Below are 112,860 nucleotides of genomic sequence, written 5' to 3' on the forward strand. Positions count from 1 at the left end.
CGTGAGCTTCCGCATCTACCACCAAGCGAAGCACCCAGCATCCTGATGCCGTTGATGAATGCCGTCGGAATCACCAGCGAGTCGGTGTATCTGAGCCCGGCGCCGCTGTACCACACCGCGCCGTCGTTCTGGTCGATGGTGGTGCAGTCGCTGGGCGGCACCACCGTCGTGATGGAGAAGTTCGACCCGGAACACGCGCTCGAGTGCATCCAGCGCTACGGCATCACTCATGGCCAATTCGTCCCGGCGATGTTCGTGCGGATGCTCAAACTGCCCGAAGCGGTGCGCATGTCCTACGACGTTTCCAGCCTGCAGCGGGTGGTGCATGCGGCCGCGCCATGCCCGGTGGACATCAAGAAACAGATGATCGCGTGGTGGGGGCCGATCATCGACGAGTACTACGCCGCTTCGGAGGCGGTGGGAGCCTCGTTCATCCGCGCCGAGGACTGGCTTACCCACCCCGGCTCGGTCGGCCGACCCTTGGTTGGGGTCCCACACATCCTCGACGAGAGCGGCCATGAGCTACCGCCCGGTGTGCCCGGCGAGATCTATTATGAGGGAGGGCATTCGTTCCAGTACCTCAAAGACGATGCGAAGACGGCGGCGGCCCACGACGCGCACGGCTGGGTGACCGTCGGTGACATCGGCTATCTCGACGTGGATGGCTACCTCTATCTCACTGATCGCCGTCATCACATGATCATTTCGGGTGGCGTGAACATCTACCCGCAAGAAGCCGAAGACCTGCTGATCACCCATCCCAAGGTGCTCGATGCCGCAGTCTTCGGTATTCCGGATGACGAGATGGGTCAGGCTGTCAAAGGCGTGGTGCAGACGGTCGATCCGGCTGATGCCAACGACGGCTTCGCGGCAGAGTTATTGGAGTGGCTGCGAAACCGGTTGGCGCACTACAAGTGTCCGCGGTCTCTCTCGTTCGAGGCGCAGCTGCCCCGGACCGATGCCGGTAAGTTGTACAAGCAGCAGCTCGTCGGCAAGTATTCGGCGAAGGGATAGGTGATCAGCCCAGTTTCAGAGGCACGCGCTCAAGTGAAAAGGTGCTCGCGGGGAACACAATCTGCGGTTCCTCACCGACTTTCACCGAAAACTCGGGAATGCGCCGGAGCCATTCGCCCACGATCAACTTCAGCTCGAGGCGGGCCAGGTGCGACCCTAGGCAGCGGTGTGGCCCGCCACCGAAGCCCCAGTGCCGGTGCACCTTTCCATCCATCACCACGTCGTTGGTCGAGATCTCGTCGCTGTCGTCGCGATTGATGGCAGCGACACACAACCGCACCATGGTGTCGGCGGGCAGCGTGACGTCCCCGATGGTGACCTCGGTGGTGGTCACGCGGGGCAGCATCGGCGCCGGCGGCTCCAGCCGGACGATCTCCTCGACGAACACATCGATCTGGTCGGGATCGTCGTGGAGGGTGGCCCTCAGCTCCGGGTTGCGGGCGAGCTCCAGCAGTGCGGAACTCATCGCCGCGGTGACGGTGTCCAGCCCGGCCAGGACGAAAAGGAAGCTCAGGCCCATGATTTCGGCGTCGTCGAGTGGCTCCTCGCCATTGAGCAACTGCGACAGGATGTCCGGCCCGGGGTCGGCGCGCCGTGCGTTGATCGCCTCGGTGAGGTACGCGACCAATTCGAGTGCCGGCGTCAGGTCGGCATCCTCGAGTGACGGCGCTTCCGAGATCGCGATGACCGAGGTTTTCCACGCGACGAGCTTGTCGCGATCCTCCAGCGGAAGCCCGAACAAGGTCAGGAATACCTGTGAGGGATAGGGGATCGCCACGTCGGCCACGACTTCGCACTCGCCTTGTGCGGCTACCCGTTCGATGATCTCGATCGCCTGCTGCTGCAGCGAGGGCAGCATCTCTTTCAAGGTGTGTGGACTGAAGAAGGGCTGCAGGATCTTACGGAACCGGGTGTGTTCCGGCGGATCGAACGAGATGGGCACCAACGGCAGCGGGCTGCCGAGCACGTCAAAAGCCTTCTTCGAGGAGAACAATTCGGGATCACGCAGCGCGGCCAGCACGTCCTCGCGGTGGGTCAGATAGAAGATTCCGTCGACGGACACCACCCGCCCTGCGTCACGCAGGACCTTCCACCCCACCCCGCGGTCTGCCGCCATCGGCAGGCTGGCGAAGGAAAGTTCGGGTACGCCAAGGGTTTCCACGTATGCTCCTAAAGGTTAGAACGCCGACCGGTGCAAGCCACCGTCGACTTCGATCCAACTACCGGTGAGGTAGCCGGCAGGTTCTGAGCAAAGATAGGCGATGAGCGAGGCAATCTCGCTCGGTTTGCCCATTCGCGCTGCCGGCACCCGAGCTTCGCGCAGCATGAACTCGCGTCGCTCCTGATCGGTGCTCGCGCCGAGGTGCTGCTCCAGGTAGGCCAGTGCGTTCTCAGTCTCAATCCAGCCGGGCGCGACGGTGTTGACCGTGATGCCGAACTGGGCGTACTCGTCGGAGACCGTCTTGAGCAGGCCGATCGTCGACGGCCGACTGGTGTTGGCCACCGCGTGGTGGATGTTGCCCGCCGGCTCCTTGGCAGTGGCGGAGCCGATGTGCACGAATCGGCCCCAGCCGGCGTCCTGCATGGCAGGCAGGACCGCGTGCAGCAGGAGGATCTGGCTCATCGTGTGCAGTTCGAAGGACTCACGGTAGACGTTCACATCGGTGATATCGGCGAAATCCCCGGGCCGTTGGTACTTGGCCTGCCCGACAACGATCAGCGGCGCCCCGTGCTGGGCCGCAATCTCGCGGACGGCGTCGGTGAGCTGCCCGTCGTCGGCCACGTCGGCAGTGACACCGATGGCAGTGCCCCCTTCAGTGCGGATCGCCTCGACCGCGGCGTCGACATCGGTCTTAGTCCGCGCCAGTATCGCAACCCGCGCACCTTCTGCGGCAAGCAGTTTGGCGACCTCGAAGCCGATTCCCTTGCTGCCGCCGACGACCAGCGCCGATCGGCCGTCGATTCCGTAATGCATCCGGCGCGCCGACTAGCCTCGCCGCACGTCCATGCCGGCGTCCACCTTGAGCATGCTTCCGGTGAACGAACGGCCCGCGTCGCTGATCAAAAAGAGGATCGTGTTGCTGACGTCGCGTGGCTCGATCAGCGGCAAGTCCGGCAGCGCGGTCTGGACTGCATTGACCATGCGGGGGTTGTCCTCGATCACTTTGAACAGCGCCGGGTTGTCAGTGATCATCGGGGTCGCGCAATTCGTCGGCGCCACCGCATTGACGCGAATACGGTCGGGGGCAAGCATGGCTGCGTACGCGCGGACCAGGCCGACGACGGCGACCTTGGACATCAGGTAGGCGTCGCTGCCGCCGCGGCCGTCGGTGAGATCCAGTAGGGCGATCATCGAACTCGTCGCGATCAGATTGCCACCCTCGCCACGTTCCTTCATGTGGGGGATCGCTACCTGGAAGGCGTTCCACACCCCGATGAGCATGATGTCGAGCCCTAGCCTCAGCGCCTCTGAGGCGTCGCGCTCATCGGCGTTGGTGAGCACGACCCCGGCATTCGCGAGCACCGTGTCGACGTGGCCGAACTCGGTGACGCCCGCGTCGAACGCCTCCTGCAGGGCAGCCTTGTCGCGGACGTCCGCCTTGCGGGTCAGCATCTTCCTGCCGGTCTTTTCCACCAGGCGGGCCGTCTCCTCGAGATCGTCTTCGGTGCCAAGTGCATAGGGCACGATGTCGAGGTTCTCGCAGATGTCGACGCCGATGATGTCGGCACCTTGCTCGGCGCACATCACCGCGTGCGAACGGCCTTGCCCGCGAGCGGCTCCGGTGATGAAGACAACTCTGCCGTCCAGTGAACCCATATCTTTAAGCCTCCAGTAGCTCTCGCTATCGGCCGCGCTCTGCGGGATGGTGAGGGCGCGACGCAGTGACGTGCGCCACGTTACGCCGCGGAATTGGAATCATACAACTATTTGGCTAATTTGGTGGACGACGGAACACTCCGAGCTTTGGAAGGGATATCACATGTCCGACAGCCCCAATGGCGGTCCGCGCCCACCCGACGGTGACTGGTTGGGGAGCCCCTACCTGAGGTTCGAACGTGAAGGTGCGTTTGCGATCTGCACCTTGGACCGCCCCGAGGCGCGGAATGCGATGACGCCCGCGATGTACTTCGGGATCCGTTACGCGGTGAGTCGCGTCAATGCCGACCCCGACCTCGCGGGCCTGCTCATCACCGGCACCGGCGACGTCTTCGCGCCGGGAGGTGACCTGGGTCAGAAAGCAGCAGACAACTGGATGGACTTCGCGTCCACCATGGGAACCGACGTCACGCCGTTCGACACGCTGCGGCAGTCGGCCAAGCCGGTCGTGTCCGCGGTCAACGGCATCTGTCAGGGTGGTGGCCTGCAGATCGCGATGTGCAGTGACCTCGCCGTGGTGAGTGATCGGGCCGTCTTCCGGGTGCCCGAATTGTTCCGTGGCATCGCCGACACGTACTACAGCCAGGTCCTGGCCCGGCTCATCGGACCGGTCCGGACCAAGGACCTGATGTTCACCGGACGGACGCTGAACGCGCAGGAGGCGCTCGACTGGGGCATGGTGAGCAGGGTGGTCCCGCACGACGACCTGATGAGCGTCGCCAAGGAGTTGCTCGCGCAGTGTTGCCGGACCGCTCCGGGAGCGCGCGGGTTGGTCAAGGCGAGCCTGGACAACTACCTCGGGCTGTACGACCGGATCGGCATGACGACCAGTCTGTTCGGTCCCGAGGCGGCCGAAGGCTTTCGGGCGTTCAAGCAGAAGGACTCGCCGGACTGGGTGCACCCGGAACTCCGGGTCCAGGGCCGGTTGTAGCCCGTCGCTGCGGGCCGACGCGAGGTCGGCCCGCAGTCCACGCCGGCTACTTCGGAGTGAAGCGCTGCGCGCCGTCTAGGCGCATCACCTCGCCGTTGACGTAGCCGTTGGACAGCAGAAACGTTGCTGCGTCGGCATACTCGGCAGGAGTGCCTAGTCGCTTGGGGAACGGGATGTTGGCGGCGAACTTTGCGATCGCCTCTTCGCCGACCGACTCCATGATCGGCGTCTTCATCGTTCCAGGGGCGATGGTGTTGACTCGGATGCCCACCGAACTGAGGTCGCGAGCGGCAGCGATGGTCAACCCGATCACGCCGGCTTTCGCTGCGGCATAAGCGGTCTGGCCGATCTGGCCCTCATAGCCGGCAACCGAGGCCGTCATGACGATGGCACCGCGTTCGCCGTCCTCACGAGGTTCGGCAGCGGCTACCGCAGCCGCTACCAGCCGTGTCAGGTTGTAGGTGCCGTTGAGATACAGGTTGATCGTCTTAGTGAATGCGGCCATGTCGGCGGGACTGCCGTCGCGCTGCACGATCCGTTGGGCCACCCCGAAGCCGCCGTGCGCAACGACCGCGTAGCGCAATCGACCGAGCTGGTTGGCCTGCTCGATGGCGCCCTGCACACTCTCGTCACTGGTTACATCGGTACTGACAAACAGTGCCCCGCTGCCCAGTTCGTCGGCCAGAGCCTTACCCTTGTCGGCGGCGAGATCGGCGATCACCACGCCGAGTCCGTCGGCATGGAGCCGACGGACCGTCGCCTCGCCCAGGCCACCCGCGCCGCCGCTGACAATCGCCGACGCTCCGTCGAATTTCGCTACAGTCACCAATTCTCCTTATTAACCATTGTTTTCACTTCAGGCGGATCGCCCGTCACCAAGCTCCACGGATCCTCCGCGGCCAGCACCAGCCGGCCGAGTCGTCGTGCGTAGTTCGCGGTCGTGCCGTAATCCGCGGTCCAGCTCTGAGCGCGCAGGGTGAACAGCCACAGCGGGTGCTCACTGGTGACGCCGATCGCGCCGTGCAACTGATGGGCGACGCTGGTGACCGGGCCGACGGCGCGGCCGACTGCGACCTTCGCGACGGTGACGGCATAGTCGGTGTGGGGGGAGTTGAAGCCGTGCTCGGAAGCGGCGGCGACAGCTAATTCCGCAGCGGCACGGGCTCTTTCGATCTCTCCGGCCATGCCGGCCAGTGACTGCTGCACGGATTGGAAGGCGCTGAGCGGACGACCGAACTGGACGCGCTGCCGGGTGTGCTCGACTGAAAGTGCGGCGGCGGCGTCCAGCACCCCGATGGTCTGCACACAGCGTGACCATGCGCCGCGCCGAGTCAGCTCGGCGCCGAGTGCCGGGTCTACGGCGTGTAATTGGTCGGCGGACACGTCGAACGGAACCGAATCGCGTGGTTCGCCTGCCAGGTTGTGGCCTTCCTGCAGATCACCAGAGGCCACGTCGATGACGCCGACCCGCAGCCCGGCGGGCGTGGTGACGGCTAGCAGGGCGGCGGCGCACGCTCGAGCCCATGGCACGCCGGTCGCGGTGCCGGTGACCCTGGCGCCGTCGGTTTCGGCATCGGCGACGGCAACGGTCAGCGGCCCGTTGGGGAGCTCGATCCCGGCCTGCTGGCCCAGCCACCCGGCAAGCGCGTCGGTTTCGGCCAACGGCACCGCGCCGGCGTGGCGGGACACGCCGTAAAGCGCAATGGCCAACTCGTGCGGGCCGGCTCCCATGTCGGGCGTGCTCGTCAGCCTGGCCAGCCCGGTGTCCTCGAGGTTGCGCCAGAGTTCGGCGTCGAACTGCTCGGGGATGCCGCGACGGCCCAGCCCCGCGTCATAGGAACGCCGGCCAAGGTCGTCGACGAGCTGGCGCAGCTGTGTGTCGTCATTTTGAGAGTCGGTCGCGGCGAATACCCCGCCGCCCAGCGCGCTCATCGCAGCCCCATACCGCGGGCGATGACGCCGCGTAGCACCTCGTTGGTGCCACCGCGCAGCGTGAACATGGGTTTGTGCAGCCACGCGGTGTTCAGCATGGCCTCCAGTTCGGAATTCGGCGGTGCCGCCTCGAGCAGGTCGGCGATCAACCCGACGGATTCGGCTTCGAAACGGGTGCCGAGGTCCTTCACCAGCGCCGCCTGATTCGCCGCGTCGCCGCCGTCGGTGAGCGTGCGGGCCACCGACAACGACAGCTGCCGCAGCGAGATCAACCGCGCCATCAGGTCGCCGATGTCGGCGGCGGTACGGTCGTCGGGCACCGGCCCGCGACCGAGTGTGCGGATGGCGGCGAACAGCAGGGGACCGGTGGACAGGATCCGCTCGGGCCCGCTGCGTTCGAACGACAACTCGGACGTGACCTGGTGCCAGCCGTTGCCGACCTCACCGAGCACGTCGGCATCGGGAACGAAGACCTGCTCGAACAGCACCTCGTTGAAGTGGTGAGCCCCCGACATCAAGATGATCGGCTCGATGCGGACGCCCTCGGCATCGCACGGCACCAGGAATTGGCTGAACCCGGCGTGGCGGTGTTCTGGATCCGGCGGGCTGGTGCGGGCTAGCACGACGACCTGGTGCGCATGGTGGGCCCCGCTGGTCCACACCTTGCTGCCGGAGAGTAGCCAGCCGCCGTCGGCGCGGACAGCCTTGGTTTGCACAGCAGCAAGGTCGGACCCGGCGCCGTGTTCGCTCATGCCGATTGACGAAAAAAGCTGTCCTGCAACAATCTTGGGCAACAAACGTTCGCGCTGCTCCTCATTGCCGTAGGTCAGCAGGGCGGGTGCGACCTGACGGTCGGCCGTCCAGTGGGCGGCCACGGGCGCGCCCGCCGCGATCAGTTCCTCGGTCACCACGTAGCGGTGCAGGTGCCCCAGCCCGTGGCCGCCGTAACGCTGCGGGATGGTCAGGCCGGTGAATCCGGCGGCGCCAAGCCGCCCCGAGAACTCCTCGTCCCACCCGGCCAGCCATGAATCGACGCCGGGCTGCCAGCCGAATTCAGCACGGTCGGACTCCAAGAAGTCGCGCACGGCGTGCCGCAGTTTGACCAACTCAGGCTCACGGGCGCTCAACGCGTCGAACGAATTCACCACTGCCGCTTCCTAAACCGTAGGCGCCGGGGCCGACAGGAGGTAGAAGTTGGGCGTCAGGTCATCCTCGTTGGCCGCCAGTAGGTACTCCGACAGGTCGGCGCGGCCCTCCTCACGAAGGATCTCCTCGTCGGTGTAGAAGTGGCCGCTGCACGCCGCGGCGGGACGGGTGACCAGCGCGTGCACCGCCTCGGCCATGATCTGCGGGCTGCGGGCCTGCGCCCGCACCGTTTCCTCGCCCATTGCGACCATCATTCCCGTACTGGCGATCGTGGTGGCCGGCCACAGTGAATTCACCGCGATCGGCACCGAGGCGAACTCCTCGGCCCATCCCAAGGTGAGCAGGCTCTCGGCATACTTGCCCACGGTGTGCCCGACATGGGCACCAACCCATCGGGGGTCCATGTTCAGCGGAGGGGCGACATTGACCACGTGCGCGTTGCCCGACCGGCGCAAGTACGGAAGTGCGGCCTGCACAATCGCGAACGGCCCTTCGACATTGACCTCCAGCAGCCGGCGCAGGCTTTTGGGCGGTAGCTGCGCGGTCGGTCGTAGATCCAAGGCTCCGGCGTTGTTGATGACGACGTCGATGCCACCGAACGCGTCGGCTACCGCCTCGACTGCCGCTGCGACCGCTGCCGCATCGCGCACATCGCAGGTCAGCGGCAGCGCCCGACCGCCGGCACGTTGCACGGCGTCCGCGGTCTCGCCAAGGGTGCCCGCGATCTTGGGATTCGGCGTCTGAGTCTTAGCCAACAGGGCCACAGCAGCGCCATCGGCGGCGGCCCGAACGGCGACGGCGGCTCCGATACCGCGGCTCGCGCCGGTGACCACGACCACGCGGTGCTTCAAGGTGCGAGAATCGGGACTACCCACGGTTTGTTGGCCTTCCGCCGTCGCTGCGGTGATTCGAGGAATGCTATAACTATATAGCTCATTAGTGGGAGGGATGAACCCGCCCGACCGAAGCGAGGCCCCATGACTCAGGTTCTGTCGATCGGCACCTATCTGCCGCCATGGACTGTGCGCGACCGGCGGGTCAAGGGGCCCGACGAGGACGCGCTGACGATGGCCGTCGCCGCCGGCCGCGCCGCCGATCCCGAGGCCACGGCGCAACGCGTGGCGTTGGTGTCACGTGACTTTCCGCTGCTGGAGGGCGGCAACGGCGCGGTGCTGTTGGCCGCGTTGTCCCTGCCGGCCGACACCCCCGTCGCCGAGGTCCTCGGCGGTGCGCCCGCCGTGTTGGACCAAATCTGCAGCGCCGGCGAAGGCACCTTGGTGATCGCCGCCGACGACAACGAGCTCGCGGCGGGGGCCGGTGCGGTGCTCACGGGCGATTGCGGCGCCTCCGTGACCCCGCTGGCACGCCAGACCCGCAGTCTGCCGTTGACGGCCCGTGGTGCCGACGGCGCCCGCCACTCCTACGTCGACCCCCGGCTGCAACGTGAGGTCGGGGTGCGTTCCACACTGGCCCGATTGGGCCTCGCCCCAAACTCGGCGGTGGCAGCGGTCGCAGGCGTGCCGGTCGCGCAGGTCGGGGGTGACTTCGACACATCGCACGCCGTCGGCATCCCCACCGTCTCCGCCACGGCGATCATCCGGCTGTTGGCCGATGCGATCGAGGCTGGCGCACAAGGCTTGTTGATCGCCGTCGAGCAATCCAGTGTCAGCGCGGCCGATCTCGCGCAGGGGGGCGCCAAGCCCAGGATCGCCCGCGACGAGTTTCCGGCGCGGGAGCTACCCAAGGCGCGCGTTGCCGACGGCGTCGGCATTCCGATTTCGATGCCCGCGTATGCGCGCGCTTTCGAGCCGAAGATCCGTTGGGAGGCGGCGGTTTTCGAAGAGAGCCCCGGCATCGATGCCGCACCGCAGTTTCCACCGCGGCTCCGAGTCGACAATGCCGGACGGTTGGCCACCGAGTACCGGCTCGAGTCGCTGCCGCGAACCGGCACCGTCTACACCCACACTACGGTGCGGATTCCGGTGCCCGACTTGCCCAGCCCGTACTCCCTGGCCGTCGTTCAACTCGACGACAGCCCGGTGCGGGTGCTGCTGAAAGTCACCGGTGTGCCCGCGGGCGAGGCGACGATCGGACAGCCGGGGTCGGTGGTGCTGCGCAGGATCGCCACTCGCACCGGCATTCCCGATTACGGCTACGCCTTCTGGCCCGGACGGACGCTGGAAGGAGCGGTTGCATGAGAAAAGTCGCCATCGTCGGCGCGGGGATGACGCCCTTCGCCGAACACTTCGAACTGGGTATCAAGGACCTGGTGCCGATGGCCTACGCCGAAGCGGTCGCCAACGTTGACAAGGGCATTCAGAAGTCTGAGCTCGAAGCCGCGTGGTTCGGCGAGTTAGCGACCACCGACGGGTTCCCGTCCGGCATTTTGGCCGACACCCTCGATCTGACTGACATCCCGGTAACCCGCGTCGAAAATGCCTGCGCCACCGGCAATGACGCGATCCGGAACGGCACGCTGGCCATTGCCTCCGGCCTCTACGATGTGGTGCTCGTCGTCGGGGCCGACAAGGTCCGCGAGACCTCCTCGAACACCACGTTCTGGGACTGGGCGGCGATGACCCGCGACAACGCCTGGGACTATCCGCTGGGGCTGGTTGCGCCCGCCAATTTCGCGCTGCACGTGATGCGATATCTGCACGAGTCTCCGGCGACGAAGGAGCACATGGCGATGGTGGCGGTGAAGAACCATTTCCACGCGGTGAACAACCCGAAAGCTCAACTGCGCTATGAGATCACCGTCGAGCAGGCGCTTGCCGCGCCGATCGTGGTCGAACCCTTCGGGCTCTACGACTGCACCCCGCAGAGCGACGGCGCGGCCGCGGTGATCTTGGCTGCCGAGGACGTCGTCGACCGCTACACCGACCGTCCCGTCTGGGTTCGCGGCGTGGGGCTGGGTATGGACCGGGTGATGCACCAGCATAAGACGGACATGACGACGTTTCCGCCGACGGTGCGTGCCGCCAAGGCCGCAATGGCGATGGCCGGGGTGACGCCGCGCGATATCGACGTCGCCGAGGTCCACGACTGCTTCACCGGCGTCGAGCTGATCAGCTACGAAGATCTGGGCTTCGCACACCGTTTCGAGGCCTACAAGTTGGTGGAAGGCCGCGAACACTATGTGGGCGGGTCGATTCCGATCAACCCGAGCGGCGGGTTGAAGGCTAAGGGGCATCCGCCGGGTGCCACCGGCGTGGCGCAGTGTTACGAACTGTTCAACCAGCTTCGCGGTGAAGCCGAGAATCAGGTTGACGGCGCACGAATTGCGTTGGCGCACAACATCGGCGGGCCGACCGCGGTCTCCGCGGTCACCGTCCTTTCCAACCAGAAGAACTGATAGGACCATCACATGACAACTTCCGAGATCGCCACCCTGCCCGGCTACGAAGAGTTTGCGCCGTGGCTGCTGGTGGAGAAGACCGGCAACGTGCACGTGATCAGCATCAACCGGCCGGAGGCTTTCAACGCCGTCAACGAGGACGTGCACCACGCGTTCGCGACGATCTGGCGGGTACTGGCCGCCGACGATGACGTGCGGGCGGTGGTGACAACCGGTGTCGGAAAGGCATTTTCCGCGGGCGGCGACATGGTGATGTTCGGGCGCCTCATCGAGGACCCAGTGGCACGTCAGTTTCAGATCACCGAGGCCCGCACGGTTTTTCTCGAGGTGATCAATTTCCCCAAGCCGCTGGTGTCGGCCGTCAACGGCCCGGCTGTCGGGCTCGGCTGCTCGATCGCTTTGTTGAGCGACTTCCTGGTGATGGGGGAGAACAGCTACCTGGCCGACCCGCATGTCGCGGTCGGCTTGGTGGCCGGTGACGGCGGTGCCGCGATGCTTCCGCTGCTGATCGGCCTGATGAAAGCCAAAGAGTATGTGCTGCTGGGGGATCGGATCACCCCTGCCATTGCGGACAAGCTGAACCTCGTCACCAAAGTGGCCACCGATGACACCGTGCTCGACGAGGCGCTCGCAATAGGAGAGCGGCTGGCCGGTCTGCCGCCTCAGGCCCTGCGCGCCAGCAAGGTCGCGATGAACATGCACCTGTCTCGGGCCGCGCTCGGTGTGCTGGAGTACGCGCTGGCCGAGGAATACACGTCGTTCTCGACCCCGGAATTCAAGGAGCGGGTGGCCGCGTTCCGGGCGCGCTCGAAGAAGTAGCTCGACGGGCCGGCGCGGGAATCAGTCAGCGGTAGGCCGTCACTCGCGCGGTGATCGCCACCTTGCGGTCGTGGCCGGTGGCCTGCGCATCGCCCACGCCGGTGTTGCGGCCTACCCGCAACGGCGTGCCCTCGTAGCGGGATTCATTGCCGGCGAAAAACGGACGCAGAAAGTTCACTCGCAACGAGGAGGTCTGCAGCAGACCGCCGGAACGGTTCTGGTTGATCGCCGCCGAAGCCGCGAGCTCGAGGCCGGCGGCGGCCACGCCGCCGTGCACGATGTCCATGTCGTTGTTCAGGTTGCCGTCCGCACGCTGCGCCAGCACCGTCGCCGGACCATCCTGCGCGACGTGCACCGCCATCAGGTCGGCGAACGCGGTCTCGCCCGACCGGCGCAGGGTCTCCGACCGTTGCTGAGGGACGATGTCGCCGGCGTGGATGAAGAATGACCGCACTATGCCGGTGCCGATCACCACGCCGCGATAGGTCAGCGTGCAGATCCCCAGCGACGTGGCACCCAGCGGACCGGGTGAGTGCGCGCTGGCCAGCACCGGGCCGTCGAGTTCGCCGACGTCGGGGCTGAGGTCCATCGAAAGCTCGCTTGACACCGTCCAGTGCCCGGGCCGCCTGCGGTAGTGGTTGACGATCCCGGCGGCCGCGTCGACGAGGATCGCCAAGGGGGCCACAGTGGGAGCGCCGGTGCACGGATTGCGGAATCGATGCATCGGCATCGACAGCACGGCTGTGGCCTTGGGCGGGTCTGATTCGACGTATTCGATACCGAACCGGACCTGTATCGAGTCGGGTGTCTCGAGATCGTGCTGGTTTACCTGTTCGTCGACCCCGGTCATTCGAGAAGGTCTACGACGGTGGACAATTCGGCGCCGGTCAAGACGAACTCCTCTGCCTTCTGCAGGTGGCGCTTCCAGAGCTCGCCGGCCTGCTCGGCGTCGCCGTCCTTGATCATGTCCAGCACCATCCGGTGGGTCTTCGCTGAGCGGCGGACCGCCTGCTCGGCGCGCGTGCCCTTGGTGGGCTGCAACGACCGGTTGGCCTTCTCGATGATGTGATGCAGCATGTCGCTGACGATTTGCAGAGTGCTGTTGCCGGATAACCGCGCGATTGCGGCGTGGAAGTCGGTGAGCTGATCGACGGCGTCGCTGCCGGGATTCAGCTGCGATTCGCGTTCGACGATCTGCTCGAGTTCGGCGATCACCTTGGGACTGCGGTCCTTGGCCAGCTGCTCGACCATCGGAACCTCGAGCGTCACTCGTGCGTCATAGACGTCCTTCACCGTGACGCCTTCGTATTCGAGAATCAAGCCGGCATAGCGGGCGAGTGTCTCGCGCCGGGGGCGGGTGACGCGGGCGCCGCCGCGTACCCCACGCTGAACCTGAATCAGCGACTCCGATTCGAGCACGCGGAACGCTTCCCGCAGCGTCGGCCGGGACACGCCGAAACGCTCCATCAGCTCCGATTCCGGCGGCAACATGGTGCCTTCGGTGATCTCGCCGCGGATGAACATTCGCCGCAGCACCGTGGCCACCCGATCGGCCATCTTCGGTTCTCGAAGACTGGTGACCTCCATTGCAACCTCCACCGCTATGCGAATATGCGAATCAACTAACCATTTAGAGGTTAGCCGAACTAGAGGGCCGAGTCGGGAATCGGCGACCGTCAGTTAGCAAACTCACCCTTAGTACCCCATCGCCCGTCCCATGAGGTCCTTCATGATCTCAGTGGTGCCCGCATAGAGCCGCTGCACCCGCGAGTCCCGCCAGAGTCTGGCTACTTCGTATTCGTTGATATAGCCGTAGCCGCCGTGCAGCTGCAGGCAGCGGTCGATGATCTCCCACTGGACTTCCGAGGTCCACCACTTCAGCCCGGCGGCGTCCTGATCGCCCAGGGTGCCGTCGTTGACCGAGAGCACGCATTGGTCGAGGTAGGTCTGAGCGGCGTCGAGCTTGGTCTGCATTTCGGCCAGGAAGTGCCTATTGACCTGAAACTTGCCGATAGGCTGCCCAAACGCGGTGCGCTCCAGCGCGTAGGCCTTGGTCAGGTCGAGCGCACGGCGGGCGGCCGGCAGCGCGTAGCAGGCTACGCCGACCCGCTCGCTGGGCAGGTTGGAGACCAGATGGTAGAAGCCGCGGTTGAGCTCTCCCACCAGGTTCTCCTTGGGCACCTTGACATCCTCGAAGAACAATTCCGCGGTGTCGGCGGAGTATTGGCCGATTTTGTCGAGCTTGCGGCCACGGGTGAAACCCTCCATCCCGTCCTCGATCATCAGCAGGCTGATGCCCTTGTGCCGCGCCGACGGATCGGTCTTCACGGCCGTCAGCACCAGCTTGGACAGCAGGCCGTTGCTGATAAAGGTCTTCTGGCCGTTGACCACCCAGTGGTCGCCCTCGTCGCGCGCGGTGGTCTTGATGCCGGCCAGGTCGGACCCGGCCGCGGGTTCGGACATCGCGATGGACCCGATGTACTCGCCGGAGACAAACTTGGGCAGCCAGCGTTCCTTCTGCTCCTCGGTGGTCAGATCGTTCAGGTACGGCACCAGGATGTCGTTCTGCACGCCGAGGCCGATGCCGACCGAGCCGGTAAGGAACATCTCCTCGGAGACGATCTGATTGAACCGGAAGTCCTTGACGCCGAGCCCGCCGTACTTTTCGTCGAACTCCCAGCCGATCAATCCGTGTTCGCCTGCGGCCAGCCAGGCCTCACGGCTCACCTTGCCGTCGCGTTCCCACTTCTCGACGTTGGGCACGCATTCGCGCTCGAAGAAGCTCCTGGCGGTGGCCCGGAACTCGTCGTGGATCTCCTCGAAAATGTTGCGGCGCATGTACTTCCCTCTACTCGGCTGTCTCGTCGGCCCACGTGACGACGGCGGGCAGCGCGCGGCCGGTGGCCCAGCCCTCGTCGGAGTCCTCGAAGAGCCGCTCCGCGAGCAGCCCTTCGAGCTGGTCGTGTGACCCGCAGAGCGCGTCGATCTGGAATCCTCGAGTGACGTAGCGGTGCAGATCGTGCTCGGCGGTCAGTCCGATCGCACCGCACACCTGCAGTGCCACGTCGCTGACGGCGCGGTGTGCCCGGCCCGCGGCGGCCTTGGCGGCCAGCGCCAACAGTTCGCCGCCGTCTCGCCATGACTCGCCCAGCAGCGCCCGCGCGCCTGCCAGCACCGCCGAGGCATCGGCCAGTGCATGCCGCGGCGATTGGAATGACCCGATCGGTGCGCCGAACTGGACGCGCACGCTGACGTGGTCGACGGCGATGCGCAGCGCCCGCTCGGCCAGTTCCACCAGTTCGGTGGCCAGCGCCCGACGGGCTGCGGTGACGGCGTTCTTCCATTCGGTGGAGGCCTCGACCAGCGGGGTGTCGATTGATCCGCTCACTCGGGTCCAATGCGTCGACACGTCAAAGGTGTCCAGCCGCTGGCCGTTGAGCCGCGATGCGTCCACAACGGCCACCGAAACGGTGTTCCTCGGCCCGACTACCGGGACCACGATCCGGCCCTCCGGCGGTCCCAGCATGATGCCCGAGACCCGCTCAGCATCGGAACCCGCCACACTTCCGGTGGCGAGGTCGGGCAGCAGCACGTGAGCTGCGGAACCGTCGAGCACTCCGGCCAGTTCGGCCAACATGATGCGGTCCAAGCAGTCCGTCAGGGCCAGCGATCTGCCTTGCGCGCGGAACAACAGCTCACCCGCCTGGACGGGGTACTCGGCCTCGATCTCCGACCAGCCCAACTCGGCCAGCCGCCCACCGATTGCCAGGTGCTCACCGGCGTTCTTACCCGCCAGTTCCTCGAAGAGGCGAAACACCGCCTCTTCGACCATCTGCCATGACTCGTCGGGCACCGGCGCCTTCCTCATCGTTTCTCCTTGGGCAGCCCGAGCAGGTGGTCGGCGATGATGCCGCGCTGCACTTCGGCGGTGCCACCCATCACCGTGGCGGCCCGCGAGTACCACCACTCGGCCCGCGCGGTGTCCAGTTCCGCGCCGCCACGGCCTGTGCCGGCGATCAGGTGCTCTCGCTCGATTTCCAGGATGAGGTCGTTGACCTCCTTCTCGGCGCGGCCGAACAGCAGCTTGTCGATGCTGCTATCGGCACCGACCGCCTCGCCCGCGGCCAATCGGCGCACGGTGGTGGCAGTGCGTGCCTGGGCGGCCGCCACGTCGACATACACCCTGGCGAAGCGCCGGCGTTGCGCGTCGGTAGCGCCGGCGGTCACCATGTGCTCACGCAATCGACCCAATTCGGTGAGCACCTTGTTGAGCACCGCGTAGCCGTACATGCCGCGTTCGTACTGCATCAGATGCATCGCCACGGCCCAGCCGCCGCCGACGTCGCCGACGACCCGCTCACCGTCGACCCGGACGTCGTCGAAGAACACTTCGGCGAGTTCGCGGCGTCCGCTGGCCAGCGCGATCGGACGAATGGTGACGCCCGGTGCGTCGGCGTCGACCATGATCATCGTCAGCCCGCGGTGTCGGCTCTCGGGGGTTCCGGTCCGGACCAACGCCAACAGGCGCGTGGCGGTGGGCCCTTGGCTGGTCCAGATCTTCTGACCGTTGACGACGAACCCCCCGGCCCCGTCGTCGACCGCGCGGGTGCGCAGGCTGGCCAGGTCGCTGCCCGACTCGGGTTCTGAGAAACTTTGGCCCCACCACTCGACGCCGCTGAGGTAACCCGGCAGATACGCCGCGGCCAGACCGGGAGCGAACTTCAACAGAGCGGGGCCGAGCGTCTCCAGCGTCCAGTGTTGGGCCGGAATGGGCAGCATCGCGCGGCCGAGTTCCTCGTAGTACACCGCACGGTGAATCTCGTTGCCGCCCAACCCACCCGCGGCCTCCGGCCAGCCGTACCGGTTCCAGCCGTCGGCGTTCAGAGTGGCCATCACCGTGGCGTCGTGCGCAAGTCCGTCCTCGGCGCTGGTGAACGCGGCCGCGCGCCACTCGTCGGCTGTCTTCAAATTACGCAGGTAACGTCGGAAGTCCTCGCGGTACGCCGCGATGCTGGACAGGTATTCGGGGTGGCGACCGCTATGCAGGGCGCTATCGACAGGGGCGGACAACTGCTGCCCTTCCGTTGGTTCTCGCGTCTCGCCAGCCGGAGCTGAATCCGCTAAACAGTTATCTATAACAAGGTACACTAGCCCCACGCCGACAACTCTGCGAGAGGGAGCGCCAATGACGGCTTCACCGGTCGCCGCTACAACTGTCCAGTTCAATCCCGAGGCCAGGCTTTTTATCGACGGCCGGTTGCGGGATTCGTCGACCGGTAAGACCGTCGACAACATCAATCCGGCTAACGAAGAAGTGCTCGGCCTCGCCACCGACGCCAGCGCCGAAGACATGGAGGAGGCCATCGCCGCTGCCCGGCGTGCCTTCGACTCCACCGACTGGTCCACCAACCACGAGTTCCGTCAACGCTGCCTGATGCAGTTGCACGACGCGCTGCAGGAGGAAGCCGAAGACATCCGCGCCGAGCTGATCGCCGAGGTCGGTGCGACGGTGGGGATGACCCACATCGCACAGATGGGATGGCCGCTGGCCGACGCCATCCGGTGGCCGGCCCAGCTGATCTCGACCTTCCAATGGGAGCGGATGCTCGATCAGGACGCGAAGATGGGCGTGCCGTACAACCGCGTCGTGGTCAAGGAGCCGATGGGTGTCGTCGGCGCGATCACGCCGTGGAATTTCCCGTTCGAGATCATCAGCAACAAGGTGGGCCAGATCCTGGCCACCGGCAACACGATGGTGCTCAAGCCGGCCATGGAGACGCCGTGGAGCGCCCTGCGGTGGGGCCGGATCATCGCCGAGAAGACTGACATCCCGGCCGGTGTCGTCAACATCGTCCCGGCGTCGGACAACGACATCGCCCAGGTGCTCGCCACCGACCCGCGGATTGACATGGTCTCCTTCACCGGATCAACAGCTGTCGGCAAAGTCATCCAGCGGCTCTCGGCCGACACCATGAAGCGCAACATGCTCGAGCTCGGCGGCAAGTCGGTGTACCTGGTGCTCGATGATGCCGACATGGACACGGCGCTGCCCGGCTGTATCGGCGCACTGATGCATTCCGGGCAGGGGTGTGCGCTGGCCACCCGGATGCTCGTCCCGCGTTCCCATTACGACCAGGCCGTCGAGGTCGCCTCCGCGACATTTGGCTCCCTGGCCGTCGGCGACCCTGCGGACCCGAATACCTTCTGCGGGCCGCTGGTCTCGGCCAAGCAACAGGCCCGGGTGCTGAACTACATCGAGATAGCCAAGCGTGACGGAGGCCGCGTCACCACGGGCGGCGGAGTTCCCGACGGCCTGGACCGCGGATACTTCGTGGCACCGACCGTCGTTGCCGACGTCGCACCGGACCACACGATCTTCCAGGAGGAAGTGTTCGGGCCGGTGCTGTCCATCACGCCGTACGACGGAGGTGACGACGGCGCCGTCGAGTTGGCCAACAACTCCACCTACGGCCTGGCCGGCGGCATCATGGGCTCCGACGAGCGCGCCATGGCCGTCGCCCGCCGCATCCGCACCGGCTCACTGATGATCAACAGTGGCATGTACTACGGCGCCGACGCCCCCTTCGGTGGCTACAAGATGAGCGGTATCGGCAGGCAGAACGGCATCGAGGGCTTCGAGCAGCATCTACAGACCAAGACGATCGGATACCCCCTGTGAGCGACATCCTCAGCGGAATACGCGTCGTTGAGCTGGCGGCGTGGACATTCGTTCCGGCCGCGGGCGCCGTGCTCGCCGATTGGGGTGCCGACGTCATCAAAATCGAGCACCCCGAGACCGGTGACCCGCAGCGTGGCCTGATCAGCTCCGGGATCGTCACCGGCGCAGGGGGAGTGAATCACTTCATCGAGCAACCGAACCGCGGCAAGCGCAGCATTGGGCTGGACACCTCGACCCCGGACGGGCTCGAGCTGCTGATGAAGCTGCTCGAAACCGCCGACGTCTTTGTCACGAATCTGCTGCCGGATTCGCGCCAGCGGATGGGGATTGACGTCGAGCAGGTGCGGGCGCGCAACCCCAAGATCATCTATGCCCGCGGCCACGGCTACGGCACCCGTGGCGACCTCGCCTCGCAGGGCGGCTTCGACCTGGCCGCCTACTGGGCGCGCGGCGGCATCGGCGATGCCTATTCGGCCGGCGACGGCACCTACCCGCCGATTCAGCGACCGGCATTCGGCGACTCCTATGGTGGGCTGGCGATCGCGGGCGGAATCGCCGCGGCCCTGGTGAAGCGCGAGCGCACCGGCGAACCGTCGGTGGTCGACGTGTCGCTGCTCAACGCCGCGATCTGGCAGTTGGGTCCGGACATCGTCGGATCAGGCGTCACCGGTCAGGACATCCCGAAGTTCAACCTCGACGAGATGCCCAACCCGGTGGCCAGCATCTACAAGACCCGCGACAACCGGTTCATCGCCTTCGTGCTGCTGCAGGCCGACCGATTCTGGGCGGACTTCTGCACCCGGCTGGGCCGCACCGATCTGATCGAGGACGAACGGTTCGCGAACGCGGTCGTGCGGTTCGGCAACCGTCAGGAGTGTATCGGCGAGTTGCGCAGCGCGTTCGAGTCCAAAGATCTCTCGCACTGGGAGAAGGCATTTGCTGGTTTCGACGGGGTGTGGGACGTCATGCACACCGCGCATGAGGTGCACAGTGACCCGCAGGTGATCGCGAACGGGTATCTGCCAAGGGTCACCGATGCGAACGACAACGAGTTCGCGCTGGCGGCCAGCCCCGTGCAGTTCGACGAGGCTCCGCTGGACCTGACGTGTGCGCCGGGCCACGGTGAGCACACCGACGCGCTGTTGGCCGAGTTGGGCTTCAGCGAAGAAGAGATCATCGAATTCAAAATCAATTCGGTTGTGCTGTAGTGGGTTCCGAGGAACTTGCGCGACGGTTCCTGCACGTCAATCTCAACTGCGCGTCGCTGGACGCCACCGAGGCGCTCTATGTCGGGCAGCTTGGACTGGCGGCGCGAATGCGCACCGATCCCAAAGTTCCGACCGACGGCAGCATCCTCGGCATCGACGGCGACGAAACGTTTTGTGAGACATCGTTTCTCTACGATTCGCGAGGCGGCCGCGCCGGCTGCGCTTTGGAGGCCATCGAGTTTCACAACCCGGCGCTGAAAGCCGACCCGAACAGTGACCCGACTCGTCCCGGCATCCGGTCAACGCTGCTGACAGTGGCCGATCTCGATGCAACCGTCATAGCGTTGCGTGAGGCCGGCATCACCGTGGGCGGGCCGGTCGACGGCCTGATCTCCGGCTCTAAATCGGTTCTCGCGGTCGACCCCGACGGAGCGGTCATCGAGCTCACCGAAGCCCCGAGCGATAAGCCGGGGGCGGTGTTCGCCGGAATCCGCATCGCTGCCATCGACGCAGTGGCCACCGGAGAGTTCCTTGCCGCGATCGGTTTCACTCAGGTGCAGGCGCCGACTCAAGTCGAGGTGGCCGGCGACCAACTCACCCCTGGCGGGTCAACCGATGCCGTCAAATGCGCGGTGTCGCGCTACGCGCTTCCTGAGGACGCCCATCAGTTCAGCCTCACCATTGTGGAACATCCCGACACGCGTGACGCGGACCCGGTGCCGTGGGGCGGGAACCATCAAGGGCTGTACCGCTGCGCGCTGCGGGTGGAAAACACCGAGGCGGCAATGGCGTTGGTCCCGAATTCCGTTGAGACCATGGGTGATCCGGTGTGGTGCCCGTTGCCGGGCACCAAGATCGAGGGGCTCTACATCTCGTTCCTGCGCTCGCCCGACGGAGTGGTATTCGAATTCGTCGAGCGGCCGCTGAAGTACTTCAGTCCGGCCGTGGCAAGGGGTTGAGCGTTGGACCTGGGAGTGCGCGGCAAGGGTTATGTCGTCGTCGGCGGGACGGCCGGCATGGGACTGGCGGCAGCACGGGCGCTGGCTCGCGAGGGTGCGTCGGTCGTCGTGGTCGGGCGCGATCCACAGCGGGGAAAGAACGCCGCGGAAGAAGTCGCCGCAGCGGGTGCTGCCTCGGCGCATGACCTGGTCTTCGACGTGAGTCAGCCCGGAGCTGCGGTGGCCGCGGTCGACGAGGCTGTGCGGCTTCTCGGCAGGCTCGACGGCATCGCGGTCACTATGGGCACCGCCGGAATGATGCCGATCGACTCCGACGACGACGCCTGGGACACCGCGTTTCACGACGTCTTGCTGGCCACCGTCCGCAGCGTGCAGGCGGCACTGCCGCACCTCGCGGTCAACGGAGGCGCGATCGTGACCACCGCCGCGTACTCGGCGCGCTCGCCGCACGAGCCCCGGCTGCCCTACGCCAGCCTCAAGGCGGCCGTTGCCACCTTCACCCGCGGCATCGCGCGCACCCATGGCAAATCGGGCATCCGGGCGAACAGCGTAGCCCCCGGCGCCGTGGAAACCGATGCGCTGCATGCCATCCGGGGATACGTCGCTGAAAGCAAGGGCTATCCCTACGACGAGGCCCTCGAGCGGGCACTGGTGGAGGATTTCGGGTTCGACGCCGCGCTCGGGCGCCCCGGACAGCCCGATGAGATCGGCGCGTTGATCGCCTTCCTGCTATCGGACATCTGCGCGTTCGTTACCGGCCAGACCATCTACGCCGATGGCGGTGCGCCGTAATCTCTTCGGGGCTCAGGCCGTCGGCAGCGGTCCGGCCAGTCCGCGGGGCGAAGTCGCGTAGAGCCAGCTGACGGCCTGTCCGATCTCGGAAAAGGTCAGCGAAGCACCATCTTTAGCGTGGTAAGCGCCGGGCGCTTCGGTGAAGCCCTCGATGCGGGTGAGCTTGTCGCCGTTGATGCGCAGGATCTGTCCGGTGAGCCACGACGACTGCGCCGATTGCAGCCAGGCCACCACAGCGGAGCTGCGGGCGGGATCCAGCGCGGGATCGTCAGCCCGGGCGCCGAAGACATCGGCGGTCATTCGCGACATCGCCAGTGGCGAGATCGCATTGACCGCAACACCGTAACGCTGTGCCTCCATCGCGGTGACGAGCGTCAGGTTGGCGATCGCGGCCTTGGCCGCGCCGTAAGCGCTCTGCCCGACATTGCCCCACAAGCCCGCGCCGGACACCGTATTGACGATGTGCGCGTCAATCGGGTTGCCTGCCTTGAACTGAGCACGCCAGTACTCGCAGGCATGTCGGGTGACGGCGAAGGTGCCTTTCAGATGTACGGCGATGACGGCGTCCCAATCGGCCTCGCGGGAGGCGGCCACCATGGAATCCCGCAGGATGCCCGCGTTGTTCACCACTCCGGTCAGGCAACCGAAAGTGTCGATGGCGGTGGAGATCATGTCGGCGACGTCGTCCCACGCCGACACCGAACCCGTGTGCGCGACGGCCTTGCCGCCGGACGCCTCGATCTCGGCGACGACGTCCGCCGCGGGACCTTCCTCGTCACTGCTAGAACCGTCCCGGCCGACGCCTGGATCGTTGACAACGACGGCCGCGCCCTGCTTGGCCAACTCGAGGCAGTGGCCGCGGCCGATACCCCGTCCACCTCCGGTGACCAGGACGACCTTACCGGTCAGCGGACCTTCAGGCATTGCGCGTTATCTCCTTCATTCCGTGAATAATTCGGCTATCAGTGTGCGGCGCTGGGGCCAGTCTGCCGCGCGCAAGTCGACGTACCCGGCCTCGGTGACGATCAGGTCGACGTCGTGGGCGGGGGTGGAAGTGGGCCTGCTGAGCTGCTCGACCAGGGGTGAGCGCCCGTTCACCCGCGTCGGAACGGCGATGATCGACAGTCCGCCGCTACTCACTCGGGCGGCGGCGCAATAGTCGGGATGTCCGCCGATACCACCAACCACCTTGTCGCGCACGCCTTCGACATTGACCTGCCCGTATTGGTCGATCTCGATGGCGGTGTTCACCGCGACCAGCGGTGCACCACGCGACAGCCGGGTGAGGTCGTGGGTGTAGTCGAGTCCGCGCAGGATCCGGCGCCCGTCGGCCCAGTCGTAGAGCGCGTCGCTGCCCAGCAGATACGTCGCCGACGGAGTGCCCGCCAAGAGGCCGCGCCGGTCCAAGTCGACGACGGCGTCGGTGAGTAGCCCGGTGTCGATATACAACGGCACCTGTGCCCGTCGCAGCAGTGCGGTGCCGAGCTGGCCGGGCCCGTACTGGATCCGGGCGCCCTCTGGCAGCAACCGCAATACCGCATCGGCGAGCGCCTCGTGGATCGGCTCGGGCTCGCGCTGCGGTACTCGTAGTGGGCCGCCCCGCACAGTGCCAAGTACCTCGAGGCCCGGCGGGCCGAGTCCAGGCTCGGCAGCCGCTGCGGGCGCCGAGGTGTCGATGATCGCGAGAGTCCTTGTCCCGCTGTCGGTTACCGCGCGCTGCCAGGACACCTCGGTGCTGAAGTGCAGCAAGCCATCCCGGCGGACCAGCCGGGTGAGCAGCACGTCGGGCCGCAGCACATCGGCCAGCAGGGCGGGAATCGCCGCCAGCCGCGTCGGCAGGAACCGCGCCTTCGGGCTGCGCAGCACCTCACGCACACCCCACCCGGGCATCAACGCAACCACCTCACCGAACGCGTCTGCGTCGAGGCCGTCGATCGGGGCGGGCAGCCAGCCCAGTACCAGCCGCACCGAGCCGACCTCCCTGGCCGCGGCGCTCAGCGCCGCGCCGACCGAGCCGCCGTCGTCAAGGCAGCCCAGCGCGCCAACTCCGTCGCCGAGGACAACCGTCATTCCGGGGCGCAGCGCAGCGCGCAACGCGGCGGTGAAGTCGACCCTGGTCAAAGGGTTCAAACCCGCTGTCATCGCGGTTCTTTGGGAAGTCCGAGCACTCGCTCGCCGAGGATGTTGCGCTGAATCTCGCTGGTTCCGCCCAGGATAGTCTGCGCTCGACCGATCAGCATGTGGTGCACCAGGCCGTCCTCCTCGGGGTCGGTGCACGCGTCGGTACCGAGCACCTCGGTGGCCATGTCACCCAGGTCCTGATCGGTTTCCGAGGTCATCAGCTTGAGCACCGAGAAGGCCGGCGACGTCAGGTCACCCGAGTCGATGGCGCGCTGCCAGGTGAACCGCAGCAGCCACATCCTGGCCCACAATCGGGTCATCGACCTGGACAGCACCGGGTCGAGCAGGTCGTGGTCCCGGGCCGCATCGACCATGCGCTCGTGCAACCGGAACATCGATACGGCCTGCGAACCCAACGTCAGGCGCTCACGGCCCAGCGTCACCATCGCCACTGTCCAGCCCTGACCGACTTCACCGATCAGGGCATCTTCGTCGAGCTCGGCGCCGTCGAAGAAGACTTCGTTGAATTTGCTCTCACCGTCCATCTGGGTCAGTGGGCGCACCGTCACCCCCGGGATATCCATGGGCACAACGAACATCGACAAGTCACGGTGCTTGTCCGGGCCGGTGCGGGCGAGCAGCAGCCCGAAGCGGGCCGAGGCGGCCGCCGAACTCCACACCTTCTGACCATCGATCCGCCAGCCGGTCGTGGTGCGCTCGGCACGGGTACGCACACCGGCGAGGTCTGACCCGGCGCCAGGCTCGGAGAAGAGCTGACACCAGACATCGTCGCCCAGCCTGATCGGCTCCAGGTAGCGATCCTTCTGTTCCTGGCTGCCGAACTTGATCAGCACCGGTCCGACCAGGTCAGCGCCGGTGATGTTGAGCTGACGGGGCACTTCGGCTCGCGCGCACTCCTCGGCGAAGACGGCCTGGTACGTCACTGTTGCTGCGGCACCGCCGAACTCGCGCGGCCAGTGCAGACACGCGTAGCCGTGGTCGGCCAGATAGCGGTGCCAGACCCGGCCGGCTTCGACGTCATCCGCGGTGGGAGTGGGCCCGTAGTTCCGGAGGCCGGCCGGCCTGGGTGCAATGTCCAGGAAAGAGCGGATCTCCGCGCGTAGGGCGTCGACATCGTTGAGCTCTTTCGTCACTTCTGGCGAAGCCGGCGGCTGAGTCGACGGGTCCAGCGTCGATAGCCGGTCCCAGTGCTGGCCCGGGGCGCCGAGGAGCACCTCGTCCGTGCGGGCGCGCCGGAAGTACAGGTGTGCGGAATCCTCCCAGGTAAAGCCGATGCCGCCGTGAATCTGGACGTTTGCCTTAGTCGCGTTGCGCAGCGCCTCTGAGCAGACCGCCTTGGCCATGCTCGCCCGCCAGCCCGCTTCGCCGGCGGCCGCGGAGTCCGGATCGTCGAGAGCTTCCAGGGCCGCCTGTGAGGCCGAGCGCGCCCACTCGAGTTCGACCAGCATGTCGGCGCACTTGTGCTTGATGGCCTGAAAGCTGCCGATCTGCCGTCCGAACTGCTCACGCGTGCGGGCATAGTCGGTGGCGATCTCGAGCACCCGCTCGCAGGCGCCGACCTGTTCCGCCGAGAGCACCGCCAGCGCAATGTCGACGTTGCGGTCGACGACGTCGCCAAGGGGTGCGTCGCCGGACAGCCGCAGCGCCGGCGCCGAGCTCAGCGTGATGGTGGCCATCGGCCTGGTGTGGTCGAGCACGCGTTCGGCCTCCGCGACGACGCTGTCAATAGTCGGGTCGAGCAGGAACACCGCCGGCTCGCCATCTTCGTCGATGGCGACCACGACGAGGTCGTCGGCAACGGAGCCGCCCAGCACGTGGCGTACCGTGCCGTCGATGTTCCAATCACCCCCGGCGCGAGCGGCGCGCAGGGTCACCGCGGACCGTCGCCACAACCCGCCGTCGCCCGTAAGGGCTGCGGCGGCGGTTCGGCGACCTTCGATGAGCCCGGTGAGTCGCTTGTCCGCATCCGGGTCGCGCTCGGTCAGGTCGAGCAGCAGGCCGGTGGCCAGCACCGTGGAACTGACGAACGGCACCGGGGCCAGCGCGCGGCCGAGTTCGTGGGCGACCACACCCAGCGCGGACACTCCGTAACCTGCGCCGCCCAGGTGTTCGGGCAGCGCGATGCCGGCCACCCCCACCTGATTGCACAGCACGTCCCACAGCACCGTGTCGAAGCCGGAATGCCCGTCTCCGCCGCCGCGGTTGCCCTCGGCGTATGCGACGGCGCGCACTCGGTCCTCGGATGCCAGTCGCTCACAGGCGGAGCGCACCGATTGCGCGAGTTCCTGACGCTCGTCAGCGGACAACGCCGTCATCGGGTTCCTCCTGCGATCTGCCGGGCCAGCTCGGACTTGGCGACCTTGCCGAGCCCTGTCAGCGGGAACTCGTCGACGAGGACGAGCCGCTCGGGCCACTTCTGCTTCATCAGCCCGCGTTGGTCGAGGAACGTGCAGAGTTCATCGAGGGTGACGTCGCGATGGCGTGGCGAACGGCGCACGACCGCGCATACCAACTCGCCGCGCAGTTCGTCGGGCTGGCCGAGCACGGCGATCTCGTCAACCAGGGGGTGGGCCAGCAGTTCGTTCTCGATCTCGTCAGGGGCAACGTTCTCGCCCTTGCGAATGATCAAATCCTTGGTGCGGCCGGTGACCACGATGCGCCCGTCCGGGCGAAGGTGGCCCCGGTCGCCGCTGCGGAACCACCCGTCGGCGGTGAGCGCATCGGCCCACTGGTCGTGCTGCAGGTATCCCGCTGTCAGGTTGGCGCCGCGCAACTCGATCTCGCCGTTCGCCCCGATCCGCACCTGCGATCCAGGGATAGGCCGGCCGGCGCTGTTGGCCAGTTGCTCGTCGGTGTCGGTGGCCTCGCTGACGCAGATCATCGGCGCCTCGGTCATCCCGTAGGCATGCACGACGGGTACGCGTAGGTGTTCACGCACCTGCTTGTGCACCTCGGGCGGACACGGGGCACCCCCGCCGATCAGCATCCGCAGCGACGGCACCAGCAATTCGGTTGTCGGCGCGGCCATCTGGGCGGCCAGCAGCATCTGGTAGAACGCGGTGCTCGCTCCGGTCACCGTCACCTGATGTTCGGCGAGCACCCGGGGCAGGTCGGCTGCGGAAACTTTGGGGATGAGCACCACGGGAAAGTCGCCGAACAGAGCGGTGGCGAGGTAGACCATGCCGCCGATGTGTGCGATGGGAAAGGCGATCGTGCCGACTTCCCGCGGATGGCTGCCCACGCCGAGATGCGCGACATAACCGCGGGCGGCGCTGAGCAAGGTGGCGTCGGAGTGGCGGACGGCTTTCGGGCGGCCGGTGGTGCCCGACGTGAAGTACACCCAGCGCGGCTCCGCTGCGGAGGGGAGCGCTTCGTACTCGGCGCTTGTAGCCGGTGACGTCTGGAGTCGGCGGACAAGGTCGGCAGGCACCGTGATTGTCGGTAGCCCTGGTGCGGCATTGGCGGCCGTCGACTCATCAACCAGCAGGATGTCAGCGCGCGCGACGTCGACCGCCGCGCACACCTCGCGGCACCGATAGAGGTGTAACACCGGGGCCTGCACAACGGGCATGCGGGCCAGCGCCAGCATCACCACCGCCGCGTTGACGTGTGAGGGTAGCTGCCAGGCGACCGTCATGCCGGGACGTACACCGGCATCTGTCAGCCATCCCGCGGCAGCCGAAGCCAGTCCGGCGACCTGCGACACGGTGAGTGTCTCGCCGTCGACGTCGCGTAGCAGCGGACGATCCGGCCGGCCGGCGGCACACTCGTCCAGCAGCCCGGCGATGGTGCCAGCCGTCACCGCGTTCTCCCGTCCCGGCCGGCCGTCAGCCCACCCGCGGCCCGGGCGTGAAACTGACCGGCAGTTCGCGCACGGCGTACACCTCGCCCGCGTCCTCGAACAGTTTCGCCTCACCGGCCAACTCGAAGTCGGGTAGCCGCTTGAGCACCTGGGTGATCATCACGTCGAACATCAGCTTGGCATAGTGCGAGCCAAGGCAGCGGTGCATGCCCACACCGAAAGCCATGTGCTTCTTGGCATTTGGGCGATCGAGGTCGAGTTCGTCGGGGTTCTCGAACATTGCGGGGTCACGGTTCGCCGCAGCCCACATCAGGATCGCCCGGTCGCCCTGGCACAGGTGTTGGCCGTGAAAGTCGGCGTCGCGCGAGACGGTGCGCGCCAGGCCGAGCGTCGGCGTGTACAGGCGCAGCAGCTCATCGGTGGACTTCTTCACCAGGCTCGGATCGGCGGTGAACTTGGCGCGCAGCTCGGCGTCCTTGCACAGCCGCAACAGCACATTGGCGGTGAAGCCACTGGTGGTGTCCATACCACCGAGCATCATCAGCACGGTGTACATGGTGATCTGGCCATCGTCGAGCGGTTCGCCGTTCAGCGTCCCGCGCAGGATGTCGCTGAACAGGTCATCACCGAGTCCCTCGGCCCGACGCTGCTCCATGTGCTTGACGATCTCGCCGAACATCTCCATCCCCGCGATTCCGGCCTTCTCCGGGTCATGGGCACGGTCGTGCACGGTGGTGTGCACCCAGCCGACCCAGTCCATGAACCGCGACTCGTCGAAGTTCAACAGCCGCAAGATCAACCGCGCCGGCAGCGGCGTCGTAAGCTCACCGACCAGGTCACACTCACCGCGCTCGATGAAGGCGTCGATCGCCTCATTGGTCATCTCGATGGCTGACTCACGAAACCGTTCCGCCGAACCCGGCGAGAACCGCTTGAGCGTGACCTCGCGCAACTCCTGGGTCTCGGGAGGATCCGACTCGATCGGCAGGATCGGCAAGGGCAGCTCACTAGCGGGCACACCGACCGAGGGGAAAGAGTTGAACAGGTCGTCGTCGCGGGCCGCTTCGAAAACCGATGCGTAGTCGACCAGCGCCCAGAAGCCTTCGTAGTGCTCGGAATGTGCTACTGGACAGCCTGATTCGCGCATCTCACGGAACCGGCCGTAGGGGTCATCGCGAAACTCGGGCGAGTGGTGGTCGAGGTCGACCTCGGCGCGCGGGCGCGATTCCGCCTGGGTGTCGGTCATCGGCAGTACTCCCTTCGGGATGGCGGCTACTTGGACAAGATGGCGACGGCTGCGGTTCCGGGTGCCCCGTACAGCTGGGCCAGCCCGACCTGCGGATCGTTCGGCACCTGACGGTCACCCGCGATGCCACGCAACTGCTGGACCAGCTCGTAGACCTGACGTAGGCCGGACGCGCCGACCGGTTCGCCGTTCGCCAGCAGGCCGCCGTCGGTGTTGATAGGCAGCCGTCCGCCGATCTTGGTGGCGCCGTCAGCGAGCAGCGCCTCCTGTTCGCCGTCCTTGCACAGCCCCGTCTCGGCCATGTGGATGATCTCGGAACCCGAGTCGGTGTCCTGCAATTGCGCGACGTCGACGTCCTCGGGACCTATCCCGGCCAATTCGTAGGCGGCGCGGGCGGCCTCGGCGGTGGTGCCTGGCACGATCGGCAGCTCGATCGAGGTACGCAGCAGTTCGTAGGCGCCTTCGCGGCGGCTGCGCAGCGCGGTGGAGCGCAGGTAGATCGGAGAGTCGGTGTACTGCTTGGCTTTATCGGCCCGGCACACCACGACGGCGGCGGCGCCTTCGTTCGGGTTGCAGTACATGTATTGACGCAGCGGTGCGTTCACGACCGGAGAGCTCAGGATCGCGTCGACGCTCATCGGCTTGCGGCGCCATGCATGCGGCGCCAGCGCTCCGTTGTCGAAGTTCTTGGCGGCAACGCGGGCCAGGGTCTCCTCGGTGATGCCGTGATCGTGCATGTAGCGCATGATCTTGGTGCCGAAGTAATGCGTGGTCAGGAACATGCCCTGATCGCCGTACCACTGCGGCAACCCCGATACCGACGGGTCGGCACCGAAGGCGCCGCGCGGATGCTTGTCCAGCCCGACGCCGACCGCAATGTCGGCTTCGCCGAGTTGAACGTCTCGGGCGGCCAGGGTCAACAGCGAGTTTCCGGTCGCGCAGCCGCTCAACGTGGCCCGCGCCGGGAGGCCAGTCATCCCTGCCAACCCCGTCACCGCCTCGGGATTGGCCACCTCGAGGCTGCCCGCATACAGGCTGCCCACGTCGGACCACGCCACCCCGGCATCGCGCAGTGCCCTGCTGATCGCCACGGCGCCCATCTCCAGTGCCGACCGGTCCTCGTACCGCCCGAACGGGTGAAGGCCGACACCGATGATGGCGATCTCGGGCCTGCTGCTCATTGTGTTCCCTTCAGCATGCGTCACTGTCGAACCCGCCGTCGACGGGAGCGCGCGTTGACTCAGATACCACTAAGCCTATAACTATATATCTGATTAGTCGGTGCGGGTCTAGAATCGGGTCGCTACGCACTAACGGCGTTAGGGCATCAACTCGCAGGTGAGGGCTGAGGGGCGTTGAGTATTTCGTTGCTGCTGGAGATGGCGGCGTCGGGTGATCCCGGCCGGGTTGCCGTGGTGGACGGCGACATTCGATTGACCACTGCCGACCTCGGCGAGCTCGCCGACGGCGGTGCAGGTGTTATCGCCGCATCCGGGGCATCCCATGTCGCTTACGTCGGCACCGGCGGAGCACTACTCCCGCTGCTGCTGTTCTCTTCGGCGCGCGCGAACACGGCGTTCACGCCACTGAATTATCGGCTGAGTCCAGAGGGGCTGCGCGAACTCATCGATCGGCTGGCCTCGCCGTTGGTCGTGGTCGACGCCGAGTACCGCGATATCGTGGCCGGTTTCGGCCAGCCGGTGATGACGTCCGACGAGTTCATCGAGACCGCGCGATCCACCGAGCCCGTCTCGGTCTTCGCCGACCCCGACGACGTGGCGGTCGTGTTGTTCACCTCGGGTACCACGTCGCGGCCCAAAGCCGTTGAGCTGACTCACAACAACCTGACCAGTTATGTCACCGGCACTGTCGAATTCGGTTCCGCCGATCCCGCCGATGCGGCGCTGGTGTGCGTCCCGCCATATCACATCGCGGGGGTCGGGGCCGCATTGTCAAACCTGTATGCCGGACGGGCGATCGTGTACCTGCGCCGGTTCGATCCGCACGAATGGGTTCGACTGGTCCGCGACGAGCGGGTCACCACCGCAACGGTGGTGCCGACCATGCTGTCCCGCATCGTGGCGGTCCTCGAGCAGCAGTCTGCCGAGCTTCCGACGCTGCGCAACTTCGCGTACGGCGGATCGAAGGTGGCGCGACCCCTGGTCCGAAGGGCGCTCGACCTGCTACCGCAGGTCGGCTTCGTCAACGCCTACGGGCTGACCGAGACCAGTTCGACCATTGCGGTGCTCACACCCGAGGACCATCGCCTGGCCCACGAGGCGCGAGACGACGCCGTCGCCCGTCGACTGACTTCGGTCGGTCGACCGGTCCCCGGCATCGAGGTGCAGATTCGCGCGGAGGACGGCACCGTGCTAGGGCCGGGCGAGACGGGTGAGCTGTTCGTTCGCGGCCCTCAGGTCTCGGGCCGTTACACCGAGATCGGTTCGGTGCTCGATGCGCAGGGCTGGTTCGCGACCAGGGACGTCGCGATGCTGGATGAGGATGGCTACCTGTTCATCGGGGGGCGGTCCGACGACACCATCATCCGCGGCGGCGAGAATATCGCCCCGTCGGAGGTCGAGGACGTGCTCATTGAGCACCCCGATGTCCGCGAGGTTGTCGTCGTCGGGCTGGATGACGCCGAGTGGGGGCAGGCCATCGTAGCGGTGATCGTGCCCGAGTCAGGCACCGCGCCGGCACCTGAGCAGTTGCGCGAGTTCGCCCGCAGCAAGCTGCGCGGGTCCCGCACGCCGGACCGCATCGTGTTCCGGGATGAGCTGCCGACCACGCCGACCGGCAAGGTGCTGCGCCGGGAGATCCTCGAAGACCTCAAGCCGGCGGCAGCCGAGCACTGAATCCGTCTCCCAGACAACAACAAGGAGTCCGACATGATCAAGAACGGCACGCGCATGCAGAGCCAGGTGTGTGACACCCAGGTGATCGTCGTCAAAGCCGCTGAGAGCCTGGACGATCTGCGTTGCGGGGGCCGGCCCATGCTGCCGCTGGACGCCGAGCGGCCTGCCGACGCCGCGCCCGACCCAGCCTTCGCCGACGGCAGCACGATGGGCAAGCGGTACGTCGACGACGGCGACGCCGAGGTGCTGGTCACCAAGGCCGGCGCCGGTTCACTCAGCGTCGGGACGACGCCGCTGGTGCTCAAGGAAGCCAAGCCGCTGCCGGCGAGCGACTGATAGTCAATGACACATCTAGGCCGCGGCGCGTACGCCGCTGGGCCGTTACCTCCGTCGAACGTCCCGTGGATGGTGGAGGTTGGCGGGTGGATCGCCTTCGGCCTGGTGGCCGTGTTCCTGCTCTACCGCTGGCGCAAGAATGGCCGGCCCGACACGGCTGCGCTGCTGTTCATCGGGTGCTTCACCATGTGGTGGCAGGAGTTCTACGCCGACTGGGGTGCTTACCTGTACTACAACCCGGATCTGGCGCTGCTGCCCTGGGGAAAGACCCCTTACACCACCCCCAACAAACCGGTGTACGTGGTGGCCGGCTACGGCTGGTTCTTTGCCGGCGGATTCGCAGCCGTGTTGAACCTGTTCCGATGGTTCCGGCGTCGCTATCCCTCAGCGAACTACCTTGCCGCCCTGGCGATCACCGTGTTCGTTCCGTTCATCCTCTGGAACTTCGTGACGGCGGACGGAGTTTCCTACGTGACGAACTGGTTCCAGTACCTGGAATCGATCGGACCGACCATCCACACCCACAAGGGTGGTCTGCAGCTGATCTATCAAGGTGTCCCGCTGGCCATCTTCGCCGTCGCAGTGGTCGCCAGCCTCGACCGGCGCGACGTCGCCGGGCGCACGTGGTTCGAGCGGATGCTGGGCGTGCGACCCGTCATCACCAGCTGGGCGCAGCGCGCACGCCAGGTCGTCGCCTGGATCGTCGGGATGAACGTCCTGTACGCGGTGTTCCTGACCCTCCCGCTAGTGATCGCGCGCATCCTGTTCTTCCCAGACAATCCCTGGGTGCCCAACCCGTGACGTCCGAGCAGGCGATCGATGCGTGGATCGCCAATCACGGTCACCTCAGCGCAGCCGGCCTTCGACGAACACGCTTTCCGGGACGGCGGCATCGAGGCCTGCCGGGACGGCTCGGTTGCTTGCGGCCATCAGATCCTCTGCGCTCGTCGCAGCGGTGACAGTCCAGCCATGCGCTTGCAGCCAGTCGACGACCTCGGTTCGCTCTTCTTCATAGAGCAGGTTGCCAGACTCGGTAATGTCTTTGCCGCCCAGCCTGATTGCGGCCTGTCGGTAGCGTTCTGTCTGCTCCTCGCGGCGCGCGAAACTCTCTGGGCTGAAGAACTCGTTGGTGAACGCTTCGACCGCGACACGGCTCCCGGGAGCGCTGAGCGACTGGATTCGATCGAACAACAGGCCCTGGGCATCGGCTGTTAGATAAGGCAACAGCCCTTCCGCCGACCACGCCGTCGGGGCCGACGCGTCAAACCCGGCCTGCGCCAGTGCCTTCGGCCAATCCAGACGGAGGTCGATGCCGACGCTGACATGAGAAGCGATCGGGTCGACCGCATGCGATTTCAAGGTGCCGATCTTGAATTCCAGCACCTTCGGCTGATCGATCTCGTAGACCACACACCCAGCCGGCCAGGCGAGTCGCCAGGCGCGTGAGTCCAGACCGGCCGCCAGGATCACGATCTGCCGGATACCTTCGCCGGCCGCCGCCAGAAAGTAGTCGTCGAAGAACTTCGTCCGGCACGCCGTATAGCCCAGCATCGCCTGCATCCGGTCCTCGAATTGTGGATCGGCACCGACCAATTCGGCCGGTAACTCATCGTCCAGATAAACCCGCCAGATGCCGTCGCCGGCCGCTTCGAGGAACAGTTTTGCGTAGGGATCGCTGATCAGCGGATCGGCGCTTCTGGTCTCCGCGGCCCGCCCGCCGGCAACCCCTAACGCGGTAGCGCCGACGCTCTCATTGATGTCCCACGTGTCATTGTCGGTTCTGGCCATCACGGTCCCTTTCGTGGCTCTCGGCGAAACGAGCTATTCCGAGCCTACCCGAAAAGTTAGCCGTGCTTACTAAATGGACCATTAGCGCTGCGTGTACCTCAGGCGTTCGCCAATTGCGGGGGCTTGACGGCCTCCGGGTCGGGGTTGGCGATCGGCAGCCCCATGAAGCGACGGGCGTTGTCACCCATGAAGTCATAGGTGCGACGCTCGTCCATACCCTCGGCGTACTGCCAATAGCGCTTCGGCTCCGCCAAGCCTTCGGGATGCGGCCAATCCGAGCCGAACATCACCTTGTCCCATCCGACGGTCTGCACGACGTCGGCCACGGAACCCTCCCAGAACGGGCTGACCCAGATGTTGCGTCGGAACACGTCGTGCGGATGCTCGGGGAAATTCTGCGGCATCTTGCCGTATGTCGACTGCAGGTCGTCGAACAGCGGCTTGATCCACGCGCTGCCGTTCTCGACGCTGGCGATCCGCAGCTTCGGGAATCGGGTCAACGTGCCGTGGCAGATCAGGCTGGTCAACATGTCGGCGATCTCTCGGTGGCCCAGCGCGGTCCACTTGAACGCCGACATCTCGAACGCGCTGCTGGTCGACGGCGGCTCCCACCTGTCGATGTACTCCTGCAGCGGAGGTTGGCTGGCGTGCAACACGATTGGCAGACCTGCGTCCTCGACGTCGCGCCAGAACGGGTCGAACTCGGGAAGCGCGGGGGAGCGCCACCCCTTGTAGCCATTCACCGGCGCCGGCTTGATCAGCGCGACCTTGGCGCCGTTGTCGAGGATGTACTCGAGTTCGCGACGCGCTTCGTCCACGAGTCCCAGGGTGAGTACCGGTGTCGAGTAGACGCGGTTGGCATGGCTGAACCCCCAGTGCTCCAGCATCCATTGGTTCAGCGCATGGATGATCGCCACGGTCAGGTCGGGATCCTCGGCGGCCGAATGCTCGACCAGATTGGCCAGCGTGGGGTAGTTCAGGCACGCGTCGACGCCCTGGCGGTCGAGTTCGGCAATTCGGTCTTCGGGGTTGCGCGCTCCCGGGGGGGTGTCGATGCCGCGGCCGGACATCTCTCGCATCGACAGGCCCTCGGGGTTCTGACCCGAGTAGAACTTCTCGTGCGCGCCGGGGGCCGCGACCCGTTCGAACGTCGGGTTCGGCATGTAGTCGGTGATCTTGTTCAGGATCGCGATGCGGGTGTGCCTGCCGATCTGGACGAACTGCACCTTGGACTGGAATTCCTTCGGCAGATATTTCGTCAGCGCATCGGGGGTCTCATACATGTGCTGATCGGCATCGAAGATCGGTGCGTCGGTGAACTGCGTCATCGTGGTGCCTCTCGCTACTCGACTTTTGGGCTTGGCTATGAGCTTCGCCGAACTTGACACTTGTGTCAAGTTCGGATGATTCCGTGCCATGATTTGTCGAATAGGTGTATTGATTGCAGTTGACGACACTGTCATATAAGGTCGCCGCATGGCGGTGACCTCGGCTTCGGCCACCGAACGGGAATCGGACCCCACCCGCGGTGAGCGCACCCGCGCGGCGATCCTGAACGCCAGTCGCCGTCTGTTTCTGGAACGCGGCTACGCGGGCACGCCGATCAATGCCATCACTGAGGCGTGTGGCATCTCTCGGGCCGGCTTCTACACCTACTTCAAAGACAAGCGCGAGATCTTCAACGTCCTCGGCAAAAACGCCTACCGCGAAGCCCTGGCCGTCATCGCGGAATGGGCCGAGGCCGACGCAGCGTTCGGCCCAGCCGACATCCGGGCCTGGGTCGGTCATTACTTCGACTACATGGATCACCACGGTGCGTTCGTACTCGCTTCGGCGCAGTCGGCACCCGACGACGACGATTTCCGAAACTCCCGCAACCGCATGGTGACTCGGGCGTCGTGGAAGCTTGGCCAGGCGATTGCCGGAAACGGCACACACTCGCCAGACGCCATCGGCGTCGCGGTGATGGGGCTGCTGGACCGCGCCTGGCACACGGTGCACCGGCAGACCGTGGCCGTCGACCGCGACGAGATGATCGCGGTGGTCGCGGAGATGATCCTCGCGATGGCGGTTACGTCCGGGCCGCTCGCGTCGTGACCCCGCTGTCGCTCGACGCGCCGGACGTCATCGAGCTCCTCCATGCCCACCACCGCGTGTTTCTCTTCTGCCGCGACGGCGCCGGACGTCCGATCGGCTACGCCATGCGTTCGGTCGCCTATCGCTCCGCCACCCGCTGCCTCTACTTCGCCACCTACGCCAAGAGCGCCAAGGTCCGACACCTGCGCTCGGCTCCCGAGGTCGCCTGCTTAGTCGGCGACGACGAGGGTTGGGTCTCTGTTTATGGTCATGCGTCCGTCTACCAACCGTCCGCAGCCGAGGTCGACGAACTCATCGGCGAAAGCTCACCGGATCAACGCGTGCCGGAGACGGTCGTGACGAACGTCCGCGACCGCCTCCTCAGCGGCAAGCGGTGCTTCATCGGCCTGACGCTCAACCAGATCCGCGCCGCCGATCTCCCCGATCGACGTGCCTAATCCGCGCAGCTCCGGCCCGATTGCGATGGCCGAGGACGAACTAGCCGAGTTCTTGGCGCAAGGGCCGTCCGGCGCGATCTGTGTCGTCGACACCGACGGCCAGTTGCTGGCCCTACCGGCGCGGGTGGTCGACTTCGATTCCGCCACAATCGCCGTCGTCGTTGATGGTGTGAAGGGTGACGCCGCACAACGCGCTGAAATCCAGGCGTGCGTGGTGGCTGACACCTTCGCCGCCTATCGGGACATTCGCGGTGTGATCTCGCAGGGAACAGTGATCTGGCCACCCGCAACGAATCACGTGACCACGCTGACGGTTAGCCGCACACGTACGTTCTCGTTCGCCAACGCTTAGAGGATTGAACGCCGGAATTCTGGCTATTCAGTAGCCATGTCAGGATTCGATACCAGCCAACCGATCACCGACGAGGCGTCCCTCGAGGACATCGACGAGACTGACGGCGCGACCAAGCCGAAGTCCGCCACAGCTCCCGCTCAACCCGACGAGCTGGGCGACGCGACGCCCGGCCCGCGCTGACGCGCTCAGGCTTCCGTAACGAGGTGTATCAACGCCTCGGCATCGGCCATACTACGCAGCAGGTCGTTGAGATGGGTGCATGTGCTGGTGCCGTGTAATTCTCGGCGCACACGAAAGTGAAGTTCCTGCAACGTCATTCCGGTGATCCGCGCAGCACTGGCGACGGCTCCGGGGCATTCCTGCCACGGCAGCACGCGCGGTGTGGCCCGCGAATCGACGATGACGCCGGTCTCGGTGTCCACGACGGCGTCCAGGGTGTACTCGTGGATGATCGTCTCGACCCCGTCGCTTCGCACGTAGGTGTCGCGGAACATCGCATCGATGCCCACTCGTGACGGCGACTCACCCTGGTGGACGTCAATGCGGCGCCGGCGCCGCATGCCGTGAATTGGCAACGGCGACATCGCGTGCCACGCCCACGGGTCGCCGTCGTGATCAAGGTCGGGGGCAGGTGGGCCGGTGACGATCACCGGATCGCCCGCCTCGAACGACGTCATTAGCAGACCCCCGGTCGCGAAACCCGCACACTGGTCTGCGACCGGCAGGTAGTACCCGGACTTCGCGACGTCGCCGAGCAGGTTGGATGCCGACAGCGCGTGGCCGGAGATCAGCGTCGCGACCGGAACGTCGTCGAGCAGCGTATAGCGCAGATCGCGGGCTTGCCGCAGCTCGGGAGCCACCTTGTCGGCCGCCGCGCGAAACCCGCTCATCGCGGGCGCGCCCGCCAGCCGGGACATCGCGGCGACGGCTGGCGTCACCTCGACGTGACGGACGACGCGGGCGACCAGCTCGATGGTGGCCGAGAGTGTCGCGGAGCCGAGTTCGGTCGCCGTTTCGTCGCCGGCTGTCCACAGATCGCGCGCCCGCCCACTCAGATACACCGGATCCAGCGAGCCCTCGTCGCGGGTCATGTCGATCGAGGTGGTCCGGCGCGCGGATCGCGGCCGGCGCGGCGGATTGCCGGTCGTGGGTTCGTGCACGCCGTGCAGGGGATGAAGCCCGAATTGCGGAGAGCCCAGGTCCGTCACCGAATGGACTCTAACTCTCCTCGGCCGGTCGGAACGCGAACGTCAGCAGCGACTGACCGTCGGCGGTCTCCAGGGTGGTGGTGGTCGAGACCAGGCTCTGGCCGATGCGCAGTTCGTCGGCAGTCGCGTCGACGATCAGCGTCTCCACCAGCACGCCCTCGGCCAGCTCGACGAAGCCCACCACATACGGCTGGAACACTTTCGGATCCCGATTGCCCTTGTAGGGTAGCGGTGGCGGGAACTCCTGCGTCGTATAGGTGTACAACGTTCCCGCGGTAGACAATTCGATCGGCTCGATGTCCTGCTGAATGTCGGAGTCGCCGTCGAACAGCTCGGGCCGCTCTGCAGGGAACTTCACCGCACCCGACGAACGCCTGCGCGACGCGAACAGCACCGCACGGCCGCCGTCGACCCGGAACAGTCCCTCGGTGATCAGTGCGGTCATCTCAGGCCACCTCAATGACCATCGCGGCACCCATACCACCGCCGGCGCACATTGACAGCACGCCGATACCCCCACCGCGCCTGCGCAATTCGTAGATCGCCGAGGTGACCATGCGGGCGCCGGTTGCGGCGATCGGGTGGCCCAGGCTGATGCCCGAGCCGTAGACGTTGACGATCTCCTCGTCGAGACCGAGTTCGCGCGCACACGCCACCGCCTGAGCGGCGAACGCCTCGTTGATTTCGAATAGTGCGACATCCTCGAGCTTGCGGCCCGCCAACTCGAGCGCCTTCGGGATAGCTTTGATCGGCCCGCTGCCGGTCCGCGTCGGGTCCAGTCCGACCTGCGTCCAGGACAGCACGCTTGCCAGCACATCCTGCTGGGTGTCCGGGCTGGCCAGCGCGACCACTGCCGCGGCATCGTTGATCCCGGAGGAGTTTCCTGCCGTCACGGTGAAGCCTTCGATCTCAGGATGCAGCACCTTCAGCCCGGCAAGCGACTCCATCGAACTCCCGCGCCGTGGATGCTCGTCCTCGGCGAAGGTAATCACGCTGCCGTCGGCCTGGGGCACCTGGAGCGGGATGATCTCGTCGGTGAACGCCCCGGTGTCGATGGCCCTGATCGCGCGCTGATGGCTGCGCAGCGCCCAATTGTCCTGGTCCTCGCGGGTGATCCCGTACTGAAGGTTGCAGTTGTGCGCGACGGTGATGGACATGTCCATGGCGGGCGCTTCCGCAGTCGGCGGATGCGACTCGGGGAACCACTGCGCGTAGTCCTCGGGCGACTTGCCTGCGGTGAAGAGCTTGCGCTTCTGCATGATTGGGCCGGTCGACAGCGACTCCATACCGCCGGCCAGGATGGCGCGGCTCATCCCGGACGCGATCTGCCCGGCGCCCACGGCGATGGCCGAAAGACTCGATGCGCACTGGCGGTTGACGGCGAGCCCGGGAATGTCGAGCATGCCGAGGGCCACCGCGATGTAGCGGGCACTGTCGCCGCCGCCCTGCATGCTCTCGGCCAGCACCAGGTCGTCGAAGTCCGCCGCGTCCAGTCCGGAGCGTTCGACGACGGCCTGCACGACGGGTTTGGCGAGCTCGATCGCCGGCATGTTGGCCAGCGTGCCCTTGCGCGCCGTTCCGATCGGTGTGCGGGCAGCGGCCACGATCGCTGCGCGGGACGTGGTGGTGGCCATGTGTCTCCCAAGATCGTTAGAGTTGACGGGCTGCTTGCCCGACGAGCGACGCCAGTCTATACCGTTAAATAGATATCGGTATATCGGCGCAGGCGACGTTGGGAGCAGCGGTGAAAATGATCAGGTCCGTGGACGATGCACTCGCGACGATCGGTGAGGAACTGGGCGTCAGCCGGTGGGTGGAAATCGACCAGAGCCGGATCGACGCCTTCGCCGACGTCACGATGGATCATCAGTGGATCCACGTCGATGTCGAGAAGGCCAAGGCCGAAAGTCCTTACGGCGCAACGATCGCGCACGGCTTTCTCACGCTCTCGCTCATCCCCGGTGTGAGCAAGGACAACTACCGCGTCGAGAACGCCAAGATGGGCATCAACTACGGCCTGAACAAGGTGCGATTCCTGTCCGCGGTCACCGCCGGTAGCCGCATCCGAGTCCGGTCCGAGCTCGCCGACGCCACCAAGGTCGCCGACGACACCGTGAACCTGACCGTGCGACACACCGTCGAGATCGATGGAGTCGACAAACCGGCCGCCGTGGCCGAACTGATCGCGCGGTTCGTATGGTGACCGGTGGTCCGTTCGACGGCAAGGCCGTCCTGACCGGAGCGGGTAAGTCGCAGGTCGGCCGCAGGCTGGGCCGGACGGGATTGGACCTCACCCTCGAGGCTGTGCTGCGGGCGATCGCCGACGCCGGGCTGAGCGTCGACGACGTAGACGGGATCGCGAGTTACCCGGGACCGGGTGTGCCGGACGCGGGGTTCTCCGGAGCGACCGTCCAAGAGGTCCGCAACGCACTCGGACTGCGCACCCGCTGGTACGTCTCCGCGATGGAGACAGCGGGGCAGATCGGCCCGGCGATCGAGGCCTGCATGGCGGTCAGTCTCGGGCTGGCCAACCACGTCGTGGTCTACCGGTCGGTATGGGAATCCACCGCCGCGCAACAAGCCGGCGGCGGTCGGGCCTCGGTGCTGTTCGGCGGCGGGGAATTGCCCCCGCACCTGGAATGGACGGCGCCCTTTGGCGCACTGTCGGCGGCGAACTGGCTGGCGATGCCCGCCCAGCGCTACATGCACGACTTCGGCCTGACCCGCGAGCACCTCGGCCGCATCGCGATCAACGCCCGCACCAACGCCGGACTCAATCCCGATGCGGTCTATCGCGAACCGATGACGATGGACGACTACCTCGGTGCGCGGATGATCTCCGAGCCGCTGTGCCTCTATGACTGCGATGTGCCCTGCGACGGCGCCACCGCCGTGATCGTGTCGCGCCGTGACGCCGCCAACGGCCTGCCGCGACACCCGCTGACGGTGGAGTCCGTCGGGCCCGGGATGTTCGAGCGGGCGACCTGGGATCAGCGCGGCGACATCACCACGATGGCGGCGCACGATTCGGCGGCCACGCTGTGGGAGCACACCACCCTGACTCCCGCCGATGTCGACATGGCCCAGCTCTACGACGGCTTCTCCTTCCTGACCGTCATGTGGCTGGAAGCGATGGGCTTCTGCGAGCACGGCAAGGTCGGCGAATTCGTCGGCGACGGTTCGTCTATCGCACTGGACAGTTCGCTGCCGATCAACACCAGCGGCGGTCAACTCTCCGGCGGGCGACTACACGGAATGGGCTTCCTGCACGAGGCATGTGTGCAGTTGTGGGGCGAGGGCGGCGATCGGCAGGCGCCCCGCACCCCCGAGGTGGTGGCAGTCGGTGTGGGCGGCGGGCCGGTGGCTGGATCGATGCTGCTGAGTAGCCGGTAACTCATGTCGAGGGCCGAAGTCGACGACATGACGCTCGGTGACATCGTGACCGACAACGCAGCCCGCTTTCCCGACGTCGTCGCCTACCGGTACGGCCAGCGCACCGTGACCCACGCACAATTACGGGACCGGGCGGTCCGATTGGTGTCGGCGATGGCCGCGGCAGGGGTGAGGCGCCAGGACCGCATCGCAGTGTTGAGCCGCAACAGCATCGAGTTCGGCGAACTGAACGCAGCCGCCCAACTCGGCGGAATTATCATGGCCACCATCAACTTTCGGCTTTCGCCTCCCGAGATGGATGATGCGCTGCGGCGCGTCGCCCCGTCGATCGTGTTCTGCGCCGCCGAGTTCGTGCCGGTGATCGGCGATCTCATCGCGGATATGCCGTCGCCACCGATGTTGGTGGTCATCGGCGGACAAGCTCCGCAGGGGATCACGGGCTACGAACGATTTGTGGAGGAAGGCGGTAGCGGCGAGCCCGAGTTCGTGGCCCGGCCTGACGACATCGCGTATCTGCTGTTCACCAGCGGCACGACCGGCGCATCCAAGTGCTGCATCCTCGGACAGCGAGAGATGCGCCGGGTCGCATTCACGATGAACAACGAGATGCGTTGCGGCAGCGCCGATCGCGGGCTGATCAATATGCCGATGTTCCACTTCGGTGCGCTTGGGATTATCGGTGGACTGCATGCTCGAGGCGGAACCGTGGTGCTGCAGCAACAGTTCGACGCGGCCGATGCGGTGCGGCTGATCGCCGACGAGCGCATCACGGTGCTGCATCTGGCGCCGGTCATGCTCAGGGCGCTCCTCGATGAGGTGAGCGATCGCTTGGCGGTGGAATCGGTTCGCACGGTGGTCTATTCGGCCGCGCCGATGACCGCGGCTATCCTGCGGCGGGCACTCGCCGTTCTGCCGGACGCGGGTTTCCTCAACCTTTACGGACAGACGGAAGTCATTGTCTCTGGACTGCCCCGGGAACTGCACATCCTCGACGACCCCAACGCTGCCGAGCGGCTGAGCTCGGTTGGCTTCCCATTTCCCGACACCCGGGTACGTGTGGTCGGTGCGGACGGTGGCGTCCTGCCCGTGGGGCAGGCAGGTGAGATCGTCGTGCGGTCCGACTCGATGTTCCGCGGCTACTGGCAGGACGCGGCGGCAACGCAGGCGACGCTGCGGGACGGGTGGTGTCGCACCGGCGACATGGGTCGACTGGACGAGCGCGGGCTGCTCTATTTGATGGACCGCAAGAAGGACGTGATCATCAGCGGCGGGGAGAATATTTATTCGCCCGAGGTCGAGGATGCAGTCAGTGCGGTTGACGGGGTGGCCGCTTGCGCCGTCGTCGGGGTGCCCGACGACAAGTGGGGCGAGGCGGTCTGCGCCGTTGTGGTGCCGCGCGGCGGTGCGTCGCCGACGCTGGAAATGGTGCAAGAGGGGGTCCGGCAGCGGTTGGCGCGCTACAAGGTGCCTCGTCGACTGGTGTTGGTCGCCGATCTGCCTGTACTGGCCAGCGGCAAGGTGGACAAGAAGCGACTGCGCGCCGAGCTGAAGGCCGCCGCCGGCTGAGCTCCTATGTTCACGCTTCACGCAGGAGCGAACGGCGCAACAGCTTGACCATCAACTCAGCGGCCTGCTCGTCGCTGTTCGGTCCGCTAGCCCCCGTCGGCTCGGACATCCGGCCCAGGACCGCCACGAACACCGCGCCTGCCACGTCAGCGTCGATGCCGGGCGGCAGGTCGACGGTGGACAACAACGCGGCAACCGCCTGGAAAATCGCGCCAATACCGTGGTCCACATCGGCGTTGGAGAGCTGTTCTGCGACCGCGCCGTCGAACCACGCCCGGATCACGCCGCGGTAGGTGCGATGGAATCGGACGTAGCCAAGCATCCATTCGGTCAGCGAATCCGCGGCCTTGGCAGGCAGGGCGGCGGCGTGCTTCTCGATCTCAGCGACCGCTCGGCGGGTCAGTTCGGCCAGGATCTTGTCCTTGGTGCTGAAGTACCGGTACAAGGTCGCGCGGCTGACATCGGCGGCGGCCGCGATCTCCTCCATGCCGATGGCGTAGTAGCCGCGTTCGGCGAACAACGCCGAACTGACCGACAGCACATCCTGCGGAATCGGCGATCCCGAAGCCTCGACGGCCGCCGGTGTCGCCGCGGCATAGTCGAGGGCGCGGGGCGTGGTTCGTGCGCATCCGTCTCTTGCCGGTGCTACCACCTGCAACACGTCGGCTGGGGTCTCGGGGAACAGCATCAGCTGCAATGCACCGGTCAACGACCACGTCACGGTCGCGCGAGCGGGCAAAGGGAGCATGTCCCGGTACCGGTAGAGGTGAACCATGTGGGGGATCCGCCCGAGTGCTGCGGCCGCATCGTCGGCTTCCAGATCCCGCAGGCGTGTCCGCCGCAGCCGATCGGTGACGGTCTGATGGAACTGGGCGGCGGCCGAGCTGGCATCGATGACGGCCAACCCGGTGGCCGTGCCGATGCCCGGAAACTCGGCGAACACCGCTGCGTGGGCGTCGTAGATATCCGCCCATGCGACGAGCCAACGGTGCAGCGCATCCACTCCGTCGACTGTCGGGCCGAGTTCACCGAGGTGTTCACCGTGTGCCAGCACGTCGCGTTCGGCCAGCGCACTCAGTTCGCGGAAGATCTCTTCCTTGCCCGCGAAGTATTGATACACGGTCGCACGAGAGGCGCCGGCCGTCTTCGCGATGGCGTCAAGTGAGGTGGCGTGAAATCCGTTGGCCAGGAACACTTCCGCGGCGGATCCCAGTATGCGCTCGCGGGTGTGCAGGCCGCGGCGTCCCACACCGTGATTGGCGGCGGGGGCATAGCCGGAGCGTCGCAACTTGTCGGGAGTGCGGGCCATGTGTGAATTATCCGTCCGCGCCGACACGCTCATCGGGCCGACGGCGCTCCGGGCAGGTTGCGCTTGGCTTTGCCCGGATAGCCGAAGAACTTCTCGAAGTTGGCGTCGTTGATGGGCTGCGCGCTGTTGCGGGCTGCAGCGGACCGCAGTGCATCGAGGCGGGCCTGGGCCTTCTCGAGCGCCTCGACCGGCCCGGATTGCTGCAGGCCTTGCACCTCTCGCGCAGCCGCGGCGATTTCGAGGCGCAGTCGTTCGCCCGCTTCGCCGAAGGTCAACAGGTCGTGGTCGTCTTCATCGACCTTGTTCCGGCCTGCGTCTTCGGCGGGTCGGTCCGTGGATTCCATGTCGCGCCTCTCAACTGCTGGACGAATGTGGCTTGTGTCATATAGTCTGTGAGACGAACCGTCAGAAAACAAGACGATATGTCAGAAAAATACGACCGATCGTCAGATGCGAAGGAGCATCATGCCGCTTCAGGATGACCACCAGATCGTGTCCGTTGATGACCACTTGGTCGAGCACCCACGCGTGTGGCAGGACAGGTTGCCGCAGAAATACCTCGAACAGGGCCCGCGCATCGTCGAGGAAAACGGCATGCATCTGTGGCACTACGACGGTCAGGTCTTCCCGACCATCGGCCTGAACGCGGTCGCCGGCAAACCGCCCGAGGAGTGGGGCATGGATCCCGTCCGCTACGAGGACATGATTCCGGGCTGCTACGACCCGGTCGCGCGGGTCGCCGACATGGACCTCGACGGTGTGCAGTCGGCATTGTGCTTCCCGTCGTTCCCGGGATTCGGCGGCGGCACGTTCCAGCGTGCCGAGGACAAGGACCTGGCACTGTTGTGCGTCAAGGCGTGGAACGACTTCTACATCGACGAGTGGTGCGCGGTGGCGCCCGAGCGCTACATCCCGCTGGCGATCCTGCCGACATGGGATATCGACGCATGTGTGGCCGAGGCAGAGCGCGTCGCCGCCAAGGGTGCGCGCACGATCTCGTTCCCGGACAGCCCGGTGCCGCTCGGTCTGCCGTCATTCCACTCCGATCACTGGGACGGCTTGTGGCGGGTCTGCTCGGACGCCAAGATGCCGGTGTCGCTGCACTTCGGGTCCGGCTCGTTCGTGCCGGGTTTCTCGTTCTCGACGATCAAGCCGGTCCCGGGTCAGATGGCGGTGCCCGACGCACCGTTCGCGGTCGCGACGGCACTATTCTCCACGAACCTGATGTGGTCCACGGTCGACCTGCTGTTCTCCGGCAAGCTGCAGCAGTTCCCGGATCTCCAGATCTCGCTCGCTGAGGGCGGCATCGGTTGGGTGCCTTACATCCTCGAGCGAACCGACTACGTGTGGGAGCGGCACCGCTACTACCAGAAGATTGACTTCGACACCCGGCCTTCGGATCTGTTCCGCAAGCACTTCTGGGGATGCTTCATCGACGACGAGCACGGCCTGACGAACCGGCACAGCATCGGCATCGACCGGATCATGCTCGAGATCGACTTCCCGCACAGCGACTCCAACTGGCCGAACTCGCGCAAGCGGGCAGCCGAGGTCCTTGCCGACGTGCCCGACGACGAGTGCAGGCTGATCGTCGAGGAGAACGCCCGCCGGATGCTCAACTTCCCGCGGGTGGGTGCGGTCGATCGGCAACTCGCCGGCGTCTAGAGTTTGCCCCGCGAGACCAGCTGTGCGGCAATGACGTTGCGCTGTATCTCGTTGGTGCCCTCGCCGACGATCATGAGAGGTGCGTCGCGGAAGTAGCGCTCGACGTCGTATTCGGTGGAATAGCCGTAGCCGCCGTGGATTCGGACGGCGTTGAGCGCGATTTCCATGGCTACCTCCGACGCGAACAGCTTGGCCATCCCGGCCTCCATGTCGCATCGCTCACCGCTGTCGTATTTCTCTGCGGCGTAGCGGGTGAGTTGGCGCGCCGCGGTGAGTTTGGTGGCCATGTCAGCCAAATAGTTGCCGACCGACTGGTGCTTCCAGATCGGTTGGCCGAAGCTCTCCCGCTCCTGCGCGTATTTCAGCGCGTCTTCCAGCGCTGCGCTCGCCACCCCTAGCGCCCGCGATGCAACCTGAATCCGGCCCGTTTCGAGGCCTTTCATCATCTGGGCGAATCCTCTGCCTGGTTCATCTCCGAGGATCGCCGCGGCCGGTACGCGGCACTCGTCGAACGACAGCTCGCAACTCTCCACGCCCTTGTAGCCCAGCTTAGGCAGGTCGCGTGAGACGGTCAGACCCTGACCGTGTTCGACCAGGACTATCGAGATGCCCTTATGGCGTGGCTGCGCTTGTGGATCGGTCTTGCACAGCAGTGCGATGAGGCCGGACCTCCGCGCGTTACTGATCCAGGTCTTCGCGCCGTTGATCACCAGCTCGTTGCCCTCGGCTCGTGCGGTGGTCGTCATCGCCTGCAGGTCGGAGCCGCCACCAGGTTCGGTGAGCGCCATCGTGGCCCGCATCTCCCCGCTCGCCATGCGTGGCAAGTACTTCTGTTTCTGTTCTTCGGTGCCGTACAACGAGATCAGCTTGGCGACCACGGTGTGTCCGCCCATCGCGCCGGCCAGGCTCATCCAGCCACGGGCTAACTCCTCGGTCACCTTCACATAGCAGGGCATCGATACCGGTGAACCGCCGTATTCCTCGGGCACGGCAAGCCCGAAGATTCCGATCCGCTTCATCTGTTCGATCCACGCTTCCGGGTACTCGTTGGCGTGCTCGACTGCGCGGACCGTGGGCTTGACGTCGCGGTCGACGAAGGCCCGCACGGTTTCGACCAGCATGGTCTCTTCATCGCTGAGCGCGACTGTCATTGCAGCTCCTATCGAACATAGATGTCAGAACCAAGTGGAACATAGCTCAGTTGATCGCCACAAATATCCACTGACTCTGCGATATGAGTCAGGAATATGTATCGACACAAGTGTCAGAATAAGTGTGGACTAGAGGTGTGTCGAAATAGCTAAAGCTTTAGCCTTATGCTGAAAACTTGGATGAGACCGTACGCCTGGACGGTCGAGCGGAGGAGGTCGTATGAAGGTTCGGCTCGAGCAGTCGAAGTGCGTGGGCCATGCCCAGTGTTACGCCGTCGACCCGGATTTGTTCCCGATCGACGACTCCGGCTACTCCATCCTGGGGGAGCGTGAGGTGCGACCGGAAGACGAGCAGCTCACCCGCGACGGGGTCGCGGCATGCCCCGAGCTTGCTCTCATTCTCGAAGACGGCTGACGGGCGCGCTTGCCAAGCGGCTGCATTAACCGGCACACTCCAGACATAGTTAACCAAGTTGACTTTGTGGAGTGCCATGCAGACTGCTGATTGGCGGCCGCGTCTCGAGTTGCTGCTCGCCGAGTTTCGTCGTCGTCAGGCCGACGTCGCTCGGTCGGGCGTTGAACCCGACCGGATCGAGGTGGCCCGCGCTTGGCACGCCGAACTCGTCGACCACCAGCTGGCTGCGCCTGGGTGGCCCCGCGAGGTCGGTGGACTCGACCTATCGCTGGCGGATCAGCTGGACTACTACCGGATGACCACGGATGCGGGTGTGCCACCGCATCCGTGTCCGCTGTCGTTCATCCTCGCCCCCACGCTCATCGCGCACGGCACCCAGCAACAGAAGGATCGCTTCCTCATACCGCTGCTGCGCGCGGATGAGTTCTGGTGTCAAGGGTTTTCCGAGCCTGGGGCGGGCAGTGACCTGTCGTCGCTGTCCACCCGCGCGGTCCGCGACGGCGACGTGTACCGGGTGACGGGGCAGAAGGTGTGGACCACGATGGCCGATCGCGCCGACTGGATGTTCGCGCTGGTGCGCACGGGGTCGGGGGGCAAACCATCGGACGGGATCACCTATCTCTTGATCCCGATGAAGAGCCCCGGGATCACCGTGCGTCCCCTGCGCGACATCAGCGGCGCGGCGCATTTCGCCGAGGTCTTCCTCGACGATGTCGCGGTGCCCGTCGAGAATGTGGTCGGCGACGAGGGCGCGGGGTGGTCGATCATGCGCACATCGCTGGGCCACGAGCGTGCCACCGCCTTTCTGGCCGACGAGTTCAAGTACCGGCGCACGGCCGACCGGGTGATCGATCTTGTCGTCGCACAACGGCTTGACGACGACCCGCTGGTCCGCCAGGACGTTGCTCGGCTGGAATCCGGGGTCCGCACCATCGCAGCCAACAGCGCCCGCGCGCTGGCCGCGGTTCTGCGCGGCGAGGATCCCGGCGGTATGGCGTCGGTGAACCGATTGGTGAAGTCGGAGTTTGAGCAGCACATGCATGCGCTCGCCCTGCGCGCGGCCGGTCCCTATGCGGCGCTGGGCAGCCGCGCACCCGACGCCGTCGACAAGGGGCGTTGGACGTTCGGCTATCTGATGAGCCGTGCGACCACGATCGGCGCGGGCACCGCGGAGATCCAACGCAATACCATCGCCGAGAGCGTGCTCGGGCTGCCGTCACACCGCGGCGAGGGCACCCGGGAAGCGGCCGTCACGCCCGGCGCCCCGCTCGCCGTGCCCGAGGAAGATGAACGGGAGCTGCGCGAGGTGCTGGCGGCGACACTGCAGGCCAAAGTGGACGAAGCAGCATTGCTCGACCGCAAGCGTCCCGTCGATGCGGCCGAGCCCGAAGTGTGGTCGGCGCTCGTCGAATTCGGCCTACCGGGCCTTGCTGTCGATGAAACCTTGGGCGGCGCCGGCGCCCGACCGCGGTTGCTGTACACGGCCGTCGAAGAGGCCGCCAAGGCATTGGCCCCGGCGCCGCTTGTCCCGACCGTGATCGGGCTCGACGTCGCGTTACATTGCGGCGCAAAGGCTTTGGTGCAGCGAATCACGGGCGGTGCAACGGCGGCGTTCGCCGTACCCGTCAACGACAGCGGCTGGGTGACCAGCGGCCCCGAGCTGCCCGAGTGGGACGGAACTGGTCTCTCCGGTGTGGTCCCGATCGTGGCGGGAGCACCACACGCCGAGGTGCTCGTGGCATTGGCTCGCGTCGCCGCCGGGGTGGGTGAGGTATTGGTGGCCGTCGACGCATCCGCCGACGGCGTTGAGGTGACGGCCCAGCAGCCGCTCGACCTCACCGGCACCGTCGGCGCGGTGACCTTCAGCGGGGCGGCGGGGGAGGTGCTGGCCGACGGAACCGATGTGCCTCGGATGTTGGCCGCGGCGCGCCGCCGGGCGGCCCTGGCCGTGGCCGCGGATTCCGTTGGGGTTGCGTCGCGCGCGCTGGCGATGGCCGTTCAGTGGGCACGCGAACGGCATCAGTTCGGCCGCCCCATCGGCAGCTTCCAGGCCGTGTCGCACCGGTGCGCCGACATGCTGGTCGCACTCGAGGGCGCCCGCAGCCAGATCCTCGAGGCCGCCGAGTCCGACCTCGAGGAGTCGGGTTATCTGGCGGATTTGGCCGCCGCGGCCGCACTCGATGCCGGTGCCGCCGCCACCGAGGGTGCGTTGCAGATCCACGGCGGCATCGGCTTCACCTGGGAGCACCCGATCCATTTGCTGCTGCGCCGCGCTCGGGCCAACTCCGTGTTGGTTGGCCGTGCCGACGCGCTGCGAGACCGGGCGGCCGGCGAACTGTTGGCGCCGTACCGACAACAGCGCTCCGAATAACGTTGAGGCGCTGAGACGTTCGTATCGAACAGGAAGACGGAAACGTGGAATACGGAATGGGTCCCGAACTGGAGGCCTTTCGCGCGGAGGTGCGGGCTTTCATTGCGGAGCATGCACCGCCCATACCGCCGCGGGCGGGCGTGCGCAGCGCTGAGAATGAAGCCGAACTCAAGGCGCTTCAGGATTGGACGGCGCGTCTGTTCGAAGCCGGCTACGTCGGCGCCGACTGGCCCGTGGAGTTCGGCGGCCGCGATGACCGCTCCGCTGAACACGCCATCGTGGTGGGCGAGGAGCTGGCCCGGGCCGCGGTGCCGGGCGTGCCGAGCGGTAACGCGCTGGCATCGCATGCGCTGATCCACTACGGCACCGATGACCAGCGCCGCAGGCATCTGCCCGAGATCCGCGCGGGTCGACAGCTGTGGTGCCAATTGTTCAGCGAGCCCGGTGCAGGAAGCGATCTGGCGTCGCTGCGTACCCGCGCTGTTCTCGACGGTGATACCTATACCGTCAACGGGCAGAAGGTGTGGACCACCGACGGACACTGGGCCGACTACGGATATCTGTTGGCGCGCACCGATTCCGACGCCCCCAAGCACAAGGGCATCAGTGCGTTTATCCTCGACATGTCCAGCCCGGGCATCACGGTGCGCCCGCTGCGCGAGCTGACCGGCACCTCGGACTTCAACGAGGTGTTCTTCGATTCCGTCGAGGTGCCGGCCGAGGCGATGATCGGAGAACCGGGACAGGGCTGGGCGATCGCAAACGCCACGTTGGGGCATGAACGTACCAGCGTGGGCGCCGCGGTCGTCAAGTTGAGGCTGGCCATTGAGGCATTGGTGCAACTCGCCTCGCACGTCACCGTCGACGGTCGCCTCGCGATCGACAACGACCGTATTCGTGATCGGATCGGCGAGTTCAGCGCCGAGGTGGAGGCGCTTTCCGCGCTGACGTACGCCAATCTCACGCGTTGGCTGCGTGGCACCGAGCGCATGCACGACGGCGCGATGGCCAAGCTGATGTTCAGCGAGCTGAATCTCGAGATGGCACGCTTCGCAGTCGAACTCGGCGGCGAGGCAGGCGTTTTGGTGGAGGGCGACCCGGACGTTCTCGACGGCGGTCGCTGGCAGGACGAGTGGTTGTACGCTCGGGCCTACACCATCGCCGGCGGCAGTTCGGAGATCATGCGCAACCTGATCGCCGAGCGGGGCTTGGCGCTGCCGCGGGATCGGCGCTGAATGTCAAGCCGTGAGCAGCGCCGCGCGGTGTTCGGCGACGCTTCCGTTGAAGGCTTCGTCGACCTTGATCCGGCGCAGGAACAGATGCAGATCGTGTTCCCAGGTGAAGCCGATGCCGCCGTGCACCTGCAGCGCCGTTCCGGCCACCTTGGCGGCGGCGGACTTCGTGTACGCCGCCGCCGCGGACGCGGCCCGGGACCGGGCAGCGGCCGACGCGGTGTCCAGTGCGAGCGCCGCGGCCCACAGCGTGGCCCGGCCGGCCTCCACTGCGACTGCCATGTCGGCGCAGTGATGCTTGACTGCCTGGAACGACCCGATCGGCGCGCCAAACTGCTCCCGCTGCTTGGCGTAAGACACCGTCATGTCGAGCAGTCGGGCCGCCGCGCCCAATGCGTCGAACGCCCGGTGCACCGCCAAAGCGTCGCGCAGCAGGGCCAGCGTGCCGGCAGGCAGCCGCGTCCAGTCGGCGATCGTCGCGTCGAGGTCCACGCGTGCCCACGAACGGCTCAGGTCGAGCGTCGACATGCCCGACAGCGTCGGGGCATTCAGGACCGCCAGGTACTCGCCGTCGTCCACGTGGCCTGCCACCGCGATGGAGTCCATATCGGCGGCCATCGGCACCGGACGGGTGACACCAGCCAGCCCCAGCGCATCGCCATCGAGAAGGGCGTCGGGACCGAGCGTCAATCCGGTCAGTTCGCCGTCTCCGGCGGGCGAGTCGACGTGGTCGAGCAGCCAGGCCGCGATATTGAGATCCGCGACCGGGAGCGAGCTGGCCGCGTATCCGTGCTCCTCGGTGAGGATGGCGAGATCCACATGGGTGCCGCCCATTTCGGGAGTGAGCAGCTCCAGAAGACCCGATTCCGCCGCATGCGCGACCGCCGCAGGATCGACGGTGACCGCGGCCGAGTCCAGCGTCGCGCGGACCCTGGCGATGGGGTCGTTTTTGGTGAGCCAGGCCCGCTCCGCCGCGGCGAGTTGATCCTGTTCGTCCGTCAAGCCGAAGTCCATCGCAGAACCTTTCACAAAGTTGACCTAGTAAACCATGTCCACTAGGTTCAGGAGAACGGCTATCCGCCGCGGAAGTCGATCCGGAAAGTCACGATGACGAGCATTGACGATGCGCTGGGACGGCTCTGGGACGCCGACGACGGCGACCGCATGTTGGAGTGCGACGGACGCTGGGCGTCTTGGGGTTCCGTTCGGTCACTCACCGAGCGGATCGACCGGGAACTGACCGCCGCCGGGTGTCAGACCGGCGGCCGAGTCGCCGTCGTGCTATCCAATCGAATGGAGTCTGTCGCGGCGCTCATCGCCATCTTTCGGGGCGGACGTACGTTGGTGACCATCAGCCCGCTCCAGCCGCCGGACCGGCTAAGCGACGACCTCGGGGCGTCCGCCGCTCCCTTCGTCCTTGCGCCTGCCGCGTTGTGGTCCGACGAGGTGTTCAACCGCGTCGTCGCCGATCTCGGGGCGACCGGCTGGAGGCTCGACGACGGCGAACTCGACCTGCAGGTACGGGGCACGACGGAAGCGGTGAGCGGCGATCCAGCGGTAGCCATCGAGATGCTGACTTCGGGCACGACGGGTGCCCCGAAGCGCATCCCGCTGACCCGCGCGCAGCTCGAGGCCTCCCTGGCTTCGGCGTTGCGGCACAACGATCGTCCGGAAGTGAGAACCAAGCCGCCGCTGACCGGAGCGGTCGGCCTGGTGACGTTGCCGATCGTGCACATTGGCGGGCTCTGGTCGTTGTTGCAGTCACTGGTCGCGGCCCGGCCGATCGCGATGCTCGATCGATTCACGGTGCCGGGTTGGCACGCCGTGGTGAAGCAGTATCGGCCCGCGGTGGCAGGGCTGCCCCCGGCGGCCATGCGATCGGTGCTCGACTCCGACATTCCGCGGGAGGACCTGGCGAGCATCCGAGCCATCAATGCGGGTACCAGTCCCGTCGACCCAGCGTTGGTCGATGCGTTCTTCGAGCGCTACGGCATCCCGATCCTCGTCGTCTATGGGGCGACCGAGTTTTCCGGCGCGGTGGCCGGATGGACGGTCAAGGACTTCCACACGCGATGGACCGAGAAGCGGGGCAGCGTCGGACGCGCCTTTCCCGGTGTGCGGTTGCGGGTCGTCGCCGACGATGGCGCTGCGGTCAGCCGGGGGGTCACCGGCAGGCTGCAGGTCGCCACACTGCAGGCCGGCCTCGCCGGAGACTGGATCACGACCAGTGACCTAGGGCATCTCGATGAAGATGGTTTCCTCTACATCGACGGCCGCGCGGACGACGTGATCGTGCGCGGCGGTTTCAAGGTGTCCCCGGAGACGGTCGTCCGCACATTGCGTGCGCACCCGGCGGTGGCAGATGCCGCCGTCGCGCCCATGCCGGATCAGCGGTTGGGCCAGATTCCGGTTGCCGCAGTTGAATTGCGCCCAGGCGCCGCCGCCGATGGCGAGGCGCTCCGGGAACACTGCCGGGCCACACTGACGCCCTATGAGGTGCCGGCCCGCATCTTCGTCGTCGACGAGTTGCCTCGTGGAGCGGCACTCAAGGTCGATCGTCGGCGTTTAATCGCACTGCTCGAGGACCTTGGCGTGCCGATCGGTCAACCGGCCGCCGCAGGCTGAAACTCCGGCACTGCCAATCCAATCGGAAGGAGACATTATGGCTGAAACCCTGACAGAGGTGACCCGCCAAGCCGCCGTCGTCGAGCGGCGGGGCAACGTCGCGCTCATCACCATCGACCGGCCAGATGCGCGCAACGCCGTCAACGGCGCGGTCAGCACGGCCGTGGGTGACGCGCTCGAGGAGGCGCAGCGCGATCCCGAGGTGTGGGCCGTCGTCATCACCGGTGCCGGCGACAAGTCATTCTGTGCCGGAGCGGATCTCAAGGCCATCTCACGGGGTGAGAACCTCTACCACGCCGAGCACCCCGAATGGGGCTTCGCCGGTTACGTGCACCACTTCATCGACAAACCCACCATCGCCGCAGTGAACGGCACCGCGCTCGGCGGCGGCTCTGAGCTCGCCCTGGCCAGCGATTTGGTGATCGCCTGCGAGAGCGCAAGTTTCGGACTACCCGAGGTGAAGCGCGGCCTGATCGCCGGGGCGGGCGGCGTGTTCCGGATCGTCGAACAGTTGCCGCGCAAGGTCGCGCTGGAGTTGGTGTTAACAGGTGAGCCGATGACAGCCTCCGACGCCTTGCGGTGGGGCCTGATTAATGAGGTCGTGCCGGACGGCACCGTCGTGGAAGCCGCCCTGGCACTCGCCGAGCGGATCACGTGCAACGCGCCGTTGTCGGTGCAAGCCAGCAAGCGGGTCGCCTACGGTGCCGACGACGGGATCATCGGCGCGGAGGAACCCAAGTGGGAACGCACGATTCGCGAATTCACCGAGTTGCTGAAGTCTGAGGACGCCAAGGAAGGTCCGTTGGCCTTCGCAGAGAAGCGTCAACCCGTATGGAAGGCACGCTGAAATGGGTCGAGTGCAGGACAAAGTGGTTCTGGTTACCGGAGGAGCCCGCGGTCAGGGCCGCAGCCACGCCGTCAAGCTGGCCGAGGAGGGCGCTGACATCATCCTCTTCGACATCTGTCACGACATCGAGACCAACGAATACCCACTGGCGACATCGCGTGATCTCGAGGAAGCCGGTCTGGAGGTGGAGAAGACCGGCCGCAAGGCCTACACCGCCGAGGTCGACGTGCGAGACCGGGCGGCCGTGAGCCGCGAACTCGCCAACGCGGTCGCCGAATTCGGCAAACTCGACGTGGTAGTTGCCAATGCCGGCATCTGCCCGCTGGGCGCTCATCTGCCGGTTCAGGCCTTCGCCGATGCCTTCGACGTCGACTTCGTCGGCGTCATCAACACCGTCCACGCCGCGCTGCCGTACCTGACGTCCGGCGCGTCGATCATCACCACCGGATCGGTCGCCGGCCTCATCGCAGCCGCCCAGCCCCCCGGCGCCGGCGGCCCGCAGGGCCCGGGCGGCGCGGGCTACAGCTACGCCAAGCAGCTGGTGGATTCCTACACCTTGCAGCTCGCCGCACAGCTCGCCCCACAATCCATCCGCGCCAACGTCATTCATCCGACGAACGTGAACACCGACATGCTCAACAGTGCGCCGATGTACCGGCAGTTCCGACCTGACCTCGAGGCGCCGAGCCGCGCCGACGCCCTGCTGGCCTTCCCCGCCATGCAGGCGATGCCCACCCCCTACGTCGAAGCCTCGGATATCTCGAACGCGGTCTGTTTCTTGGCCTCTGACGAGTCCCGGTATGTCACGGGCCTGCAGTTCAAGGTCGACGCCGGCGCAATGCTGAAGTTCTAGGAGGACCGATGACCACCACCCAAAAGCCCAGTGCCGACGCGGGGGCGAGCGAAGCGACGGGGGATGATCTGGCCGCCGAAGAGGGCCGCATCACCGACGAGGACATCGAACGCGCCAAAGGGCAGATCGGAATTCCCGTTCACCAGCGCGACGAAGCGTGGAACAAGCTGCCGTCGGCCGACGCCATCACGCACTTCGCCTTCGGCTGCGGTGACGACAACCCGTTGTTCCACGACCCGACGTACGGGCTGTCGACACGCTGGCACGGACAGATCGCATCGCCGACCTTCCCGATCGCGACGGGCCTGGATCAGACCCCCAAGTTCACCGATCCGGAGCGGAAGAAGCTGTTCCGCGGTCTGTTTCGCGGAACTGGTAAGTACTACTCGGGGGTGAAGTGGACGTGGTACCGCCCGATCTACGCGGGCAGGCCGGTCTTAGCGGAGAACTACACCCTCGACGTCCAGGTGAAGGAAAGTGAATTCTCCGGTGGGCGTTCGGTCAAGGAAACCTTCCGTTACCTCTACGTCGACATCGACGGCAACCCGATCGCGACCCGCGACGAGTCCTACATCAACGCCGAGCGCCAGGGTTCGAAGAAGTCCGGGAAGCTCAAGGACATTGCGCGCAAGCACTGGACTCCCGAGGAGTTCGCCCAGGTCGAGGAGGAGTACGAGGCAGAGCGACGGCGAGGCGCTGATCCCCAGTGGTGGGAGGACGTCTCGGTGGGCGACGAACTCCCCGGAATCATCAAGGGCCCGTTGACTGTCGTCGACATCATCTCGATGCACATGGGGTGGGGCTGGGGCGGCTACGGCGTGGGGCCGCTGAAATTCGCCCACCAATTACGCAAGCGGATGCCCGCTTTCTACCAGCCGGATGAGTATGGCGTCCCCGACGTCGTGCAGCGACTGCACTGGGATGCCGAACGCGCTCAGGCACTTGGTATTCCGGCGCCGTACGACTATGGTCAGATGCGCGCGGCGTGGGTAAGCCACCTGCTGACCAACTGGATCGGTGACGACGGCTGGCTGGCTGAGATGGATCTGCAACTACGCGGCTTCAACTACCACGGAGACGTGCACCGCTGCACTGGCACGGTCACCTCAAAGGGCGAGGGGGCTGAAGACCCAGTGTCGCTGGACGTCTTCGCCACCAGCCAAAGGGGCGAAACCACCACGCGAGGCACCGCCAAGGTGTTGCTGCCGTCGAAGGCGACCGGTGCTGTTGTGCTGCCGATCCCGGATGCCGATCTGCGAAGGCGGGGAGCGCAGGTCGTTTCGCGAGTTTCTGGCAAAGTCGGTGAAGAAATGCGACGACTGTATGGAGAGTGAGATCACCACATGAAAAGACTCGTTCTGGAGCCGGAGCACGAGGCATTCCGCGAGACGGTCCGGCAGTTCATCGAGCGTGAACTCGTGCCAAACGCCGAGCGTTGGGAAGCCGACCGCATCGTCGACCGCTCGGCGTTCGTCGCCGCCGGCAAATACGGGTTGATCGGGTTCAACATGCCCGAGCAGTACGGCGGCGGGGGAGTCGACGACTTCCGGTTCAACGCGGTCATCGACGAGGAGATCGCCCGATACGGAGGGCCGTCGCCGTCGTTGAGCCTGCAAAATGACGTTGTGGGCCCGTACTTCTCGTCGTTGGCCAACGATGAGCAGAAGGAGCGCTGGCTGCCGGGCATCATCAGCGGCGAACTGATCGTCGCCGTAGCGATGACCGAGCCTGGCGCGGGCAGCGACCTGGCCGGGATCCGCACCTCGGCCGTCCGCGACGGTGACGACTGGATCATCAACGGCGCCAAGACATTCATCTCGTCCGGCATCAACTGCGATCTGGTAGTGGTGGTATGCCGCACAGACCCCGAGGCCGGCCACAAGGGCTTCACATTGCTCGTGGTCGAGGCAGGCATGGAGGGCTTCAGCCGCGGCCGCAAGCTCGAAAAGATGGGGTTGCATTACCAGGACACCGCCGAGCTGGCCTTCGAGAACGTTCGGGTGCCATCGGCGAACCTGCTGGGCAAAGAGGGACGCGGCTTCTACCACCTGATGCACAACCTTCCTTCGGAACGGTTGTCCATCGCCATCTCAGCCATCGCCGGCGCACGCGAGACCTGGCGGCAGACCTTGCAATACGCCAAGGACCGCAAGGCTTTCGGCCAGTCGATCGGCAGCTTCCAGCACAACCGATTCCTGTTGGCCGAGATGGACACCGAGCTCGAGATCGGCGAGCAATACATCGACAGGTGCCTCCGGGCGGTAGTGGACGGGGAACTCACCGCAGTCGAGGCATCGAAGGCAAAATGGTGGTGCACCGAGACCGCCAAGAAGGTGATCGATGGCTGCGTGCAGTTGCACGGCGGCTATGGCTATATGACGGAATACCGCGTCGCGCGCGACTATATGGACAATCGCATCATGACGATCTTCGGTGGCACCACCGAGATCATGAAGGACATCATCGGACGCGACCTCGGCCTATGATCCCGTTGCGATGAACGGCATCTCGGTCGAGCACGACGGCGCGGTGCTGCGGATCCGGCTGGACCGACCGGAGAAGCTCAACGCCGTCGACACCCCCATGCTCGAGGAGTTGTCGGTTCACATTCGCGATGCCGAGGCAGACGAATCGGTCCGCGCGGTGCTGCTCACCGGTGCCGGTCGAGCATTCTGTTCCGGCGGCGACCTGACCGGCGGTGACACTGCGGGCGCCGCTGATGCCGCCAACCGGGTGGTCCGGGCGATCACCTCGCTACCCAAGCCGGTGATCGCCGGTGTCCATGGAGCGGCCGTTGGCTTCGGGTGTTCGCTGGCGCTCGCCTGCGATCTGGTGGTGGCCGCGCCAGCGTCGTACTTTCAGTTGGCCTTTACCCGGGTCGGGCTGATGCCGGACGGGGGTGCGTCCGCGCTGCTGCCATTGCTGATTGGTCGAGCGCGCACCTCTCGCATGGCCATGACCGCGGAAAAGATCTCCGCTGCAACCGCATTTGAATGGGGGATGATCTCGCACATCACTTCCGCGGACGAATACGAGTCGGTGCTGACCGACGTGCTGCGGTCGGTCTCCGGCGGTCCAACGTTGGCGTTCGGCTGGACGAAGCGTGCGCTGGCCGCAGCGACCCTGGCCGAGCTCGAGCCGGTGCAAGCTATCGAAGCCGAGGGGCAGTTGGCGTTGGTCGAGACCGCTGACTTCAGAGAAGGGGCACGCGCCTTCCGCGAGCGGCGCACCCCAAATTTTCGTGGCCACTGAGCACAGGAGAGTCGACGTGACAACCCAGACAGTACGAGTAGACAACTTGGACATCGAATATACCGACAGCGGAACGGGTTCGACGATCCTTTTCGTCCACGGCGTCTATGTCACCGGCGCGGTGTGGAACGACGTCGTGGCTGAACTAGGGGAGGGCTTCCACTGCATCGCGCCGACCTGGCCGCTGGGCGCCCACAGCACCCCCACCGGCGGCGCCGACCTGGGCGCTGAGGCGGCAGCGCGGCGCATCGTCCACTTCATGGAAGCCCTCGATCTGACCGACGTCACCGTGGTGGCCAACGACACCGGTGGTGGACTGGTGCTGGCATCGCTGGGCGATCCAGGTCTGGACACATCCCGCATCGCCCGTCTGGTACTCACCAATTGCGATAGCTACGAACACTTTCCGCCTGGCTCCTTCGCTCAGATCGTCAAGCTGTGCCGTCTCAGCTCCCGGGTGGGTGGAGGAATTGTCCGCCTGTTGGCCACTGGACCAGGGCAGAGCTTCTTCCTGAAGGCGGTGTCCAAGCACCCGCCCTCCCGCGAGCGGCAACGGGAGATCTTCGGTGCGTTCGCCACCAGCGGAGCGGCCCGTCGCGACGCGGTCATGGTGACCGCCTCACTGGATCCGGCGCTGACTCTGCGTGCCGCACCTGCGATCAAGGCGTTCGACAGACCCGTCACATTGACATGGGGCACCGAGGATAAACTGTTCCCCCTCGACCATGCTCGCCGGCTACGCGACGCGTTTCCACATGCCGCGTTGATCGAGATCCCGGATTGCTCCGCCTTTGTCATGATCGATGCGCCCGCGAAACTCGCTGAGGCGATCCGCAACGGATGAGCGGTTAAGCCCCAATGATCACGGTTCCAGAGCCGGCAGCCGAGATGGTGCGTGCCCAGCATTTCCAGGGCAATGCTTGTGCGCCGCAGGGAGGTATCGACGCACATCAAGTACACGACTTGATCGAACTGAAGCTCGAAGTGCCATCACCTGAGCTCCGGTCAGCTCACCACCATTGACGGTGGTGGCGTGAATCCCGGGTTCGACAACGCCGTTGCCATCCCGCTGCCGATCGGCCCGGTTTCGTCAAACAGGGTCGCCACCCCAGTGGCGACCCCCGCATGGCTGTAGTGGGTCACCGACGCCAATCCGATGTAGACACCTTCCGGCAGGCGACTGAGCGTGATCGTGTAGTCGGCGTTGATGAACTGCAATCCCTCAGTACCCCAATGGGTTAGCGAACTGGTGACGTCTCCGGCCATGACGGCGCGAGTGAAAGGCGATAATGGCTCGTCATCGACGAGAAACTTCGTCTCCCGCATCCACGCGAATTTCTGGCCGTGGTGTCGCCACTCTTTGATGCCGACACCCGGACTCCCCGCGACTGGGTCCCGGCCGAACGAGTGAAACACCATTGGGACATCGTCATTCAGCACGTCGGGCTCCGCCGGCACTGCGGGCATCGTGACGGGTGACGTCCACACGGTGTCCACGGCGTGCTCACTGCGGCGGAGGAACAATGCGCTGGCCCGCGCCACGATCACGTCGTTCTGAGTCATGACCGCGTCGACCAGTCGAAGTCGGCGGCCGTCACGCACAACCGAGGAATGCATCTGCAGTGGTTGCAGCGCCACCGGCCTGAGCAGGTCGACGGTCAGCCGGGCGGGCTGAAGGTCGACATCGTCGACTTCTTGCTCGACCGCTCGCCCCAACAACCCACCGATGTAATTGCCGCTGAGCGACGGACCCCATGGCCCTCTCGCCAAAGGAGTAGGCACATAGTATTTTCCGTCGGTGACGAAGAAGCACGTCGGCGCAGGCCGGGCGGCCTTTGGCGATGAATCCGTCACCTGATCCCTACCCCCCGTAACCGGCATCGCTCGATCAGTATCTGTGCCAATCGTTCTGGATGGCTGAACATCACCTCGTGGCAGGCATCAACCGGGATGACGGTTTCCACGCCGCCGAGCGCGGCGATGCTCGCGTGCTGCGACGCCACCGACAGGGCGCGGTCTCGGGTGGTCAATATCCAGGTGCGCGGCACATCGGCGGGCAGTCCGCTGCGATCCACCGGCTCCCCGGGTACCCGCGCGGATTCAGCCTGCAACTTCGACATCGTCAGTCGGCGCTGCGCGGCGGTCATGCCGTTGCAGAACGCCCACCGCGCCGCCGGTGCCGGAATCTTCATGGGTCTGCCGATTCGGGCGGCGCGCCGCGCGAAGACCGCCAGCGGGCCACCGAGCGTGTCCGCGATGGCCGAACCCTGAGGCGGTACGAATGCCGTTGCGAGAACCATCTCACGGACTCGTGATGAACCGAGTTTGGCGACGACGCCGGGGACGGTCACACCCGCCATCGAGTGGCCCACGATCACGATGTCACCGAGACCCGCTTCCTCGATGTCCGCGATGACAGAGTCCACCCAATCGGCGATCGTGACGGTCGCGAGGTCGCCTGGCTTGTTGCCGTGTCCGGGCAGATCCACTGCGAGAGTGCGCAATCCGGGTTCCTGGCGGCGCAATTCGGCGATGACGAGATCCCAGCAGTCACCGGCGTGCTCGCCGCCGTGCACGAGCACCAGGTCGGGCAGCGCCATCGTAGAGCCTTTCATCGGTTGATCAACTGGGAGCTCAGCATGTCGATGTCGGTCCGGAAGTCTGTGTAGCTCCTGCTGGCCGGCTCGATGGTGATCCACGTGACACCCGCCTCGGCGTAGGCGTCCAGCCGCGGCTGCACCGCGGCGCAGAATCTCTCGCAGTTGCCGCTGGCGAGCAGGTGCGCTTCGAACGGAACGAAGGCGACGTCAGCAGCGCCGCGGCCCGCTTCCGCCCGCTGCTTGTTCACCCTCGCGATCCAGTCACCAAGCGTGTCGATGTCCTCGAGTGGGCGGGCGCGGGTGATCGCGGCCATCTCGCCCGACGCGGCCATCGGCATCCAGCCGTCGGCGACCTCGACGACACGGCGTTGCGCGGCGGCGCCGTTGCCGCCGATCCAGATAGGGGGACCACCCGTCGTCAGCGGCGGCGGCAGCGCGACGTGACCGCTCACCCCGAACTCCGGCCCGGCATGATCGACGCCCGCCCACGTCGCCTTCCACGCCGCGATCGCCTCGTCGAGCAGTGCGCCTCGCCGATCGAAATCGGCTCCTAGCGCTTCGAATTCGGCCTTGAGATAGCCGGCCCCGGTGCCCAATGTGAACCGACCACCCGAGAGCAGATCGAAACTCGCTGCGGCCTTTGCCGTCAGGTACGGACTGCGATAACCCGATACCAAGATGTAAGTCATCAACCTGACGCGGGTTGTGGCGCCCGCCGCGAAGCTCAGCGACACAAACGGGTCGAAGGCGTGGTGGCCGCCGCGGGCCAGCCACTCCCGATCCGGATAGGGGTGTTCGGACATGGAAAAGCCATCGAAGCCGGCCTCTTCCACCAGTCGTGCGACGTCCCCGATACCGGCGCCTTCGCACCAGCGGTTCCAGTGCTTGACGGCCCGCATCGGAAACATCAGGTTGTATCGCACTTCGGTCCCTTTCAGCTCCATTGTCGCCGCGGCTATCGCACCAGCGATCGCGCGATGATCTCGCGCTGGACTTCCGTCGCACCTTCGCCCAGACGCTTGACGCGCAGGTCGCGAAACCATCGCTCCAGCGGCAGTTCGGTAGAGATTCCCAGCGCGCCGTGAATCTGGATGCACCGATCCAGAACTCGGTAGGCTGCTTCGGTTCCGAACATCTTGGCCACCGACGCATCCACCCGGACGTCGCGTCCGAGGTCGGCGTTCGATGCGGCCTGGTACATCAGCAGCCGTGCGGCCCGCAGGTCTACCTCACTGTCCACCAGCATCCACTGGATGCCCTGCTTGTCAGCCAGCCTGCCGCCGAACACGTCTCGGTCCCTGGCCCATCGGCAGGCCATGTCCAGCGCGCTCTGCGCAATGCCGATCGGCCCGGCGGCGTACACGATGCGGCCGTGCACCAGGAACTCCCCGGCTAACGAAAAGCCCTGTCCCTCTTCGCCGATCAGCTGTTCGGCCGGGAGCCGAACGTTATCGAAGTGCAGCTCGTAAGGGGCGAAGGACGCCATCACGGGGATCCGGCTGAACGTGACTCCTGGGGTGCCCTTTTCGAGAATGAAAGCCGAGATACCATGGCGCCCCTCACCGGTGCGGGCATACACCACCCCCCAATCGGCATCGGGAGCATGTGAAATCCACATCTTCGAGCCGTTGAGCAGGTAGCTGCTGCCGTCACGCGTCGCCTTGAGCTTGATCGCCCGCGCCGGATCCGACCCACCGGAAGCCTCGGTGATCGCGGTGTACGCCTTGGACATGATCCCATCGATGACAGGTCGGGCGTACTTCTCGAACTGTTCGGGTGTCGCCTTGAACATAATGTTGGGGGGGTTGCCGCCGAAGGCTCCGAGGGCCGGAAAGAAGGCCCCCATCCGGCATTTCGCTGCCTCCTCGGCGACCACCACTTGGCCGAGGACACTGAGCCCGGCGCCGCCGTACTCCTCGGGCGTCTGCAGTGACCACAGTCCGGCCTCCCTGGCTTTTGCCTGCAGCGCGACGAGCTGTTCGCGGGGTAGCCCGACTGTGTCGTGGTCCAGCTTCTCCTCGACGGGATGCACATGCGCATCCATGAACCGCCGCACCGTATCGCGCAGCATCACCAATTCTTCCGGCAGCTGCCATGCGCCAGAAGGCCCTTCGGACATCAGACCCGTGCCGCAGCAGCAGCCCGCAGGTCGCGTGCACTCTGCAGCTGCGGCTCGTGGTTGGCCTCGTACTGCTCGATCCACTCGTGCGGCAACTTGCCCCATGCCTCACCGATCCGCAGCCGCTGTTCGGAGCTGAACACCTCCGCGGCGACGACGTCACCAACAAAGATGGTGTTCTCGTCGTTGTCCAGCGACCCCGTGATGCGGCATTCCACGTAGCTGTGTGCGTCAAGCAGGATCGGCGCACCAGTGACGCCCGGCTTGCTCCGCAGCTTGGAGATCTTGTCACCGTCCCGGCCCGAGCTGCCGCCGAGAGTCATCAGGATCTCCATCGACTTCTCGATCTCGTGCGGGCCGGCCGACAGCATGTGCATCACGAAAATGCCGGAGTTCACCAGCATGTCGTGCGTCCTATTGTATTTGGTCAGGCTGACGGTCGCGCGTGGCAGCTCCGGCACGATGCTGGCCGAGCCCGCCGACAGCGACATCAGCCCATTAGCGAAACCGCCGTCAATCGTGGTGACCGCCACCGGAAACGGCCGCAGTCCGGCCAGCACCTTGTCGGCGGCCGCGAGATTCAGCGTCATGTCTTTCCCTTTTGTCGATTCAGCCGAGCGTGAACGGGTCGCGAGTCTCTCCGGACAGCTCCACCCAGACCGCTTTGGTCTCGGTGAAGTCCTTCACGGCGTCGATGCCGTTCTCCCGTCCGATGCCGCTGTAGCCGATGCCACCGAACGGAACATGAGGCGCGACGACTCGATAAGCGTTGACCCACACCGTGCCGGCCCGCAGCTTGGCGGCCACCCGGTGCGCGCGGTGGACGTCCTTGGTCCACACAGCCGCGGCCAGTCCGAACTCGGTGCCGTTGGCCGCGGCGACGGCTTCGTCTTCGTCTTCGAAGGTCATCACCGCCAGCACGGGTCCGAAGATCTCCTCGGCGACGGCCCGCATCGACGGGTCGACGCCGGTCAGCACCGTTGGCTTGACGAAGAACCCGCCGAGGTCGCTGGCGGGCTCGCCGCCGTAGGCGACCGTCGCCCCCTGCTCACGTGCGGAAGCGAAGTGCGACAGCACCTTTTCGTACTGCGGCAAGTTGGACACCGGACCCATCTCGGTCGTCGGGTCCTTCGGGTCGCCCAGTTTGATGGTCGCCGCCCGCGCGACGATCTTCTCCACCAACGCGTCCGCGACGCTGCGGTCTACCAGCAGGCGCGAGCCCGCCAGACACGTCTGGCCGGTGGCGGCGAAGACGCCGGCGATCACCCCGTTGGCCGCGGCGTCGAGGTCAGCATCGGCGAACACCACTTGCGCCGACTTGCCGCCGAGTTCGAGTGAGAACCGGGTCATGTTCTCGATCGCGGCCTTGCCGACGTGAATGCCGGTGGCCGTCGACCCGGTGAACGCGACCTTGTCGACGCCCGGGTGCGACGCCAGCGCGGCACCCGTCTCCGGTCCCCAGCCGGTGACGACGTTGATCACGCCCGGCGGAAAACCGGCCTCGGCGAACAGCTTTGCGAACGCCAATGTCGACGTCGGGGTGTGATCGCTTGGCTTGACGACGAACGTGCAACCCGCGGCCAGCCCGGCGGCCAACTTCCAGGTCAACAGCAGTAGCGGTGAGTTCCAGGGCGTGATCGCGCCGACCACGCCGACGGGCTCATGGCGGGTGTAGACGAAGTAGTTGGGCTTGTCCACCGGTATGACGTCGCCCTGCAGCTTGTCTGCCAGCCCGCCATAGTAAAAGTAGTAATCCGGCAGCGACCGCATCTGGCCGACCATTTCGCGAACCAGCTTGCCGCCGTCACGCACCTCGAGTTCGGCGAGCTGGTCGGCTTCGCGTGCGATGATCTCACCGAGTCGGTGCAGTAGCTTGCCGCGGGCGGTCGCAGTGAGCGCACCCCACGGTCCATTCAGCGCGGCACGGGCGGCGCCGACGGCGCGATCCACATCGGCCGCCGCGGCATTGGGCACGCGCGCCCAGGGCCTGCCAGTGAAGGGATCAACGCTGTCGTAGGTCAATCCCGACGCAGCGGAGGATGATTCGCCCCCAATCAGGAGGTCGAACTGGACCAACGTCTCGGTCGCGGTGTCGGTCATCGCCTCCTCCTCATCTTGTTCGGGGTTTCTTCTTGTTGTTCAACGAGTCCGGGGTAGCCCCGGCGTTGCCAAGGTCGGTGAAGAACTTGCCGTGCCGGGCGGCGACACTGGGGGTCAGATCGCGGGCCTCCCACATCGCGCGAACGGTGCCCTGCACGCCATTGGGTCTGCGCGCGGCGATTTCGGAGGCCAGTTCGAAGGCGCGGACGCGTAATTGGTCGTCCGGGACCACCTCGGTCACCAGCCCGATTCGCAGCGCGGTCTGCGCCGACATCCGCTCCTCGCTGCCGAGCAGCGCCCAGCGCATCACCTCGCCGTAGGGCACGCCAAGGGCCAGCATGCCCATCGGCTCCAGCGCCGAGACGATGCCCGCGTTGGCATGTGGGTCAAAGAAGGTGGCCGTCTCACTGCAGATCGAAAAGTCGCACTGGTTGACGAAGTACATGGCGCCGCCGGCCACGATGCCGTGCAGTGCCGCGATCACCGGCTTCCACACCTTGTGTGCCTTCGGCCCCAGCAATTCTCCCGGATCCTCTTGATTGAAGATCGGTCGGTGCTTCCACCAGGTGCCCTCGGTCACGTCGATGCCGGTGCAGAAGGCGCGCTCGCCGTTGGCGCACAGCACCGCGGCCCGGATGTCCTCGTCGTCGCGCACTCGGGCCCACACCGCGGCGAGTTCGGCGGCCATCTGTTCGGTGAAGCTGTTCATTTTCTCGGGCCGGTTGAGCGCCACGGTGGCGACGTGGTCGGCGACCTGGAGTTCAATAGTGGCAAGGTCGGTCTGCTCGATCATCGTCGCTCCTCGGTCGATCCGGTCGATACCGGCATCTTCCCACCCGACTGGCTGACGTGGTTCACCTGGTTAGCGATCTCGCGTTTGAGGATCTTGCCCGCGGGCCCCAACGGGAACTCACGCCAGAACACGAACCGGCGCGGCTGCTTGTAACCGGCCAATTCCGCGCGGCACAACGCAGCCAGTTCCGCAGTCAGTGCGTCCTGATCGCCGACGTGGGATTTGGCAATCACGGCGGCCACCGGCGTCTCACCCCACTCGGGGTCAGGCACCCCGACCACCGCAACCATGTCGACATCGGAGTGCTGCGCGATCACCCGCTCAATCTCCGCCGGGTAGACATTGAACCCGCCGGAGATGATCAGATCGGTCTTGCGACCGGTGATGTGGAGGTAGCCCTCCTCGTCAAGGTAGCCCAAGTCGCCGGAGCGCAGCCCATCAGGACGGAACGTCTCGGCGGTCTGCTCGGGCCGGTTCCAGTAGCCAATCGCGTTGGCGGGGCTGGTGATGACGATTTCGCCGACATCGCCGGGCGGGGCGTCGTTGCCGTCGACGTCGATGACGCGGATCACGCACATCGGGGTTTCCTGTCCGCATGAGGTCGCGATCGAGGTTTTGCCGGCGACGATGTCGCGGTGATCTTGCGGGGTGAGGATCGTTGCCTGTCCTCCGCATTCGGTGAGGCCGTAGCGCTGTTGCAGCTCGCAGCCGAGCAGGTCCATTGCCTTACGTGCCAGGCCCGGCGGCACTGGGGCCGAACCATAGGAGATGCGCCGTAGGCTCGACATGTCCCGCGGTGGGCCGTCTTCGAGGATCGCCAGCGTCCGGTGCAGCATCGTCGGGATGAAGGTCGTGAACGTGATCGCACTGCGTTCGATCTCGTCGATCACCGCCTGCGGGTCGAATCTCTGATGGATCACCATGGTCTGACCGAGATAGAGCCAAGACACCGTGCGGACCATGCCGCCTGCAGTAAAGAACGGTGTCGTCGCGAGCATGACGTCGGAGCGGTTGGCCTCGGTGACCAGGTTCGTGTCGGCCGCCTGGTAGAGCAGGGCGCGATGAGTGTGCATCACACCTTTGGCGCGACCGGTGGTACCGCTGGTGTACAAGATGAACGCCACGTCGTCCGGCGTGATGTCGCGGCGCTCGGCGCCGGGCTGCGCTTGCGCCAGCGCCGTCTCGTAGTCGGTGACCAACTCGCTCGTGCCGAGCATTGAGTGCGCGCCCACGCCTAATATCAGTGCCAGCTCGGTTAATTCGCCCAGGAACTTGTCCAAGTGGTCGGCGTGGATGATCACCGCTCGTGCGCCGGAGTCGTCGCGGACGTGGGCGACTTCGTCGGGAGCCAGCCTGATGTTCACCGGCACCGTGATCAGCCCGGCTTTGGCCAGGCCGAACGAGATCTCAGGCCATTCGATGCAGTTGCGGGCGATCACCATCACCCGGTCGCCCGGTACCAGCCCCCGTCCGATCAGGAAGGCGGCGAGCCGCCGGGCTCTGTCGTCGACCTGCGACCAGGTAAGCGCCCGGTCGGCATCGACCAGCGCACGCTTGTCGGGGTAGCGGCGGGAGTTGTTGGTCGCGATGTCACCGATGAGCATCAGATGAAGTCCGTTCAAATCAGGAAAGCGAGTGTCTCGACCGGGCCGCTTGCGTCGATCAGGTGCACGATCTTGCGAATCAGCCGGGGGCCGTCCTGTGACAAGCGAATCGTGTGGATAACCCGGCCGGCCCAGAAGCGTTGACGTAGACGGTATTCGAATAGAGCGAAGTTGGATTCCACGGTGACGGAGTCGGCGCCCGTTTCCACCACCTCGCTGTTGGAGACCACGCGCCGCATTACCGACGGCGGTGTCTGGGAGTGCCGGTTGCCCGTGTTGAGCTGAGCCACCCGGCTTTTGATCCGTCGCCGGTTGTCGTTGATGTAGGCCAGCGTGGTGCGCGGGTCATCGTCGGGGTGCATCGGGACGCGGTACTCGACCGTGTCGTCGTCATCGGCCCACAGCGCTTCCCACTCCGAGTAGCGGCCCTCGTCGGCCAGCCGCGCTTCCAGATAGAGAAACGACAGGATCTCGGGGGCGGGCAGCGCGCGTAGAGCGGGACGTGCCTGGGCTTCGGAGTTGACGGTCATGCTCCGCTTCTCCCACCGACGACCGAGGCCCAGTGTGAGTAAAAACCGCGCTGGGGAGTCTCGGCGCTCTTGTCGCGGTTGATGATTCCAGTCATGTCGTCGACATCGCTTTCTATGCCGCGGGCCAGCATCAGCCACTCCGGCAGCTCGGCAGCGAGCCCGGCCTGGTTGCGCATCCCGATCTCTCCGTCGTCGGCGATCAAGAACCCCGCAGGACCCATCGCCCCCTCGGAACGGCGCAGCGTGCGCTCGTTCAACGCATCCTGGCCGGGTATCAGGACCGCGGTGGTGTAGGCGATGGTGCGGTCGGGCGCCTGCGGTTCGACGAACATGACGTTCATCTCGGCGAGGAAGAGGTTGGGCCATATCAACGTGTGTGGTGGACCCACCACCAGTGCGTCGTGCGCCTGCTCGGGGCCGTACGCACCCTCCAGCGCGCCGACGTAGTCGGCGAGCTTGGCTCGCGGGATCCTGCCGTACCAGACGAATTCCTCGTCGAGTTTCCGGTATTCGTCGCTGTAGTCGATCTCGGAATGGCCGTTACCGAGGTCGCGGACCAGCACGTCGACCTTAGTCGGGACGTGCGACACCTTGGCGGGCTTGATCGCGTCGTACACCGAGGCATGGGTGAACAGCGCGTGGTAACCGTCGACGTTGTTCTCCACCACCATCTTCCAGTTGGCGTGGTGCAAGTGCTTCATCCAGTTGGCCCGCAGGTCGATCTCGCGGGTGGGGGACAGGTTGAGCAGACGGTCGATGGCGCGTGTTGCCTTGCCAAGGTGCTCGGTTAACGAGATGCCGTCTGGCGCCAATGATGCGAAGACGAATCCGCCGTAGCTGTCGACCCGAGGCGCCTGGGCAAGGCCCAGCTCGGAACGCACCTTGTTGAACTCCTCGCCGTAACCCTCACGCATCGGAACACCCTGCAGAGCACCGGTGTTGCCGAATGTCCAGCCGTGATACGGGCACCGGAACGAGTTGGCGTTGCCCTTCTCGGCGTTGCACAGCTTGTTGGCACGGTGAGTGCAGCGGTTGAGCATCACGCGAACCACGCCATCCTTACCGCGTGCGACGACGACCGGGTCGTGGCCGATCATTCGGGTCAGGTAGTCACCCGGCTCGCTGACCTCGCTCTCGTGGGCGACGTAGACCCATCCGGTCTTGAAGATAGTGTCCATTTCGCGTCGGAAGATCTCGGTGGACGTATACACGGTCCCGTGCACACGGTCGTGGCGGATGACACTGCCGACGTCGAAGTCGTCGACGGCGGGGGCGGATTCAAGTGTCGTCACTGGTCCTCCAGAATGTCGATGGCCGGGATGGCGACGTCGCCGAGGTGGCGGAAACCAATATGGACTGTTGTGCCGATGGGCGGTGCGGTGTCCGCAGGTTGCACTGTCGTCATCACAATCCGGTGCCCACTCGTCAGCTCGACGTCGACGACGGGGTAGGGCACCAGGCCGTGCACCAGGCCCGCTTCACGCCGGTGCATGAGCGTCGCAGCGTGTACGGTCCCGCGTAAATCAACTGTGCGCCAGTCTTGTTCGGCGTTCCCGCATTGGTCGCAGACTTCTTGATCTAGCTCGAGTGGCAGGGCGCAAGCCGCGCAGAACGGCAATGCGAGCTCATTGCGTGCGGCCGCTCGGTACAGCGGCGCCAGCATGTCGTCATCGGCGGCGGGCGCCAGTGCGCTGTCCAGCAGCCAGTCCTCGACCGCGGTGGCGGTCATGCGGCACGCTCCAGCACCAACGCGGCATGGTGGTCCATTCGGCCGCCGATACCGCCGACCAGCGCCACCGTGGCCCCGGGAACCTGACGTTGCCCGCCGGTGCCGCGCAGCTGAATCATCGCCTCCGCCAAGGGCGTCATGCCCTGCAGGTAGAAACCGGACAGCTGGCCACCGCCGGTATTGGTCGGCAGTGTGCCGCCCGGCCCGGTGTGGCCGTCGCGCACGAACGCACCCGCGGGAATGTCACCGGTGAGCCGGTATTCATCGAGCAGCACCAGGGTCACAATCGAGAACGGGTCGTACAGCTCGGCGACGTGCAGGTCTGATCGGGCCATACCGGCCTGTTCGAGCGCGTCCTGGACCGCGCGGCCACCGCCGCCGAACCACGACTCGGCTCCTGAGCGACGGCGCCGCACCGGATGGTCGCGCCCGGTGCCGCGAACCCGCAATCGGGTGCCCCCGACCGAGGGCCGCCCGGTGAGCACGACGGCGACCGCCCCGTTCACCGGCCGAGCACAGTCGAGCAGTCGAAGTGGTTCGGCAACCATCGGGGAAGAGTCATAGCCGGCGTCGTCGAGCGGCTCGCGGTTGACCGCGTCGGGATTGCCGCACGCCCATGCCCTTGCCGTGGTGGCCACGGAGCGCAGCGCGTCGGTGCGGGTGCCGGTGACGTGCAGCCAGCGCTGGGTAAGCAGCGCATACGTCGGGACCGAGCCAAGCAGCCCCGAGGCCCGCTCCAGTCCGCGCACCCCAGCGTTGCCGCCACTGTGTGCGTAGGTCGAGCCCGCGCCGCGGCCGGCCACCAGGGGCGCGTCGGCGAACACGCACAGTATGGTTGCCGCCTCAGCGGTGAGGATCGCGTGGCACGCGCGCTGGATCATGGCGATGGTCGTGGCGCCCTTGATCTCGACGTGCTCCAACAGGCGCAGATCCGAGAAGCCGGCCGCGGCGGCGAAGCCGACGCCCAGTCGTTCCGGCCGAACCCCCTGCGACGAGCCGACCAGGATCCCGTCGATGTCAGCCCGCTCGAGTCCGGCGTCGGCCAACGCGGCGGCGCTCGCCTTGACGGCCAGTTCGAGCGGCGTCGCGCCGGGACGCAGCGACATCGCGGTCATGCCCAGACCCACCAGGTCGGCGGCGGCGCTCACGGCCGCTCCGTTGAGCGGCGCTCGCCGCGGTAATTGCCCACCCTGATCCACTCCTCGCGGTCTTCGGCGGTGGCCATGGTGAAGCTGGCCAACTCCAAGGGGCACAAGAAGACCTGCTCGCCACCCTCCAGGTCCTCGACGAGCAGGCGGGGGCCGTTGCCGTTGACGTCCAGCGACAACCGCACGGCCGCAAACTCGTTGACCAGGTCGGCGAGGACGCGGCGTCCGGCCGGAGTGTTCACCTGCCCAGTATTACCGCATACAAGTGTCAGAAGCAATGGAATGGAGCGGAATGACTCTAGGCGTATTACTTGCAGGCCGAGCGGTGGGAGCCATTCCCTACATGGGAACATAGAGCTTGTGCGACGATGAGGGGCATGCATCGCGACGCCAGCGCCAGATGACATATATGTCAGATACGAAGATTGAGAAGGTGATGATGAGCCAAGCACCAGCACCGGCCGACGCGGTCGATGTGAGCCGGGTCGACACCGAGAACTACCGCAGCATCTGGATGTACCTCAAGGAGCTCGAGTTCCGGCAGGGGTTCATTGACATCCCGGTCAATGGAGTCCTCGTCCGTACCCGCTATGCCGAGGCCGGCGGTCCGGACAAGCCGCACGCCATCCTGCTGCACGGCACCGGCGGGCACTGGGAGACGTTCGCGCCCAATCTCGCAGCACTGTCGCAGCACTTCCACTGCGTGGCGATCGACATGGTCGGCAACGGGTTCTCCGGAAAGCCGGACTACGACTATGAGATCGCGGTTTACGTCGAACACGTATTGGGGGTGATGGACCACTTCGGCATGGCGTCGGCCAACTTCATCGCCATGTCGCTGGGCGCGTTCGTGGCGTCCGCGGTCTGCGTCGGCCACGCCGACCGGGTGGAGAAAGTGATCCTGATGTCGCCGGCCGGACGGGAAGCCTCGGCGTCGAATATGGCGCGCATCCGCACGGAACGAACCAAGGCGGTCAACGAGCCGACGTGGGAATCGCTGCACGCCGTGTTCGCTCACCTGATCGCCGACGAAGCCAATCGGCTGCCCGATCTCATCGGCCTACGCCAGGCCGTGTATCGGCGCGAGGACACCCGCAACACCATCGACCGGCTGCTGATCCTGCAGGACGAGAAGGTGCGTCACCGCAACCTGATTCCCGACGACAAGTGGCGCGGCATCGAGGCGCCGGTGATGATCGTGGCATCGGGCAAGGACCACGGCGTGTATCAGGACACGGCGCGCACCATCGCCGACCTGATCCCGAATTCGGAGGTGTTCGAGATGCCCTCGGTGCGGCACTGGCCGCATTTCGAGGATCCCGAGGCGTTCAACGCCGCGGCGATCGAGTTCCTTACGAGATGAGCAGACCCGCCGAGGACGAGCTGTCGGACATAGCCCGGCGGCTCTACGAGGCCGAGCAGACCCGCACGCCGATCCGGCAGTTGTCGTTGGACTATCCCGACATGACCATCGAGGACGCCTACGCGGTGCAGCGGGCACTCGTCGCGCTCAAGGTCGCCGACGGGCGAGAAGTCAAGGGTCGCAAGATCGGTCTGACCTCGAAGGTGATGCAGCGGGCGGTGTCGATCGACGAACCGGATTACGGCGCGCTGTTCGACGATATGTTCATCGAGGATGGCGGCCGCATACCGCTGGGCCGTTATATCCGTCCGCGCGTCGAGGTCGAGTTGGCGTTCGTAATGGGCGAGCAGCTATCCGGCCCCGGCGTCACATTGTTCGACGTGCTGCGGGCCACCGAGTTCGTGACTCCCGCACTCGAGATCCTCGACGCCAGGGTGCAGATGTCGGACCCCGAAACCGGTCATCTGCGCACCATCGTTGACACCATCGCCGACAACGCCGCGGACGCCGGTCTGGTCCTGGGCGGGCGGGTGTTCCGCCCGTTGGACGTCGACTTGCGCTGGGTGGCGGCCCTGCTGCTGCGCAACGGCACCATCGAGGAATCCGGGGTAGCCGCTGCGGTGCTCAACCATCCCGGCAATGGCGTGGCCTGGCTGGCCAATCGGCTTGCTCCACACGGTGTTTGGCTGGAACGCGGCGAGGTCATCCTGTCCGGATCGTTCACCAAGCCGGTGTTCGCCGAACCGGGGGACACCTTTGTCGCCGACTATGGACCGCTGGGCACGGTGTCGGTGACGTTCGATTCGGAGGCATCGTGACAAACCGGTGGACACAGCGCATCGGCGACGGCGACCCGCGCATCGGCATGTGGGTGGCCTCGGGCAGCGGTTACGTCACCGAAATCTGTGCAGGATCCGGGATCGACTGGCTGCTGTTGGATCAGGAGCACGCGCCCAACGATCTGCGCAGCACCCTCGGACAGCTGCAGGTGCTGGCCGGCTACCCGGATGTCGACGTGCTGGTGCGGCCGCCCTCGGCTGACCCGGTGTTCATCAAGCAATTGCTCGACATCGGGGCTCAGAACATCATCGTCCCGATGATCGATGGCCCTGGTGAGGCAGTCGCGGCGGTTTCCGCCACGCGTTATCCGCCCAACGGCATCCGCGGGGTCGGCAGCGCGTTGGCCCGAGCGTCCCGTTGGAACCGCATTTCTGACTATCTCGTCACCGCTGACACGGCCGTGTCGTTGACCGTCCAGGTGGAGAGTGTGGCCGGTCTGGCACAGCTCGGAGAGATCACCGACGTCGACGGAGTGGACGCCGTCTTCATCGGACCGGCCGACCTGGCAGCCTCGATGGGCAAACTTGGGCAGCCGGAGGATCCAGACGTCGTGAGCACCATAGAAACCGCGCTGGCGACCATCGTGGAACACGGCAAGCGCGCTGGGGTTAATGCGTTCAGCGAGCCACTGGCGCGCCGCTACATGGCGGCCGGGGCGAGCTTCGTGCTCGTAGGAGCGGACGTGGCACTGCTGGCCCGCGGCACCGAGCAGCTGGCAGCGAGGTATCGCCGCCAATGAACGACGCATTGTTTCTGACTGTCGTGTCACCTAGAATTCCGGATCATGGATCTCGACTTCACGCCTGACCAGCTCGAGTTCCGTGACCAGGTCCGCACATGGCTCGACGAGAACAAACCGGCTGAACCCCGCCCGCGCGACGACGCGGGGATCCGTGAATACGACCTTGCCTGGCAACGCACTCAGGCCGAGGGCGGCTGGGCCGGCATCGCCTGGCCCACCGAATACGGCGGCAAGGGGCTGACGCTGCTTCAGCAGTTGATCTGGTACGAGGAGTACGCCGCGCGGGGGTTCCCCGGCATCGATGCATGCTTCGTCGGCAACTCGCACGCCGGGCCCACTCTGATCACCAGGGCCACCGACGAACAGAAGTCTTTCCACTTGCCGAAAATCCTTGGTGGTGAAGTGATTTGGTGTCAGGGCTTCTCCGAGCCCGACGCCGGATCGGACCTGGCGGCATTGCGCACCAAGGCGGTGGTGGACGGCGAGGACCTGGTGGTCTCGGGGCAGAAGCTGTGGACCAGCTTCGCCACCGTCGCCGATTACCAGGAGCTGCTGGTGCGCACGGACAACACCGGAAGCAAGCACAAGGGCATCACCTGGGTGATCTGCGACATGAGCACGCCGGGCATCGACGTCCGCCCTATCGAGACCATCGAGGGCGGCTCGGAATTCTGCGAAGTGTTTTACGACGATGTCCGAATCCCGCTGAGCAACGTGGTCGGCGATGTCGGCGAAGGCTGGTCGGTTGCGATGGCCACCCTGTCCTTCGAGCGCGGCACCGCGTTCACCGCCAACCAGGTGCGGCTGGCGAAGATCATCGAGGACCTCATCGACTATGCCCGCGACCATGTCGGGCCGGACGGCCGCAGGCCCGCCATCGCCGACGACGACATCGCGCGACGGCTGGCGCGGGCCCGCGCCTCGGTGGCGTCGCTGCGGGCGCTCACCTACACCAATATCTGCGAGGCCATGAAGACCGAGACGCCCGGCCCGCGGGGTTCGATCGTCAAGCTGATGTATGCCGAATTGGCCAAGGAGATCGGCAGATTGGCGATGGATGTTGTCGGTCCCGCCTCGGTCCGGTATTCATCGCGCTGGGACGTCGACGGCTGGGTCGGCTACTACTACTACAGCTTCTCCCAAGCCATCGGCGGCGGGACGTCGGAGATTCAGCGCAACATCGTCGGCGAACGAGTGTTGGGGCTGCCGCGATGAGAGGAGATGACGGTGGACCTGCTGCCCGGAGCTGAGCAACTCGAAATCATCACGGCAGCAGGAGAATTCCTCGCCGATCGGATGCCAGTGGACCGGATCCGCGCTAATCGTCACGCCGAAGCGCCGATTCCCGAGTCACTGTGGCGAGAATGCGCCGAGCTGGGCCTGCTCACACTCGGGCTCGACGAGGCGTCCGGTGGGTCGGGCCGGCGGTTGGACGACGAGGCTCTGCTGTTCGTCGAGCTCGGCAAGCGGCTCGCGCCGGGGCCGTTCCTGGCATGCACGTTGGGCGCCCGGGTGGCCGCCCGTTGCGGCGACGACGCGCTGGCGCAGCGGATCGGCTCCGGGGCGGCATCGGTGGCCCTCGCGGTATTGCGCGGCGACGGCGACGTGCGCCCGGTCAAAGGCACTTTCGATTTGTTCGACCCGGCGGGTGTCTCGCACGCCCTGCTGGTGGCCCGCAGTGGTGCCGCACTGGTCGGCATCGATTCCTTCGGACCGCTTAAATCCGTGACCGCCGCAGACCCGGGTACCCGAATATCCTCGGCCACGGTCGAATCCGCCGAACCCCTGCACTGGTTGCCCGCCGAGGACGAATGGATCTGGGGACGCGCCACGGTACTCGCGGCGGGCTACCTCACCGGATTGGCCGCGGCCGCCGCAGCGTCGGCGACCGAACACGCCAAGACTCGTGTGCAGTTCGGCAAGCCGATCGGGGTGCACCAGGCGATCAAGCACGCCTGCGTCAATATGGAGATCGCTGCCGAGGCCGCTCAGGCGCAAACGTTCTTCGCTGCGATCGCTGTCGGCAGTGGCCGCGCCGACGCCTTGATGCAGGTGCTGTCGGCCCTCACAGTGGCCGGGTCGGCGGCCGTCGAGAATGCCGCCGCGGGCATCCACGTGTTCGGCGGGATGGGCTACACATTCGAGAACGACATGCACCTGTATCTGAAGCGCGCGCACGTGTTTCGGCACTTGTTCGGTGAGCCCACCGACGTGCTGGCCGAACTGCTGGCCCAGGACCGCGCCCAGTGAGCGGCGCCGCTGGGGCCGCAGCCATCGCGGGCGTCGCCCTGTCCGACGTCGGCCGGGTCGACGACAAGGGACCCTACGAGCTGATCGCGCAGGCCAGCCGCCGCGCCCTGGCGGATGCCGGTCTGACACCCGATGACGTCGACGGGTTGGCCTCCACCAGCCAGGGCACACTGCCCCCGGTCGATGTCGGCGAGTATCTCGGTCTGCGGCCCCGCTGGATCGACTCCACCGCGGTCGGGGGAGCGTCGTGGGAGGTGATGGCCGCCCACGCGGCTGATGCGATCGCCGCTGGGCACGCCGACGTGGTCCTGCTGACGTACGGCTCGACCGCCCGCTCGGATCTTCGAAAGGGATTGCGGGGGGCCAACATCAACTGGGGCGCACGCGGACCCCTACAGTGGGAAGCGCCCTACGGCCACACCCTGATCTCCAAGTACGCCATGGCCGCGCGGCGGCACATGTTCACTTATGGCACCACGATCGAGCAGCTGGCCGAGGTCGCCGTGTCCGCGCGGTTCAACGCGACCGACAATCCCGAGGCCTACTATCGCGAACCGATTACTATCGACGACGTGCTCGGCGGACCGATGATCGCCGACCCGTTCACCAAGCTGCACTGCTGCATTCGCAGCGACGGCGGGGCCGCGGCAGTGCTCGTCAGTGCGGAACGTGCGAAGGATCTACGTAGTAAGCCAGTGTGGGTGCTGGGTTCAGCGGAAACGACCTCGCACATGCTCACCTCCCAGTGGGACGACCTCACCGTTGGCCCGGCCGCGGTCAGCGGACCGCTGGCCTTCGCCCGCGCCGGGGTCTCGCCGTCCGACGTCGACGTCGCCGAAATCTACGACGCGTTCACCTACATGTTGCTGCTCACCATCGAAGACCTCGGCTTCAGCCCCAAGGGGGAGGGCGGTGCCTTCGTCGAGAAAGGCTCGCTGCGCCTGGGCGGCGCGCTTCCCACCAACACCGACGGTGGCGGGCTGTCGGCGTGCCACCCCGGTCAGCGGGGGTTGTTCCTGCTGGTCGAGGCTGCGCGACAGTTGCGCGGTGAATGCGGCCCGCGCCAAGTGCCCGATGCCAAGATCGCCTGTGTCAGCGGCACCGGCGGCTGGTTCTGCTCCAGCGGCACAATGATTCTCGGCGCCGAGGAGCCGTAGGTGGACCGCGTACCGCTGAGCTCCGACGTCGTGGATACCCGCGCGATGTTGGAGCTGGCGGCCGCCGTTCACGGCGATATCGAGGCCTACGTCGAGCCGGGGGCGCGAATCACGTTCGCGGAGTGGATCGGTCGGGCTCGTAGCGTCGCGACCCAGTTTGCCGACCTCGGCGTCGGCAAGGGCGATGTGGTCGTGCTGTGGCTGCCGTCGGGCATCGACTACGCGACGTGCTACGCCGCGGCGGCCATGATCGGTGCGATCACCACCGGGCTGAACCCGCGACTGGGCCGCAGAGAGATCGAATCGATTCTGCAGCAGGCAGATCCGGCGTTGGTCGTCGCCGACGGACTGCTTGATGCGTTACCCGGCACCGGGCATCGGCTGCTGTCGCGGGATGCGCTGTGCAGTGACACATCGCGCTCGGCGCCGCCTTCGGTGGAGTTGAATCGCCGGGACGTTGTTGCATTGATCTTCACCAGTGGCACGACGGGGACGCCAAAAGGCGCAGCCTTCGACGCCGACCGGCTGGCCGCGGGCGCGGCAGCGTCAGGCGTGATGAGCGCGCCCTATGACCGGCGCCTCACGTCCACGCCGTTTTCCCACGCCGGCTACATGTTCAAGCTCTGGGATCAGTTGGTCTGGGGCAGCACGCTGGTGGTGCCCCCGACACCGTGGTCGGCCCAGGGCATGTTCGACGTCCTTCGCAACGAGCGAGTCACCGTGGCGGGCGCGGTGCCGACCCAGTGGGCCAAGCTACTCGACGTCGATGGAGTGACCTCGAAGGCATTGCCGCACTTGCGGATCGGAGTGGTGGCCACAGCGCCGGCGCCACCCGAACTGGTACGCAGGGTCGCCGAGGGCATCGGGGTCCCGCTGGTCGTGCGGTACGCGATGACCGAGTGCCCGACCATCAGCGGCACCGAACCGGACGACGCCCCCGAGGTTCAATTCCGCACCGTGGGACGGCCTGCCGCGGGAATGGACGTGCGGATCGGATCGGACGGCGTACTTGAGGTGAGCGGCCCGTGTGTGATGCGTGGCTACTGGCGCAACTCGGAACTCACCGCAGAGGTGCTGCGCGACGGGTGGCTGCGCACCGGCGACGTCGGCGTGCTCGGCGACGACGGCAATATCACACTTGTCGGGCGCCGCGGTGACATGTACATCCGGGGCGGCTACAACGTGCATCCCGGTGAGGTGGAGCGGACGCTCACCGGGCACCCCAGCGTGAAACATGCCGCCGTGATTGGCCGTTCCGCACCCGTGATCGGAGAGATCGGCGTCGCGTGCGTGGTTCCCGCGGACGCCACCGCTCCGCCGACACTGGCTGAACTGCGCGCCCACGTGGCAAGTGAGCTGGCCGACTACAAGGCCCCCGACGAGCTGCTCATTGTTGATGAGCTGCCCTTGACGGCGATGCTCAAGCCGGACCGGCTAGCCCTGCGCGAATTGATCACCCAGCGTGACAGAGATATTCAGCGTCGACAACCGACACGATGAGAGGAATCTAGCTATGGGAAGACACGACGGACGGGTGGCGTTCATCACCGGCGCGGCGCGAGGGCAGGGCCGCGCCCATGCCGTTCGGCTCGCCGCCGAAGGCGCCGACATCGTGGCCGTGGACATCTGCCGCGACATCGACTCGATGGACTACCCCAACGCCACGCCCGACGATCTCGATGAAACCATCAAGCTCGTTGAGAACCAAGGTCGGCGGATCATTGCCCACCAAGCCGACGTCCGCGACGCCGACGCCTTAAAACAGGCCGTCAACGAAGGCGTCCGCGAGTTCGGCCGTCTCGACATCGTCCTGGCCAACGCCGGCATCATCAGACTCGGCGGCGAGGGAGACCGCAGCCAGATCTTCCGCGACATCGTCGACGTGAACCTCATCGGGGTCTGGAACACCGTCGAGGCCGCTATCCCCGCCCTCATCGACGGCGGCCGCGGCGGATCCATCGTGCTGACGAGTTCCAGTGCGGGATTGAAGGGCACCGGTACCGACCGGGCAGGCGGACAGGCTTACACCGCCGCCAAGCGGGGACTGGTCGGGCTCATGCAGGTGTGGGCGAATGAGTTGGCGCAGTATTGGATTCGGGTCAATACCATCCACCCGACCGGCGTGGCGACCGGCATGGTGATGAACGAAACCATGGGCAAGCTGCTCGAGGCCAACGACACGGCAGTGGCCGCCATGCAGAATGCGCTGCCGATTCAGATCCTGATGCCCGAGGACATCGCCGGCGCAGTGGCGTGGCTGGTCTCCGACGAGGCGAAATTCATCACCGGGGTGGCGTGGCCGCTAGATGCCGGATTCGCGGTGCGCTGAGCGGACGGCTCAGGGCTGGTCGGGTCGCAGGACGATGAACAGTCCCTCTGCTTCGGCGCACAGAGTGTCACCGTGAGTGATCGTCGCCCGCAGAATCCGCTTACGTCCTTGCTCGCTGACGAACCAGGCGCGCACCGCGAGCTCCTCGCCGATCGGCGTGATCGATCGGTAGTCGGTGTGCAAGTAGGCGGTTCGCGCAGGTGCCCGGTCGCCGCTACTGGCCAGCCGGCCGAGCACCTCATCGAATAGCAGCGGGATGGCCCCGCCGTGCACCGCGCCACCACCGCCGAGGAAATAGCGGCCGAATGTCACCACCCCGTGCACGCTCTGGTGGTCGCCGCCGAGCGGAATGAAGTTGGGGGACATGGTTTGTCCGCGGCCGGGCAGATCAAGCCGGCGGGCGAAGATCTGCCTGCGCTCAGGTACTGCAAACTGGGCCACCCGGTTGGCCCACCCGTTCAGGTCCTGTGTGAGGTCCACTGTGGTCGCCGCGTCCGGAGCGGCCGCTGCCACATGGTCGAGGAAATTGCGCAGTGCGGCGATCATGTCGCCGTACTCACGCGGCAAGACTAATGCATTGACATTAATCTTGGTCGCTGCGATGCTGGCGTGGCGTGCGTCACAACACGTCGAACGAGACCTGCCAGCACACCCTAGGAGCGAACATGCCGGAAGTCGGTACGGCGTCGGGCGGTCCACTGGCTGGTCTCGTGGTGGTCGACCTATCGACAACGCTGCCCGGAGCGCAGGCGACGCAGTTCCTCGCCGACTGCGGTGCCGAGGTGACCATGGTCGAGCCGCTCGACGGTAGTCCGCTGCGCGAGCTCGCGGGCTGGCCCGCCCTGCTGCGTGGCAAGCTCAGCGTGACATTGGACCTGCATGACGAGGCTGATCTGGAGCGTCTGCGTGCTTTGCTGCGCCGCGCCGACGTCATGATTAACACCATGCGGCCGACCACGGCCGAGCGCATCGGACTTACCCCCGACGCATTATCGGAGGCCTACCCGCGACTCGTCGTGGCGACGATCACGGGCTGGGGATCGACCGGGCCGTTTCGCGACTACAAGGGCTGGGAGGCCCTGGTGATGGCGAAGACGGGTGTCATGCACGAAAAGCGCGGACTGACCACGAGGCCGGGACCGGCGTACACCACCTTCGCCTATGCCTCTTGGGGCGCCGCCCACGCCGCTGTTCAGGGCGTGCTTGCCGCGCTCCTTGAGCGGGAGAGCAGTGGGCGCGGCCAAACCGTCGAGACCAATCTGGTGACCGGCATGGGTTCGATGGATCCGTACAACTGGTTTTACGAGATGGTGCTGGAACGGTATCCGGGCGCCTTCGAACCGATGGACGCCGCCTACGACGACCAGGGCCGGCCCCAGGCCTACCTAATCTACGCACTCCTCGTCTGTCCGACGAAGGACGGTCGCTGGCTACAGTTCGCTCAGGTGTCGCCCAAGTTGATCGGCGCTTGGCTGACTGAACTGGACCTGCTGGGGGAGCTCGCGGACCCGAAGTGGCAGGGTTTTCCGATGCTGCCGACCCCCGAACTTCGCACCGAGTGGTGGGACATGATGATCGAGCGGGTGGGGGCACGCACGCTCGCCGAATGGCAGCGGGCCATGACAGAAAACCTTGACCTGAGCGGCGAACTGTTCCGAACTCCTGAGGAATCACTGGATCACCCGCAAACCGCTCACGAAGGCCGCGCCGCGACCGTGATCGATCCCGATCTCGGGCCGGTACGGCAGCCGTCGACCCTCATTCACGCTGACGGCAAGCCGTTGACCCCGCTTCGGCCGGCTCCGCGAGTCGGCGAGCACAACGACTCGGTCACCTTCGAGCAGCTCGGCCAAATGCGCAGGGCCGCACTACCCGCACGGCACGCGGACCACGACGCACCGCCGCTGACGGGCGTGACGGTGCTGGAGTTCGGCAGCATGTTCGCGGGACCGTACGGCGCGACCCTGCTGGCCGACCTGGGCGCTCGCGTCATCAAGGTCGAGCCGCTGGAAGGCGACAACATCCGCAATCTGGTCGCGTTCCCCGAGGCGGGCGGCGCAAAAGTGTTGCAGGGCAAGGAAAGCGTCGCGATTGACTTCACCAAGCCCGAAGGCCTTGAGCTGGTGTACGAACTGGCCAAGCGCTCCGACATCGTGCTGCAGTGCTTCCGTGGCAAGGTCGCCGAGCGGGCGAAGATCGACGAGGCGTCGCTGCGGGCGGTCAACCCGGACTTGGCGTTCGTGACGACCTCAGGTTACGGGGTCGACGGACCCTTCGCGCACCGCGCCGCCTACGCGCCGTCGGTCGGTGCGGCATCCGGGCTGGCGCTGGTCGACAGCCACGACACGGGCGAGCCGGCCACCGACTTGGATGACCTGCACCGCCGAGCGGTCAAACTGCACGCGGGCGGGGCTGTGCCCGCAGTGCAATCTGACGGCATCGCCGCGCACGGTGTCGGTTCTGCGCTGCTGGTCGCGCTGTACGCCAAGCGGATGGGACGACCGATGTCCAACGTGGTCACCTCGATGCTCGCCACCGCGCAGCAGGCGATGATCGCCTACAGCGCAAGCTATGCGTCCCGTCCCGCCGAGGCAGCAGCCGACGAACAATTCTTCGGCATGAATGCCTTGTACCGGATGTACCGCGCGGCAGACGGTTACGTCTTTCTCGCCGCACCGTTGCCGCGCGAATGGCCGGCGCTGACGAAGGCGATGTCGCCCTACGTCGACTTGCACGCCGACGAGCGCTTTACCGATGCCGAATCTCGCGCGGCGCACGACGACGAGCTGATCTCCGTTCTGACAACCGTGTTCGCCAACAAGACCAGGTTGGAGTGGGAGCACGAACTGTCCGCCCAGGACGTCGGCTGCGTCGAGGTGGTGGAGGCCAATTCCGAGTTGGTGCTGCAGACCGATCCGTACTACGAGGCGGGCTATGCCGTGGACGCCTACAGCCCGATCTTCGAAGAGCACCGCCGGCTCGCCCCGCTGTGCCGGTTCTCCCGCTCACGCACTCGAGCCGACGCGGGATGCACCATCGGGCAGCACACCGATGCGGTGCTGCGCGAAATGGGGCTGCATGACGCCACGATCGCCGATCTCAGGGCGAAGGAGATCGTGGGCGGCAGCTGACGGATCAGTCGTCGTCGTCGGCGATCAGCGCGCGCGTCTCGTACGACACCGGAGCGGTCAGCATGCCGACCCAGGTGTCGACGTAATTGTGCAGCTGTGCCTCGCTGAGCCCGTGACCCGAACGCGCCGCCGCGGCAAGGGTATTGATCAAGCTGACATACAGCTGGAAGGTTCGGCCGCGCCGGATGCGCCCAGGCAGGTCTTGCAGCGCGGCGTCGACCAGTTCCTCCAGCTTCTCCTGCGTCCAATCGTCGTCGACGTGGTCGGGCCAGTATCGGCTGCGGGCTCGTGGATCCTCCACCAGCCGCGCCAGGAACGGCGCGAACATCTCGCCTGCGGCGATGCTGTTCGCCAGCGGGCGCGCCAGCAGCCACACCACCGCGCGGGGATCCGCCTCCTTGCCTTGCTCCCGCATGCTCATGAGCATTTCCCGGCGATCGGCTCCCAGTGACGCTTGGCGGTAGGAGATCAGCGCCCGGATCAGGCCGTCGCGGGAGCCGAAGTGGTAGCGAATCACCGAGGTGTTGGACTGCCCGGCGGCCTGCTGAATCTCCCGCAGCGTAACGGCCTCGATACCCCGGGTGGCGAACAGCCGCTCTGCGACCTCCATCAACATCACCCGGGTCGATTCGCCCGACGCGTTGCGCCTCCGCGCGCCCGCGGCCGACTCAGTTCGCAGCTCCGCCATGGGCCTCCTCCAGTCCGCCTCAGTCTTACCGGCGTCGCACCTTGGGCCAAATAATAATGGCTATGCATTAGAAAGTCTGGACTTCTGGCAGTTCGGCTGGCATCATTCGGGTGAGCAACCGGACCGCGGAGGGCCAATGAGCATGATCTGGACGAATTCGGGTGACTCGCACTTCCTGGAACCCGACGACCTGTGGCAGTCCCGGTTGCCGAAGGCGCTCGCCGACCTGACGCCCCACGCTGAAAAGGATCCCGATGGCGAGTACGAGACCGTTTCGGTCGACGGACAGATCTTTCGGCGCAAGCTGCCGTCGTCGGCGATGGAGGCCTTCATCGAGGAAAGCATGAAGCCGCAAGGCATCCGCGACGCCAAGGCACGGTTGGGGGACTTGGACAAGGAGGGTGTCTGGGGTGAGGTCATCTTCCCGTCGCTGGGCATGTGGGCCTCGACATTTCGCACCCCTGAACTACTCAAGGCATGCATGCGCGCCAGCAACGAGTGGGCGCTCGAGGAGATCTGCGCGGTGTCGCCGCGCTATGTGGTGACCGCCCAGGTGTCGACACTGATCGTCGAGGACGCCGTCGAGGAATTGCATTGGGCCGCAAGCGAAGGCTTCAAGGCGGTGTTCTTGCCGACCACACCGCATCCGAGCGCTCCGGACTGGCACCGCAAGGAGTGGGAACCGTTCTGGGCGGCAGCCGAGGAAGCCGGCATGGTGATCGCGTTCCACATCGGCACCGATCCGGTCGACATGACGGTCGGTGGCGCGAGCGGCGGGGCGGGCATGGTGTACCGCGGTCCGGGCGGGGCCGTGATGAATTACGCCGAGACCACGTTCTCCGGTCAGCGGGCGGCGATGAAGATGGTCGCCTCCGGTGCCTTAGACCGCCACCCTGACCTCCGGGTGCTGATCTCCGAAGGTGGCGCCACCTGGGTGCCGTTCCTTGGCGACCGGATGGTCGAGGGCTATCGCCAGCACCATATGGCGGTGCGGCCCAAGCTGAATCGTAGTCCGAAGGAGATTCTCTACAGCCAGGTTTATGCGTCATTCCAGCACGACGAGACCGCCGTCGCCGCTTACGAGCACATGGGCTACAAGAACGTGATGTTCGGCAGCGACTACCCGCACATGGAAGGCACCTTCGGGCACACCCAGGACACCCTGAAGGGACTGTTCGACGGGGTGAGCGACGAGACCCGGCTGCGCATTACCCAGGGCACGTTCTATGAACTGTTCCCCGACGTGCCGCCCATCCCGGCCGAAAAGTTCTGAGCGCGTGGCTACTTCGTCTGGACTGCGCGACGTTGCGATTGTGGGTGTCGGTGCCACGCCCTATTACAAGCGCGGCGGGTCATTACCGAAGTCGATCACCGAGTTGGCCGGCGAGGCCATCCTGGCGGCGTGCGAGGACGCCGGCCTTCCCGTCACCGACGTCGACGGGTTCGCCTACTACTCAGGCGCCAGCGCGGGCTACACGGAGAAGATGGACACCGCCGACTTCATGGAAACGCTTGGCATTCCGGAAGTCCGGTTCACCGCCGCACTGACCTCCGGCGGCGGCGGCTCCGCGGGCGCGATCGGCCTGGCGCGGGCGGCCATCGTCGCCGGGGACGCCTCGGTGGTGGTGACGGTGATGGCGCTGCAACAGTCCAAACAACGCCTGGGCTCGGTGTTTTCGGCCATGGACCCCGATCCGATCAACTCGTTCCTCCAACCATCCGGCCTGTTCGGGCCCGGTCAGTTGATGTCGGTGCTGGCGCGCAGGCACATGCACCTCTACGGCACGCGCCGCGAGGCGTTCGCCGAGATCGCACTCTCCACGCGGGCCAACGCGTTGAATCGCCCAAAGGCCATGCATCGCCAACCGCTGACGTTGGACGACTACTTCAATGCGCGGATGATCGCAGAACCTTTGTGTCTCTACGACTTCTGTCAAGAGACCGACGGCGCCGTCGCAGTCATCACCACCAGCATGGACAGGGCCAGGGATCTGCGGCAACCGCCGGTGCCGGTGGTTGCCGCCGCCCACGGCGGCGTCCGCGACTGGGGCAGGGCGTTCGCCTGGATGGGCATGCCCGACGAATACTTCGCCTCCTCGGGCAATGCGCCCATCGCCAAGCGGCTCTACGAGCAGGCCGCTATCAGCGCCGCCGACATCGACGTCGCCCTGCTCTATGACCACTTCAGCCCGATGGTGCTCATGCAACTCGAGGACTACGGATTCTGCGGCAAGGGGGAGGGCGGCGCGTTCGTCGAAAGCGGAGCGATTCGCTACGACGGTGGCTCGATTCCGGTCAACACCCACGGCGGTCAGCTCTCCGAAGCCTACATCATCGGGATGACCCACATCATGGAAGGAGTCGAGCAGATGCGCGGCACCGCCATCAACCAGGTCCGCGACGCCGAACTCGCTCTGGTCACCGGCGGGCCGGCAAGCCTGCCCGTGAGCGGGCTGATTCTGGGACGCGCCGCATGAGCACCGCCGCGGTCACCCTGGCCACCACCATCCCGGGCGAACACGTGCGGATCGCGGTCAACAAGGACACCGAGCCGTTCTGGATCGCCGCGAAGGAGCGGCGGTTGGTGGCCCCGCAGTGCGGCGACTGTCAGACCTTCCGGCTGCCCCCGACACCGTTCTGCCCCAATTGCCAATCAAACGCGGTGAACTGGGTCGAACTCAGCGGCCAGGCGGTCGTCTACAGCTTCGCCGTCGTGCACGGCTTCCCGGGTATGCCCGATCTGTTGTTGGTGCCCGCGGTCCTCGACCTGCCCGACGCGCCCGGTGCGCGACTGGTCTCCAACATCGTCGACGTCGCACCCGCTGACGTCACGATAGGAATGCCTGTCCACGTTGACTTCTCGCCGATCGCCGACGGCTGGCTGCTGCCTGTCTTTCGCGTCGGCGCTCGGGGCGAGGAGTAACGCCGTGTCCGATGACAGCGCTCTCCACGAAAAGCCCCTGGAGTTCCTCAGCAGCATTGCCAACACCGGCGGATCGTGTGACGGTCAGGCGATCCTGCCCGTCAATGGTCATTTCCGTTGTACGTGCTCGTGCGGTGACTGGGACGTCGACGTCGACGATCCGCAGGAAGGCCTGCGGCAAGCCCGCATTCACACGGGCAGCGTGACTGGATAGATGCTGAGGAGCAAAGGCCCATGGGTAATCTGAACGGCAAAGTCGCCTTCATCACCGGAGCGGCCCGCGGCCAGGGTCGCGCACATGCGGTCCGACTTGCGGCGGACGGCGCGGACATCATCGCACTCGACATCTGCCGCGATATCGACTCCATCGACTATCCCAACGCCAGTCCGGAGGATCTCGACGAGACCGTCAAGCTCGTCGAGAAGGAAGGTAGACGCGTCGTGGCCCGGCAGGCCGACGTGCGTGACGCCGACGCCGTCGAGCAGGTGGTGGCAGACGGGCTCGCCGAGTTCGGCCGCCTCGACGTCGTGATCGCAAACGCCGGCGTCATTCGACTGGGCCCTGGTGGCGACCGACGGCAGACCTTTCGCGACATCATCGATGTCAACCTCATCGGCGTGTGGAACACCGTGGAAGCGGCTATCCCATCCCTCATCGACGGTGGACGCGGCGGATCGATCGTGCTGACGTCGTCGAGTGCGGGACTCAAGGGCACCGGCACGGATCGGGCTGGCGGTCAGGCATACACCGCGGCCAAGCGCGGGCTAGTCGGATTGATGCAGGTGTGGGCGAACGAGTTCGCGCAGTACTCCATCCGCGTCAACACCATCCATCCGACCGGTGTCGCCACCGGAATGGTGATGAACGAGACCATGGGCAAGCTGCTGGAAGCCAACGACACCGCGGTCGCGGCGATGCAGAACGCGCTGCCGACCCAGATCCTGATGCCGGAGGACATCGCCAACGCGGTGGCGTTCCTGGTGTCCGAAGAGGCGAAGTTCATCACCGGCACCGCCTGGCCGCTCGACGCCGGCTTCGCCGTCCGTTGACGGTCCGGGCGGATGTCGAGGAGTATTGCGTTCGCCTCCCGACATAGTTAACCTAGTTCGACGATTCCGCTTTGGATCCGTCGTAGCAATCCGCGCTAGATTGACAGTGGACTGTCGTAATATGCGAGCCGCGCGTGCCTGTAATCGCGCTCGTTCTCGGCGGTACGGAAGGACGTCATGATCCAGAACCAGCCAACGGCAACATGTCCCGTGAAGAATATCGAGATGAACACTCCGGAGTCGCCGGCGCTAGCGCACTTCCATCTGCTGGATGAGTGTCAGGACGAGGCCCGGCCGGTCTTCCGCAACACCGAGGCCGGCATTGATTACTGGGTGTTCACCGACAACTCCGTGATCCTGGACGGACTCCAGCACCCGGAGCTCTGGTCCAGCAGCGTCATCGTGCCGACGGAACCGGAGCCGCCGTACAAGTGGATCCCGATCATGATCGACCCGCCCGACCATGCCAAGTGGCGCCATGTGCTGGCCGAGTACTTCTCACCGGGTCGCGTCAAGGGCCTGCGCGACGCGCAGCAGAAGTTGGCCGCGGAACTGATCGACCAGGTCGCGGGCGAGGTTGGGTGCGACTTCGTTGCGCGGATCTCGCGCGTCTTCCCGTCGACGGTCTTCCTGACGATCATGGGCATGCCCGTGGAGGATCTCGAGAAGTTCCTGGCATGGGAGGACATGATCCTGCATCAGAGCGGGGTGGGTGAGGAAGTCAACGCGGCCCGGCTCGAAGGCATGACGCATGTGATGGGCTACTTCTCGGGCCTGATTCAGCAGCGGCGCGAGAACCGTGACCCGGATGCCGACGACATCGTTAGCAAGGCCATCGACTGGGCCATCGACGGCGAACCGATCAACGACCTGGAGCTGCTCAACTGCCTGCTGCTGTTGTTCATGGCCGGGCTCGACACGGTCTCCAACCAGCTGTCGTACGCAATGCTGCATCTGGCCACCCATCCGGCCGACCGCGCCCGGATCGTCGCCGAACCGCAACTCATTCCGAGGGCCGTGGAGGAACTGCTTCGGGTTTATCCGATCGTGCAGACCGCGCGAAAGGCGACCCGGGACATGGACTTCCACGGGTGCCCGGTCAAGGCGGGCGACATGGCGTCGTTCTCGCTGGCGTTCGCAGGCCGGGACGAATCGGCCTACACCAATGCCCGCACGGTCGACTTCGACCGCGGCGTCACACGTCACCTGTCCTTCGGCGGCGGCCCGCACCGGTGCTTGGGTTCGCATCTCGCCCGGCAAGAGCTGGCGGTGGTGCTGGAGGAGTGGCACAAGCGCATTCCGGATTACCAACTCGTTGGCGAGGCTATCGAGCATGGCGGTCAGGTGTTCGGCGTGGATTCACTGAACCTGACGTGGGGCTGAGGCCGTCGACCCATAGGAAAGCACAATGCCCAACACCGTCGGATTCCTCGGCGCCGGACAACTCGGCGAGCCGATGGTCAAGCGATTGCTCGGCGCCGGCCACGATGTCTCGGTGTACGCCCGCCGCGAGGAGATTCGCCGGCGTTTGGAGGCGAAAGGCGCGGTGGCGGCCGCTTCGGTGGCCGACCTCGCGCGCGGGAGCGACGTCCTCATCTCGTGCCTCTTCTCCGACGCGCAACTGCGCGAAACTGGCCTCGGCGCGGGCGGTTTCATCGCCAATGCGAAGCCGGGTGCGGTGTTCGTCTCTCACACGACCGGCACACTGTCCACCCTCGAGGCGTTGCGGGACAGTTCTGCCGCGGCGCCGATCGTCCTCGACGCGCCGGTCAGTGGCACCGTCGAGAACATCGATGCGGGCACGCTGACCGTGTTGATCGGCGGGCCGAGTGATGCCGTCGCATCGGTGACGCCGATCCTGGCCGCATATGCCGACCCGGTGGTGGCGACCGGCGCACTGGGCAGCGCGTTGGCGCTCAAGTTGATCAACAATCTTCTATTCGCAGCCAATGCTCAACTTCTCTGTGCAGCAACGCATCTGGGCGTTCGGCTAGGTGTCGACCCGAGTGTGTTGCTGTCCACCCTGCAGGTGTGCAGCGCCGGGAGCCATGTGGCCGCCCACGCCCATCGCATCGGCGGGATGGATCGTTTCGAAGAACTGGCGGGGCCGTTCCTGCGGAAGGACATCTCGGCGTGCCGTGAGGCGGCGGCCGAGGCGGGTGTGGAGCTGGGACTGTTGGGCACCGCAGTGCGCGAGGGGCCGCTGGCCCTGGACGTCGACTCGGCGACCGCAGGGTCAGACCGATGACGGGCCGGCTCGCGGGGAAGGTGGCCTTCATTACCGGCGCCGCAAGGGGACAGGGCCGTGCACACGCGGTGCGGATGGCCGAAGAAGGGGCCGACATCATCGCCGTCGACCTGGCGGGCCCATTACCTGACTCAGTGCGCTACCCGTCGGCCACCGCCGATGACTTCGCCGAGACGGTGGAGATGGTGAAAGCGACAGGTGGCCGAATCATGGCTACCGCCGCGGACATCCGCGATCTGGATGCGCTGCGGACGGCCGTCGACGAGGGCGTCGAGGCCTACGGCCGGCTGGACGTCATCGTGGCCAACGCCGGAATATGTGTCCCGGCGCCGTGGAACGAGATCACGCCCGAGTCGTTTCGCGACATCATCGACGTCAACGTGACTGGCACGTGGAACACGGTGATGGCGGGCGCGCAGCGGATCATCGACGGGGGTCGGGGCGGGTCGATCATCCTGATCAGCTCCTACGCCGGTGTCAAGGTGCAGCCCTACATGGTGCACTACACCGCTAGCAAGCATGCCGTCACAGGGATGGCCCGGGCCTTCGCCGCGGAGCTGGGCAAGCACGACATCAGGGTCAACAGCGTGCATCCCGGTCCGGTCAACACTCCGATGGGCGGTGGCGACATGATTGCCGCGCTGTTCGCCGCGATCGAGACCAACCCCACGCTGAACAACATGGGGACCCCGTTCCTGCCGCAATGGGCCTGCGAGCCGGAAGACGTTGCCGCCGCGGTGTGTTGGCTGGCCTCCGACGAGTCGCGCTATGTGACCGCCACCCGTTTGTCGGTCGACCAGGGCATGGCGCAGTTCTAGCGAATCGCCGGATCTGATGCCTTTCGACCACCGTCAGCTGCGCGACAAGTGGTATAGCGCCGGTTGGTACTCCGACCGCACCTGCCTGGACGCATTCGAAGCGGGGGCGGTCGAGCACAAGGACGTGCCGTTGACTTTCATCATCGGCGATTCGGTGTCCAGTCCGACGGTATGCGAAATCCACGACCGGGCCGTGGCGTTGGCGGCGTCGTTGCAGCGGCTGGGGGTGCGCGACGGCGACGCCGTCGCGGTACAGCTGACCAATCGTGTCGAGTGTGCAGTCGCTTATCAGGCGGTGTTGTTGTGCGGGGCAGTGCTGGTGCCGATCGTGCACATCTACGGTATGGCCGAGGTGGCCTTCGTTCTCGACCAGTCGGCTGCAAAGGTACTGATCATGCCAGAGCGGCACGGATCGATCGTGTATAGCAAAAGGCTGCAAGATCTTTCGCGGATCGACTCACTGCAGCATGTCGTCATGCTAGACGCCGAGTCGGGCGAGGGCTATCTCGCGTGGTCGCAACTGGACACATCCGCCGCCCGGTACCGGCGCCCCGCAGTGGCCGCCGACGATATCTGTCTGCTGCTGTACACATCGGGCACCGCGTCGGCGCCTAAAGGTGTACAGCACACCCACAACACGGTTCTCGCCGAGCAGAGAACCATGCCGGCGCTGCTGGCCGGTAAACCCGACGACGTGTCGCTGGTGACCTTTCCGCCGGGCCACATCGCGGGCGTCGGGTCGATGCTGCGGCCGTTGCTCAGCGGCGCCCGGACTGTCTTCATGGATGGTTGGGACCCGGCGCAGGCGGTCGAGGTGGTGCACCGTTTCGGCGTGACCTGCACTGCGGGCACACCATTTCACCTCGCGGGCATCCTTGATCTGGGTGACACCGGAGACAAGCTGGCAAGTCTGCGGGAGTTTCTGGTCGGCGCCGCACCGGTCGCCGAGGAGATCGGCCGGCGTGCTGCGCAAGCGGGGATCAGCACCTTCCGCAGTTACGGCGCCACCGAACATCCCACCGTCACCGGCGAACACGAGGGACAGCCGCAGTGGGCCCGGCTGAGTACCGATGGAAAACCGCTCCCGGGCTCAGAGATTCGCATCGTCGGGTCCGACGGCGCGGACTGCCCGATCGGGATAGATGGCGAGGTCGTCGTGCGCGGTCCCGATCAATTCGTCGGCTACCAGGATTACGCTTTGAACGCTGAGGCGTTCACTGACGACGGTTGGTTTCGCACCGGCGATCTCGGGCACCTTGACGCCCACGGCAGATTGACCATCACCGACCGGATCAAGGACGTCATCATCCGCGGTGGCGAGACCATCTCCTCGGGTCAGGTCGAAGAGGTGCTCAACGCACACCCTGCGGTCGCCGACGGTGTTGCCGTCGCAGCCCCGGATTCGCGTTACGGCGACGTGGTCGCCGCGGTCGTGGTGCTCAAACCCGGGTATGCGCTCAACCTCGACGACCTGCGGGCCCACTTCGCGGCATCCGGGCTGGCCCGGCAGAAGACCCCGGAACGTCTCGCCATCGTCGACGAGCTACCGCGCACGTCGTTGGGCAAAGTGCGCAAAGCGCAACTGCGCAGTGACCACTTCGGCGCCGCTGGGCGTTAGTGTGACCGGACCCCGAAGTCGATGTCCGCAATGCCGGAGAACGGCGTGAAGCCGGCCTTGTCCAGCCATGACGGCGCTGCCTTATGTCCCGGTTCGGGGCGTGCCCAGTCCACCCAGGAGCCCCAGTCCTCGCGGCGCAACTTCTGTTGCAGCGTTTGCGGATGTGCGTCGGCGGCCGTGGCATAGCGCTTCGCGAATTGCTTCATCTCGGCCGGAATCCAAACGTCCTCCTCGGAACGCCACTTACCGCCGCCGGCATACTCGATGAATTGATACGAGGGGAAGTCGATGGGCGCCCCGCCCGGCTCCGGGTTGTCGGCACGGTTGACCACCTTGTACGCGACGCGGGCGCCGTCGACGACGTACCAGACGAGCGGGCTGTAGACCTGCGGTGCCGCTCCCATCGTCCCCTCGAGGAACTTGGTGATCTCCGCCGGGCCGGTGAACGTTCCGTAGAAGTGGTCGAAGTACGTCGCGTCTTCGGTGAACAGGTGTGCCCAGGCGTGCCAGTCCTCGAGTACCGGCCCGGTCATGAAATACCGCCGGAACTCCCGCTCGACCTCTTCGACGTCCGCCGTGGTTTTCATCCTCCGAGCCGCAGGCCCGTGTTTCGGGTGCCGAACACGTCGGTGGCCATGATGGCGCCGAGTTTTTGTGCATCCCAGCGCTTTTCGCCATTCGAGACAGACGCGACGGGGTGCCAGCCCTTCAGGAGCTGGAGATGTTCGCCCATCGCACGGATCACTTGACCGCTGACGTGGCCGGCCTCGGGGCTGGCCAGCCAGGCCACCACCGGCGACCCCAGTGAGGGGTCCTTGGGGTCGAACTCGTCCTCCGCGCGCTCGTCGGGCTCGATCGGAGCCTGCGCGCCGGGCATGGAGGCCGACATCCGGGTGCGCCCACCCGGGCTGATCGCGTTGACGGTGGCGCCGATCGACGCCAACTCCAGGCTCAGTGTCTGGGTCAGACCGACGATTGCGGCCTTGGCCGCGCTGTAATTGGTCTGCCCGAAGTGGCCGTGCAGACCGGCGCCGGAGGTGGTGTTGATGATTCGGCCGTAGACCTTTCCGCCGGATTCCTTCGATTCCGCGCGCCACTTGCGAGCGACCGCGCGGCTGGTGAGCCAGCTACCGCGAACGTGCACCCGCATCACCAGGTCGAAATCGTCGGCGGTCATGTTCCAGATCGCCTTGTCGCGAACGATTCCTGCGTTGTTGACGACGATGTCCAGCCGCCCCAGCTGCGAGTAGGCACGCTCGACGGCGAGGTCGACCTGCTCCTCGTCGCCGACATCGCTGAAGTCGGAAACAGCGGTACCACCGCGGCTTTCGATGATCGCCACCACCTCGTCGGCCACCTTGCCGGTGCCCTCGCCGGACAGGCTGGTGCCGAGGTCGTTGACGATCACGGTGGCGCCGTGCTTGGCGAGTTCGAGAGCGTGGCCCCGGCCGATGCCGTGCCCCGCCCCGGTCACCAGGGCGACTTTGCCATCGAGCAGTCCGGTCATGGGTTCTCCTCGCTAGGTGTGAAGACTGTCAGATAGGGGCTGTCGGGATCGGTGTCGTCGACCGGGCGGAAGACGGCGGTAACCGGCATTCCGACCCGAAGGTCGTCGAAGTCCGCGCCTTCAATCGTCGTCATCAGCCGAGGGCCTTCGGTCAGTTCGACGAGCGCGGCGACATACGGCACTCGCTCCTTGAACGGCGCCAGATCATTCACGTAGACAGTCGAATACGTGTAAAGGGTTCCAGTTCCGCTGGCCTGTACGGGCGCAACGTCCTCGCTCCAGCAGAACGGGCAGAACGGGCGGGGGTAGTGATGGACCTTGCCGCACGCTGAGCATTCGGCGATCAACAATTGACCCTGCCTGGCGGCCTCCCAGTAGGGAGCGCTTGCCGCGTCGATGGTCGGAATGTCAGCGCGAGCCACCTTTACCACCCGGTGAACTCGGTCGGTCGTTTCTCCACGAACGCCTGCACGCCCTCGGTGGAGTCGTGTGAATACGACTGGATCTCCTGTGCCATTGCCTCCGCGACGAATGCACCGGAGCGGTCGGTGTCGGGTGAGTCGTTGAGCAGCCGTTTGGTGAACGCGATCGCGGAGGTCGGCGCTCCGGCCAGCCGGCCGGCGAAGTCGGCGACCGTAGCGTCGAAGTCGGCGGCGCTGACCACCCGGTTCACCAGACCCAGCGTGAATGCTTCGGTGGCTGAGAGCTTTTCGCCGAAGAACGCCATCTCCTTGGCTTTCTGCATGCCAATGCGGCGGGGCAGTAGATAACAGCCGCCGCCGTCGACAACCAGCCCACGCTTGACGAATGACTCTGCGAAGTAGGCGTTTTCGGTAGCGATCACCAGGTCGGAGGCGTACACGACGTGGGCCCCTAGGCCCGTCGCCGCACCATGCACTGCGGCAATCACCGGTTTATTGCAGTCCAGCACGCTGGCCACCAGCTTCTGGGCGCCGTTCATGATGCGCCGGGTAGGCTCCAGCACTCGCTTCTGGCCCCGCGCGCGCCGTTCGGCGAGCGATCCAACGTCGGCGCCGGAGCAGAAGTGCTTGCCGTTGGCCCGCAACACCACCACACGTACCTTCTCGTCGGCGTCGGCGGCGGCCAGTAGCGCGATGAGGGCATCGCGGTCGTCGGGACGTACCGCGTTGGCGGCTTCGGGCCGGTTCAGGGTGATCGTCAAGACGCCGTCCGCGATGTCGGACAAAACTGCTGCCTGCGTGTTCATGGTGTGTACGTGGCCTTCAGGTGTTTGATGCCGTTAACGAAGTTCGACCTCAGCATGACCGGTTCGCCCGCGGCGGTGATGTCAGGGTAGCGCGCGTAGAGCATCTGGAATGCCACGTTCAGCTCAAGCCGGGCCAGGTGCGCACCCAGGCAATAGTGCGGTCCCGGGCCGCCGAAAGCGATGTGGTTGTTGGGTTTCCGCGCGATGTCGAAGCGCTCCGGCTGGTCGAAGACCGCGGGGTCGCGGTTGGCGGCGGGATACCAGACCACAACTTTGTCGCCGGCGTTGAAGGTGTGGGTGACCTCGCCGTGGGCGTCGGTCAGCGTCACGCCGTCGCGGGTCACCGTACGGCGAAAGTGGATCACCGGGCTGGCGTATCGCAGGATCTCCTCGACCGCGGTGGACACCATGTCGTCGTAGTTCGCCAACAGTCGGTCGCGCTGCTCGGGGTGGGCGCTGAGAATGAGCAGCCCGTGGGTAAGTGCATTGCGGGTGGTCTCGTTGCCCGCGCCGATCAGCAGGATGAAGAACTTCGCCAGCTCCTGGGGTGTGAGGTTTTCTTCGTCGGAGTTGACCAGTTTGCTGATCACGTCGTCGCGGGGATGGGCGATGCGGTCCTCGGCGATGCCCTTGAGCAACTCGATGAGCTGCTCGCTGATCTCGGTGACCGCGGCTCCGATGCCCGCGACGGTCTGGTCGGGTACGTACTCGGGGTCCGAGGCGCCGAGCACGATGTTGGTCGCCCGCAGGATGAACTGTTCGTGTTCGCGTGGAACGCCGAGCATGGTGTCGATAATGCGCAGCGGCAGCAGCGTGGCGAACGAAGAGACGAAGTCGCACTCACCCGTGCGCGGCATCTCCTCGAGGATCTCGGCGGTGGTCTCTTCGACCAGGCCACGCAGCTCGGAGAGTATGCGGGGGGTGAAGCCCCGCGAGACAATCTTGCGCAGCCGCATGTGTTCGGGATCGTCCATGTCGATGATGGAGCCGCGGTATTCGCGCATCTCGGCGGTCTGGTCGAAGATCTGCGTGCCCTGCCCGGAACTGAAGTCGCCGGGGCGGCGGCTGATGTCGACGACGTCGCGGTGGGCGCCGATCGCCCAGAACCCGCGGGGCCGCGGCGAGTCGGGTCGGTTGGTGCGGACGAACACCGGGCCGCCGGCCTCGCGAAGGCGCCGGTAGAGCTCGCTCCGTTCAGCCGGACGCTCCTGCCACCACCGCAGATCGATCAGTGGTGCGAACTGCTGCTCGTCGGTGTCGATCGCGCTCACAGCACCCGATTCTGGCACCCATGTCACTTATAGGCAATGCCGGGGTGCTAGATCAGATCGGGCAATGTCTCAATATTTGTTCGCTCGCGGCACGAGTTATCTAACGTTAGTGTCACTGCAAACGGAGGAACGGAGAAGAGCACATGACTTTACGGGTCGGCATCATCGGCGTCGGGTGGGGCGCACGTGTGCAGGTGCCCGGTTTCCGGGCGGCGAAGGGCTTCGAGCCCGTCGCGCTCTGTGCGCGTACACCCGATCGGCTGGAGCGTGCGGCGGCCAAACTGGGCATCGAACAGACCTCCACCGATTGGCAGTCTTTCGTTACCCGCGACGACCTAGACGTCATCTCGGTCGCGACTCCCACCGTGCTGCACCACGAAATGACGATCGCCGCACTGGCGGCGGGTAAGCCGGTGTTGTGCGAGAAGCCGCTGGCGGGCGACCTCGAAGCGGCCCGCCACATGGTGCGTGCTGCGACCGATTCCAAGCTGCCCACCGCCTGCTGTTTCGAAAACCGGTGGAACCCGGACTGGTTGGCAGTCGCCGACAAGGTGCGCTCGGGCTTTCTCGGTTCGCAGTACCTCGCCCGGGTCAGTCGCAGCGCGTCGTATTGGCATCCGAGTCATCCACTGCAGGCACATTGGATGTACGACCGCGAGCAGGGCGGCGGCTATCTGGCCGGCATGCTGGTGCACGATCTGGACTTCCTGACCAGCCTGCTCGGCCGCCCGGTGTCGGTGTGCGCGGAGGTGCGCACCAGCGATCCTGTCCGCGAACTGCCCGACGGGGGGACCCTACCGGTCACCGCCGATGACACCGCGGCACTGCTGATGCGTATGGAGTCGGGGGTGACCGTCATTTTGAGCCTCTCCGTTATGGGCGCCCACGCCGATCACTACCGCCTCGAATTGTTCGGCTCCGATGGCACCATCATCGGCGACGGCGACTTGCGTTCCGCGGCATACAGCCTCGGCGCCGCCACCGATGCGGGATTGAGTCCCCTGACGGTGGATGAACGCGAGCCCGCGCACCCCGAGCGGTTGCCCGGGGGCCTGGCGGGTCACGCCAGCAGGGCTATGGCGCTGATGCTGCAGGACTGGCTGCCCGCGTTCGACGGTGGTCCCAGCGGCGCGGCTACCTTCGAGGACGGGCTGTTGTCGCTCGCGGTGATCGACGCCGCGCACCGCTCCGCCGAAGGCGGAGGGTGGGAGCAGGTGCAGGTTTGAGATGTGCGACTAAAAATAGGCTTCACCTCGACGGTGGCGCGACCCGAATGAACTGCGTCAAGAGTGAACAACGGCGCGGCTTGCAACGTCGTGATCGCCTGCCGTTGGCTCCGACGATGTGATTGATCGTCAAGCGCAGAGGGCTGTAGTCGGGACGTAATCAGTAGCGGAAGGGAAGTGCCCAATGAGAGGCGGACCGTCGATCAAGCATCTCGACGACGTACCGGCTGAGGAGATGCTGCGTTATGAGTTCGCAGATGGCCGTACGGCGTCGATATGGGAGAAGTGGATTGAGCTGTCTCCCCGGTACTTCGCGTTCTGGAACAAGTGGGACCCGGGGGCCATCTCCTCGCAGCACGGTCACACCGGCGATCACAGCAATTTCATCCTGGCCGGCGAGATCCGCTGCGGCGACGTGGTCGCCCGCGCAGGCACGCACATCATGCTTGAGTGGGGGGACGTATTCGGACCTTGGGAGGCCGGCCCGCAGGGGTGTGAACTGTATGGGTTCATCGCCGGTGAGGGACAACCGTTCGGCGGCGATACCGCCGCGTACGAGGCACTGCTCGAGGCGCGTGGCGCCCGGTCGGTACCGTTACCGATGCCAAAAAATCTACCGCCGTGGATACGTGCCAAACTGGGTGCCTCATTCACCTCATCGATTACCAACTGGGTGGCGTCGACCTGAGCCGCGCGGGTGTAGCGCCCGGTCGTCGGGTTAGTTGAGGGACGAGCCGGCATCAACCGTCACGTGCCGGCCGGTTATCGCTCGCGATTCGTCCGCCGCCAAGAATGCCACCGCGGCGGACGCATCCGTGTCAGCCCAGGTCGTAACAGGCCATGACATGGTGGAAAGCGACGCCGCGCCAACGCGATCAACGTCGAGCATGACGGGCCGATACAGCCGTCCGGCGTAGCCAGAGTCGTAGCCGTTCTCCGAACCGCTGGCGGTATTCACCCGAATACCAAGTGGCGCAAGCTGTTTAGCTAGCATCTGCACATACTGCGAAACCATCGACTGCGCGAGTTCATACGCCGCCCCGCTGGGTCCCTGCGGCCGATCGTGGAGAGGTCCTTGCGCCGACGATGAGGGACCAGAAGCGATAAGGGACGCGCCTTCGCTCAATCGTGGCATCGCGGCGCTGAAAGTGTTTACCACGCCGAGAAAGTCGACGTCGAACGTATCGATGAAGGCCGCGATCGGGGCTTCCGCCCGAGTTGGGGCGATGGCGGCGCTCGCGACGACGACGTCGAGCGCGCCGAGTTGCCGTACCGCGGTGTCGACTGCGATCTCCATTTCGGTTCGATCGCAGACATCGCAGCGGTACACCGCCGCTCGTCGGTCGAGCTTCTCGATCATGCAAGCGGTGCGGTCGAGGTCTTCGCTAGTGGCGAGCGGATAGTCACACGAAGGGATGTTGTCACACAGATCTACCAACATGATGTCTGCGCCTTCGCGGGCCAAACGTAGCGCGTGGCTTCGACCCCGTCCTCTGGCTGCACCGGTCACGAGCGCCACCTTGCCTGCCAGATGTCTGCTGATCATGTCGCTCCTCCCCAGAGCCATCCCGCGGTCGCGAGCGTCCCGGCAGTGTCCACGCACTTCAGCCGAGGAGATGACATCTCGCTTCCTTTCTCACGCTGCACTCGGTCGATGTGCCGCCAGATCGTCCGGTCACGTGCCCAGCGGACCTCGTATGTGAGACCGCATCGCCTCAGCCGAGTGATCCCTCGGCGGGCGGATAAATCAGTACGCCACGGATATTGGCGCCGGCGTGCATGTCGGCGTAGCCGTCGTTGACCTTCTCCAGGGGGTAGGTGCGGGTGACCATGGATTCGAGGTCCACCTGCCCGGCGCTGTACAACTCGAGGATCTTAGGGATGTCGGCACGGGGATTGCCCGAGCCGTAGAGGGTTCCGACAATCTGCTTCTCGGTCAGGGTGAGGTCCATCAGATTAGCCCGGATCTCCCGTTCCAGCATTGGGTGGATGTTGGTGACCACCAGCCGGCCACGCTTGGCCGTCATGGCCAGCGCCTGGCCGACCAGTTGGCCGTCACCGACTCCCATAGCACAGATGAACTTGTCTACGCCGCGGTTCCAGGTAGCTTCGGCAACAACGGCTTTCGCCTCGTTCCAGTCGGCCGCGGTATGAGTGGCTCCCATCTTGACCGCTTCGGCCCGTTTGTACTCCGAGGGGTCGATGACGGTGATGGTGCGGGCACCCGCGAGCCGCGCGCCCTGGACTGCCGCGGCGCCGATGCCACCGACCCCGGCGATGGCAACGGTGTCGCCCGGCCTGACGTTGGCGGCATAGACCGATGATCCCCAACCGGTGATGAAGCCGCAGCCCAGAAGACAGGCCAGGTCGAGGCGATAGTGGTCCGGGATCTTCACGCAACTGGCCTCGTGCACCACGGTGTGGTGGGCAAACGAGCCGATACCGCAGGCCAGCGCGAGGTCGTCGCCACCGAGATGGTGGCGAGCGGTGCCGTCGTGAATCTGCATGCCCGAGTAGATCTTTGCGCCGAGGTCGCACAGACTCTGGTGGCCCGTCGAGCACGACGGGCACCGTCCGCACGACGGGATGAAGCTGAACACCACGTGGTCGCCCGGCGACAGCCACGACACGTGCTCACCGACGGCCTTGACCACGCCCGCGCCCTCGTGCCCGCCGATGCAGGGCAATCGGATCGGCATGTCGCCGGTGACGAGATGGTCGTCGGAGTGACACATGCCCGAAGCGTGTAGTTCGATCAGCACCTCGGTCGCCTTCGGCGCGTCGAGCTCGATGGACTCGATGGACCAGGGTGTGTTGCGTTCGAACAAGACCGCTGCTTGAGTCTGCACTGGAATCCCTTCCGGCTCAACGGATGATGGCTTGATGCTCGACAAACCCGGCGATGCCCTCGGGGCCCCCCTCGCGGCCGATGCCGGACTGCTTGAATCCGCCGAACGGGCTGGCGAAGTCGAGCACGGCGGTCGAGTTGACGGCCACGGAACCCACCAGCAGCTGGGCCGCCACCGCCGCCGCCCGTTCCGCGTCGGCAGACCACACCGCGCCGACCAGCCCGTACCGGGAGTCGTTGGCGATGGCCACCGCCTCAGCGACGTCGTCGGCGCCGGTGTCGTCGTAGGCGATCACGACCGCGACCGGTCCGAAGACCTCTTCGCGGGCGATCTCCATGTCGTTGGTCGCGGCGACGACCGCGGGAGAGAGGAACCACCCTGGACGGTTGGGCCGCTCGCCGCCGACCAACACGGTGGCGCCGTCCTGCCGCGCGCGCCGCAGGAACCCCTCGACCCTGTCGCGCGCAGCCTCGTTGATCAGCGGACCGATATCGGTGACCCGGTCGGCGGGATCCCCGACGATCAGCTCGGCGACGGCGGCCGTCAGTGCGGCCACAAATTCGTCGTAGCGGCTGCGCGGCAACACGATTCGCGTCAGAGCGGCGCACAGCTGACCGTTGTTGCCCATCACGCCGGCGACCAAACCCGGCACCGTCGTCTCAAGCGGCGCATCGGGCAGCACGATGGCCGCGGACTTGCCGCCCAGTTCGGTGCTGCAGCGGCGGATTCGGGAGCCACACGACGCTGCGATCCTGGCACCGACGGCCGTCGAGCCGGTGAAGCTGACCTTGTCGACCCCCGGATGTTCGGTGAGCAGCTCGCCGGTTTCAGCGCCCCCGTTGACGACGTTGACGACTCCGTCGGGCAGTCCAGCTTCCTCGATCGCCTCCATCAGCACGCCGAATTCGAGCGGGGCATCGGGCGCCGGCTTGAGCACCACTGTGCACCCCGCCGCCAGGGCGGGGCCGAGCTTTAGCGCTGCGATGAACAGCGGTGTGTTCCATGGCACGATGGCGCCGACCACGCCGACGGGAAGCTGACGCACCTCGACGGTGCCGCCCGTCACCGATGGACGGGTGGTCGAGAAGGGATAGTGCGGGGTGATCGACGCGTAGGCGCGCAGCACGCCGACCGCGGTGATGACCTGACCGAAGGTGCTCCAGGATCGCGGCGAGCCGATCTCCGCGGTGGTCAGGTCGGCCAGTTCACCCTTGCGGGCGCTCAGCGCGTCGGCGAGTCGCCCCAATGCGGCACCGCGATCGGCAGGAGCGACCCGCCCCCACGACTGCAGCGCGCCGCGGGCGGCGGCGACCGCGGCGCCCACGTCGTCGGGGCCGGCAATACCGACGGTGCCCAGCAGCTCGCCGGTGGCCGGCGACGTCACATCCAGTGTTCCGGCGTGCGCGCCCGACACCCATTTGCCTGCGGCATAGCTTGCCGCCAACTCCACCATGGGCACCGATTCTGGCAGCAATGTCATCTTTGGACAAGCAGTCCATTGGCTACGAAGCGACGATTTAGTTTCAGGTCTTCACTTTTTCTGACAGTATTGGTCACTATGACTGCATCGCCCGATAACGACGCCGACGGTAATTCCGGACGGCCGTGGGACCTGGTCGTGGAGCAGGGCAAGGTCGCCGAGTTCGCTGAGGCCATGTTGTGCGACGATCCCGCCTACCGTGGTCCTGACGCGATCATCCCGCCGACATTCCTGACGACCGCAGGCCGCTGGGCCCCGGCCGGTGTCCGGGTTGACGTGGGTTTCGACCGCAAGCGCTTGCTGCACGGCGAACAGGAATACACCTTTCACTCCGCCCCGCCCGCGGCCGGTGACGTCCTGACCGCACGGGAGAGGATCGTCGACCGGTACTCGAAACCGGGCAAACGTGGGGGCACGATGCGTTTCGCCACCGTGGTTACTGAGTACCGCGACGCCGGCGGAGCGCTCGTCGCCGAGGCCAAAGCCACCTTCATCGAGACGGCCCCCCGATGAGTCCCGGCGACGGCGCAGGCGGACAGACCACGACGACCACCGCATTGCGTGTCGGCGTGCAGGCGCCGGTCCGCGAGTTCGGACCACTGACTCGGCAGATGTTCGTCCGCTACGCAGGCGCGTCCGGTGATTTCAACCCCATGCATTACGACGATCAACTCGCGCGTTCCGCCGGCTACCCTTCGGTGTTCGCCCAGGGCATGTTCTCCGCGGCGCTACTGGCCGGGTTCGCCACCGATTGGCTGGGCGCGGGCAGCGTGCGCCGTTTCGGCGTCCGCTTTCGCGAGCAGGTCTGGCCGGGCGACGTGTTGACCTGCTCGGGCACCGTGACCGCCGTGTCGGCGGAGCCTGACGCCGAACGGGTGATCGTGGAGTTGACCGCTACCCGGCAGACGGGCGGCGTCGCGATCACCGGCACCGCCGAGTTCGTCAACCCGCGGAACGCCGCTCGATGCGGCGCGGGTGACGCGGATCGGCCATAGGCTGGAAACATTATGTCCGAAGCCTCGATCGTCCGCCGGGCCAGCTACGGCCCCTCCAGCCCCGCAGTGGGCGCTCGCGGTGCCAACACCCGGGGCCGTATCGCCGAGGTCTCGCTGGAGCTATTCGGCCGGGTGGGCTACTTCGACACCTCGGTCGACGCGATAGCCAAAGCGGCAGGGGTGTCCCGGGCCACCCTGTACCAGTACTTCAAAGGCAAGGACGAGATCTTCCTGGAGCTGCTCAACGAATGCGGCAGCGCGTTGTTTCGGGTGGCGCGTCGCATCGGTCCGCTCGGCCCGGACGAGGTCGGCTTCGACAATCTGAACTGGTGGCTAGGGGAGTGGAGTTGGGTGTTCGACAAATACTCCACGATGTTCGTGCAGTGGACGGCGATCGCCTCGTCGGACACCAAGGTGCGTCCCGAAATCACCCGGTTTGTACGCGGTTATAACCACCGCCTCGCGGAGCGGCTCGCCGGCTCGGGCCTCAACGGCCTGGACCCGGAGGTCGCGGCCATGGCGATGACCGCGCTGGTGCACCGCATCAATCTGTTCGTACATACCGACCGCGCTTATGGCCGTAGCGCCAAGGATGCGGTCGACACGTTGTCGGTATTCCTGCAGCTGATGTTGTTCCCTGACACCCCACGATCGGTGCTGCGGTCACTGTCTTTGCACGCCAGCACGGATCCGGCGGCCGACATCGACGCCCTCAAGGCACCTCCGGCCCCAGACATCGCGGGGCTCTCGATCAGCGAGCGCACCACCAGCCTCAGTAAGCGCGCCGTCACCACCGTAAATGCTTTGGCCGATGCCGGCGCAGCCCAGTTCCGCGCCCGGGGCTATCGCAGCACCAGTGTCGATGACATTGTCGAGGCGGCCAACGTGGCGCGGGGCACGTTCTACAAGTACTTCAGCGACAAGCAGGATCTGCTCGCCGCCGTGGCCGCCGAAATTTACGGGGCCGGAACGGCATTCGCCCACCGGATCGCCGACGTCGACCCAGTGGCCAAGAAGTCGACGCTGCGGCACTGGCTGCGTACCTACGTCGAGTTCTACGACCGGTATTCGGGATGCATCGAAGCGTGGGTCGAAGGCGCCACCGACGACCCCACCATCGTGAGCATCGGGGAGAACGGCCAGGTGCAGATGGATATCGGCGCGGCCAGGATGCTGATCCGCGGACCGGGTCGGTATCCGTTCGACCCGGTGGTCTCCGCACTGATCCTGCGTGCGCTCGTCACCCGGGTGCCGCAGGCCGCTCTCGATCTGCCCGAACCGATTGACGCCGACGAGCTCGTCGATGTGTTAATGACTTGCATCAACCGCGGATTCTTCGGACGCGCGAAGTAGATCGAGTCCTGAGCTATGCCGTCGTAACACCAGCGGCGATGAGTTCGTCGGTCGCCTGTGCGGAATATCCCAACTCGTGCAAAATCTTTCGGCTGTGCTCGCCCAGCGCGGGCACGTCACCAATCACCGGATCGACGCCTGCCAGGCCCGCGGGCGGCGGCAGCGCGGCAGCCGGACCGCCGGGCGTCTGAATCTCGTGCCATCGATCCCGGCCGACGAGTACCGGATGTAGCCACAAGTGATCAACACCGTTCATGCGCGCGTGCGCCACGCCGGCGCTCTGCAGGCGCGCTTCGAGTTCTTCAGCGCTCAGCCGCGCCGCCACGGTGGTGATAATCGACTCCAACTCATCGCGGTGCGCTACCCGATCAGGGTTCGTAGCGAACCGCGGTTCGTCGACGAGATCTCTTCTTTCCAAGACGATTTCGCAGAACCTCAGCCATTCGGCTGAATTCTGCACGCCCAGCAACACGGTGCCGCCGTCGCCCGCGGTCACCGGGCCGTACGGGGCGATCGTCGGATGCCGCGCGCCGGTGCGTGGTGGCGCCTTTCCCCCGTAGCGGCCGTAGTAGAGGGGTTGGGACATCCATTCGACCAACGCGTCGAATAACGACACCGAGACCGGCCGCACCGCGCCGGTGGTGGCGCGGGTGTAAAGCGCGGTGAGGATTCCGGAGAAGGCGAACATGCCGGCGGCGATGTCGGCGATCGATACACCGGTGCGCGCCACCTCCGCCGGCGAACCGGTCACCGACAACAACCCGGCCTCGGCTTGTACCAAAAGGTCGTAGGCCTTGCGGTCGCGCCAAGGTCCGTCCTGTCCATAGCCGCTGATGGTCGCCGTGATGGTCCGTGGGTGCGCGCGCGCCACCGATTCGGTGTCCAAGCCCATCCGAGCCGCGGCACCCGGCGCCAGGTTTTGCACCAGCACGTCGGCGCCCTCGAGTAGACGCTCAACGATGCGTCTGCCCTCGGGCTGCTTGAGGTCGACAGTCAACGACTCTTTGCCACGATTGAGCCAGACGAAGTAGCTCGACTCCCCGTGCACTGTGCGGTCGTAGCCGCGGGCGAAATCGCCGCCCTGCGGACGCTCGACCTTGATTACCCGTGCGCCGAGGTCCGCCAGCTGTCGGGTGGCGTACGGCGCGGCGACCGCCTGCTCGAGGCTCACGACGGTTATGCCGGCCAGTGGCGCACTCGTCATGTCGCCGGCGAATTCCGGGCCGGCTGACCGGTCCAACCGCCTGCCTCGTATTCGGCTGTAATACCCGAACCGCGGACGCACACAGTGCAGCACCCCCGAGGATTAGATGACGGATACGTCAGAAAATCATATCAGGATGACCTCGTAGCCCCTGGATGCATTGCGCAGACAGAAAACACCATATGTATGCGGTGTCAGATTATGGCTAGGCTCATCAGGTGGTAGATAGCTGCCCGCAGGCACCGGCGGGTCCTCTGAATGGCATTAAGGTCGTCGAACTCGCGGGCATGGGACCCGGGCCACACGCCGCAATGTTGCTCGCCGACCTGGGTGCCGAAGTGACGCGGGTTCAGCGGCCCGGGGGTGGTGGTGGGGGCGCCCAGCTGCGTGGGCGCCGGATCGTTTTCGCCGATCTCAAAGACGCCGCCGAGCTCAACGGGGTGCGCCACCTCATCGACGATGCTGACGTTCTCATCGAGGGGTTCCGACCCGGCGTCGTCGAACGCCTCGGCCTCGGACCTGACGAATGCTGCCGTCGTAACCCGAGATTGGTTTACACCCGCATAACCGGATGGGGCCAGACCGGTCCCCGAGCTCGACAGGCCGGCCATGACATCAACTACGTCGGCCTCACCGGATTGCTTCACGCCATGGGTGACCCGGATCGTCCGCCGGCGCCACCCCTGAATCTGGTCGGCGACTACGGTGGTGGCTCGCTATTCGCGGTCGTGGGCGTCCTTGCCGCCTTGCTAGAGCGACACGCCTCGGGGCGAGGCCAGGTGATCGATGCCGCGATTGTCAACGGCGCACCGATGCTGGGCCACATCCTGTGGGCGATGCTCGGCGACGGCCGGTGGTCAGACGGGCGGGGTGACAACATCTTTGATGGCTCGGCGCCGTTCTACCGCACCTACGAATGCGCGGACGGTGGCTACGTCGCCGTGGGTGCGCTTGAACCGGCCTTCTTCGCCGAGTTGCTGCGGCTGCTGGAGATCGACCCGGACACTCTGGGCCCGCAACGGGAGCGTGCCGGCTGGCCCGCGATGCGGGATGCCCTGTCGGACAAATTCCGGGAGGAAACTCGGGACCACTGGGCGCGGGTTTTCTCGGATAGCGACGCATGCGTCACGCCGGTTCTGACCGCGACCGAGGCGATCGACGATCCGCATATGCGGGCACGCAACGTGTTCGTCGACATCGATGGGATCCGTCAACCGGCGTCCGCGCCGCGCTTCTCCCGAACCCCGGCCGCGCAACCGCGGCCCGCGCGCGTGGCGCCTCGATCACGCTGACGCAGCGACGGCCATCCCGGTGATCCATTCCGGCACAGGCTCATAGACCATCGGGGTTACCGGCCGCCCACCGCCCGCGGCGCCCGCGGCAAGCCAGGTCCTGACCTCGTTGGCGCCCGCGCCCGCACGGGTGTGGGCGGTGTCGACGAGCCGAATCAGCGAAGCGACGTCCCAGTTCGACATGGCGTCCAACACTTCGGCGTCCCAATCGGGACGGATCTTGGTGCGCGCTGCCGCCATACCCTCGGCGATGATCCGAGCCCGGTCTTCGTCGCTGAGGTCGTAGGTATCGACCTCCAGACTCGGCGGGGAATGTGACAACCCTCCGGTCCCGATCACCAGCACCCGCTCGGCGATCCCGTCGAGGAACCGGCCAACTTCCGCGCCGAACTCGGCCACTCGACGGCCAGTCGGAAGCGGAGCCGTGGCACAGTTCACCGGCAGCGGGATGACCGGCTTGACCGCCAAGTCGCCGAGCAGATCCCGAACGGGCTGGGCGAACGCGTGATCCAGTCCGATGTCACGACATGCCGCGACGTCGAACCCGGCCGACAGCAGGTGTTCGCACAGTCGGCGTGCCACCGCGGACGGGACATCAAGGTTGCCGGCCGGGTGGCCGCCTTCGGCCAGAATCGATGCGGACAACGCGACCCCGAAGGCGGGTACCACGTGTCGAAACGCGCGGCGGTGGTCACCGCCGAACACGATCACCACGTCGGGATCGAAGTGTTGCGCGCGTTCGGCCGCCGACGTCAGTGCCGAGCGGAACCTGCGACCGAAGGCGCGTTCGACATCGCGCTCCTTACCCGGGCTGTGGCTTGCACAGACAACCAGCCGCTCTGGCGTCACGTCCATCACCTCCGCTAGAAGTGACACTAATGTTAGATCAGTCGCCGGCCGACCACGGCATCACACCGTAATGACGATGCCTTGCGTCAACGCCACGATGACGCCGAGGATCACGATGAACGCCACGCATGCCGCGACAAGCCGGACGGTTTCTCGCTGCAGCGCGGCATTGGTCTGCGGAGGAAGAAAGAATTCAGCGGGCAGCTTGTTCATGCGTTCGCTTGCCACCACGACTCCTTTCGGATCACGGAATGTAGGGGCTGTCGGCGCCGGTCACGGTGCGCAACACCACCAGCGGAATGATCAGGAACACAAAGAAGGTGACCTGGAAGATGATGAACCAGGCGCCCAGTCGCAAGATTTCGAAGCGCCACCGCGGAATCGCCACGTCGTAGTTGAGGTAGTCGTCGAATTCTTGCTGCTTGGTCGAGACCAATTGCTTGGTGGCAACGGCTGTCCCGCCGCGACTTTCGGTGTCGGCAGCCGGATGCAATGCGGTCCGCGGGACGGTGAAGCGATCTAACCGGCAGAATCGCTCAATATGGTTGAGGCCGCGAATCGGCGGTTTACCGGCCCAATAGGCGATCAGGTTGGGCCATATGCACATGATGCCGATGGTCCAGAGCAGTGTGATGCGACCGCCGTTGCCCCACTCCAGAACCGGCCCCATGCCGGGATCGTAGGTCCACCATCCCATCGCCGTGGCGGTGCCCTCGACGGCGAAGTCCCAGATGTAGTTGACTGGAATCGCAAGCACCAACATGGATTTGAGCATGCTCCAGCCGAACCGTGCGGACACCCATTGACTCAGCCACAACACCAGAAGCGCGTGCACTCCCCAGTACACCGCGTAGGCGAACGGCATGAACAACGGATCGTTACGGGTCTTGATCGGTAGCCATTCGAGCAGATGGTGCTGGGCGAACGCCGGGCTGTAGAAGAGCATCTGGCCCCAGTCCCCGATGGTCTCCATCCAATACACCGCGAGGCTGTTGAACAGGAAAAGGAATCCCCAGGTCAGGCGCCGACGACGAATGACGTCGGCGATCGCCAGAACGATGAAGATGCTGCCGGCGATCGGTATCACCCAGTTGAAAAACCAGACGCCAGATGGGTTGAGGGTTGCCGGTGGTGCCAATTGTGATGTGGCGAAGAGCATCGTTGCCTCTCAGCTGGAGGGAGCGGACCCCATTCCGTTCAGCCGATCTTCTACATATGTAACCTAGTTGACTATATTTCGTTTGTCACCAGAATCTGTGATGGAGTGTGCCTCCGCTGTATGACGGCTTGAATGCTGCGGCATACCGGTTGCGGTCCGGCATCCGATGCCGGACATTGACACTATGACAGTGAACTGTCATCTTTGGTAGGTCGTGCCAAAGGAGCTACTAGTGACGGATCTGAAGTCCTCTAGCCGGGCAGAGCCATCGGCCATCGAGCCTCCGCAGATCAAGACGATTCGGCCGGTGCTGTTCTGGTCGAGCCTCGGCGCGGTGTGCGTAATAATCGCCGCCTACGTCTATATCTCGTGGATCGCGTCGGGCAATGCGACCCGGGTGAATCCCGGTCCCGACCCGATCCCCGCGGCCACCCACTGGGCGATGACCGCCTTCCAGATCGCCTGCCCCATACTGGCGATGGCTGCCATCGGCTACGTTATCCGCAAGAGCGTGCGCGAGCGTCAACTCTGCGTCGAAGCTGCCATCGTGATCGGATCGGCAATCGCATGGTGGCACGACCCGCTGATCAACTGGTTTCAGCCGGCGCTGTTCTATAACGCCGGCTTGCTCAATTTCGGCAACTGGACGCAGAACATCCCCGGCTGGCTCAGCCCCGACGGTCGATTGATGGCTGAGCCGGTGCTGATGATCGGAATGATCTATATCTGGATGCCGCTGGCCATGGGCTCGATCGCCCGGTGGACCATGGGACGGGCGCGGCACCGATGGCCGACGCTGGGGCCCGTCCGCACCTTCTGCACCGGTTGGCTTGCGGTGTATGTCATCGAGTTTCCGCTCGAGATCTTTGCGGTGCGCCACGGCCTGCTCGGCTATCCGGCGTCGATTCCCGGCGTCACGCTCTGGGCGGGTCAGACGATGCAGATACCGCTCTACGGCCCCATCCTGTGGTCGCTGGTGCTCAGCTCCAGCGGAGCGCTGATGTTCTTTCGCAACCGCGCCGGCCAGATCAGGGTGGAGGCGGGTGTGGAGACGCTGGGGTGGGCAGGGCCATGGGCCAGAGGACTGCTGAGGGTGCTCGCGGTCACCGGGTTTCTGCACGTGGTGGCGATCGGCGTGTACGACCTGCCGGTGAACTTCGCGGGCCTTTACGCGGGGCCGACCCAGACCTACCCGAGCTATCTGCGCACGCAGTACTGCGGACCGGACACCCCGCGGGCGTGCCCCGACGGCACCCGTTTCGACGATCGCTAGCTCGCCCTACTTCAGTACCGCGGGCAGGGCGGCGAACTCCTGGCGGATCAGGTCGTCGAGTGAACGGCCTGGCGTCGAAAGCCACTGATTGAGGGCGCGCTCGACGAGCAGCATGCCAACGGCCGCCAAGAGCCGGCATTCGCTGTCGGGGGCGGGCATCCGGCGTCGTTCGGCGATCACCTGAGCGACGGTCTCGGCGTTGGCCTCGTGGTTTTTGCGTTCGCGGCCCAGCAACACGAGCGACGACGCGACGGCGTCGTGATACTGCGCGATCCGTTTACGGATGCGCTTGAGTCCTGGTGCAAGCAACGCGAATGAATTCGCCAACGCCTCGAAGTCTGATGCCTCCTCCGGTTGAGCGAGGTAGACCCCGCTCACGGCGTCGATGAAGTCGTACTCGCCGAAGAAAAGCACCGACTCTTTGGTTGGGAAGTAGCGGAAGAAGGTCCTCGGCGAAACGCCCACGCTCTCGGCGATCTGGTCCGTGGTGGTCTCGTCGTAACCGTTGGTGCTGAACAGGTTCAGGGCCGCGTTCAGCAGCGCATTGCGGACCCGGTCCGCATGCGCGTCCCGCGGTGATCGGTCGCCCCGGGCCATCCGCCATCCCCTTTCCCGTCTGGGTGTCCCGACAGTACAACGACTCCGGGTGCCGGCACATCGTTGACACTCGTGGTGATACCGACGATACTTCCCAATATATGACAGTGCACTGTCATAGTGTTACTTGAGCGCCAGCCGGCGCGGGTAGGGAGGATCTCGTCTCAATGACCGAGCTTGGCATCACCGGAACGCTGAACATCAACGATCTGCCCTTCGCGGAGGACCGCACGCGCGCTTGGCGGGAGCTGCGGGAGGCCGGCGAGGCGGTGAGTTCTGGCGAGGAGGTCGTGCTCACCAGTGCCGAGGCCGTCGAGTTCGCGGCCAAGAAACCTGAGATCTTCTCGTCGGCACGGGCTTTCGACCGGCTGGGAAGTCCGGTTCCGTTGGTACCGATCGCGATCGATCCGCCAGATCACACCCGCTTCCGCCGAATGCTTGACCCGTTCTTCGGCCCGAAGAAAATGGCCGAGCGTGAGCCCGAACTACGCAGGCAGGCGGGCGAGTTGATCGATGCCATTGTCGCGAGCGGTGAGTGCGACGTGGTACCCGATCTCGCGACACCTTTTCCCTCCCAGGTGTTTTTGACACTGTTCGGGCTGCCCATGGCCGACCGCGACCGGCTGGTGAAGTGGAAGGACGCGATCTTGCAGTTCACCGATCCGAGTAGCACCGAAGCGACCCCGGAGGTGATGGCTCATGCGCTGGAACTGTTCAGCTATTTGACCGAGCACATCGCCGAGCGGCGCGCCGATGCAACCGGCAACGACATGCTGACCCAGTTGATCCAAGACACCGACGAGGGCGGAATGTCGGACAACGAGATCCTGGGCCTGTGCTTCATGTTCGTGCTGGCCGGGCTCGACACCGTCACCTCCGCCGTCGGGTTCTCCTTGGCCAGGCTGGCGGCCGACGACGACATGCGCCGGCGTGTTGCGCATGACTTCACGCTCATACCGGCGTTTATCGAAGAAATCTTGCGCGTCGACGGTCCTGTTCCGTTTGCGCCACGTGTCACCACGGAGGGGGTCGAAGTGGCGGGCAGGTTCGTGCCCAAGGACACCACGGTCATGCTCAGTTATGGCAGCGCCGACCGCGATCCGCGTCGATACCAGGATGCCGACCAGATTCATCTCGACAGCAAGGTCGTGCACTTCGCATTCGGGCGTGGACCGCACCGGTGTCTGGGTTCACATCTGGCGCGTCTCGAACTACGGCTCATCCTCGAGGAGTGGCACTCACGCATTCCCGAATACACTCTGGCGCTGGGCAAGCCGCCACAGATGCCCTGGCCGACCGGGACGATGTCGCTGCAATCGGTGCCGCTGAACATCAAGCCGTCGTCGAGGGGTCAATAGATCTCGCGGCTGTCGCGGAACGCGCATCCGACCTTGGGGATGATTTCCTCGGCTACCCACTGCATGTGGTCGAGGTAGGCGCTGAGCCCGTCCAGCGCTGGTGGGTTAACCCACGTGTCCGTGACGCCGCGCTCGGCCAGCATGTTGCAGTTGTCGATGACCTGCTGGGCGCTTTGGCCGAACTGCGCATTCGGGTCGTCGACGATGGCGTGTTCCTGACCGACGGACAACACCGCCAGGCTGTAGAACACCGAAAACGGCCGGTCGTCGAACCCGGGCTGCGAGCGTAGGTAATCCAATTTGGCCGGCAGCTCGTCGGGCTTGGTGAGCCATGGCGCCCAGCCATCTCCGAACCGGGCCGCCCGGCGCAGTACCGCGTCGGCGTCTCCGCCCATCCACACCGTCGGGTGCGGTGTGGAGATCGGCTTGGGCCCGAACGCGACGTCGTCGAACTTGACGAATTCACCGTCGTAACTTGGCGAATCGCTATGCCACAACTCGAACATCGCCTCGAGATATTCGTCTGCCATGCGGCCGCGCTTGGTGAACGGGACACCGATCGCGTCGTACTCCTCTTTAAGCCAGCCGACACCGACGGTGGTCTGAGCGCGACCGCCACTGAGCCAGTCGAACGTTGCGATCTGCTTCGCGGCGATGATCGGATTGTGCAGCGGCAGAATGGTGACCATCGAGCCGACGGTGATCGTCGAGGTGGCGCCTGCGACGAAGGCCTGGGCAGTGGTGGCGTCGAAGTAATGATCCCCGGACAACTCGAGAT

General features: G+C 65.8%; 112 protein-coding genes and 1 pseudogene (2 of these 113 running past the window's edge). 56 read left to right on the forward strand and 57 right to left on the reverse strand.

The genetic code is table 11. The features are described from left to right. Nucleotides 1–1,014, forward strand: partial view of a fatty-acid--CoA ligase FadD4 gene (fadD4, locus tag BST44_RS03470; RefSeq protein WP_083175153.1) — the 3' portion only. Its footprint begins 513 nt before the window's first position; only the last 1,014 of its 1,527 coding nucleotides appear in the window; the start codon falls outside the window, past its left edge; it ends in the stop codon at nt 1,012–1,014. 4 nt (nt 1,015–1,018) lie between these two features. Here the strand turns inward: fadD4 and BST44_RS03475 are convergent, their stop codons facing one another. From BST44_RS03475 to BST44_RS03485, 3 genes are read right to left on the reverse strand one after another with little or no spacing between them, the layout of a single operon-like run. Then, complete coding sequence (locus BST44_RS03475) at nt 1,019–2,131, reverse strand: cytochrome P450 (RefSeq protein WP_224112187.1); 1,113 nt, start codon at nt 2,129–2,131, stop codon at nt 1,019–1,021. Nucleotides 2,132–2,191: 60 nt separating this feature from the next. Next, a complete protein-coding gene (locus BST44_RS03480) occupies nt 2,192–2,989 on the reverse strand; it encodes an SDR family oxidoreductase (RefSeq protein WP_083175156.1) in 798 nt (265 codons plus the stop codon). Between the two features lie 12 nt (nt 2,990–3,001). Then, the gene (locus tag BST44_RS03485) at nt 3,002–3,832 is read right to left on the reverse strand and encodes a mycofactocin-coupled SDR family oxidoreductase (protein ID WP_014379513.1); all 831 of its coding nucleotides are present in this window, start codon (nt 3,830–3,832) and stop codon (nt 3,002–3,004) included. A 163-nt stretch (nt 3,833–3,995) separates the two neighbouring features. Between BST44_RS03485 and BST44_RS03490 the strand changes: the two genes are divergently transcribed. Beyond that, nucleotides 3,996–4,823: an enoyl-CoA hydratase/isomerase family protein gene (locus BST44_RS03490; protein WP_009953740.1), complete on the forward strand. Its 828-nt coding sequence runs from the start codon at nt 3,996–3,998 to the stop codon at nt 4,821–4,823. Between the two features lie 46 nt (nt 4,824–4,869). On the opposite strand, the gene BST44_RS03495 is transcribed toward BST44_RS03490, so the two are convergent. Genes BST44_RS03495 through BST44_RS03510 form a run of 4 tightly spaced genes read right to left on the reverse strand, consistent with a single transcriptional unit; the run spans nt 4,870 to nt 8,752 of the window. Continuing rightward, the gene (locus BST44_RS03495; protein WP_009953742.1) at nt 4,870–5,649 is read right to left on the reverse strand and encodes an SDR family oxidoreductase; all 780 of its coding nucleotides are present in this window, start codon (nt 5,647–5,649) and stop codon (nt 4,870–4,872) included. Continuing rightward, nucleotides 5,646–6,755: an acyl-CoA dehydrogenase family protein gene (locus tag BST44_RS03500; RefSeq protein ID WP_083175158.1), complete on the reverse strand. Its 1,110-nt coding sequence runs from the start codon at nt 6,753–6,755 to the stop codon at nt 5,646–5,648. The genes BST44_RS03495 and BST44_RS03500 overlap by 4 nt, the downstream gene beginning before the upstream one ends. Then, complete coding sequence (locus tag BST44_RS03505) at nt 6,752–7,903, reverse strand: acyl-CoA dehydrogenase family protein (RefSeq protein ID WP_009953746.1); 1,152 nt, start codon at nt 7,901–7,903, stop codon at nt 6,752–6,754. The genes BST44_RS03500 and BST44_RS03505 overlap by 4 nt, the downstream gene beginning before the upstream one ends. 9 nt (nt 7,904–7,912) lie before the next feature. Next, nucleotides 7,913–8,752 carry an SDR family oxidoreductase gene (locus tag BST44_RS03510; protein ID WP_009953748.1) on the reverse strand — a complete coding sequence of 280 codons (840 nt, stop codon included), beginning with the start codon at nt 8,750–8,752 and terminating at the stop codon, nt 7,913–7,915. A gap of 126 nt (nt 8,753–8,878) precedes the next feature. On the opposite strand from BST44_RS03510, the gene BST44_RS03515 reads away from it, so the two are divergent. The 3 genes from BST44_RS03515 to BST44_RS03525 are packed head-to-tail and all read left to right on the forward strand — an operon-like array spanning nt 8,879 to nt 12,078. Continuing rightward, a complete protein-coding gene (locus BST44_RS03515) occupies nt 8,879–10,099 on the forward strand; it encodes a Zn-ribbon domain-containing OB-fold protein (RefSeq protein ID WP_083175159.1) in 1,221 nt (406 codons plus the stop codon). Further along, nucleotides 10,096–11,256: a thiolase C-terminal domain-containing protein gene (locus BST44_RS03520; protein WP_011724876.1), complete on the forward strand. Its 1,161-nt coding sequence runs from the start codon at nt 10,096–10,098 to the stop codon at nt 11,254–11,256. Before BST44_RS03515 ends, BST44_RS03520 begins: the two co-directional genes overlap by 4 nt. Before the next feature lie 12 nt (nt 11,257–11,268). Continuing rightward, nucleotides 11,269–12,078, forward strand: coding sequence for an enoyl-CoA hydratase/isomerase family protein (locus tag BST44_RS03525; RefSeq protein ID WP_009953753.1), 810 nt, complete (start codon nt 11,269–11,271; stop codon nt 12,076–12,078). Between the two features lie 25 nt (nt 12,079–12,103). On the opposite strand, the gene BST44_RS03530 is transcribed toward BST44_RS03525, so the two are convergent. From BST44_RS03530 to BST44_RS03550, 5 genes are all read right to left on the reverse strand, one after another. Further along, nucleotides 12,104–12,928 carry a PaaI family thioesterase gene (locus BST44_RS03530; RefSeq protein ID WP_083175161.1) on the reverse strand — a complete coding sequence of 275 codons (825 nt, stop codon included), beginning with the start codon at nt 12,926–12,928 and terminating at the stop codon, nt 12,104–12,106. Further along, entirely contained in the window at nt 12,925–13,665 is a 741-nt protein-coding gene (locus BST44_RS03535) for a FadR/GntR family transcriptional regulator (protein ID WP_083175162.1), read from the reverse strand. The genes BST44_RS03530 and BST44_RS03535 overlap by 4 nt, the downstream gene beginning before the upstream one ends. 108 nt (nt 13,666–13,773) lie before the next feature. Next, nucleotides 13,774–14,916 (reverse strand): acyl-CoA dehydrogenase family protein, encoded by a 1,143-nt coding sequence (locus BST44_RS03540; RefSeq protein WP_083175164.1) that lies wholly within the window; start codon nt 14,914–14,916, stop codon nt 13,774–13,776. A gap of 10 nt (nt 14,917–14,926) precedes the next feature. Continuing rightward, complete coding sequence (locus BST44_RS03545; protein WP_014379517.1) at nt 14,927–15,946, reverse strand: acyl-CoA dehydrogenase family protein; 1,020 nt, start codon at nt 15,944–15,946, stop codon at nt 14,927–14,929. Then, nucleotides 15,943–17,148 carry an acyl-CoA dehydrogenase family protein gene (locus tag BST44_RS03550; RefSeq protein WP_083175165.1) on the reverse strand — a complete coding sequence of 402 codons (1,206 nt, stop codon included), beginning with the start codon at nt 17,146–17,148 and terminating at the stop codon, nt 15,943–15,945. The genes BST44_RS03545 and BST44_RS03550 overlap by 4 nt, the downstream gene beginning before the upstream one ends. A 115-nt stretch (nt 17,149–17,263) precedes the next feature. Here BST44_RS03550 and BST44_RS03555 point away from each other — a divergent pair, with 115 nt between their 5' ends. The 4 genes from BST44_RS03555 to BST44_RS03570 are packed head-to-tail and all read left to right on the forward strand — an operon-like array spanning nt 17,264 to nt 21,716. Further along, the gene (locus BST44_RS03555; protein ID WP_014382029.1) at nt 17,264–18,757 is read left to right on the forward strand and encodes an aldehyde dehydrogenase family protein; all 1,494 of its coding nucleotides are present in this window, start codon (nt 17,264–17,266) and stop codon (nt 18,755–18,757) included. Beyond that, nucleotides 18,754–19,965, forward strand: a complete 1,212-nt coding sequence (locus BST44_RS03560; protein WP_083175167.1) for a CaiB/BaiF CoA transferase family protein — start codon at nt 18,754–18,756, stop codon at nt 19,963–19,965. Before BST44_RS03555 ends, BST44_RS03560 begins: the two co-directional genes overlap by 4 nt. Next, a complete protein-coding gene (locus BST44_RS03565) occupies nt 19,965–20,924 on the forward strand; it encodes a VOC family protein (protein ID WP_083175168.1) in 960 nt (319 codons plus the stop codon). Before BST44_RS03560 ends, BST44_RS03565 begins: the two co-directional genes overlap by 1 nt. 15 nt (nt 20,925–20,939) lie before the next feature. Further along, on the forward strand, nt 20,940–21,716 hold the full coding sequence (locus tag BST44_RS03570; RefSeq protein WP_083175170.1) for an SDR family NAD(P)-dependent oxidoreductase: 777 nt from the start codon (nt 20,940–20,942) through the stop codon (nt 21,714–21,716). A gap of 12 nt (nt 21,717–21,728) precedes the next feature. Here the strand turns inward: BST44_RS03570 and BST44_RS03575 are convergent, their stop codons facing one another. The 7 genes and pseudogenes from BST44_RS03575 to BST44_RS03600 form a co-directional block, all read right to left on the reverse strand. Continuing rightward, nucleotides 21,729–22,640, reverse strand: coding sequence for an SDR family NAD(P)-dependent oxidoreductase (locus BST44_RS03575; protein ID WP_047322077.1), 912 nt, complete (start codon nt 22,638–22,640; stop codon nt 21,729–21,731). A gap of 15 nt (nt 22,641–22,655) precedes the next feature. After that, nucleotides 22,656–23,858 carry an acetyl-CoA hydrolase/transferase C-terminal domain-containing protein gene (locus tag BST44_RS03580; RefSeq protein WP_083175171.1) on the reverse strand — a complete coding sequence of 401 codons (1,203 nt, stop codon included), beginning with the start codon at nt 23,856–23,858 and terminating at the stop codon, nt 22,656–22,658. Continuing rightward, nucleotides 23,855–24,991 (reverse strand): acyl-CoA dehydrogenase family protein, encoded by a 1,137-nt coding sequence (locus BST44_RS31435; protein ID WP_341865310.1) that lies wholly within the window; start codon nt 24,989–24,991, stop codon nt 23,855–23,857. The genes BST44_RS03580 and BST44_RS31435 overlap by 4 nt, the downstream gene beginning before the upstream one ends. Before the next feature lie 78 nt (nt 24,992–25,069). Continuing rightward, a pseudogene (locus tag BST44_RS31440) lies at nt 25,070–26,173 on the reverse strand (acyl-CoA dehydrogenase family protein); the annotation flags it as partial. Next, a complete protein-coding gene (locus tag BST44_RS03590; RefSeq protein ID WP_083175175.1) occupies nt 26,170–27,660 on the reverse strand; it encodes a class I adenylate-forming enzyme family protein in 1,491 nt (496 codons plus the stop codon). The gene BST44_RS03590 and the pseudogene BST44_RS31440, both read right to left, overlap by 4 nt. A gap of 25 nt (nt 27,661–27,685) precedes the next feature. Further along, a complete protein-coding gene (locus tag BST44_RS03595) occupies nt 27,686–28,906 on the reverse strand; it encodes a cytochrome P450 (RefSeq protein WP_009953770.1) in 1,221 nt (406 codons plus the stop codon). A gap of 26 nt (nt 28,907–28,932) precedes the next feature. Next, nucleotides 28,933–30,087 carry a thiolase family protein gene (locus BST44_RS03600; protein ID WP_009953771.1) on the reverse strand — a complete coding sequence of 385 codons (1,155 nt, stop codon included), beginning with the start codon at nt 30,085–30,087 and terminating at the stop codon, nt 28,933–28,935. 174 nt (nt 30,088–30,261) lie between these two features. Here BST44_RS03600 and BST44_RS03605 point away from each other — a divergent pair, with 174 nt between their 5' ends. The 3 genes from BST44_RS03605 to BST44_RS03615 all read left to right on the forward strand — a co-directional run bounded on the left by BST44_RS03605 (nt 30,262) and on the right by BST44_RS03615 (nt 32,898). After that, nucleotides 30,262–31,761 (forward strand): class I adenylate-forming enzyme family protein, encoded by a 1,500-nt coding sequence (locus BST44_RS03605; RefSeq protein ID WP_083175176.1) that lies wholly within the window; start codon nt 30,262–30,264, stop codon nt 31,759–31,761. A 33-nt stretch (nt 31,762–31,794) separates the two neighbouring features. Then, nucleotides 31,795–32,097, forward strand: a complete 303-nt coding sequence (locus tag BST44_RS03610) for a hypothetical protein (RefSeq protein WP_009953773.1) — start codon at nt 31,795–31,797, stop codon at nt 32,095–32,097. Nucleotides 32,098–32,166: 69 nt separating this feature from the next. After that, nucleotides 32,167–32,898 carry a spirocyclase AveC family protein gene (locus BST44_RS03615; protein WP_083175178.1) on the forward strand — a complete coding sequence of 244 codons (732 nt, stop codon included), beginning with the start codon at nt 32,167–32,169 and terminating at the stop codon, nt 32,896–32,898. Between the two features lie 45 nt (nt 32,899–32,943). Here the strand turns inward: BST44_RS03615 and BST44_RS03620 are convergent, their stop codons facing one another. Next, nucleotides 32,944–33,885 carry a class I SAM-dependent methyltransferase gene (locus tag BST44_RS03620; RefSeq protein ID WP_011724893.1) on the reverse strand — a complete coding sequence of 314 codons (942 nt, stop codon included), beginning with the start codon at nt 33,883–33,885 and terminating at the stop codon, nt 32,944–32,946. A gap of 98 nt (nt 33,886–33,983) precedes the next feature. Continuing rightward, on the reverse strand, nt 33,984–35,213 hold the full coding sequence (locus tag BST44_RS03625; protein WP_062906507.1) for an amidohydrolase family protein: 1,230 nt from the start codon (nt 35,211–35,213) through the stop codon (nt 33,984–33,986). Nucleotides 35,214–35,361: 148 nt separating this feature from the next. On the opposite strand from BST44_RS03625, the gene BST44_RS03630 reads away from it, so the two are divergent. From BST44_RS03630 to BST44_RS30305, 4 genes are read left to right on the forward strand one after another with little or no spacing between them, the layout of a single operon-like run. Next, complete coding sequence (locus BST44_RS03630) at nt 35,362–35,982, forward strand: TetR/AcrR family transcriptional regulator (RefSeq protein WP_047322069.1); 621 nt, start codon at nt 35,362–35,364, stop codon at nt 35,980–35,982. Continuing rightward, entirely contained in the window at nt 35,979–36,419 is a 441-nt protein-coding gene (locus tag BST44_RS03635) for a pyridoxamine 5'-phosphate oxidase family protein (RefSeq protein ID WP_011724895.1), read from the forward strand. Before BST44_RS03630 ends, BST44_RS03635 begins: the two co-directional genes overlap by 4 nt. Before the next feature lie 25 nt (nt 36,420–36,444). Next, entirely contained in the window at nt 36,445–36,771 is a 327-nt protein-coding gene (locus tag BST44_RS03640) for a hypothetical protein (RefSeq protein WP_011724896.1), read from the forward strand. Between the two features lie 36 nt (nt 36,772–36,807). Beyond that, nucleotides 36,808–36,954 carry a hypothetical protein gene (locus BST44_RS30305; protein WP_011724897.1) on the forward strand — a complete coding sequence of 49 codons (147 nt, stop codon included), beginning with the start codon at nt 36,808–36,810 and terminating at the stop codon, nt 36,952–36,954. A gap of 5 nt (nt 36,955–36,959) precedes the next feature. On the opposite strand, the gene BST44_RS03645 is transcribed toward BST44_RS30305, so the two are convergent. The 3 genes from BST44_RS03645 to BST44_RS03655 are packed head-to-tail and all read right to left on the reverse strand — an operon-like array spanning nt 36,960 to nt 39,616. Further along, nucleotides 36,960–37,982, reverse strand: a complete 1,023-nt coding sequence (locus BST44_RS03645; RefSeq protein WP_083175179.1) for a DUF2889 domain-containing protein — start codon at nt 37,980–37,982, stop codon at nt 36,960–36,962. 10 nt (nt 37,983–37,992) lie between these two features. Further along, a complete protein-coding gene (locus BST44_RS03650) occupies nt 37,993–38,427 on the reverse strand; it encodes a Zn-ribbon domain-containing OB-fold protein (RefSeq protein ID WP_083175181.1) in 435 nt (144 codons plus the stop codon). Between the two features lies 1 nt (nt 38,428). Next, nucleotides 38,429–39,616, reverse strand: coding sequence for a thiolase family protein (locus tag BST44_RS03655; RefSeq protein ID WP_011724899.1), 1,188 nt, complete (start codon nt 39,614–39,616; stop codon nt 38,429–38,431). A 110-nt stretch (nt 39,617–39,726) separates the two neighbouring features. Between BST44_RS03655 and BST44_RS03660 the strand changes: the two genes are divergently transcribed. Genes BST44_RS03660 through BST44_RS03670 form a run of 3 tightly spaced genes read left to right on the forward strand, consistent with a single transcriptional unit; the run spans nt 39,727 to nt 42,941 of the window. Continuing rightward, complete coding sequence (locus tag BST44_RS03660; protein ID WP_009953787.1) at nt 39,727–40,185, forward strand: MaoC family dehydratase; 459 nt, start codon at nt 39,727–39,729, stop codon at nt 40,183–40,185. Beyond that, the gene (locus tag BST44_RS03665) at nt 40,179–41,375 is read left to right on the forward strand and encodes a thiolase family protein (protein WP_176213649.1); all 1,197 of its coding nucleotides are present in this window, start codon (nt 40,179–40,181) and stop codon (nt 41,373–41,375) included. Before BST44_RS03660 ends, BST44_RS03665 begins: the two co-directional genes overlap by 7 nt. A gap of 3 nt (nt 41,376–41,378) precedes the next feature. Continuing rightward, on the forward strand, nt 41,379–42,941 hold the full coding sequence (locus BST44_RS03670) for a class I adenylate-forming enzyme family protein (protein WP_011724902.1): 1,563 nt from the start codon (nt 41,379–41,381) through the stop codon (nt 42,939–42,941). 10 nt (nt 42,942–42,951) lie between these two features. Here BST44_RS03670 and BST44_RS03675 read toward each other — a convergent pair whose 3' ends face one another. Continuing rightward, complete coding sequence (locus tag BST44_RS03675; protein ID WP_011724903.1) at nt 42,952–44,250, reverse strand: TetR/AcrR family transcriptional regulator; 1,299 nt, start codon at nt 44,248–44,250, stop codon at nt 42,952–42,954. 29 nt (nt 44,251–44,279) lie between these two features. After that, a complete protein-coding gene (locus BST44_RS03680) occupies nt 44,280–44,594 on the reverse strand; it encodes a hypothetical protein (protein WP_009953792.1) in 315 nt (104 codons plus the stop codon). Nucleotides 44,595–44,715: 121 nt separating this feature from the next. On the opposite strand from BST44_RS03680, the gene BST44_RS03685 reads away from it, so the two are divergent. Next, nucleotides 44,716–45,915: an amidohydrolase family protein gene (locus BST44_RS03685; protein ID WP_009953793.1), complete on the forward strand. Its 1,200-nt coding sequence runs from the start codon at nt 44,716–44,718 to the stop codon at nt 45,913–45,915. Here the strand turns inward: BST44_RS03685 and BST44_RS03690 are convergent. Next, on the reverse strand, nt 45,912–47,066 hold the full coding sequence (locus tag BST44_RS03690) for an acyl-CoA dehydrogenase family protein (protein WP_009953794.1): 1,155 nt from the start codon (nt 47,064–47,066) through the stop codon (nt 45,912–45,914). The genes BST44_RS03685 and BST44_RS03690 overlap by 4 nt on opposite strands. A 220-nt stretch (nt 47,067–47,286) precedes the next feature. On the opposite strand from BST44_RS03690, the gene fdxE reads away from it, so the two are divergent. From fdxE to BST44_RS03705, 3 genes are all read left to right on the forward strand, one after another. Next, nucleotides 47,287–47,481, forward strand: a complete 195-nt coding sequence (fdxE, locus tag BST44_RS03695; RefSeq protein WP_009953795.1) for a ferredoxin FdxE — start codon at nt 47,287–47,289, stop codon at nt 47,479–47,481. A gap of 76 nt (nt 47,482–47,557) precedes the next feature. After that, nucleotides 47,558–49,852, forward strand: coding sequence for an acyl-CoA dehydrogenase family protein (locus BST44_RS03700; RefSeq protein WP_011724905.1), 2,295 nt, complete (start codon nt 47,558–47,560; stop codon nt 49,850–49,852). 44 nt (nt 49,853–49,896) lie between these two features. Beyond that, the gene (locus BST44_RS03705; protein ID WP_009953797.1) at nt 49,897–51,087 is read left to right on the forward strand and encodes an acyl-CoA dehydrogenase family protein; all 1,191 of its coding nucleotides are present in this window, start codon (nt 49,897–49,899) and stop codon (nt 51,085–51,087) included. A gap of 3 nt (nt 51,088–51,090) precedes the next feature. On the opposite strand, the gene BST44_RS03710 is transcribed toward BST44_RS03705, so the two are convergent. Next, nucleotides 51,091–52,098 carry an acyl-CoA dehydrogenase family protein gene (locus tag BST44_RS03710; protein ID WP_011724906.1) on the reverse strand — a complete coding sequence of 336 codons (1,008 nt, stop codon included), beginning with the start codon at nt 52,096–52,098 and terminating at the stop codon, nt 51,091–51,093. A 93-nt stretch (nt 52,099–52,191) separates the two neighbouring features. Between BST44_RS03710 and BST44_RS03715 the strand changes: the two genes are divergently transcribed. The 7 genes from BST44_RS03715 to BST44_RS03745 are packed head-to-tail and all read left to right on the forward strand — an operon-like array spanning nt 52,192 to nt 59,505. Next, complete coding sequence (locus BST44_RS03715) at nt 52,192–53,709, forward strand: class I adenylate-forming enzyme family protein (RefSeq protein ID WP_011724907.1); 1,518 nt, start codon at nt 52,192–52,194, stop codon at nt 53,707–53,709. A 37-nt stretch (nt 53,710–53,746) separates the two neighbouring features. Next, nucleotides 53,747–54,556, forward strand: coding sequence for a crotonase/enoyl-CoA hydratase family protein (locus BST44_RS03720; protein WP_011724908.1), 810 nt, complete (start codon nt 53,747–53,749; stop codon nt 54,554–54,556). 1 nt (nt 54,557) lies between these two features. Beyond that, a complete protein-coding gene (locus BST44_RS03725) occupies nt 54,558–55,409 on the forward strand; it encodes a mycofactocin-coupled SDR family oxidoreductase (protein WP_011724909.1) in 852 nt (283 codons plus the stop codon). An 8-nt stretch (nt 55,410–55,417) separates the two neighbouring features. Further along, a complete protein-coding gene (locus tag BST44_RS03730; RefSeq protein ID WP_011724910.1) occupies nt 55,418–56,743 on the forward strand; it encodes an FAS1-like dehydratase domain-containing protein in 1,326 nt (441 codons plus the stop codon). A gap of 9 nt (nt 56,744–56,752) precedes the next feature. Further along, nucleotides 56,753–57,895 carry an acyl-CoA dehydrogenase family protein gene (locus BST44_RS03735; protein WP_047322068.1) on the forward strand — a complete coding sequence of 381 codons (1,143 nt, stop codon included), beginning with the start codon at nt 56,753–56,755 and terminating at the stop codon, nt 57,893–57,895. Between the two features lie 10 nt (nt 57,896–57,905). Further along, nucleotides 57,906–58,661, forward strand: a complete 756-nt coding sequence (locus BST44_RS03740) for an enoyl-CoA hydratase (RefSeq protein ID WP_011724912.1) — start codon at nt 57,906–57,908, stop codon at nt 58,659–58,661. 46 nt (nt 58,662–58,707) lie between these two features. Beyond that, nucleotides 58,708–59,505, forward strand: coding sequence for an alpha/beta fold hydrolase (locus BST44_RS03745; RefSeq protein ID WP_011724913.1), 798 nt, complete (start codon nt 58,708–58,710; stop codon nt 59,503–59,505). Between the two features lie 161 nt (nt 59,506–59,666). Here the strand turns inward: BST44_RS03745 and BST44_RS03750 are convergent, their stop codons facing one another. The 13 genes from BST44_RS03750 to BST44_RS03810 form a co-directional block, all read right to left on the reverse strand. Continuing rightward, a complete protein-coding gene (locus BST44_RS03750) occupies nt 59,667–60,380 on the reverse strand; it encodes a thioesterase family protein (protein WP_263426360.1) in 714 nt (237 codons plus the stop codon). 131 nt (nt 60,381–60,511) lie between these two features. Then, nucleotides 60,512–61,261 carry an alpha/beta fold hydrolase gene (locus BST44_RS03755; RefSeq protein ID WP_011724915.1) on the reverse strand — a complete coding sequence of 250 codons (750 nt, stop codon included), beginning with the start codon at nt 61,259–61,261 and terminating at the stop codon, nt 60,512–60,514. A gap of 11 nt (nt 61,262–61,272) precedes the next feature. After that, the gene (locus tag BST44_RS03760) at nt 61,273–62,205 is read right to left on the reverse strand and encodes a TIGR03619 family F420-dependent LLM class oxidoreductase (protein WP_011724916.1); all 933 of its coding nucleotides are present in this window, start codon (nt 62,203–62,205) and stop codon (nt 61,273–61,275) included. 11 nt (nt 62,206–62,216) lie between these two features. Next, nucleotides 62,217–63,380, reverse strand: a complete 1,164-nt coding sequence (locus BST44_RS03765; RefSeq protein WP_033722641.1) for an acyl-CoA dehydrogenase family protein — start codon at nt 63,378–63,380, stop codon at nt 62,217–62,219. Continuing rightward, on the reverse strand, nt 63,380–63,970 hold the full coding sequence (locus BST44_RS03770) for a flavin reductase family protein (protein ID WP_011724918.1): 591 nt from the start codon (nt 63,968–63,970) through the stop codon (nt 63,380–63,382). Before BST44_RS03770 ends, BST44_RS03765 begins: the two co-directional genes overlap by 1 nt. 19 nt (nt 63,971–63,989) lie before the next feature. Then, nucleotides 63,990–65,480 carry an aldehyde dehydrogenase gene (locus tag BST44_RS03775; RefSeq protein WP_011724919.1) on the reverse strand — a complete coding sequence of 497 codons (1,491 nt, stop codon included), beginning with the start codon at nt 65,478–65,480 and terminating at the stop codon, nt 63,990–63,992. A 10-nt stretch (nt 65,481–65,490) separates the two neighbouring features. Next, nucleotides 65,491–66,273 (reverse strand): enoyl-CoA hydratase/isomerase family protein, encoded by a 783-nt coding sequence (locus tag BST44_RS03780; RefSeq protein WP_011724920.1) that lies wholly within the window; start codon nt 66,271–66,273, stop codon nt 65,491–65,493. Next, nucleotides 66,270–67,877, reverse strand: a complete 1,608-nt coding sequence (locus tag BST44_RS03785) for a class I adenylate-forming enzyme family protein (RefSeq protein ID WP_011724921.1) — start codon at nt 67,875–67,877, stop codon at nt 66,270–66,272. The genes BST44_RS03780 and BST44_RS03785 overlap by 4 nt, the downstream gene beginning before the upstream one ends. A 14-nt stretch (nt 67,878–67,891) precedes the next feature. Next, nucleotides 67,892–68,407: an aromatic-ring-hydroxylating dioxygenase subunit beta gene (locus tag BST44_RS03790; RefSeq protein ID WP_011724922.1), complete on the reverse strand. Its 516-nt coding sequence runs from the start codon at nt 68,405–68,407 to the stop codon at nt 67,892–67,894. After that, on the reverse strand, nt 68,404–69,699 hold the full coding sequence (locus BST44_RS03795; RefSeq protein WP_011724923.1) for an aromatic ring-hydroxylating oxygenase subunit alpha: 1,296 nt from the start codon (nt 69,697–69,699) through the stop codon (nt 68,404–68,406). The genes BST44_RS03790 and BST44_RS03795 overlap by 4 nt, the downstream gene beginning before the upstream one ends. Next, nucleotides 69,696–70,136 (reverse strand): Zn-ribbon domain-containing OB-fold protein, encoded by a 441-nt coding sequence (locus BST44_RS03800; RefSeq protein ID WP_009953823.1) that lies wholly within the window; start codon nt 70,134–70,136, stop codon nt 69,696–69,698. Before BST44_RS03800 ends, BST44_RS03795 begins: the two co-directional genes overlap by 4 nt. Then, nucleotides 70,133–71,251 carry a thiolase family protein gene (locus BST44_RS03805; protein ID WP_033722667.1) on the reverse strand — a complete coding sequence of 373 codons (1,119 nt, stop codon included), beginning with the start codon at nt 71,249–71,251 and terminating at the stop codon, nt 70,133–70,135. The genes BST44_RS03800 and BST44_RS03805 overlap by 4 nt, the downstream gene beginning before the upstream one ends. A 29-nt stretch (nt 71,252–71,280) precedes the next feature. Further along, nucleotides 71,281–71,526 carry a hypothetical protein gene (locus BST44_RS03810; RefSeq protein WP_009953826.1) on the reverse strand — a complete coding sequence of 82 codons (246 nt, stop codon included), beginning with the start codon at nt 71,524–71,526 and terminating at the stop codon, nt 71,281–71,283. A gap of 194 nt (nt 71,527–71,720) precedes the next feature. Here BST44_RS03810 and BST44_RS03815 point away from each other — a divergent pair, with 194 nt between their 5' ends. The 8 genes from BST44_RS03815 to BST44_RS03850 are packed head-to-tail and all read left to right on the forward strand — an operon-like array spanning nt 71,721 to nt 79,965. Beyond that, nucleotides 71,721–72,647, forward strand: coding sequence for an alpha/beta fold hydrolase (locus BST44_RS03815; protein ID WP_009953827.1), 927 nt, complete (start codon nt 71,721–71,723; stop codon nt 72,645–72,647). Continuing rightward, nucleotides 72,644–73,465, forward strand: coding sequence for a 2-oxo-hept-4-ene-1,7-dioate hydratase (gene hpaH / locus BST44_RS03820; protein WP_011724925.1), 822 nt, complete (start codon nt 72,644–72,646; stop codon nt 73,463–73,465). The genes BST44_RS03815 and hpaH overlap by 4 nt, the downstream gene beginning before the upstream one ends. After that, nucleotides 73,462–74,226, forward strand: coding sequence for an aldolase/citrate lyase family protein (locus tag BST44_RS03825; RefSeq protein ID WP_011724926.1), 765 nt, complete (start codon nt 73,462–73,464; stop codon nt 74,224–74,226). The genes hpaH and BST44_RS03825 overlap by 4 nt, the downstream gene beginning before the upstream one ends. A gap of 45 nt (nt 74,227–74,271) precedes the next feature. Next, a complete protein-coding gene (locus BST44_RS03830) occupies nt 74,272–75,444 on the forward strand; it encodes an acyl-CoA dehydrogenase family protein (protein ID WP_009953832.1) in 1,173 nt (390 codons plus the stop codon). Nucleotides 75,445–75,450: 6 nt separating this feature from the next. Then, a complete protein-coding gene (locus BST44_RS03835; protein WP_080516359.1) occupies nt 75,451–76,479 on the forward strand; it encodes an acyl-CoA dehydrogenase family protein in 1,029 nt (342 codons plus the stop codon). Further along, entirely contained in the window at nt 76,476–77,636 is a 1,161-nt protein-coding gene (locus BST44_RS03840) for an acetyl-CoA acetyltransferase (protein ID WP_011724928.1), read from the forward strand. Before BST44_RS03835 ends, BST44_RS03840 begins: the two co-directional genes overlap by 4 nt. Beyond that, nucleotides 77,637–79,136, forward strand: a complete 1,500-nt coding sequence (locus BST44_RS03845; protein ID WP_011724929.1) for a class I adenylate-forming enzyme family protein — start codon at nt 77,637–77,639, stop codon at nt 79,134–79,136. It begins immediately after the preceding gene. A gap of 13 nt (nt 79,137–79,149) precedes the next feature. Next, nucleotides 79,150–79,965, forward strand: coding sequence for a mycofactocin-coupled SDR family oxidoreductase (locus BST44_RS03850; RefSeq protein WP_009953837.1), 816 nt, complete (start codon nt 79,150–79,152; stop codon nt 79,963–79,965). A gap of 9 nt (nt 79,966–79,974) precedes the next feature. Here BST44_RS03850 and BST44_RS03855 read toward each other — a convergent pair whose 3' ends face one another. Continuing rightward, a complete protein-coding gene (locus BST44_RS03855) occupies nt 79,975–80,532 on the reverse strand; it encodes a PaaI family thioesterase (RefSeq protein WP_231614139.1) in 558 nt (185 codons plus the stop codon). Between the two features lie 98 nt (nt 80,533–80,630). Here BST44_RS03855 and BST44_RS03860 point away from each other — a divergent pair, with 98 nt between their 5' ends. Further along, a complete protein-coding gene (locus BST44_RS03860) occupies nt 80,631–83,096 on the forward strand; it encodes a CaiB/BaiF CoA transferase family protein (RefSeq protein ID WP_033722642.1) in 2,466 nt (821 codons plus the stop codon). Nucleotides 83,097–83,100: 4 nt separating this feature from the next. On the opposite strand, the gene BST44_RS03865 is transcribed toward BST44_RS03860, so the two are convergent. Next, nucleotides 83,101–83,784 (reverse strand): TetR/AcrR family transcriptional regulator, encoded by a 684-nt coding sequence (locus BST44_RS03865; RefSeq protein ID WP_011724933.1) that lies wholly within the window; start codon nt 83,782–83,784, stop codon nt 83,101–83,103. Nucleotides 83,785–83,920: 136 nt separating this feature from the next. Here BST44_RS03865 and BST44_RS03870 point away from each other — a divergent pair, with 136 nt between their 5' ends. From BST44_RS03870 to BST44_RS03910, 9 genes are all read left to right on the forward strand, one after another. Then, nucleotides 83,921–85,057, forward strand: a complete 1,137-nt coding sequence (locus BST44_RS03870; RefSeq protein ID WP_047322066.1) for an amidohydrolase family protein — start codon at nt 83,921–83,923, stop codon at nt 85,055–85,057. A 4-nt stretch (nt 85,058–85,061) separates the two neighbouring features. Next, nucleotides 85,062–86,261 (forward strand): thiolase C-terminal domain-containing protein, encoded by a 1,200-nt coding sequence (locus BST44_RS03875; protein ID WP_047322065.1) that lies wholly within the window; start codon nt 85,062–85,064, stop codon nt 86,259–86,261. After that, on the forward strand, nt 86,258–86,707 hold the full coding sequence (locus BST44_RS03880; protein ID WP_047322064.1) for a Zn-ribbon domain-containing OB-fold protein: 450 nt from the start codon (nt 86,258–86,260) through the stop codon (nt 86,705–86,707). The genes BST44_RS03875 and BST44_RS03880 overlap by 4 nt, the downstream gene beginning before the upstream one ends. A gap of 4 nt (nt 86,708–86,711) precedes the next feature. Then, a complete protein-coding gene (locus tag BST44_RS03885) occupies nt 86,712–86,921 on the forward strand; it encodes a hypothetical protein (protein ID WP_047322063.1) in 210 nt (69 codons plus the stop codon). Nucleotides 86,922–86,941: 20 nt separating this feature from the next. Continuing rightward, the gene (locus BST44_RS03890) at nt 86,942–87,757 is read left to right on the forward strand and encodes a mycofactocin-coupled SDR family oxidoreductase (RefSeq protein WP_047322062.1); all 816 of its coding nucleotides are present in this window, start codon (nt 86,942–86,944) and stop codon (nt 87,755–87,757) included. 225 nt (nt 87,758–87,982) lie between these two features. Then, nucleotides 87,983–89,140, forward strand: coding sequence for a cytochrome P450 (locus BST44_RS03895; protein WP_047322061.1), 1,158 nt, complete (start codon nt 87,983–87,985; stop codon nt 89,138–89,140). Nucleotides 89,141–89,165: 25 nt separating this feature from the next. Further along, nucleotides 89,166–90,005, forward strand: coding sequence for an NAD(P)-dependent oxidoreductase (locus BST44_RS03900; RefSeq protein WP_047322060.1), 840 nt, complete (start codon nt 89,166–89,168; stop codon nt 90,003–90,005). After that, the gene (locus BST44_RS03905) at nt 90,002–90,823 is read left to right on the forward strand and encodes a mycofactocin-coupled SDR family oxidoreductase (RefSeq protein ID WP_014379538.1); all 822 of its coding nucleotides are present in this window, start codon (nt 90,002–90,004) and stop codon (nt 90,821–90,823) included. Before BST44_RS03900 ends, BST44_RS03905 begins: the two co-directional genes overlap by 4 nt. 16 nt (nt 90,824–90,839) lie before the next feature. Next, nucleotides 90,840–92,441, forward strand: a complete 1,602-nt coding sequence (locus BST44_RS03910) for an AMP-binding protein (RefSeq protein WP_047322059.1) — start codon at nt 90,840–90,842, stop codon at nt 92,439–92,441. On the opposite strand, the gene BST44_RS03915 is transcribed toward BST44_RS03910, so the two are convergent. The 5 genes from BST44_RS03915 to BST44_RS03935 are packed head-to-tail and all read right to left on the reverse strand — an operon-like array spanning nt 92,438 to nt 96,447. Continuing rightward, nucleotides 92,438–93,028 (reverse strand): nuclear transport factor 2 family protein, encoded by a 591-nt coding sequence (locus BST44_RS03915; RefSeq protein ID WP_009953854.1) that lies wholly within the window; start codon nt 93,026–93,028, stop codon nt 92,438–92,440. The genes BST44_RS03910 and BST44_RS03915 overlap by 4 nt on opposite strands. Further along, nucleotides 93,025–93,948: an SDR family NAD(P)-dependent oxidoreductase gene (locus BST44_RS03920; protein ID WP_009953855.1), complete on the reverse strand. Its 924-nt coding sequence runs from the start codon at nt 93,946–93,948 to the stop codon at nt 93,025–93,027. The genes BST44_RS03915 and BST44_RS03920 overlap by 4 nt, the downstream gene beginning before the upstream one ends. Next, entirely contained in the window at nt 93,945–94,379 is a 435-nt protein-coding gene (locus BST44_RS03925) for a Zn-ribbon domain-containing OB-fold protein (RefSeq protein ID WP_009953857.1), read from the reverse strand. The genes BST44_RS03920 and BST44_RS03925 overlap by 4 nt, the downstream gene beginning before the upstream one ends. After that, nucleotides 94,373–95,176: an enoyl-CoA hydratase/isomerase family protein gene (locus BST44_RS03930; protein ID WP_014379541.1), complete on the reverse strand. Its 804-nt coding sequence runs from the start codon at nt 95,174–95,176 to the stop codon at nt 94,373–94,375. The genes BST44_RS03925 and BST44_RS03930 overlap by 7 nt, the downstream gene beginning before the upstream one ends. After that, nucleotides 95,173–96,447, reverse strand: a complete 1,275-nt coding sequence (locus BST44_RS03935) for a cytochrome P450 (RefSeq protein WP_009953860.1) — start codon at nt 96,445–96,447, stop codon at nt 95,173–95,175. Before BST44_RS03935 ends, BST44_RS03930 begins: the two co-directional genes overlap by 4 nt. A gap of 143 nt (nt 96,448–96,590) precedes the next feature. Between BST44_RS03935 and BST44_RS03940 the strand changes: the two genes are divergently transcribed. Together BST44_RS03940 and BST44_RS03945 are read left to right on the forward strand one after the other, a co-directional pair. Beyond that, nucleotides 96,591–97,673: a Gfo/Idh/MocA family protein gene (locus tag BST44_RS03940; protein ID WP_009953861.1), complete on the forward strand. Its 1,083-nt coding sequence runs from the start codon at nt 96,591–96,593 to the stop codon at nt 97,671–97,673. Nucleotides 97,674–97,857: 184 nt separating this feature from the next. After that, complete coding sequence (locus tag BST44_RS03945) at nt 97,858–98,361, forward strand: cupin domain-containing protein (RefSeq protein ID WP_011724946.1); 504 nt, start codon at nt 97,858–97,860, stop codon at nt 98,359–98,361. Nucleotides 98,362–98,391: 30 nt separating this feature from the next. Here BST44_RS03945 and BST44_RS03950 read toward each other — a convergent pair whose 3' ends face one another. The 3 genes from BST44_RS03950 to BST44_RS03960 form a co-directional block, all read right to left on the reverse strand. Then, nucleotides 98,392–99,219, reverse strand: a complete 828-nt coding sequence (locus tag BST44_RS03950; protein ID WP_225323320.1) for an SDR family oxidoreductase — start codon at nt 99,217–99,219, stop codon at nt 98,392–98,394. A 169-nt stretch (nt 99,220–99,388) separates the two neighbouring features. Then, nucleotides 99,389–100,522 (reverse strand): NDMA-dependent alcohol dehydrogenase, encoded by a 1,134-nt coding sequence (locus tag BST44_RS03955; protein ID WP_009953864.1) that lies wholly within the window; start codon nt 100,520–100,522, stop codon nt 99,389–99,391. 16 nt (nt 100,523–100,538) lie between these two features. After that, nucleotides 100,539–102,002: an aldehyde dehydrogenase gene (locus tag BST44_RS03960; protein ID WP_011724948.1), complete on the reverse strand. Its 1,464-nt coding sequence runs from the start codon at nt 102,000–102,002 to the stop codon at nt 100,539–100,541. Between the two features lie 78 nt (nt 102,003–102,080). Here BST44_RS03960 and BST44_RS03965 point away from each other — a divergent pair, with 78 nt between their 5' ends. From BST44_RS03965 to BST44_RS03975, 3 genes are read left to right on the forward strand one after another with little or no spacing between them, the layout of a single operon-like run. Further along, nucleotides 102,081–102,515, forward strand: a complete 435-nt coding sequence (locus BST44_RS03965) for an FAS1-like dehydratase domain-containing protein (protein ID WP_009953866.1) — start codon at nt 102,081–102,083, stop codon at nt 102,513–102,515. Continuing rightward, the gene (locus tag BST44_RS03970) at nt 102,512–102,997 is read left to right on the forward strand and encodes a MaoC/PaaZ C-terminal domain-containing protein (RefSeq protein ID WP_009953867.1); all 486 of its coding nucleotides are present in this window, start codon (nt 102,512–102,514) and stop codon (nt 102,995–102,997) included. Before BST44_RS03965 ends, BST44_RS03970 begins: the two co-directional genes overlap by 4 nt. Before the next feature lie 12 nt (nt 102,998–103,009). After that, nucleotides 103,010–104,350, forward strand: a complete 1,341-nt coding sequence (locus BST44_RS03975; protein WP_011724949.1) for a TetR/AcrR family transcriptional regulator — start codon at nt 103,010–103,012, stop codon at nt 104,348–104,350. 13 nt (nt 104,351–104,363) lie between these two features. On the opposite strand, the gene BST44_RS03980 is transcribed toward BST44_RS03975, so the two are convergent. Beyond that, on the reverse strand, nt 104,364–105,554 hold the full coding sequence (locus BST44_RS03980; protein WP_033722671.1) for a CaiB/BaiF CoA transferase family protein: 1,191 nt from the start codon (nt 105,552–105,554) through the stop codon (nt 104,364–104,366). A 287-nt stretch (nt 105,555–105,841) separates the two neighbouring features. Between BST44_RS03980 and BST44_RS03985 the strand changes: the two genes are divergently transcribed. Next, complete coding sequence (locus tag BST44_RS03985; RefSeq protein WP_196233644.1) at nt 105,842–106,846, forward strand: CaiB/BaiF CoA transferase family protein; 1,005 nt, start codon at nt 105,842–105,844, stop codon at nt 106,844–106,846. Here BST44_RS03985 and BST44_RS03990 read toward each other — a convergent pair. From BST44_RS03990 to BST44_RS03995, 3 genes are read right to left on the reverse strand one after another with little or no spacing between them, the layout of a single operon-like run. Next, a complete protein-coding gene (locus BST44_RS03990; protein ID WP_009953872.1) occupies nt 106,838–107,701 on the reverse strand; it encodes a 3-carboxyethylcatechol 2,3-dioxygenase in 864 nt (287 codons plus the stop codon). The genes BST44_RS03985 and BST44_RS03990 overlap by 9 nt on opposite strands. Nucleotides 107,702–107,755: 54 nt before the next feature. Next, complete coding sequence (locus BST44_RS30040; protein ID WP_155254932.1) at nt 107,756–107,923, reverse strand: DUF7156 family protein; 168 nt, start codon at nt 107,921–107,923, stop codon at nt 107,756–107,758. A 16-nt stretch (nt 107,924–107,939) separates the two neighbouring features. Continuing rightward, nucleotides 107,940–108,854, reverse strand: a complete 915-nt coding sequence (locus tag BST44_RS03995; protein ID WP_014382043.1) for a spirocyclase AveC family protein — start codon at nt 108,852–108,854, stop codon at nt 107,940–107,942. Between the two features lie 232 nt (nt 108,855–109,086). On the opposite strand from BST44_RS03995, the gene BST44_RS04000 reads away from it, so the two are divergent. After that, a complete protein-coding gene (locus tag BST44_RS04000; protein WP_011724954.1) occupies nt 109,087–110,127 on the forward strand; it encodes a spirocyclase AveC family protein in 1,041 nt (346 codons plus the stop codon). A gap of 6 nt (nt 110,128–110,133) precedes the next feature. Here the strand turns inward: BST44_RS04000 and BST44_RS04005 are convergent, their stop codons facing one another. After that, a complete protein-coding gene (locus BST44_RS04005; RefSeq protein ID WP_011724955.1) occupies nt 110,134–110,724 on the reverse strand; it encodes a TetR family transcriptional regulator in 591 nt (196 codons plus the stop codon). 167 nt (nt 110,725–110,891) lie between these two features. Here BST44_RS04005 and BST44_RS04010 point away from each other — a divergent pair, with 167 nt between their 5' ends. Continuing rightward, nucleotides 110,892–112,082, forward strand: coding sequence for a cytochrome P450 (locus BST44_RS04010; protein WP_011724956.1), 1,191 nt, complete (start codon nt 110,892–110,894; stop codon nt 112,080–112,082). Here the strand turns inward: BST44_RS04010 and BST44_RS04015 are convergent. After that, nucleotides 112,076–112,860, reverse strand: partial view of a TIGR03619 family F420-dependent LLM class oxidoreductase gene (locus BST44_RS04015; protein WP_083175183.1) — the 3' portion only. 166 nt of this gene lie beyond the right edge of the window; the window shows 785 of its 951 coding nt (coding positions 167–951); its start codon lies off the right edge, out of view; it ends in the stop codon at nt 112,076–112,078. The genes BST44_RS04010 and BST44_RS04015 overlap by 7 nt on opposite strands.

Source organism: Mycobacterium scrofulaceum (assembly GCF_002086735.1).
Lineage (GTDB): Bacteria > Actinomycetota > Actinomycetes > Mycobacteriales > Mycobacteriaceae > Mycobacterium > Mycobacterium scrofulaceum.

What these genes read in the sequence shown, in the direction of transcription:
- BST44_RS03475 (WP_224112187.1), bottom strand. Translation starts at nt 2,131, where the DNA reads ATGGCGGCAGACCGCGGGGTGGGGTGGAAGGTCCTGCGTGACGCAGGG.
- BST44_RS03480 (WP_083175156.1), bottom strand. Translation starts at nt 2,989, where the DNA reads ATGCATTACGGAATCGACGGCCGATCGGCGCTGGTCGTCGGCGGCAGC.
- BST44_RS03485 (WP_014379513.1), bottom strand. Translation starts at nt 3,832, where the DNA reads ATGGGTTCACTGGACGGCAGAGTTGTCTTCATCACCGGAGCCGCTCGC.
- BST44_RS03490 (WP_009953740.1), top strand. Translation starts at nt 3,996, where the DNA reads ATGTCCGACAGCCCCAATGGCGGTCCGCGCCCACCCGACGGTGACTGG.
- BST44_RS03500 (WP_083175158.1), bottom strand. Translation starts at nt 6,755, where the DNA reads ATGAGCGCGCTGGGCGGCGGGGTATTCGCCGCGACCGACTCTCAAAAT.
- BST44_RS03515 (WP_083175159.1), top strand. Translation starts at nt 8,879, where the DNA reads ATGACTCAGGTTCTGTCGATCGGCACCTATCTGCCGCCATGGACTGTG.
- BST44_RS03520 (WP_011724876.1), top strand. Translation starts at nt 10,096, where the DNA reads ATGAGAAAAGTCGCCATCGTCGGCGCGGGGATGACGCCCTTCGCCGAA.
- BST44_RS03525 (WP_009953753.1), top strand. Translation starts at nt 11,269, where the DNA reads ATGACAACTTCCGAGATCGCCACCCTGCCCGGCTACGAAGAGTTTGCG.
- BST44_RS03530 (WP_083175161.1), bottom strand. Translation starts at nt 12,928, where the DNA reads ATGACCGGGGTCGACGAACAGGTAAACCAGCACGATCTCGAGACACCC.
- BST44_RS03535 (WP_083175162.1), bottom strand. Translation starts at nt 13,665, where the DNA reads ATGGAGGTCACCAGTCTTCGAGAACCGAAGATGGCCGATCGGGTGGCC.
- BST44_RS03540 (WP_083175164.1), bottom strand. Translation starts at nt 14,916, where the DNA reads ATGCGCCGCAACATTTTCGAGGAGATCCACGACGAGTTCCGGGCCACC.
- BST44_RS03545 (WP_014379517.1), bottom strand. Translation starts at nt 15,946, where the DNA reads ATGAGGAAGGCGCCGGTGCCCGACGAGTCATGGCAGATGGTCGAAGAG.
- BST44_RS03555 (WP_014382029.1), top strand. Translation starts at nt 17,264, where the DNA reads ATGACGGCTTCACCGGTCGCCGCTACAACTGTCCAGTTCAATCCCGAG.
- BST44_RS03575 (WP_047322077.1), bottom strand. Translation starts at nt 22,640, where the DNA reads ATGCCTGAAGGTCCGCTGACCGGTAAGGTCGTCCTGGTCACCGGAGGT.
- BST44_RS03580 (WP_083175171.1), bottom strand. Translation starts at nt 23,858, where the DNA reads ATGACAGCGGGTTTGAACCCTTTGACCAGGGTCGACTTCACCGCCGCG.
- BST44_RS03595 (WP_009953770.1), bottom strand. Translation starts at nt 28,906, where the DNA reads ATGACCGACACCCAGGCGGAATCGCGCCCGCGCGCCGAGGTCGACCTC.
- BST44_RS03600 (WP_009953771.1), bottom strand. Translation starts at nt 30,087, where the DNA reads ATGAGCAGCAGGCCCGAGATCGCCATCATCGGTGTCGGCCTTCACCCG.
- BST44_RS03610 (WP_009953773.1), top strand. Translation starts at nt 31,795, where the DNA reads ATGATCAAGAACGGCACGCGCATGCAGAGCCAGGTGTGTGACACCCAG.
- BST44_RS03615 (WP_083175178.1), top strand. Translation starts at nt 32,167, where the DNA reads ATGGTGGAGGTTGGCGGGTGGATCGCCTTCGGCCTGGTGGCCGTGTTC.
- BST44_RS03620 (WP_011724893.1), bottom strand. Translation starts at nt 33,885, where the DNA reads ATGGCCAGAACCGACAATGACACGTGGGACATCAATGAGAGCGTCGGC.
- BST44_RS03625 (WP_062906507.1), bottom strand. Translation starts at nt 35,213, where the DNA reads ATGACGCAGTTCACCGACGCACCGATCTTCGATGCCGATCAGCACATG.
- BST44_RS03630 (WP_047322069.1), top strand. Translation starts at nt 35,362, where the DNA reads ATGGCGGTGACCTCGGCTTCGGCCACCGAACGGGAATCGGACCCCACC.
- BST44_RS03640 (WP_011724896.1), top strand. Translation starts at nt 36,445, where the DNA reads ATGGCCGAGGACGAACTAGCCGAGTTCTTGGCGCAAGGGCCGTCCGGC.
- BST44_RS30305 (WP_011724897.1), top strand. Translation starts at nt 36,808, where the DNA reads ATGTCAGGATTCGATACCAGCCAACCGATCACCGACGAGGCGTCCCTC.
- BST44_RS03650 (WP_083175181.1), bottom strand. Translation starts at nt 38,427, where the DNA reads ATGACCGCACTGATCACCGAGGGACTGTTCCGGGTCGACGGCGGCCGT.
- BST44_RS03655 (WP_011724899.1), bottom strand. Translation starts at nt 39,616, where the DNA reads ATGGCCACCACCACGTCCCGCGCAGCGATCGTGGCCGCTGCCCGCACA.
- BST44_RS03665 (WP_176213649.1), top strand. Translation starts at nt 40,179, where the DNA reads ATGGTGACCGGTGGTCCGTTCGACGGCAAGGCCGTCCTGACCGGAGCG.
- BST44_RS03670 (WP_011724902.1), top strand. Translation starts at nt 41,379, where the DNA reads ATGTCGAGGGCCGAAGTCGACGACATGACGCTCGGTGACATCGTGACC.
- BST44_RS03675 (WP_011724903.1), bottom strand. Translation starts at nt 44,250, where the DNA reads ATGGCCCGCACTCCCGACAAGTTGCGACGCTCCGGCTATGCCCCCGCC.
- BST44_RS03680 (WP_009953792.1), bottom strand. Translation starts at nt 44,594, where the DNA reads ATGGAATCCACGGACCGACCCGCCGAAGACGCAGGCCGGAACAAGGTC.
- BST44_RS03685 (WP_009953793.1), top strand. Translation starts at nt 44,716, where the DNA reads ATGCCGCTTCAGGATGACCACCAGATCGTGTCCGTTGATGACCACTTG.
- BST44_RS03690 (WP_009953794.1), bottom strand. Translation starts at nt 47,066, where the DNA reads ATGACAGTCGCGCTCAGCGATGAAGAGACCATGCTGGTCGAAACCGTG.
- fdxE (WP_009953795.1), top strand. Translation starts at nt 47,287, where the DNA reads ATGAAGGTTCGGCTCGAGCAGTCGAAGTGCGTGGGCCATGCCCAGTGT.
- BST44_RS03700 (WP_011724905.1), top strand. Translation starts at nt 47,558, where the DNA reads ATGCAGACTGCTGATTGGCGGCCGCGTCTCGAGTTGCTGCTCGCCGAG.
- BST44_RS03710 (WP_011724906.1), bottom strand. Translation starts at nt 52,098, where the DNA reads ATGGACTTCGGCTTGACGGACGAACAGGATCAACTCGCCGCGGCGGAG.
- BST44_RS03715 (WP_011724907.1), top strand. Translation starts at nt 52,192, where the DNA reads ATGACGAGCATTGACGATGCGCTGGGACGGCTCTGGGACGCCGACGAC.
- BST44_RS03720 (WP_011724908.1), top strand. Translation starts at nt 53,747, where the DNA reads ATGGCTGAAACCCTGACAGAGGTGACCCGCCAAGCCGCCGTCGTCGAG.
- BST44_RS03725 (WP_011724909.1), top strand. Translation starts at nt 54,558, where the DNA reads ATGGGTCGAGTGCAGGACAAAGTGGTTCTGGTTACCGGAGGAGCCCGC.
- BST44_RS03730 (WP_011724910.1), top strand. Translation starts at nt 55,418, where the DNA reads ATGACCACCACCCAAAAGCCCAGTGCCGACGCGGGGGCGAGCGAAGCG.
- BST44_RS03735 (WP_047322068.1), top strand. Translation starts at nt 56,753, where the DNA reads ATGAAAAGACTCGTTCTGGAGCCGGAGCACGAGGCATTCCGCGAGACG.
- BST44_RS03740 (WP_011724912.1), top strand. Translation starts at nt 57,906, where the DNA reads ATGAACGGCATCTCGGTCGAGCACGACGGCGCGGTGCTGCGGATCCGG.
- BST44_RS03755 (WP_011724915.1), bottom strand. Translation starts at nt 61,261, where the DNA reads ATGGCGCTGCCCGACCTGGTGCTCGTGCACGGCGGCGAGCACGCCGGT.
- BST44_RS03760 (WP_011724916.1), bottom strand. Translation starts at nt 62,205, where the DNA reads ATGGAGCTGAAAGGGACCGAAGTGCGATACAACCTGATGTTTCCGATG.
- BST44_RS03765 (WP_033722641.1), bottom strand. Translation starts at nt 63,380, where the DNA reads ATGTCCGAAGGGCCTTCTGGCGCATGGCAGCTGCCGGAAGAATTGGTG.
- BST44_RS03770 (WP_011724918.1), bottom strand. Translation starts at nt 63,970, where the DNA reads ATGACGCTGAATCTCGCGGCCGCCGACAAGGTGCTGGCCGGACTGCGG.
- BST44_RS03775 (WP_011724919.1), bottom strand. Translation starts at nt 65,480, where the DNA reads ATGACCGACACCGCGACCGAGACGTTGGTCCAGTTCGACCTCCTGATT.
- BST44_RS03780 (WP_011724920.1), bottom strand. Translation starts at nt 66,273, where the DNA reads ATGATCGAGCAGACCGACCTTGCCACTATTGAACTCCAGGTCGCCGAC.
- BST44_RS03785 (WP_011724921.1), bottom strand. Translation starts at nt 67,877, where the DNA reads ATGCTCATCGGTGACATCGCGACCAACAACTCCCGCCGCTACCCCGAC.
- BST44_RS03790 (WP_011724922.1), bottom strand. Translation starts at nt 68,407, where the DNA reads ATGACCGTCAACTCCGAAGCCCAGGCACGTCCCGCTCTACGCGCGCTG.
- BST44_RS03800 (WP_009953823.1), bottom strand. Translation starts at nt 70,136, where the DNA reads ATGACCGCCACCGCGGTCGAGGACTGGCTGCTGGACAGCGCACTGGCG.
- BST44_RS03805 (WP_033722667.1), bottom strand. Translation starts at nt 71,251, where the DNA reads ATGACCGCGATGTCGCTGCGTCCCGGCGCGACGCCGCTCGAACTGGCC.
- BST44_RS03815 (WP_009953827.1), top strand. Translation starts at nt 71,721, where the DNA reads ATGATGAGCCAAGCACCAGCACCGGCCGACGCGGTCGATGTGAGCCGG.
- hpaH (WP_011724925.1), top strand. Translation starts at nt 72,644, where the DNA reads ATGAGCAGACCCGCCGAGGACGAGCTGTCGGACATAGCCCGGCGGCTC.
- BST44_RS03830 (WP_009953832.1), top strand. Translation starts at nt 74,272, where the DNA reads ATGGATCTCGACTTCACGCCTGACCAGCTCGAGTTCCGTGACCAGGTC.
- BST44_RS03835 (WP_080516359.1), top strand. Translation starts at nt 75,451, where the DNA reads ATGACGGTGGACCTGCTGCCCGGAGCTGAGCAACTCGAAATCATCACG.
- BST44_RS03850 (WP_009953837.1), top strand. Translation starts at nt 79,150, where the DNA reads ATGGGAAGACACGACGGACGGGTGGCGTTCATCACCGGCGCGGCGCGA.
- BST44_RS03860 (WP_033722642.1), top strand. Translation starts at nt 80,631, where the DNA reads ATGCCGGAAGTCGGTACGGCGTCGGGCGGTCCACTGGCTGGTCTCGTG.
- BST44_RS03865 (WP_011724933.1), bottom strand. Translation starts at nt 83,784, where the DNA reads ATGGCGGAGCTGCGAACTGAGTCGGCCGCGGGCGCGCGGAGGCGCAAC.
- BST44_RS03870 (WP_047322066.1), top strand. Translation starts at nt 83,921, where the DNA reads ATGAGCATGATCTGGACGAATTCGGGTGACTCGCACTTCCTGGAACCC.
- BST44_RS03880 (WP_047322064.1), top strand. Translation starts at nt 86,258, where the DNA reads ATGAGCACCGCCGCGGTCACCCTGGCCACCACCATCCCGGGCGAACAC.
- BST44_RS03890 (WP_047322062.1), top strand. Translation starts at nt 86,942, where the DNA reads ATGGGTAATCTGAACGGCAAAGTCGCCTTCATCACCGGAGCGGCCCGC.
- BST44_RS03895 (WP_047322061.1), top strand. Translation starts at nt 87,983, where the DNA reads ATGAACACTCCGGAGTCGCCGGCGCTAGCGCACTTCCATCTGCTGGAT.
- BST44_RS03900 (WP_047322060.1), top strand. Translation starts at nt 89,166, where the DNA reads ATGCCCAACACCGTCGGATTCCTCGGCGCCGGACAACTCGGCGAGCCG.
- BST44_RS03905 (WP_014379538.1), top strand. Translation starts at nt 90,002, where the DNA reads ATGACGGGCCGGCTCGCGGGGAAGGTGGCCTTCATTACCGGCGCCGCA.
- BST44_RS03910 (WP_047322059.1), top strand. Translation starts at nt 90,840, where the DNA reads ATGCCTTTCGACCACCGTCAGCTGCGCGACAAGTGGTATAGCGCCGGT.
- BST44_RS03915 (WP_009953854.1), bottom strand. Translation starts at nt 93,028, where the DNA reads ATGAAAACCACGGCGGACGTCGAAGAGGTCGAGCGGGAGTTCCGGCGG.
- BST44_RS03920 (WP_009953855.1), bottom strand. Translation starts at nt 93,948, where the DNA reads ATGACCGGACTGCTCGATGGCAAAGTCGCCCTGGTGACCGGGGCGGGG.
- BST44_RS03930 (WP_014379541.1), bottom strand. Translation starts at nt 95,176, where the DNA reads ATGAACACGCAGGCAGCAGTTTTGTCCGACATCGCGGACGGCGTCTTG.
- BST44_RS03940 (WP_009953861.1), top strand. Translation starts at nt 96,591, where the DNA reads ATGACTTTACGGGTCGGCATCATCGGCGTCGGGTGGGGCGCACGTGTG.
- BST44_RS03945 (WP_011724946.1), top strand. Translation starts at nt 97,858, where the DNA reads ATGAGAGGCGGACCGTCGATCAAGCATCTCGACGACGTACCGGCTGAG.
- BST44_RS03950 (WP_225323320.1), bottom strand. Translation starts at nt 99,219, where the DNA reads ATGATCAGCAGACATCTGGCAGGCAAGGTGGCGCTCGTGACCGGTGCA.
- BST44_RS03960 (WP_011724948.1), bottom strand. Translation starts at nt 102,002, where the DNA reads ATGACATTGCTGCCAGAATCGGTGCCCATGGTGGAGTTGGCGGCAAGC.
- BST44_RS03965 (WP_009953866.1), top strand. Translation starts at nt 102,081, where the DNA reads ATGACTGCATCGCCCGATAACGACGCCGACGGTAATTCCGGACGGCCG.
- BST44_RS03970 (WP_009953867.1), top strand. Translation starts at nt 102,512, where the DNA reads ATGAGTCCCGGCGACGGCGCAGGCGGACAGACCACGACGACCACCGCA.
- BST44_RS03975 (WP_011724949.1), top strand. Translation starts at nt 103,010, where the DNA reads ATGTCCGAAGCCTCGATCGTCCGCCGGGCCAGCTACGGCCCCTCCAGC.
- BST44_RS03980 (WP_033722671.1), bottom strand. Translation starts at nt 105,554, where the DNA reads ATGACGAGTGCGCCACTGGCCGGCATAACCGTCGTGAGCCTCGAGCAG.
- BST44_RS03985 (WP_196233644.1), top strand. Translation starts at nt 105,842, where the DNA reads ATGGGACCCGGGCCACACGCCGCAATGTTGCTCGCCGACCTGGGTGCC.
- BST44_RS03990 (WP_009953872.1), bottom strand. Translation starts at nt 107,701, where the DNA reads ATGGACGTGACGCCAGAGCGGCTGGTTGTCTGTGCAAGCCACAGCCCG.
- BST44_RS03995 (WP_014382043.1), bottom strand. Translation starts at nt 108,854, where the DNA reads ATGCTCTTCGCCACATCACAATTGGCACCACCGGCAACCCTCAACCCA.
- BST44_RS04005 (WP_011724955.1), bottom strand. Translation starts at nt 110,724, where the DNA reads ATGGCCCGGGGCGACCGATCACCGCGGGACGCGCATGCGGACCGGGTC.
- BST44_RS04010 (WP_011724956.1), top strand. Translation starts at nt 110,892, where the DNA reads ATGACCGAGCTTGGCATCACCGGAACGCTGAACATCAACGATCTGCCC.